Origin of the sequence: Glycomyces sp. NPDC047010 (assembly GCF_040644205.1) — a bacterium.
GTDB lineage: Bacteria > Actinomycetota > Actinomycetes > Mycobacteriales > Micromonosporaceae > Glycomyces.
Genome location: NZ_JBEYVY010000002.1, coordinates 57,672 through 169,876, shown reverse-complemented (window position 1 = coordinate 169,876; position 112,205 = coordinate 57,672). Strand labels below are relative to the sequence as shown.

Sequence of the window (112,205 nt, the reverse complement as noted above, 5' to 3'; positions counted from 1 at the left end):
GTGAACCGGTAGGCGACATGCTTCCGGCCGTCCCAGACGCCCGGGTTGGTGAACGCGGCGACGCGGCGGCCGCCGTGCTCCCCGGCCGCGGTGTCGATCGCGGGCTTGTTGAAGCGGACGCCGAGGGCTTCGAGCTCGTACATCCCGGCCCGGTCCCCGTCGCGCAGCCCGTGCGCCGCGGCGAACCGCGCCGCCCGCCGCCGCCGGGCCGCGCCCGTCGCGGCGCCGAACACGGTCTCCAGGAAGAACTGCGCGATCGCCTCCACTGCCGCTCCCGGTCAGACCTGGTTGTACAGCGACTCGAACGAGGCCGCCGCGATCTCGTCGGCGCTGCAATAGGAGTCCTTCACGTCCCGCAGCCGCTGCGCGTGGCCCGTGCAGGCCCCCGAGATCTGCGCGGTCGTGGTCGTGGCCTCCTGGCACGAGCCGTTGTAGGAGCCCGCGAACATCAGCCCGGTCAGGCCCCAGGTCATGTCCTCCGAGGCCGCACCGGACGCCACCGAGTTGATCGAGTCGCCGTTCCCGGAGAGCCGGTCGAGCTCCGCGGCGAGCGCGTCGAGTTCGTCGAGCTGCACGGTGAGGCCGTCGGCGCTCGCGGCCGAGGACGGACCCGCGGGGGCCCCGTCGGCGGTGGCCGCCTGGTACCCGGCCGAGGCCGAGCCGAGCCCGGCCGTGATGCCGCCGGTGATGAGGCCGCGCATGAGGACCGCCTTCCACAGCGGCTTGCCCGCGGGGAGGAAGAACTTCTGGAGCAGCGGCACGATCTTCGCGAAGATCTTCCCTGCCGCCGCGAACTTCGACAGCGCCCGCTGGATCGCGAGGGTCGCCTTCACCATGCCGGAGAGGATGAACTCGGCCATGGCCGCGCCGAACGTGAACGAGGACGCGGCGAGCGCGACCAGGCCGCGCATGATCAGCCACGACACGAGTTCGGCGAGGATCGACTTGATGACGTCGTAGATGGTCTGTGCGACCACCTCGGCCCACGACAGGAGCTGCTTGATGCCGCCCGCCTCGTGGCCCATCGCGCCGATCGCCGCGGACAGGCCGTACAGCTGGTTGTACGCGGCGTCGGCCGCCGAGCCCTGCCAGTTCGGGATGCTCGTGCCGACGGCGGTGCCGACCTCCTCGCCGAGCGCGGTCAGCGCCTCCTGGACCTGGCCCCAGACCTCCTGCTGCTGCGCCATCTGGCCGGGGTCGCCGGAGACCATTTCGAGCAGGTCGTTGAGGGGCGTGACGAGTTCGAGGACGATCGTCAGCCCGGCGTTCGCGAGCGCGTAGACGGGGTCCTTGATCGCCATGAGCCCGCCCATGGCGAGCATCCCGAGGTCGGCGGCGATGCCGCCGGCCGCGTCGCCGAGCGAGGAGTCGCCGTTGACGGCGTCGCCGATCTCCTGCGCGATCCCGTACACGGGCTTGGCGAGCGGGATGTCGTTCGCGATCCGCTCGCCCGCGCCGGGGCTCTCGACGGGGGCGTACTGGGTGATGTCGGACCCGTACCGGTCCGCGTTGCCGGGCTCTGCCATGTGCCACCTCGGGCGTGGTGTGATGCTTGGGTCACTCGACTATAAGTCGGGCGTGCCCGTCAGCTGAAGAACCCGAAGCACGCGACGAGCAGTGTCGACCCGCAGACCACCAGGCCGAGGCGGAAGTTCCGTTCGAGCTTCGCCTGCTCGTCGCCGATGCGGGGGCGGGAGGCGACGCCGATGGTGAGCCAGCCCGCGCAGAATGCGGCGAGGGGGGCGGCGATGAGGATCGCGGCGAGGCCGAACACGCCGAGCGGCCCGTCGGCGCGCACGGTCCGGAGCACGACGAGCTGCACGAGGACGCAGGCGAGCGCGAACGCGCCGTAGACGAGGCCGTTGCGCTCGTCGGCCCGCCAGCGGGGGAGCCACGGCGGGCGGTGGGCGAGGAAGCGGGCCTCTTCGAGTTCTGTTGTCGCCGTGTGGAGGTCGGTCTCGGCGGCGGCGAGTTCGGCGTGCGGGTCGCCGAGGGGCGCGGGCGCGACGGTGCGCTGCGGGGGCGCGGTGCGGGCGGTGCGGGCGAGCTCGTCGACGGCCGTGCGGGTGGCGTTCGCCTGCTCGGTGAGGCGCTGCGTGCGCTGGCCGAGGGTCTCGGCGACGGTGGCCGTGGCGGCGGCGGCCTCGTCGGCGGTGCGGCGGGCGTCGTCGAGGCGGCGGAGCTGGGCGATGTAGTCGTCGAAGGCGCTCACTGGCGGGTCCTCTCAGCGGTGGCGGCGTCGCTGCTGCGCTGGCCGGGCGTGTGGCCTTCGGGGCGGGAGAACGGGACGACGAGGCTGCCGCCCGCGGTGTCGGCGTGCCGGTCGATCAGGAGCGCGCGGCCGGGGCGGGGGTTCCAGTGCTGGAACTGGGTGCCGAAGTGGCCCATGATCTCGCCGCCGGGGAGGTTGAGGACGAGCGCGCACGCGACGTCCTCGCGTCCGGCGCTGCCGCCGATGTCGTCGGTGAAGCGCCGGAAGTTGCGCCACCAGCCGAGGAGGTGGACGCCGCGGGCGGGCCCGGTCCGCAGGAGGTCGCGGAGTGCCTTCTGTCCCTTGGAGTCCAGGGCCGCGGCGTCGAGGCCCCAGGCGGCGATGACGGTGCCGTCGGGGACCTCCGCGAGGCGGGCGCCGAACGATTCGGGGGCGATCCGCTCGGCGGCGCGGTGCAGGTCGGCGTGGCCGGTGAAGTCGGCGCCCCACACCTGCGTCCCGTTGCCCGCCAGGGCTTCGACGGCCGCTTCGAGGGCCTCGCCACCGACCGGGTCGGAGCCGAGGACGGCGAGGTGGCGGCCGGGCCTGCGGTCGAGGTCCACTCCGGCGGCGTTGAGGTGCAGGGACACTTCGCGGCCGAGGAGCGCACGTCCGGGCTTGCGTTCGCCGGGGAGGGCGTCGGCGAGGTGGACGGGCCGGTAGCCGTAGAAGACGCGCGGCGCGCCGACCCCGGCGTGGGCGGCGCCGAGCTGCTCGCGGAGGCGGTGCATGGCCTCGGGGTCGGTGTCGGGGAAGCGCGCGGTGCGGTCGGCCCCGGCGGTGCCGCCCTCGCGGTTGACGACGACCTGCCCGAGCGAGATCCGCGCGGCCGCATCGTTGTTCGGTTCGAGGACGGTGCGCGCGCCGGGGAGGGCGATGCGCATCGGGAACTGCCCGAAGATCGAGTCCTTCTTGGCCCACAGGGCCTCGATGCCGGAGATCGTCTGCGAGGCGAGCACCAGGTGGACGCCGTACGAGCGGCCCTTGCGGGCCAGGTTCTCCAGGAGCGCGACGGCCTCGGAGGCGACGCGGTCGTTCCCGGCGAGGAGCACCTGGAACTCGTCGGCGACGCACACGATCCGCGGGTACGCCTCGTGCTGGCGGAGCCCGGCGAAGGACGCGACCCCGTAGCGCTTCATGACGTTCGAGCGCCGCGTCATCTCCTCGTTCAGCGTCTTGAGGACCGCGAGGCCGTACTCGCGGTCGGACTCGACGCCGACGGCCCGCGCGTGCGGGATGAAGGACGGGTCGCGCTCGGTGGGGATGAACTCCGTGAACGACACGCCCTCTTTGAAGTCGAGCAGGAACAGCGCCAGATCCGAAGGGGCGTAGCGGGACGCGAGCCCGTAGAGGACGTCGAGGAGGAGCACGGTCTTGCCGCCGCCGGTGCGCCCGCCGACGAGCCAGTGCGGGGTCGCGTCGTCGAACCGCAGCCGCACCTCCCCGGCCGCGTCGCGTCCGATGAGGACCTCCAGGCCCTTCGCGGGGTCCCCGGCCTCGGGGGTCGCGGGCAGCAGGTCGGCGAAGGTGAGGGTCGCGGCGGCCTTGTGCCGCTCGGCGAGCCGCGCCGCCTCACCGGCCACGAAGGACGGATCGGGGGCGTCGGGCCAGGCGACGGGGGCGGCGAGGCGGTCGCCGCGCCCGAACGGGGCCGCGGGCGGGTTGGTGACCTCGACGTGGTCGCCGACGGCGTGCATGACGGCGGCCTGCGGGAGCGACGGGAGGCCGCAGCCGAGGACGGTGACGCCGTGCGCGAGGCCGGAGCGCGCGAGCGCGTCGATCCGCTCCACGAGGGTCTTCGGGGCGTCCCCGAGCGAGGCCACGACCAGGAGCATCCGGTCGGTGCGGCGGCCCGCGATGTGCTCGGCCACTTGGGATTCGGCGAGCGCGACCGCGTCAAGGGCGGCCCGGGGGTCGGTGGCGACCGCTTCGATGACCCCGGCGTCGGCGAGAGGCCGCAGCGGCGCGAACGAGGCGCCGAGGGTCGCGGTGTCGATGCCCACGACCCGCAGCCCGCCGGGGTCGCGGGTGGCGACGGCGTGGAGGACCGCGGTGCGCACCAGGGCCGCGACGCCCTCGACGCGCGCGTCCACGGAGGTCGCGAGGTGCCCGCGGGACCCGAACGGGACCACCAGCGGGAGCGTGCGGCCCTCGTGGAGGACGATGCGGCCCGCGTGGAGCAGTTCGGGATCGGTGCGCAGCTGCTGCGCCGAGGCGGCGGCCGCGTCGGATATCTGACGCTCGGCCGCGAGGAGCGCGGGGTCCACAGGGGTCTGGAACGCGGCGTCGCCGAGGCGCTGCGCCGCGAGCGAGGCGCGGGCGGCCGCCGCGTCGCAGGCCGCCGCCGCGTTCGCCAGCGCAGTCTGGAAACCGGGCACCTGGCCTCCCCTTCAACCGGTTCGGGGCCGTGCCGGGCGCGGCCGGACGGCGACCTGCACGGCACGTACGACTTGTACAACCGGTCACACCTTATCGCGGGACGGCTCCCGCAGGCCCCCTGCGGGCGGTGCCGGGGGGCCGGGGAGTCCGCTTTGCGCAACCTTCCCCCGAAGGGGCGCGTGCATTACCCTAGAAGCAAGCCCGAACTCGCTGACCCGAGTGCCCTGACCCGCCCTGTCCGCGCCCGTGGAACGCCCGCGTGCGCGGCCCGTAGAACCGAGGTGCGACCCGTGCGCCGCCGAGGCGGCGCCGCGCGCCGTCCCCCGGATTCGCCGAGAAGGACCCATGCCCCATGAGTGAGTTCCTGGATATCGCCCTATCCTTCCCTCCGGTCGTCTTCTCCTTCGGCCTCATCCTCGTGGTCCTGTACTGGCTGTCGGTCGTCGTCGGCGCGCTCGACGTGGACGTCGTCGACGTCGGGTCCGACCCGGAGATCGAGGCCGGGGGCTTCTGGGGCGCGTTCGGCTTCGGCGCCGTCCCGTTCACCGTCGTGCTGTCCCTGTGGATCACGCTCGGCTGGATCGTCACCGTCCTCGGCACGTCGTGGGTGCGCAGCGCCGACGTGTTCATCCCGTCCGCCGCTTCGGGGACGGCCGTGCTCGTCGCGGGGCTGGGCGTGGGGATGCTCGGTGCGAAGCTGCTGACGCGCCCGCTGGCGCGCCTGTTCGACGACGCGCCCGCCACGCACCACGCGGACCTCGTCGGGAAGGTGTGCGTCGTCCGGACCGGCACCGTCACCCTCGACTCGGGGCAGGCGGAGGTCATCGACGAGGAGGGCGCGGTGATCCTCATCAACGTCCGGCGCTCCCCGCACGAGCCCGAGGGCATCGACGACGGCCTGTTCGCGCGCCACTCGAAGGTCGTCGTGTTCGACTACGACGAGTCCGACCAGGTGTTCCTCGTCGTCCCGGTCGCGCTTCCTCCGGACATCGCCGTCATTGAGGCATAAGGGTTCTTCGCGCGTTCCGCCCCTCCCCGAATCGTGCCGCGACCGCGTTCGCGGACCCCGCAAGGGGCGGGACTCGGATACCGTACGGTCACGCCCGTAACTCACGCCCTCTCGAAGAGTCTCGTTAGGAACCCACCGAATGGACGCCTCCAACTCGGCTACCTTGATCACGCTCTTGGTCGCCGCGCTCATATTCCTCGGCCTGCTGCTCATGATCGTCCGGCTCTACCGGAAGGTCGCCCCCGGCCAGGCGCTCGTCGTCACCAAGCTGCGCACCAGGAAGGTGTCGTTCACCTCCGCGCTGGTCCTGCCGATCATCCACCGCGCCGAGTACATGGACATCTCGGTGAAGACGATCGAGATCAACCGCGCCGGCAAGGACGGCCTGATCTGCCAGGACAACATCCGGGCCGACATCTCCATCACGTTCTTCGTGCGCGTCAACGCGACCGCCGACGACGTCATCAACGTCGCGGGCGCCATCGGCACCAAACGCGCCTCCGACCAGGACACGCTCCAGGAGCTGTTCAACGCCAAGTTCGCCGAGGCGCTCAAGACCGTCGGCAAGCAGCTCGACTTCACCGACCTGTACACGAACCGCGACGAGTTCCGCGACCGCATCCTCAATGTCATCGGCACCGACCTCAACGGGTACTCCCTCGAAGACGCCGCGATCGACTACCTGGAGCAGACCCCGCTCGACCACCTCGACCCGCAGAACATCCTCGACGCCCAGGGCATCCGCAAGATCACGGAGCTCACGGCCCGCGAGTCGGTGACCACGAACGAGCACCGCCGCAACGAGGAGAAGGAGATCAAGCGGCAGGACGTCGAGGCCCGCGAGGCGGTCCTCGAACTCGAACGCCGCCAGACCGAGGCCGAGATCCGCCAGCGCCGCGAGATCGACACGCTCCAGGCCCGCGAGACCGCCGAGGTCCAGAAGGTCCAGGCCGAGGAGCGCCTCAAGTCCGAGACCGCGCGCATCCGCACCGAGGAGGCCACGGGGATCCAGCACGAGAACCGCCTCCGCGAGATCGCCGTCGCCGAGAAGAACCGCGAGCGCGTGCTCGCCGTCGAGACCGAGCGCATCGAGAAGGACCGCGTCCTCGAAGTCGTCGCCCGCGAGCGCGAAGAGGAGCTCGCGCGGATCGCCGCGAACAAGGAGCTCGAAGCGCAGAAGCGCGAGATCGCCGACGTCATCCGCGAGCGCATCGCCGTCGAGAAGACCGTCGCCGAGCAGGAAGAGGGCATCAAGCGCCTGCGCGCCACCGAGGAAGCGGAGCGCGAACGCCAGCGCGTCATCATCCTCGCCGAGGCCGAGGCGCAGGAGAGCCTGGTCAAGGACATCAAGCGCGCCGAGGCCGCCGAGGTGGCCTCCAAGCACCTCGCCCGCCAGCGCCTCACCGAGGCCGAGGCGGAGCAGCAGGCCGCCGAGCTCGAAGCCCGTGCGAAGATCCGCCAGGCCGAAGGGGACCAGGCCATCGCGGCCGCCCCGGGCCTCGCCGACGTCCAGGTCCGCGAGGCCGAGGCCGACGCGATCGAGAAGGGCGGGCTCGCCGAGGCGAAGGCCGCCGAGGCGAAGGGCAAGGCCGAGGCCGAGGCCCAGGCCGCCATCGGCAAGGCCGAGGCGACCGCGACCGCCGCGAAGGGCACCGCCGAGGCGAACGCCCTGCGCGAGAAGCTCGTCGCCGAGTCCGCGGGCCTCACCGAGAAGGCCGCCGCGATGGACGCGCTGTCCGAGGCCAGCCGCGGCCACGAGGAGTACCGCCTGCGCCTGGAGATGGAGAAGGAGCTGCGCGGCGCCGAGATCGAGGCCCGCCGGTCCATCGCCGAGCAGCAGGCGAACGTCATCGCCACGGGCCTGTCGAAGGCCGACATCTCCCTGGTCGGCGGCGACGCCCAGTTCTTCGACCGGGTCGTCGGCGCGATCGGCTACGGCAAGGCCGTCGACGGGTTCGTCGCCCACTCCGAGGTCGCCCAGACCGCGGTGGCGGCGTGGGGGAACGGCTCCACGTCGTTCGCCGAGGACCTGAAGGGCGTCCTGGCCGGGATCGGCACCGAGGACGTCAAGAACCTCACCGTCTCCGCCGCGCTCCTGAAGCTCATCAACGGCGGCGGCGACGAAGGCGCCCTGAGCGGCCTCCTGTCCAAGGCCCGGGAGCTCGGCGTGTCCGAGAAGCCCGCGCTGGAGATCGCCGCGAAGTAACGCTTCACGCCGGGGTTTGGGTCCAATCGGACCCAACCCCGGCGCCCGCCCGCGCCCGCCTAACGCTCCCAGGGGAACCCATGGCCGCAGAGCAGACCGCCGCCGACACGCCCGAGACCGCCTCCCTCGACGGCGGCACCTACGAGGTCCTCTCCACCCGCCTCGCCGGGTACGCCGCCGAGCTCGCCGACCGGGCCGAGGCCCTCAACGCCGCCCGCACCGGCGCGTTCGGCTCCACCGAGCTCACCCTCCTGGGCACCACCCGCATCCGCACCGCCAACAACTGCGTGCCCCGCGACATCGCCCGCGTCGGGAACCGCCTCCTCTTCGGCTACAACGTCCACATGGGACTCAAGTCGCAGACCGGCGTCGCCGACGTGTTCGCCCTCCACGACTTCCGGCGTGAGAACGGGAACTTCGCGTTCACCGACGTCGCCGAGCCCGGCCACCTCCTCGACGAGCCGAAGTTCACCGCCGACTTCACCGAGATCTACCGGTACTACCGCTCCGCCGAGCTCCTCCAGGTCCGCGAGGTCGACACCCGCCTCCTCGCCGTCTTCAAGATCGGCGAGCAGCTCGCCGACCAGCGCGTCCTGCGCTGGCAGCTGCGCCCCGACGGCGGCGCCGACTACATCGACGCGCGCGGCGAGGCCGACGCCGTCTGGCCCGACCCGTACGACTTCGAGTGGACCGAGACCACCCGCGAGCACCACGTCACGGGCCGCTTCCCGCACGTGTCCATCGAGGACGAGATCTTCGTGGAGTGCATCAACGGCGACCTCACCGTCAAGATCGAGGACAACACCGACTCCGGCGAGGGCGTCTACTCCGAGCCCGTCGCCGAACCCCTCCAGTCCCTCGCCGACGCCGAGATCGCCTACGCGCGCATCGGCCCCTTGATCCTGCTGCGCATCCTCCCGTACAAGGAGACCGCCGCCCGGCACCTCATCTACAACACCCGCACCGCCACCGTAGTGCGCGCCGACGCGATCGGCGCCGCGTGCCGGCGCCTGCCCGAGGACCACGGCCTGATCTTCCCTGGCGGCTACTACCTCAACGAGGGCCGCCTCAAGACCTTCGAGCACGACTCGGCCGGCCTGCGGTTCAAGAAGGTCATCCGCTCGCCCAACGGCGAGGACGTCCTCTACGTCTTCTACGACCAGGCCGAGGGCCGCTCGCTCCTGCTGCCGTACAACGTGATCCGCAAGGAGGTCGCGGCGCCGATGAGCGTCCACGGCTACGCGGTGTTCGACGACGGCACCCTGGTCGCGTTCCGCGCCAGCGGCGACGAGGCCACCCGCGTCCACCCCATGCAGGTGTGGTCCACCCCGTTCTGCTCCGAAGCCCATGCGGCCGAGACGGAGTCGGGCGACACCCCGATCCACCGCATCGGCAACGCCGAGGCCGTCCGCGCCGTTTCCGACTCGCTGTCGGTGGCGCGCATGGTCCGCGAGATGGAGCCCGCGCAGGCCGTGTTCGAGGCGCTCATCGCCGCGGCCGTGCGCTGCCTGGACGACTACCCGTGGCTCGGCGACGAGGGCCTCCACGGCCTGGACGCCAGCCTGCGCCAGGTCAGGGACACCGCCGAAGCGGTCCTGGACGAGTACGCGACGGTCGCCGAGCTCACCGCCGAGGCGGAGAAGGCCCTCGACACCGCCCGCACCGAGACCGTCAAGCTCCTGCGCCGCGCCCGCGGCGAGACCCCCAAGAGCGCCGAGGAATGGGTCGGGCTCCTCACCGAGCTGCGCGGCGCCGCAGGGCATCTCGTGACGCTCCGCGAGGTCCGCTACATCGACCTCGCCGGGATCGACGCGCTCAGCGCCGACACCGCCGAGTCCCTCGCCACGACCGGCCGCCGCGCCGTCGCGTTCCTCGAACGGGACGACGCGTTCACCGCCTACCACGAGCAGATCGCGGACCTGGAGCGCAAAGCCGAGGCCATCGAGACGGTGGCCGAGGCGAACCCGGTCCTCGACGACCTCGACGCCCGCCAGAAGGGCCTCGAAACGCTCACCGAGGTCGTCGCGAACCTCGACATCGGCGACGCCGTCGTGCGCACCGCGATCCTCGGGCGCGTCTCCGAAGTGCTCGCCGCCGTCAACCGCGCCCGCGCCGCGCTCGCCGCGCGCCGCCGCGAACTCGCCGTGGGCGAGGGCCGCGCGGAGTTCGCCGCAGAGTTCGCGCTCCTCGGGCAGTCCGTGACCGCCGCGATCAGCGCCGCCGACACGCCCGCCGCGTGCGACGAGCAGCTGGGGCGCCTGCTGCTCACCATCGAGAACCTCGAAACGCGCTTCGCGGACTTCGACGAGTTCCTGACGAGGCTGGCGGACAAGCGGACCGACGTCTACGAGGCGTTCTCCTCCCGCAAGCAGCACCTCCTGGACGAGTCCGCCCGCCGCGCCGAGCAGCTCGCCGCCTCCGCGGACCGCATCCTCGACGCCGTCGCCCGCCGCACCCTCACACTGTCCTCACTGGACGAGGTGAACACGTACTTCGCGACCGACCCGATGGTCGAGCGCCTGCGCAAGGTCATCGCGGAGCTGCGCGGCCTGGACGACACCGTGCGCGCCGAGGAGATCGAGGGCCGCATCGCCGCCGCCCGCGCCGAGGCCGGCCGGGCCCTCACCGACCGCATCGACCTGTTCGACGGCGACGCCGTCAAGTTCGGCGAGCACCGCATCCCCGTCAACACTCAGCCCCTGGACCTGACGCTGGTGCCCACGGGCGACGCGCTCGCGTTCTCGCTCACCGGCACCGACTACCGGCATGTGGTGGACGACCCCGGCTTCGCGGACACGAAGCCCTACTGGTCGCAGTTCCTCCCCTCGGAGAACGCCGGCGTGTACCGCTCCGAGCACCTGGCCGCGGCCCTCCTCGCCGAGCACGGCGCCGCCGCGCTCCTGAACGAGCCCGACCTCCCGAAGTTCGTCGCCGCCGCCGCGGCCGAACGCTACGACGAGGGCTACGAGCGCGGCGTCCACGACGCCGACGCCGCCGCGATCCTCGCCGAAGTCCTCCGCCTCCACGGCGGCGCCGGACTCCTGCGCTACCCCGCCGCGGAACGGGCGCTCGCCCGCCTGTTCTGGCACGCACCGAAAGACCGGGCGCCGCAGGCGGAGGGAGTCCGGCTCGCCGACCCCCAAGCGCGACAGACGGCCTGGGCCGCCCAGGCCCGGTCGCTCGCCCGCGCCCGCGACGCCTTCGGTCGCGCCGACGTCATGGACGGCCTCATCGCCGAACTCGAAGCCGCGCTCACCGGGTTCCTCGCCGCGGCCGGGCTCGCCGCCCGCCCGCGGTCCCCGTTCGCCCCCGACCCGCACCTCGCCGCCGAGTACCTCGCCGAGCAGCTCGCCTCCGGCACCGCGTTCGCCGCCTCCGGCCGCGCCCGCGCGCTCCTCGCCGCCTTCGAGAACCACGTCGGCCCGTCCGCCTGGACGGCCCTCGCCACCGACCTCGCCGACCTCGGCGACCTCGGCCTCGCCTGGGACCTGGCCTGGAACTGGCTCGACGCGTTCACCGCCCAGGCCGACGGCGACCGCTTCGACCCCGCCGACCTCCCCGAGGCCCTCGCGCTGCTCGTCGCCCCCGGCGACGCCGCGGACCTCGACGCCGAACTGGAGGCCCGCGTCCCCGGGCTCCTGGGCACCCACGCGCGCATCGAGAACCGCGTCCTGCCCGTCCGGCTCGACGAGTTCCTGGCCCGCACGGGCGCGTTCCGCCGCACCGTCCTCCCCGGCTACCGCGCCTACCAGCGCCGCCGCGCCGACCTCATCGAGACGCACCGGTCCACGCTCCGCATCGAGGAGTTCAAGCCCAAGACGATGGCCGGGTTCGTGCGCAACCAGCTCATCGACGACGTGTACCTGCCGCTCATCGGCGCGAACCTCGCCAAGCAGATCGGCGCCGGGTCGGGCGAGGGCCGCCGCACTGACCAGTCGGGGATGCTCATGCTCATCTCCCCGCCCGGGTACGGCAAGACGACCCTCATGGAGTACGTCGCCGACCGGCTCGGGATGCTCCTCGTCAAGGTCAACGGGCCCGCGCTCGGCCACGAGACGACCTCCGTCGACCCGGCCGACGCGCCGAACGCGACCGCCCGCGCCGAGGTCCAGAAGATCAACTTCGCGCTCGAATGCGGCTCGAACGTCCTGCTGTACCTCGACGACATCCAGCACACCAACCCCGAACTGCTCCAGAAGTTCATCTCCCTGTGCGACGCGCAGCGGAAGATGGAGGGCGTCTGGAACGGCCGCACCCGCACGTACGACCTGCGCGGCAAGCGGTTCGCCGTGTGCATGGCCGGCAACCCGTACACCGAGGCCGGGCAGCGGTTCCGCATCCCCGACATGCTCGCCAACCGCGCCGACGTGTGGAACCTCGGCGACGTCCTCTCCGGACGCGACCGGGTCTTCGCCCAGTCGTACATCGAGAACGCCCTCACCTCCAACAAGGTCACCGCCCCGCTCGCCGGGCGCGCCCGCGCCGACGTGCAGGTCCTCATCCGCCTCGCCCAGGGCGACCCGACCGCCGCCCCGGACGCGCTCGCGCACCCGTACTCGGCGGGCGAACTCGACCAGGTCCTGTCCGTGCTGCGCAAGCTCCTGCGCATCCAGGAGACCGTGCTGCGCAACAACCTCGCGTACATCGCGTCCGCCGCCACCGACTCCGCGGCGCGCACCGAGCCGCCGTTCCTGCTCCAGGGCTCGTACCGGAACATGAACCGGCTCGCCGAACGCGTCGTCCCGGTCATGAACGACGACGAGCTGGAAGCGGTCATCGACGACCACTACGCGGGCGAGGCGCAGACGCTCGCGTCCGGCGCGGAGGCGAATCTGCTCAAACTCGCGGAACTGCGGGGGCGCCTCGGGGCCGAACGCGAGGCCCGGTGGGAGGCCGTCAAGGACGCGTTCCGGAGGGAGCAGACCCTCGGCGGTTCGAGCGACGATCCAATGTCGAGGGCCGTCGGGGCCATCACGCTGCTGTCGGACCGCGTCGCCGGAATCGAGAGCGCGCTCCAGCAAAGGAACGGCGTCCGCGGCGAATAAAGGCTCGCCGCTGGGCCGCGCCGACCCGGACACCCGGTACGCTTTTCAACAAAAGCTTGGCGCGTAGCCCGCAGTGCCCCTGCCAGCCGCAGACGAACGAAATAAGGGAGGTCCCCGTGCCGACGAAGACGGGAGATAAGGTCCGGATCATCGTCTTGGGCACCGGCCCCGACGCCGACACCGCCCGCGCGATCGCCGAGTCCGACGCCGATGTCGCGCTCGCCAAACAGTTCACCAAGACCGTGACCCACCTGGTCGCCGACGACACCGTCAAGGCGACTGAAGCGCGCGTGAAGAAGGCCGAGGAGGCCGGGATCCCGGTCCTCACCGTCGCCGAGTTCCGCGCGCTCCTCACCGCCGGCGCCGAAGACGAGACCGAAGAGGTCGCGGAGGCCGAGACCGAAGCCGAGGCGCCCGCCGCGGTCGAGGACGAGGCCCCCGACGCCGGCCCGGAGGTCGTCGACGAGCCCGCGCCCGTCGCCGCGGAGACCGAACCCGAGCCCGTCGCCGAAGCCGAGCCCGAGCCCGTGACCGCACCCGCCGCCGAACCGGTCGAGGAGCTGGAGCCGGTCGCCGAGGCCGAGAAGCCCTCGGAGGCGGCGCCGACCGACACCGTCGACACCGCGGCCGACACCGAAGAGGCCGACAAGACCGAGTCCGGCACGCCGGTCGCCGAGGCGATCGACGAGCCGGAGGCGGCCGCGGCCGACCCGGAGAAGGCCGTCCCGTCCCAGGCGGAGGCGCCCGCCATCGAGTCCGACGAGGCCGAGAAGGCCAAGCCGGGCCTCCTCGCCAAGATCAAGTCGATCTTCGGCCTCACCGGCGCCCGCAAGTAGCGCCCGGAACCCGAAAGCCCCGAGCCCGCCGGGCTCGGGGCTTTTCTGTGGTTCGCTAAGGGCGAACGCGTTGGATCCCGTCGCGAAAACTTGAGCCGGATAGACTCAACTCGGCACCCGACGAGAGGAAGGCACACCGCAGTGGACGTCAACCGCCTGACCACCAAGAGCCGCGAAGTGATCTCCCAGGCCGCGCGCACCGCCGCCGCGAACGGCAACCCCGCCGTGGAACCCTGGCACGTCCTCGACGCGCTCCTCACCGTCGACGGATCCACCGCCCCCGGCCTCCTCCAGCTCGTCGGCGTCACCCCCGGCACCGTCTCGGCCGAGACCGAGCGGCGCATCGACGAGCTCCCGTCCGCGTCCGGGCCCTCGGTCTCCGAGCCGTCCATGGCCCGGGACGCCCTGCGCGCCATCAACGCCGCCGACAAGATCGCCACCGACTACGGCGACGAGTACGTCTCCACCGAGCACCTCCTCGCGGGCCTCGCCCAGGCCGGCGGCGAGACCGGCCGCCACCTCGCCGAGCTCGGCGCCACCGACAAGAAGCTCATCAGCGCGTTCCCCACGCTCCGCGGCGGCGACCGCAAGATCTCCTCCTCCGACCCCGAGCAGGGCTACAAGGCCCTGGAGAAGTACGGCGTCGACCTCACCGAGACCGCCCGCTCCGGCAAAGTGGACCCCGTCATCGGCCGCGACACCGAGATCCGCCGCGTCATCCAGGTCCTCTCCCGCCGCACCAAGAACAACCCGGTGCTTATCGGCGAGCCCGGCGTCGGCAAGACCGCGATCGTCGAGGGCCTCGCCCAGCGCATCGTCGCCGGGGACGTCCCCGAGTCGCTGCGCGACCGCCGCGTCATCCTCCTCGACCTCGCCAGCATGATCGCCGGGGCCCAGTACCGCGGCCAGTTCGAGGAGCGGTTCAAGTCCGTCATGGAGGAGATCAAGTCCTCCGACGGCGAGATCATCCCGTTCATCGACGAGCTCCACACCATGGTCGGCGCCGGGAAGTCCGAGGGCTCCCTCGACGCCGGGAACATGCTCAAGCCCGCCCTCGCCCGCGGCGAGCTCCACATGATCGGCGCCACCACCCTCAACGAGTACCGCGAGCACATCGAGAAGGACGCCGCCCTCGAACGCCGCTTCCAGCAGGTCTACGTCGGCGAACCCACCATCGAGGACACCGTCGCGATCCTCCGCGGCCTCAAGGAGCGCTACGAGGTCCACCACGGCGTCCGCATCACCGACTCCGCCCTGGTCGCCGCCGCCCAGCTCTCCGCCCGGTACATCCAGGACCGCCAGCTCCCCGACAAGGCCATCGACCTCGTCGACGAGGCCGCGTCCCGCCTGCGCATCGAGATCGACTCGCGCCCCGAGGAGATCGACCAGGTCGAGCGCGCCGTCCGCCGCCTGGAGATCGAGGAGACCGCCCTCCAGAACGAGACCGACGACCCGGCCTCCGCCGAGCGCCTCGCGTCCCTCCAGCGCGAACTCGCCGACGACCGCGAGAAGCTCGCCGCGCTCTCCCGCCAGTGGGAGTCTGAGAAGGGCCGCATCGGCAAGGTCTCCGAGCTGAAAGAGGAGCTCGACGACCTCAAGACCCAGGCCGAGCGCGCCGAGCGCGAGTACGACCTGGAAAAGGCCGCGCAGCTGCGCTACGGGCGCATCCCCGAACTGGAGCAGCAGCTCCACGACGCCGAGTCCGAGCTCGCCACCGCCGACACCGACCCCGCCCACCAGCCGATGCTGAAGGAGGAGATCGACGCCGACGAGATCGCCGACGTCGTCTCCACCTGGACCGGCATCCCCGCCGGGCGCCTCCAGGAGTCCGAGGCCCACAAGCTCCTCCACGCCGAGGAGGTCCTCGGCGAGCGCGTCGTGGGCCAGCTCGAAGCGGTCACCGTCGTCGCCGACGCGCTCCGCCGCGCCCGCGCCGGCCTCTCCGACCCCAACCGGCCCACCGGCTCGTTCATCTTCGCGGGCCCCACGGGCGTCGGCAAGACCGAGCTCGCGAAGGCCCTCGCCGAGTTCATGTTCGACGACGACCGCGCCATGATCCGCATCGACATGGGCGAGTACACCGAGCAGCACTCCGTCGCCCGCCTCATCGGCGCCCCGCCCGGGTACGTCGGGTACGAGGAGGGCGGCCAGCTCACCGAGCCCGTCCGCCGCCGCCCCTACTCGGTCGTGCTCCTCGACGAGGTCGAGAAGGCCCACCCGCGCGTCTTCGACACGCTCCTCCAGGTCCTCGACGACGGCCGCCTCACCGACGGCCAGGGCCGCACCGTCGACTTCCGCAACGTCATCCTCATCATGACCTCCAACCTCGGCTCCTCGGCCCTGGTCGACCCGCTGCTGGAGGACAACGCCAAGCGCGACCAGGTCCTCGCGGCCATCCGCACCCACTTCAAGCCCGAGTTCCTCAACCGCCTCGACGACATCGTCATCTTCCACGCGCTCGAACACGAGCACCTCAAGTCGATCGTCACGGTCCAGCTCGGCCACCTGGAGCGCCGCATGGAGGCCCGCCGCCTGCGCCTCGACGTCAACGACGCCGCCAAGTCCTGGCTCGCCGACCGCGGCTTCGACCCCGTCTACGGCGCCCGCCCGCTGCGCCGCCTCATCCAGACCTCCATCGGCGACCCCCTCTCCCGCGAACTCCTCGAAGGCAAGATCACCGACGGCGACACCGTCAAAGTCGCCACCTCCGACCTGGGTGACAAGCTCACGGTCACCAAGGGCTGAGCCACGACGGCGCCCCGGGATGGCACCGCCGTCCCGGGGCGCTGTCGTACCCGCCGGGCACTATCGAAGCCGGGGGCGCCTCCGAACGCCCGATTTGCGAAGAACCGCCGCGACCCGCCCGACTCCCCATCCGGGCGCGCCGTCCCGCGATCCGGTCACTGAGCGTGGTCGCGGGGCGGAAGCGTTCCTACCATTGGCCCGGTGACCGGAACCCCGACGCGCCTGCGGCGCGCCCGCCTCGACTGGCTCGACCTCGCCGTCCTCGGCGTGTTCGGGGCCGGGCTGGTGTGCTGGGCGAGCGGGGCGCTGCCGAACGGCGACGCGCTCGCGAGCCTCGCCCGCGTCGCGCCGCTCGTGCTGTTCCTCGGCACCGTCATGGCCATGGTCGCGATCGTCCAGGCGTCGCAGCTCTTCGACGCCGCCGCCCGCGGCCTCGCCCGCTTCGCGCGCGGCAGCCACGCGGCGCTGTTCGCGTGCTGCGTCCTCCTCGCGTCCGCGACCACGGTCTTCCTCAACCTCGACACCACGATCGTGCTGCTCACCCCCGTCATGCTCGCGCTCGCCGCCGCCACCCGCGCCCCGGCCCTCGCGCTCGCCATGACCACCGTCTGGCTCGCCAACACCGCGAGCCTCCTCCTGCCCGTCTCGAACCTGACGAACCTCCTCGCCGCCGACCGCATCGGCCTCGACCCCCTCGCGTTCGCCGCCCGCATGTGGGCCCCGCAGCTCGCGGTCATCGCCGTCACGGCCCTCTGCCTCTGGCTCGGCTACTGGCGCCGCCGCCACCGCGAGCACGACCGGTACGCCGTCCCCGCCGAGCCCCTCCCCATCGCCGACCGCCGCCTGTTCTGGACGGCCGCAGCGGTGTGCGCGGGCTTCGTCCTCGCCGTCGTCGCCGAACTCCCCATCGCCCTCGTCTCCACCGCCGCCGCGGCCGTGCTCCTCGCGTACTGCCTGCGCCGCCGCCGCGACCTGCTCTCCTGGGAACTCATTCCGTGGCGCCTGCTGGTCCTCACGGCCGGGCTGTTCCTCGTCGTCCCCACCCTGATGCTCCACGGCGGCGACGCCCTCGTCTCGGCCCTCGCGGGCACCGGCGACGGCGACGCGGGCGCCCTCCGCGCCGGGTTCACCGGCGCGGTCCTGGCGAACCTCGTCAACAACCTGCCCGCCTACGCCGCCGTCGAATCGGTGATCCCGCAGGGGAACCCCGACGCCCTGCTCGCGGTGCTCATCGGCACGAACACCGGGCCGCTGGTCCTCCCGTGGGCGTCCATGGCGACGCTCCTGTGGTTCGACCTGGTCACCGGCCGCCGCCCCGGCGTCCCCGAGGACCAGCGCATCCGCGTCCCCCTCAAGCGGTTCGCGGCCACCGGCGCCGTCCTCGCGGTCGCCGCCACGGCCGCTGGGCTCGCCGCGCTCATCTGGCTCTGAACACGGGCAGGACCCGAAAGCAATACCACTATGGAATGAAAGTTCGCGATTCGGCCGAATACCGCAGCATCATTGGTCATAGTGCATCCATGGCATTCACCGGTCCCTCGGGCGCCACACCACGCCTGTCCCGCCGCGCCCTCCTCACCGGCGCCCTGCTCGCCGGGGCCGTCGGCCTCGCGCCCGCCCGGCCCGCACGCGCGGCCGAGACGCCGCAGATCCGCGCCGCCGCCGCCGGCTGGACCGGCCGCGGCGGCGAACTGCTCGTGCTCACCGCCGACGCCCTCGACACCGGGTACGCCCTGCGCATCCTCGAACCGGGGGAGGCCGCCGAGCCCGGCGCCGACGTCACCGGCGTCCTCGGCCCGCCGCTGCCGCTGCCCCTCCCGGACGACTTCACGCCCCACTCCATGGCAGCCACCGGCGCGGTCCTGTGGCTCACCGGCGCAAGGGAGACCGCGCCCGGCCGCGTCCGCCCCGCGCTCCTGCGCATCGAGGACGCCGACAGCGGCTACGCCGACCTGCCCGTCCCGAAGGACATCGGCGCCGGGCTCGCCACCGCCATCGCCCCCATGGGCGAGCACGGCATCGCCGTCGCCATCGAAGGCGGCCCCGACGAGCACCTGACCGCGCTCTCCCGCAGCCGCCTCGCCGTCACCGCCGACGGCGGGAGCACCTGGGCCGCAGGCGTCCTCGCCGACGGCCTCGGCGAGGGCTACGGCACCGTCCTCGCCGAGACCGACCGTGGCGTCTTCGCGGCCGTCGCCGACGGGGACGGCACCCAGACCGCCGCCACCGCGCGCCTCGCCGAGGCGGGGACGCCGCAACTGGTCCTCACCCCCGCCGGGACCTACCCCGGCGCTGGCCGCCCCATGGCCGCCGTCGCCGCCGACGCCCACGTCAGCCTCTTCTCCGACCGGGACGGCGCGGTCACCGAGACCCGCTTCACCGACGACGAGCGCACGGAGACCGCCGTCGGCCCCGCCGCCGACTGCGCCTGCCGCGGCGAGATCCTCGCCGTCCCCGGCCGCCGCGGCCTGTGGCTGGAGACCGACGGCACGACCATCCACATCAGAGGAATCAGGTAGCGACGAGGAGGAACCCGTGACATTCCCCAGCAGCTCCAAGGCGTTCGCGCGCTCGGCCTGCGAACTCCCCGACATCACGCGCGACTGGCTCTACGACACGGCGTGGAAGATGCGCTACCGCACCGCGTTCAGCGAGAGCGGATTCGGCGTCCACCCCAACGTCACCTCGTTCACCATGCACCAGGAGACCCACACGCAGGCCGGGAAGGTCATGCGCGACCTCAACGCCCTCGGCGCGACGTACGCCCGCAGCGAGGGCCCCTGGCCGTACGGGTGGACCGGCATCGCCGGGACGAAGGTCTGCAAGCCCGGGTACCACCGCTACGGCGCCGCCATCGACTTCACCAGGTTCGACTGGGGCTCGGGGCATTACGTCGACACCGCCGTCCACGGCAAGGAGAAGCGCCGCTACCTGCGCCGCCGCTACCTGGCCGTGATCGCCGTGTGCCGCAAGCACTTCGGCACGGTCCTCCACTGCTACAACGACCCCGACGGCTCCCACTGGAACCACATCCACGCCGACCGCGGCCGCAAGGCCGTCGCCGCCGACTGGGGCTACCAGACCGACACCACGATCATCCAATGGGCGGCAAGGGACCTCGCGGGCATCACCGACATGGCGATCGACGGCGACTTCGGCCCGCAGACCAAGCAGGGCCTCGCGACCCTCCGCAAGCGCTTCGGCGCGGAGAAGGTCGACCCGACCGCGTCGTCCGCCAACTTCCTCGCCTGGCTCGACCTCATCAGCCGCCACGGCATGGCCGACAAGGACGCCGGAGCGTACAAGTCCGGATGACGAAGGAGGACAACATGACCCGCCGCGACACGTCCCGCCGGTCCACGCCACGGCGCACCGGGCTCCTCGCCGCCGCCGGGGCCCTCGCCGCGGCCCTCCTCGCGACCGCCTGCGACGCCGACTCGGTCACCGGCCGCAGCGTCGCCGCCGACGCCGGCGTCTTCTACGGCCTCGGCGACGACCACCAGCTGTACCGCTGGGACGTCGGCTCCGACGAGGCCGAGCCCGTGCTCGACCTCAGCGGCGCCTGGGACGCCGAGGGCGACGTCGGCACCGTCCTCCGCGCGTCCCTGAGCATCGACCCGCGCCAGCGCACCGCCGCCTGGATCGAAGGCGGCGGCCCCGACGCCGTCCTCCGCTTCGGCGACCTCGACTCCGGCGCGATCACCACGGCCGCAACGTATCCGCTGGACCACGCCTGCATCGACCCGACCTGGCTCCCCGACGGCTCCGCGCTCCTCGTCCACCGCGCCGCCGTCTGGGGCGCCGCGACGGCGGAAGGCGACGCGACCCCGCTCCCGGTCGAGGCGTGGGGCGACACCGAGTGGTACTCGCCGGACGCCGGACAGCTGCCGACCACAGTGGAACTCGCCGAGGAGGGCTGCCGCCTGCGCTGGTACACCGCCGAGGACGGCTCCGCCCAGGCGATCTACCACGACCTCCAGCTCACCGAGTTCTACCGCATCGACACCGACGGCACCGTCCTCGACACCGTGAACATCCCCGGCCTCACCGGCACCGAGCCGCTCACCATCGGCCTGGTCGGCACCGACCCGGCGGGCCGGTACGCGTGTGTCGTCGACGGGTACGGCCCGTACGGGGCCTTCAAGGGCGGCTTCACGATCCGCGCCGAGGCGGGGACGCGCGTCGTGGACCTCGAAACGGGGGAGGCGGTCGGCTCCGAGGAGCCGTCCTCGTGCACCTCGCTCCACGACGGCGGGTACGTCTCGCGCGACGGCGCGACGGCCGCGTTCATCGGGTACGACGGGACCGCGAAGTGGTCGGCGGAGCTGCCGGGCGCGGTCAAGGAGTCGCCGGTCCTGTACTTCTACCCGAACGGCGAGGAGTAGCGCGGCATAGAATGCACCGGTGAACCGCGTCCTGGGCATCCGCCGCCACCCGCTCAAGTCCGCCGCCGCCGAGCACGTCGATCAGACCCGCATCGGCAAGCACGGCCTCGACGGCGACCGCACCTGGGTCTGCGTCGACGCCGACGGGACCATCGGCAGCGCCAAGCAGCCGCGCCTGTGGGGCGCGCTCCTCGACGTGGACGCGGTCTTCGACCCGGACGGCGAGGACGTCCTGGTCACCGCCCCGAACGGCCTGAGCGGCACCGCGGGCACCCCCGAGGCCGACGCCGCGGTCTCCGAGTGGCTCGGGCGGCCCGTCCGCCTCACCCGCACCGCGTCGCAGCGGCTCAAGCGCCACCACTGGTGGCCCGACGAGCCCGGCATGATCCCCGAGTGGGCCGCCGACGCCGTGCCCGGCGGCGACGCGATCGTCGACGTCCGCCACGACGCCGCGGACGGCCGCTTCTTCGACTTCGGCCCCCTCCACCTCGTCACCACCGGCGCCCTCGACCGCCTCAGCGCCGAGCACGGCACCGCCGTCGACCCGGTCCGCTTCCGCCCCAACCTGGTCCTGGACCTCCCCGACGACCCCGAGCCGGGGCGGCGCCTCACCATCGGCGAGGTCTCGGTCGAGGTCCTGGTGCCCACTCCGCGCTGCGTCATCCCGTCGATCACGCACCGCGGCAACCCGAACGACCCCGCGCTGCTGAAGACCCTTGCGAAGCACCACCGCCGCGACGTCCCGGACTTCGGCCGCGCCACGTGCTTCGGCTTCTACGCCGAGATCCTCAACGAGGGCGTGGTGCGCGTGGGGGACGAAGTCGTTCCGGCGTAAGCGGAACGGCCGGGCGCGATGGCGCCCGGCCGTGATTCCCTCCGCTAGTTGTACGCGGTGGTGTAGTACCTGACCTTGTAGAACTCGGCGCCGGAGCGCGTCCGGTCGGCGGACTGCGAGAACACGATGGTGGGGCTGCCCCAGGTGCGGGAGCCGGTGTTGTCGGCGCGCATGTAGAAGTACTCGCCGGTCTTCATCTTCACGTACGCCTTGATGCGCGTCGTGGTGTGCAGGGTGGTCTTGGCGAGGCTCGACTTGTTGATCGAGTAGACGCCGTACGAGTCCGAGACCTGGAGGAGCGACGAGTTCGAGAAGTCCGCCTGGAGGTCGTGGCCGAGCCCGGAGAGGGCGACCTTCTTGCTGGACTTGGCGAGCCGCACGTTCCGGTACGTCCCGGAGACCGTGTACGCCTGCACGACCTTGTCGCCGGCGGCCCAGAGGAGGTTGTTGTTGGGGTCCCAGATGACGCCGTGCGCGCCGGCGAGGGACACCGTCTGGACCTTCGCGAGGGTGGAGGGGTCCGAGATCTTGGTGGGCCCGTAGACGGTGAGGAACCCGTCGGATGAAGCCGAGACGAAGGCCCCGATGTTGGGGATGCGCTCCAGCGCATGGGGATTGCCGCCCGGCGTGGCGCTCCAGAGCACGTCGTTCAGCTCTTGGTCCTTCTCGGTGGTGATGTTCCAGATCCCGACCTTGCCGCCCGAGGCGGCGGCGAGCCCGATGGCGCCGAACTGGGCCGTGTCGCGGATGCGGCAGTCGGAGAGGTTCGACCACCCGCCGGTGCCGGGGCTCCACGACTTGTACCGGTTGGCGTCGCTGAACGACTTGTTCTTGTCGAAGACCATGACCTTGTTCTGGACCTGCTCGGTCGCCATGATCTTGAAGTTGGCCGTGTCCGCCGCCGCGATCCCGGCGCCGACGGCCCCGGCGGTCGCCAGGGGCGCGCCGATCGCGAGCGCCCGCAGCAAGTTGCGTCTCTTCACGAGGAACTCCTAGGGGGTAGGGAGCGTCCGTGCCCGATCCGGGCCCCGGACCGAACCCAGTGTGCCGCATGCCGACCAATCACGACACACCGACACATCTCCACCCACGCAATGGCACCGCGCCACTACACTTCGGCCATGAACCCCCTCCAGCGCCTCCTCCTCGGCCCCGGCCGCCTCCCCGACGGCCTCGCCGCGTCCCTCCGCGCTGAAGGCATGGTCATCCTCGTCGAAGGCGCCGTCGGCACCGTCACCCACCGCCACCTGAGGGCCCCGGGCCGCCGCGCCAACTGGAAGAAGACCCTCGTCACGGCCTCGATAGCGGTGAGCACCAAACGCTTCGTAGTGAACGTCCGCCGCTACAAGCACATAGACGTCCCCATCCCCGAAATGCCCCACTACAAAGTAGTGGCCACCAACCCCGAACCCGACCTCCTCAAAGTCGAATACGACCTCTCCGTAACCCACCCCACCTGGCAGGGCCACGTAGAACTCAACCTCCACACAGAGGAAGCCCCCCGGATCACCAGGACCCTCAGCCAGTCCCAGCAATAGGCGTCAGGAGGAGAGCCGCGCCTTGAGGTTGTCGAGACTCTGCACCAGCGCGGCCAGGTCGCGGGCGACCGCCACCGCCCACGGCGGCACCGTCGCAACGAGCTGCTGCACTGCCGTGCCCGGGCCGTCTGCCCTGGGCCGGGCCGTCAACCGCGCCGCCAGGCCGTCGGTTCTCCCGCGGAGGCGCGCGAGCGTCGAGGCGATGACGACGCCGACGCCATCGACCGCGGATGCCAGCCCCGCGGCGGTGGCGCTGAGGGCGACCGCCGAATTGACGTTGTGGTCCATCAGCCAGCAGTAGGCGGCATGGGCTTCCCCGGTCCACTCGGGCATGTCGTGCTCAAGGAGGTCCTGGAGTTCCTGCGCGATCCGTTGGAGCTCTGCCGACATGTCGCGCCACGCTCTGACCTGTGCGGCGAAGACCTCCGGTTGCACCTGGAGCGCCGTCTCGACGTCGTGCAGGAGCGCTGGGCCGGCCGCCGAGCGGTCCCGTTCGGGAAGCGGCGAAGCTCCCGGTTCGGCGAGCGCCCCGACCGCCCAGGTCCGGACGTCCATCGACCTTGCGAGACCATCGATCTTGGCGTTCAGGTCCGGCTTGGCGCTGAAATCGACGCTCGGCGCGGACCGCCCCTTCGGCGCCCAATAGGAGGCGGCGGTGACCTGCGCCAGCGCCGGCGCACCTCGTCGTCCCTCGAACGCGCCCGCGGTGGCGCGCAGCCGCTGGGTCGCGATCGTGAAGTTGACGGTCAGGTACTCGACGATGCCGTCCTGGCGCTGCACCGGCTGCTCCAGGTTCGCGTGGAGCCACGCGAGCACCGGCCTGTCGGCGATGTCGCTGCGGTCGATCAGCGTGCTGGCGAACCGGACCGCCTCCAACCGGTATCGAAGCTCCTCGACACGGTCGGCGTGCCCGCGAATGGCCGCCGCGGCGGCCCGGTGGGCTTTCGTCATCGCCGATGCCGCCGGCCGGGCGCGACCGGGGAACCCGGCGGCCGGTGCCCGACGGAGTCGCCCCGCGGCCGCGCCGACGGGGTCACCGGCCTCCGAAGCCCGGGCGCCACCAGTACAGGCTCGTGAGGTCCTTCGGCCATTCCGTGATCTCCTCGTCCTGGGACGGGAAGCGGTCGATCGCCGGATCGACCGGCCTGAACCCGGGGTCCTTCGCCTCGTCGGGCCGGGGCGGCCGGACCCTGCCCCGGCGGCGTTCCGTTGACGCACCGATCTCGCGGAAGTTCCGCTGCGCCTCGATGAGGCTCGGCTTGTTGGCTCCGCCCCGGTATTCGGGCCAGCGCAGCTGCACCGGATCGTCCTGCCAGCCGCAGATGGGGCAGACCTCGTGGGCCCCTGTCGCCTCATGGACGATGAATCCGCAGCAGGGGCACGGGTAGCGCGGGGTCGAAAGCGGTTCCATCTAGACCTCGGTTCCGGGTTGTCGTCTGAAGTAGTCGGCAGGGTCGTCCGGGGTGAAATAGGTGATGATGCCCCGCGGACCGGATGCGCCGAATTCGCCGGTCGCCGGGTCGAAGAAGTATGCCACTTCGCCGTCCCGTTTGATCTGGACGCCGTCGCGCCTGCCGCCGTCGGTGCTCATCAGGTCGATGGCGGCTTCCCGGTACTCGATCTGGGACTCGAAGCCCATCTCCTCGCCGTGGTCCTGGTAGTGGTTGTCGAGGTTCTGCTGGCTCGCCCATTTGTCGGGATTCTTGGGCTCGGTCGTCGGAGTGGCCGGAGTCTCAGGCGGGTTGCCGGAGGTGCCGTCGCCGATCTCTCCGTCGTCGAGGCTCTTGTCGATCTCGGCTTTGGCGCCGCCCCAGTTGGTGACGGCGTTGGTGCCGCCGGGTGTCTTGACCTTGGGGGAGTCGGCGGGGTCGGTGCCGTTCGGGGTGATCGGGGTGGAGTCGTCCGGTCCTTTCGGGCCGCTGCCGCCGGGCTTGGCGAACGCGAGGCCGATGCCGAGGAGGAGGACGAACTTCAGGAATCTGCGCATCTGCCGGTCCTAGAGTCCGAGGAGGAGTTTGAGGTTCTGGAGGCTCTGGACCAGGGCCATGCCGTAGCCCATGATGATGCCGGCCCACTTGACGACGGCCGCGACGATCTGTGCGGCGATCACCGGAATGGTGACCACGAAGATCGCCTCGACCGCCCAGACGATCACGTGCGCGACCAGCTCGGCGATGAGGTCGCGGATAATCTCGCGGGTGATCTGCACGAGCGCCCCCGCGCCTTGGGTGGCGGCGGAGAGGGCCGCCGCGGTCGCGCCGAGGCCGCCGATCGCGTTCACGTTGTGGGCCATGAGCGACTGGTACGCGTCGTGGGCCTCGCCGGTCCAGTCGCCGAGGCTGCTGTCGAGCAGGCTTTGGAGGTCGGCGGCGATCTGCGAGAGCTCCCCGGACACGTTCCCCCAGGTGGCCGCATGCGAATTGACCACATCGGCTTTGCCGGTGACCTCGTCGAGCATGGAACGCAGGGGCTCGAAGTACTCCATGGCCCAGCCGAGGCCGTTCGCGAGCAGTGCGCTGACCGGGTCCATGACGGAGCCGACCACTTCGAGCGCCAGTCCGGTGCCGCCGAGTGCGTCATCGACCCAGCCGTCGCTTTCGATGGCGTCGACCAGGCCCTGGATGCTGTCGGCGAGACCCGATCCGGTCCATGCTCTGCGAGTGGATTCGACGGGGGCGACGAGAGGATTGTCGGACACGTGAGCGCCTTTCAGTTGAAGAGTTCGGCTTCGAGGTCGCTGAAAGACCCTTTGGTCTCCTCGTCTCCGGACTCGTAGGAGTCGGCGCACTCCCGAATCGCTTGAGCGGCCTTCTCCAGGTTGCTCTGGGCGCGGGTGACCATGTCGTCCTGGTCCTGGTGCCGCTGTTCGAGACAGCCGGAGATCCAGCCGCACAGGGTGCCGTAGGCCTCATCGTCCTGCTCGATGAAGGAGCTGGCGGACAGGACCGCGTCGAAGCGGTCCTTGAGCGCATCCAGCTGGGAGGCGTGTTCTCGGAGTTGTTCGGCGTCGACGGAGAAACCGGAGGCCATGGGCTCAGCCCTCCTCGCCAGTCCGCGGCATGAGCTGCGAGCGGACGCGGTCCGCGATCGCCTGCCCCGCAGCCGAGTCCGACCCGAGCGTCTCGGAGATGATCTCCGCGGAAGCCTCCGCCATCTGCGCGCGGGCGGCGGTGACCGCCGCGAGGATCGCCTGGCCGGTGTGCTCGGTGTCGATCCGCCGGGTCCGCTCGCTGAGCTGCACGTCGACCATGTTCCCGCTGGAGTCGACGGTGACCCTGACGAGCCCGTCCGGGTCGACCCCCACCGCCTTGAGCTCGCCGAACCGGGTGCTCATCTCCTGCGTGTCCGCGGCGAGCCGGTCGATGCGGCCCTTCCACGCTTCGAGGTGCTGCCGCGACGCCTCCGGGTCGGGGATGCCCATGTGCGCTCCTGCTCTTCACTTTGGGGTTGCGGCACAAGGGGTCAGGTGCCGGTGACAAGAAGAGAGCATATTCGGTCCGCGCAAGCCCCGCTTGGGAGCGATTCCAGCGGGAGTGCCTAGAATCGGCGGATGATCCCTTCGCGACCTTTCCTGACACGCTGCATGGCGACCGGTGCGGTACTGGCGGCGCTGGCCGCGGCCGGGTGCGGCGGCGGGGAGGAGCCGGAGGCCGAGGCGTCGAACGCCGCGGCCGCCGAGGCTACTTCCGGAGTCGCCGAGCCCTCGGACCGGCCGTCGCCCTCGCAGTCCGAGGACGGTTCGGCCGCAACGGAGGCGGAGGAGGACGGCTCCGCCGGGTACGAGGACTGCGGGGACGGCGAGTGCGAGGTGCCCTTCTCGGGCTCCGTTCAGTTCCCGCTCACCGGGTCGGACGGCGAGTGGACTGTGGACGCCGCCATCGAGGACGGCGGGGTCCGGATCGGCCTCACCGACCCCGACGGGCTCGGCGGGGGCGGGGGCTTCCTCGACCACCCGTCGTGCGCGCTGACGTTCCGCGCCGACGGCAGCGGTGGCCTCGCCTGTGACGAGGAGCCGTCCGCACCTGACGCCGGGGGCATCGTGGTGCAGTTGACGGCGCTCGACGGGGACGACGCGACGGTCGCGGTCGCCCTCGGCTGACGGCCCCGCCAGCCGCGTCCTACAGCCAGCCCCAGCACACGGTGAACGAGAGCTCGGGGAAGTCGGGGACCTCCTCGTAGGCCCAGCCCCAGCCGTTGCACCAGCTCTCGCCGTCGACGATCTCGTTGGTGCGGCCGGTGACGTAGGCGTTGCCGTCGCCGCAGTCGGAGACGAACGAGGCGTACGTGTAGTCGGAGTTCATCGACAGGCAGTCGTCGACCTCGGCGTATCCGATGTCGCCGCTGGCGTACATCATCTGGAGGCAGATCGTGGTGTCCAGATAGGTCGAACCGGTGGAGTAGCCGACGCCGTAGATGTAGTACGTCGAGTCGGTGCAGGCGCTGGTGCTCGACTCGCCTTGCAGCCGTTCGATGACCTTGAACGCGCCGTCCTGGCACTCGATGATGTTCCACGCGCTGCCGGAGGTCGAGGTGCCGTAGACGCACTCGCCGACCTGCGCGTGGTACGCGTCGTCGCCCGCGATCACGGTGTAACTCAGGCAGAGCACGCGGGTGGCCCCGGTGGAGGAGACCGCGAGGTCGACCATGGTGTTGCTGTCGCACGACGTCAGGTCGCTGGTGCCCTCGACGATGTCGATCGCCTCGAAGGCCCCCGCGCCGCAGGCGGCGGTCTCCAGGTCGGGGGTGGTCTCGTCGCCGTAGTTGTAGAAGCAGTCGCCGATCGCCGCGTCCGCCACCGGGTCCACAATGGCGGACTCGGTCGGGTCGGCGCCGGAGTCGTTGCTCGAATCGCCTCCACCGCCGCCCCCGCTGTCGTCGGTGGCGGTGGTGCTCGGGGTGTCGGAGTTGTCGAGGGCGACGACGATGCCGACGATGCCGAGCGCGACCACCAGCACGACCCCGAGCGCGATCCCGATCCACCCGCCGACCGGAATGCCCTGCGAGGGCACGGGCACGGGCCCGTACTGCGGCTGCGGCATCCCCGGATACCCCTGGTACGGGCTCCCGGGCGGGTAGGCCCCCGGGTCCGGCGGATAGGCGCCCTGACCGGGAGGGTAAGCGCCCTGCCCGGGCAGGTAGGGCCCCTGCGCGGGCGGGACCGGGGCGCCCGGCGGCGGGTAGCCGATGCTGTGGCTCGTCTCCGGGCTCGGGCTGTAGCCCGAGCCGTAGGCCGGGCCTGGGCCGAACCCGGGCTGCGAGGGGCCGTGCCCGGGGCCCGCGGGCGCGCCGTTCGGGCCCTGGTTTGCGGCGGGGTCGTAGGAGGAATAGGGGTCCATGAGGCGATTCTGTCAGGCTGATGCAACCGCGCGGCAAGGTCGCATGCCGGTCCGACCCATACAATTGGTCCCCTCCCGACCCCAGGAGTCCCCATGGCCGCCGCCCCGAACGACAAGCGGACCCTCCGCGAGCACGCCCGCTCGCAGGTCTCGCGCGCCCGAGAAACGCTGCGGCAGTGGGAGAACCTCGCCTCCGCACCCGCCCAGTTGCGCAGCGCCGTACGTGGGCACGTCGCGGACATCGCCCAGGAGGAGGTCTCCGGCCAGCTCGTGACGATGCGCGTCACCGAGCTGAAGAAGACCGCCAAAGGGCTGCGCCTCGCGAAGCTCGAAGAGGCGGGGATCACCACCGTCGCCGACGTGCTCGCCAACTCACGCGAGCAGCTGCTGGCGATCCCGGGGGTCGGCGCGCAGACCGTGGACGAGGTCAAGGCCGCGGCCGAGCACTTCGCCGAGCGCTCCCGCGCCGACACGAGGCCCCGCTTCGACCCGCAGCGCCGCGACCCGCGCCACACCCGCATCCTCGCGCACCTCCAGGCCGAGCAGACCGCCACCGCGGCCGTGGACGACCTGCGGGAGACCGTCCACCGCTTCCGCGAGCGCGCCATGCCGTACTTCGCCGCGGCCGACCGCGCCGGCAGCAGGCTCGCGATGCTCTTCTCCCGGCGCAAGCGCCGGGCTGAGACGCTCGCCAGGCTCGATGTCCTCACCGAGGTCAACGCCGACGCCGAGACCCAGGCGCTGCAACAGGACCTGTCCGCCGCCCTCGACCGCGTCCGCCCCGAGCGGTGGACCACCGACGAGCTCTGGCGCGACTACGAGCGCCGCGCCGCGAGCGTCAACACGCAGCTCGCGAGGCTCACCGGCTCCGACGTCGAGGACGCCGGGCGCGCCGAGGACTTCGTCGGCGCCGACCTGCGGCAGGAGATCGAGACCCTGCCGCTCGACCGCTCGCTCATGCGCACCGACCTCCGCTACTACCAGCTGTTCGGCGCGAAGTACGCGATCCACCAGCGCAAGACGATCATCGGCGACGAGATGGGCCTCGGCAAGACCATCCAGGCCCTCGCCGCCGCCGCGCACCTCGCCGCGAACGGCCAGCGGCGCGCGCTCGTCATCTGCCCGGCGAGCGTCGTTCCCAACTGGCTCAACGAGATCCGCAAGCACACGCAACTGGACGCCTTCAGCCTCCACGGCCCCGACCGCGAGGAGGAGGCCCGCAGGTGGCTGCGCCGCGGCGGGGTCGCGGTGACCACGTTCAACACCGTCGACCGGCTCGAATCCATGCCGCAGCGCTCGAAGTTCGCGCTGGTGATCGTGGACGAGGCCCACTACATCAAGAACCCGAACGCCAAGCGCAGCAACGCGGTCGGCGCCGTCATCGGCCGCTCGAAGCGGGCGCTGCTCCTGTCCGGCACGCCGATGGAGAACCGCGTCCAGGAGTTCAAGTCCCTCATCGGCCACCTCCGGCCCGACCTCGCCGAGCGCGTCGGCGAGGGCGACGACGTGGTCGGCGCGGAGGCGTTCCGGCAGGCCGTCGCCCCGGTCTACCTGCGGCGCAACCAGGAAGACGTGCTCACCGAGCTCCCCGAGAAGATCGAGGTCGAGGAGTGGGTCCAGTTCAACGCCGAGGACGAGGACGAGTACCGCGAGCAGGTCCGCCGCCGCAACCTCATGGGCATGCGCCGCGCCTCCTCCGCCATGCCCGGCTCCGCGAAGCTGGAGCGGCTCGCCGAACTCGTAGAGGACGCGGGCGAGGAGGGCCAGAAGGTCATCGTGTTCTCCTACTTCCTCGACGTGCTCAAAGCGGTCGGCGAGCGCATCGGCGACCGCGCGATCGGCCCGATCACGGGCAAAGTGGCCGCCCCGAAGCGCCAGGCCATGGTCGACGAGTTCGCGCGCCGCGAGGGCCCGGCGGTGATCCTCGCACAGATCGAGGCGGGCGGCGTCGGCCTCAACATCCAGGCCGCCTCCGTCGTCGTCCTCGCTGAGCCGCAATGGAAGCCGAGCATCGAGCAGCAGGCCGTCGCGCGTGCCCACCGCATGGGCCAGACCCGCCGCGTCCAGGTCCACCGCCTGCTCGGCAAGGACGGCGTCGACGAGCGCATCCGTGAGGTCCAGGAGCACAAGCAGATCCTCTTCGAGCACTACGCCCGCCACAGCGACGCCAAGGGCAACGGCGCCATGGCCACCGCAACCGCCGTCGCCGCACCCGAAGACGACACGATCCCCCTCGAACAACGAATCATCGAAGCCGAACGCGCCCGCCTCGGCCTCAATTAGCTCAGTGGTGCGCACTCCTACTGGTTGGCAGGAGTCGCGCTGATGCGCTCAACCGCTGCCCTGGTCAGAGCAGGTCGTCGTAGGTCTGCGGTGACTGGAAGGGGATGAGTGCCGTGATCGCCTGCCCGTCTGCAAACGGGTCGATCGCCGCGGCCTGGTCGGTGGGGATGCCGTCGGGGAAGTACCGGTCGACGTTGTCCTTGTCGCTTCCGGGTTCGATGCCCCCGACCGGAGGGATGTACTCGATCTCGCCCGGGTCGCTGACGGGGACGCAGCCGGAGTTGATGATGAGTCCCGCGTACCTGCCGACGGCGTACCACAGCGAAATGCCGTCCTTGCGCTCTGCGGCGAGGCTTCGATCGACCCGTGTTTCTCTTTGTCTCTCTTCATCATCGGTGATCTCGTACCCCTGGGACTTCCAGAACTCCCGAAGCGCCGCGACATAGTCCTCACGGAGGAGGTCGCTCTGCGAGATCTCTTCCGAGAAGTCGTAGGTGATCTCGATGTTGGTGTAGTCCGGATCGTCGACCCCGTTATGGCTGCACGGGTTCTCGCGCCATGAGCGTGAGCCGAAGCCGGGGAAGTCAGGGAGAGCCGCGATGCTCTCGGCCACGGCGGCTTCCATGGGGGCATAGGCTTCCGCCTGGGTGTACTCGCTCTCCGGGGGTTGGTTCATAGCTCCTCCATCAGGTGAGCAGGAGGCCAGCGCAACTGCGGCCAGCGCCGCGACTGCGACGTGGGAAAGGCGGTCGAGCCTGCGGCGGGCCGATTCGGGCATCTTCCTATCCTGCCTGGCCGGTGATGACATCGGACATGTCGATGCGTCCCTGCCTGTTGACTTCATCCCAATAGGTGCTGTGGTTGTGCGAGGCACTCCCGTCATCGGCGTAGCTCTCGATGACGGTCGCGCCGAACTCGTCCTTCACCGGGTCCATGCCGTGGAAGGGCGTGTACTGAATGACGTCCGCGTCGTTTCGCGTCGCGTACACGTTCTCCGCGCCGACACCGAGCGCTTCGGCGGTGTCGGCCGTGACGCCGGGTGAGGCGATGAAGAGGATGTTGTCGGCGTCGACGCCCTCGCTCGCCGCCGCCTCGCCGATGACCGTGGTCCCGTAGGAGTGCCCCGTCAACGTCAGGTTCGCGGGTTCGAGCGGGCTCTCAGTGGTGGCTCGGAGCCCTTGAGTGAAGGATTCGAGGTCTTCGGCCGCGTCCTCGGCGTAACTCCCGTGCGCGGCTTCGATGTCGGTCCAGATCCCCTCCTGGCCCGGGTACGCATTGTCGGGGGCGTCGTACCCCATCCACAGGATCGTGGCGGTCTCCTCCCCCGGGACGCCCCATCGGTAGGCATCGGCTGCCATGGTCTCCGTGCGGTTCATGAGGCCGCCGCTGGCGCCCTCCAGGCTTCCGCCCGTGCCTGGGACGTAGGCGTTGATGTTGTCGGCGGTGTCGGGGTTCCCGAGGGAGACGATCGCCTGGCCGCTGCCCTCAGATCCGAAGCCGAGCAGGTAGTACTGCTGCGTGACGGGCGGATCGGCGTTCTCATCGAGCGTGAAGGATGCAGGGTTTCCGTCATCGTCGGTGATCTGCGCCTGCAACGCGGCGAGGTCGTTCCGGTCCGTTTGCAGCGCTTCGAGCTGCCCCTGGAGCTCCGCGTAACTGAGTGTCGAGTCGCTGCTCCTGCCCGCCAGGAGATCGGCGTCCCGCTGTGCCAGTTGCGCTTCGATGGCGGCGATCTGCTGGTCGAGGCCGGTGATCTGGTCGTCGAGGACGGTGCGGTTGGCGGTGTCCCTGACGTCGGTGGGGATGCCGTCAGTGGGGCCGACCCATTCGGGGTGCTCGGCGATGAGGGCTTCCCGTTCGGCGTCGCTGAGGTGTTCCCACCATTGGTTGACCTGCTCGGGCGACATGTCCGACTCGCCGTTGAAGATCGCCTCCATCTCGGCGGCGACCTCTTCGCTCAGTGCGGTCTTGTAGTCCCCGATGAGGTCGTCGTAGGTCGCGCCGAGCTGCGGTGGGAGCTCCGGCGGGTTCTCGCGCATCGCCGAGAGGGCGGCCGCCGCGTCGTCGTCGGCGTCGTGCGCGCGGGACATGATGGCGCGCAACCAGTCCTGATACTGCCGGGCGAGATCGCCGGCGGCGTCGTAGAGCTCGTTGAGCTTGCCGAGTGCTTCGACCTGGCTCAGGAGGTCGTACCAGCCGGAGGACTTGTCCATGCCGATGCGGTCGCAGAGCCATTGCGGTGGATCGAGATGCAGGAAGATCGACCGGTGCAGATTTCCGCTCGGGTTGACCTTGTACTCGTGCTTGTCGCCTTCGATCTCGAAGTCGTGCGTCTCGATGAGCTCGATCAAGTCCGAGAGGTCGTCCTGCTCCGTCTTGAGGGCGTCGGCCGCTTCCAGGAGCGCGGTTCGTACGCGGGTCTGAGCGTAGTCGGACAGGTCGTCCTCGAACCGGCCCACGAACATGTCGATGTGCTCGCGGACCTGGGTCGCGGTGTCCGACTCGAAGTTGTCGACGCTGAGATGGCCCGAGATCACGTCGGAGCGCAGGCGCTCTGACTGCTCGACCATGCGGTCCACGTATCCGGCCCAGGCGTAGCCGCCGGACTGGATCGCCGTGCAGTCGAGATCGCGGAGATCCTTCCAGGACATGTCGCTCACGCAGGCTCCTCTACCAGTCGGGACGGGACGAGGCGTTCTCGTTGGCCCGACCGGGGTATCGGTCGTGATCCGCCAAGGAGGCGAAGTCGCCGGCGGCATAGTCGTCCACTTCTACGGCTTCCTCAGCGCAGACGGCGAGGTACTCTCCTGTGTTGCCGCACAGGCCGGTGAATCCGCTGGCCCGCTGGACCCGCCACCACTCCGCGGCCTCGGCCAGGGCCGACCCGAGGGCGGTGTCAGATTCGGTGAGCTGCTGTGCGAGATCGGCGGTGCTGTCGATGAGTGTCGTCGTCTGGGAATCGACCTCCGCTTCGACCTCGAAGAGGATCTCCACGGACTTGTGGACCTCGTCCGGATCCATGGTGAAGACGTCAGCGCCGGACATGGGTCAGCACCGGAGACGACTGGGCATTGGGCATGTGAAGTCATTCCGATCGGCCGTGGGGTTCGGTCAGTGAAAGACTACTTGCTCTCTGCGACATCGTGGGTACATGTCGCCCATTCCGGAAATGGTAATCCGGTTGCCTTGTCCTCGAACTGAAGCGAACATGCAGCGTATGGAAACACCCCGAACCCCGGACCGGCAGATCCGGGCCGTGTACGACGCCGAGACGATCACCGTCTACCAGGCGTACGACGCGCACATCGCCGGTCCCGCCCTCGCTGCGCAGACGTTCGTGCCGCCCTTCAAGCAGGGCCGCATGACGTGGATCAAACCGTCGTTCCTGTGGATGATGTACCGCTGCGGCTGGGCGGCCAAGCCGGGCCAGGCCCGCGTCCTCGCCGTCGCGATCACCCGCGACGGCTTCGCCTGGGCCCTGGCCAACTCGTGCGGCAGCACGCCCGCCCATGACGAGGCGTACGACGACTGGAAGCGCCGCCTCGCGGCGTCCCCGGTCCGTGTCCAGTGGGACCCCGAACGCGACCTCCACCTGAACCGCCTCGACCACCGCTCCATCCAGATCGGACTCTCGGGCGACGCGGTGCGCCGGTACACGGGGGAGTGGATCACGGCCATCGCCGACGTCACCCCGCTGGCACGGCGCATCGCGGGGCACCTCGACGCCGGGGAGCAGGACCGCGCCCGCGGCCTTCTCCCGGTCGAGCGTCCTTATCCGGTGGTCGTGTAGGCGACCTCCGTGTAGGCCGTGCTGCACTGCGGGGCGCAGGTCGAGGGCAGTGAGAACGAGTAGGTCCGGCCGTCGTTGGTCAGCTGGTCGTTGACGTCGGTGACGCGGATCTGGAAGTCCGTGCCTGCCTCGATCGTTGGTTCGAGGACGAACGACTGTCCCATGTCGCCGTTCATCTCGGCCGGATGCCAAGCACCGTCGGCGAAGTACTCCACTCCGTGGATGCCGTCGGCGAGCTGCGAGATCGCGACGGCGCCCCAGTACTTCTGGGCGCCTTGGAGGAAGCCGATCTTGATGTCGCCGGTGTAGTCCGGCGCGGGGATGAACGACCAGGAGACCTGGCGGTTGTTCCAGTGGTCGAGGAGGTCGCCGACCGGGGCGCCGTCCTGCTCGAAGCGGTTGATCGAGGATGTGACCAGGTCGAGGTGGAACGGGTCGTCGCGGCACCAGGCGTTCGCGTCGCCGCAGCTGTCGGCGACGATCATGTTCAGGGTGGCGCCGTTGTACTCGTCCTCGGTCCAGGACCCGTTGCGGCAGAACGGCTGGCTCTGGGCGCCGTCGTTGACGCCGGTGCAGTAGTCGCCGATGTCGACGCTCACCCAGCGGCCGCAGTTGCGCCCGTTGTCCCACAGCCCGATCTTGTCGGCCTGCTCGGGCGGGAGCGGCCGCGGGTAGAACGCGTAGTCGCCTGGGGTGTCGTAGACATTGAGCGCCACGAAGTCCTGGGTCTCCAGTTCAGACTGCGGCAGTCCGCAACCGCCGTAAGGCGATCCGAGGCCGCTGAAGTGGGTCGCGTTCCCAGTGTCGCCCTCGCCGGTCGGCGGCGGGCTGGTCTCCTCCGGCGGCGTGGACTCGGAAGGCGTGGTGCCGGTGGGGGTGTCGGTTTCCTCGGCACCGCCGCCGCAGGTAACGCCGTTGACGGTGAACGAGTCGGGAACGGCTGCGGCACCGTTCACGATGAGGCCGAACAGCTGCCGGGTCTGGCCCGCCGCCACGGTCGAATTCCATCCGGCGTCGGAGCCGGTGAACCTCGAACCGGACTGGGTCCACGTGACGTTCCAGGCGCTCTGGACCGTACCGGACAGGTCGAAGCCGATCGTCCAGCCGTCCACGCCCTCCGAGCCCGCGGTGAGCGAGACGTTCGCCTGATAGCCGCTGCCCCAGCTGCTCACGATGTCGTATTGGACGGATTCGCACGCGGCGGCGTGTGCCGGGTTCGCCGCCACGATCGCCGCCGTCGCGGCGATCAGCGCGCCGGCCGCGGTGACGACCGCGCTGAGCCGCCTCCTGCGCCGGTGCGCTCCTTGGGTCTTCATCTGATGATCTCCTCGCCTTGACAGATGAATCTAGATCTATCAATATGTAGGGACCATACTCTTGGGATCGCTCCCAGTCCAGTCTCATGACAGGAGTCCGGCATGCCGCACCTACGCCGAATCCGCCAGTTCCACAGGGCCGCAACAGCAGCGGTCCTCAGCGCGCTCGTCGTGTTCGTCGCGGCCGGCCTCTTCGTCCTCGGGATGCCGTCGACACCCGCCCTCGCGCAGGTGCAGGGCACCGGCACCGGCTTCCTCCACACCGACGGCAGCCGCATCGTCGACGAGACCGGTGCCGAAGTGCGGCTCACCGGGATCAACTGGTTCGGGATGGAGACCGACAACCACACGTTCCACGGCCTGTGGGCCAACGCCCCCGCGACCTGGAGCGGCCAGCTCGACCGCATGGCCGAGCTCGGCTTCAACACCCTGCGCATCCCCTACACCGGCGACTCGCTGCGCCCCGGCGCCCAGGCCACCAGCATCAACGACTACACCAACCCCGACCTGGTCGGCCTGCACCCCTTGGAGATCCTCGACAAGGTCATCGAGCATGCCGGGGACCTCGGTATGCGCGTCATCCTCGACCGCCACCGCCCGAGCGCCGCCGGGCAGACCGCCCTCTGGTACACCCCGCAGGTCTCCGAGCAGAGCATCATCGACGACTGGACGATGCTCGCCGAGCGCTACGCGGGCAACCCCACCGTCATCGGCGCGGACCTGTTCAACGAGCCGCACGCCGAAGGGACCCTGCCGAACGCGACCGGCTCCTGCTGGGGCTGCGGCGTCCAGGCCCGCGACTGGCGCCTGGCGGCCGAGCGCATCGGCAACGCGATCCTCGACGTCAACTCCGACTGGCTGATCCTCGTCGAAGGCGTCAGCACCGTCTCGGGCGGCCTCACCAACCAGTGGGACAACGACCCCTCCACCGACGACGAGAGCACCTGGTGGGGCGGCAATCTCAGCGCCGCGCTCCAGAACCCCGTCCGCCTCGACGTGGCAGACCGGCTCGTCTACTCCGCGCACGACTACGCCATCTCCGTCTACGACCGCCAGCCCTGGTTCGAGGACCCCGACTTCCCGAACAACCTGCCCGAGGTCTGGGACCACTTCTGGGGCGACCTCCACAAGCAGGACGTGGCACCGGTCCTGGTGGGCGAGTTCGGAAGCACCCTCGCCAACCCGCTCGACACGCAGTGGCTCAACGCGCTCATGGACTACATGACCGACAACGGCATGTCCTTCACCTTCTGGGCCTGGAACCCGAACTCCGGCGACACCGGCGGCCTCGTCGACAACGACTGGTGGACCGTCAACCAGACCAAGTACGACATCCTCGAACCCCACCTCAACCCGCCCGTCCCCGACGGCAACGGCTCCGGCGAGACCTCCTCCCCGCCGCCCGCCTCGACCGGCGCCTGCACCGCCACCTACGCCATCACCGGCGGCTGGCCCGGCAACTTCCAAGCCAACGTCACCGTCAAGAACACCGGCACGACCACCCTCAACGGCTGGACCGTCAAGTGGACCTACGCCGGCGACGAGCACGTCTACAACTCCTGGAGCACCCAACTCACCCAATCAGGAAAGAACGTCACCGCCACGGCCCCCGCCTCCAACGCCACCCTGGCAGCAGGCCAATCCACAACCTTCGGCCTCCAAGGCACCTACACGGGAACGGCCGGAACCCCGCAACTCACCTGCACGGCTTAACCGGAGGCAATCGCGACCGGTTCCCCGACCTCCATGCCCTGAACGGTGTGGACATCGGGGAACCGGTCGCCGTCCATGTCCTGGCTTCTGGATGCCCGCACTAGCGGTGTCACCCTGCACCAGGCAGTGGCGCGTATCGGTCAGACAACTTGGCCCAGCCAAATCCGCTGCCCCACTTGAGCCAGTTCTGACTTGCGATCTTGACAGTCAGGCATCGCCCGGCCGAGCAGTCTCCAAAACGCGGGCCCGTGGTGAGGTTCTCGAAGATGTGCCAATTCATGGACGAGCACATATTCGACCAGCAACGGGCGGAGCTGCATGGTGGCCCAGTGGATGCGGACCCTTCCGGCCGCTGTGGCCGCGCCCCAACGGTGGCCTACATCAGTCACTTCAACTTGACCGACGGGTTCGACTTCAAGCCGCTTTGCCCATAGGCCGGTGTGGGACCGCAGCCAGGACTCGCCGCATTTGCGGTACCACGCGATGATTGCCTCGGGGGCCTCTGCGCGGAGGTTTCGCGGCAACGTCAATCGGCCGTGATCGAGAAGGACCTCACTCCGGTCGGTTTCAATGATGCGGAGCTGATGATTCCGCCCCAGATACAGGAAGCCTTCACCATTGACGATCTGTTTGACGGGCGGGTCGTATGGCAGCGCCTCCTTTTCGGCGAGTTTGCGGTAGATCCACTCTCTCTTGGCATCGACGAACAACCTGAGCTCTTCCGGTCGAACATCGGCCGCGGCTACCAGCTGGAGACTGCCGTCACGTTCGATTGTCAGCTTGGCTGCTCGCGGTCTACCGCCGATCTGAACCGGGATGCTCATCCCATCGACTTCGAGCGTGCTGATCGTCATCGTTCTCCCTGACGTGTCCGGCGATCAAATGTTGGTTGTGGCGAACCAAGTCCAGGAGCCTGTCCGCCACAACCGGAGCGTCGTCGAAGGGGAAGAGGTCGAGGTCGTCGAGGGTGTTGCTAAGTTTCTTGCGGAGGGTGTCCTGTTGAGCCGTGTTGCTCCAGAACAGGACCACACTGGCATGCCGCGTGACCAGGTGCACCACGTCGATCGCCACGTTGACAATCGAATCGCGGGGTTGCTCAGGCATTTCCGCGGTGGTTGCCAGTTCAGCTTCGAGGACGCTGTAGATCAGCGAGACCATCCGATCAGGGTGGACCTGGCCAGTGCCGCCCTCATCACGGGCTTCGTCGGTTAGGTCGAACAGGGCGTCAGCCCGCGACTGGCCTTCGAGCCGGTGAAGGATGTCGTCCAGCCGCTCTGAAAGCCGCTTGTAACGGACGGGATCGGAGTTGAAATTGGTCCGGATGTGGAACCGCAGGGCATGCTCCATCTCGGAGGCCTTGGCCTTGTCCGAACCCAACTTGCGCACCTTGTCGAGAAACTCGGGGTCGGTGATCGACACCGGTGGGATCTCCGAGGTGATGTCCAACGCGGTGACGTGATCGTCGATCAGTCGACGGACCTTCGCACCGTACAGGGACGGGTCGAAGCCGCCCAGACCGTCGACCCGGTAGCGGCGGCGCGCGAGCGTTGAGATCGCACCGAAGCTCTTGGCGTCGTCGACGAACGGAAGTGCACCGGGATCGGGAAGGACCGTCTCCAGTGTGAGTGTGAACTGCTTGAGCAGTACGTTGAACTGTACTCGCAATGCCTCGTCGGCCAGCGCCTGGACGCAGAACTCGCGATCCACGGCGCTGTCGAAGGAGGCGATGCCGGACTGCTTGAACAACGCTGCCACTCGGGCATGACGGTCACGCAGCTTCGGCAGCTCGTCCTTTATGGATGTCAACGCCTCGATGGTGTCCTCGGAGTCCTCTGGGGCATACGCGGCGAGTGCTTTCCGCAGGTTTGACCCGACGCCGTAGTAGTCAACGATGAGTCCATGCGCCTTGCCTTTGGCGGTCCGGTTGACGCGAGCGATCGCCTGGAGCAGATCGGCGTCCTTCAGTCTCCGGTCGAGATAGAGGACTTGCTCCACCGGAGCGTCGAAGCCGGTAAGCAGCATCGCGTTGACGATCAGGAACGCCACAGGCGAAGACGTCTCTCCGGGAAGCCCGAGCGGCTTCTTGAACTCCTTGATGGCCTTCTTCTGTCGGCCCTTCGCCGTCCAATGCTTCCAGTCGCGCTTGTCGTTGTGCTTGCTGGAGATGACGGGCGCGAATTCGAGGGCCTTGATCAGTTCAAGGCGTTCGTGAGATCGGACGAGGGTCTGGTGGCGGCGGTCGAGCTCGTCGATCCGAATCTTTCTGGCTTCGATGTCGGCCAGCAACCGCGGATCCAACCCCTCGATCTCGGCAACTAGTTCATCACGTGCGGCCATGAGCGCATCACGGTAGCGAACGACCGCGAGACGACTGCATGCCGCCACCTGCGCCTTGAACCCACCCGGCATCACGGTCTCGACGTAATGCCAGAACATCGACTTGGCCTTGGCCGCGATGAGCAGCGGCGACTCGAGAACCGCGCCGGTGGTTCCGTAGCGCTGCTGGAGCTGTTTCTTCTCCTCCGCAGTGTGTTCGGCGAACATGTCTTCGAACAGCGCGTCCATGTCGCTGCCGCCGACTACGGCGCCCTTGGCCGTCCGGGACTCGTAGAGGATGGGGACCACGGCTTCGTCGGCCTCGGCCTGCCGGATCGTGTACTTGTCGAAGACAGGACCGAAAGCCTTCGAGGTCAAGCGCTTCTGATCGAGAATGATCGGTGTGCCGGTGAATCCGATCTTCGCTGCATTGGGCAATGCCTCCGCCATATGGGCGTGGAGGGCCGACGTATGCGAGCGGTGGGCCTCGTCGACGAGGATGACGATCGCTTCGTCGCGGTTCAGTTCGCCGATACTGACGTTTCTGGTCTTCTGCTTGCGCTGCGGCTGCTCGTCAAGGGTCTCCATATCGTCGAGGTCCCCAGGATTGGGTCCTTCCTGGAACTTCTGGATGAGCGCGAACACCATGCCAGGTCCGTCGACAGGCAGCAGTCGCTTCAGTTCTTTAGTGCTGGTAGCTGTTTCAAGCGTGTCACCTGTGTGCAAGGCGGTCTCGGAGAGCTGGCCTTCGAGGTCGTCGCGGTCGGTGATCACCACGACTTTGAATGCGCGCAGAACCAGGTCGGATCGCATGGCCCGCACCAGGAACACCATGGTCAGGCTTTTGCCCGAGCCCTGTGTGTGCCAGATGATGCCGCCGCGCCGGTCTCGTTCGCCGTCGAGGGCCTTGGTCTTGCCGCGCTTCAGCCGGTCCATTGTCCGGTAGACGGCACGGTACTGCTGGTAGCGCGCGATCACCTTGAACCGGTGTCCTTCGTCTTCCATCACGAGGGTGAAGTGTCGGACAAGGTCAAGCAGGTTTGCAGGGGTCATCATGCCGGCGACGAGGAGCTCCTGGCCGGTCAGATCGGCAGTGGACTTGCCGAGCTCCTCGGCGAGCTTGTCGACGGAGAGTGGCGCGGGGTCTTTCCAGGGCTTGAAGTGCTCGGGGCCGGCAGTGAAAGTCGCGACCCGAGCTTCGTCACCGAAGGTGGAGACGACGAACTGATTAGTCCAGAAGAGCCGTTCATTCCCTTCCGTGAGCTGGGATTCGCGCTGGTTGGCGTAGCGGCGAAGCTGGTCGATGCCTTCGGCCATCGGCTCCGGGATGCGCGGGCTCTTGCATTCGATGACGACGAGTGGGATGCCATTGACGAACAGAACGGCGTCGGGGACGATGCGCGGGTCGGAGGTGCCGCGAGGGGAATCGACACGGAACTGGTTGACGACCAGGAAGTCATTGTTTGCTGGATTGTCGAAGTCGATGAACCGGATGCGCTGGCTACGATCGTGGTTCCAACCGGGGAGGCCGGACACGGTTACGCCGCTGAGGATCAGTTCGGTCATGGCGTCGTTGATCTCGAGAAGCGCACCGCGCCTGGGCCGCTGCAACGCGGAGACAGCTTCAGAGATCCGCGCCTCATCGAGCCAGGGCTCACCATCGGGACCGAGGTTTATCCGCTGCAGAGCGGCGCGAAGGCGCGGCTCGATTAGTACCTCAGAATATGAGGCTCGTTCTGTGATACCAGGATCACGAGTTGATCCCTCAATATGTTGCCAGCCCAAGGCGATCAGCTGGTCGAGGAGGGGGTGCTCGACTTCGATGTACTCAGCTCCGGAGGTCATACAGAAGTTTCTACCGGAACCCGAACCCGCCCACTCAACAGGTCCTCCATGAGTCCTTCCTTCAAAGCGTGCAACTTCTCCAGTCCTTCAACTTCGCTGTCCATGCGACGCTGGTACTGATCAATAATCGAGGCAATGCTCAGCTGTTCTGTATACGGTGGAACTGCGATGAGCATGTTCTTGAGCTGGCGTGAATTAATTGTATTCAGGCCTGAACTGCTAGTGCAGGTCGCCCTCCAATAATCCATCGCGTATTGCGAATTGAGCCATGCTTCTGCAAACACGGCGTTCATAGTCCGGGGCCGTAGCCGAAAGAGGTGGTTCTGATACAACAGGCCGGCGGCCTCGTCTCCCACCCTGGCGCAACGGCCGATTTGATTAATGTCAGCATGTCCTTCAACGATCAGCAGATCATCTTGAGCAAGACGGTACCCCTGGCGCTCAGAAGGAGAGGCCTGCAAGCGTGCAACTTCAGCCATTCTGATCGCGCCGCGTTGCACATTCGCGACCCGAAGATACCCTGAGGCATCGTCTTTCGGAAGCCGATGCGGCCCAAGAGTGATTCCTGATTTAATCTCAAATTGCTCGTCAACAGAAGACAAAATCCAGTCCTTCCCGAGAAGGTCATTAATCATCCCTTTTCGAGTGAACTTGAGTTTGGCTACGATTTGCTCGACCGCATGGATCTGAGCTTCCAAGGTTTCGAGGATTTCTGCGATTCGGTTTTGCTCACTGGGCGAGGGCAATGAAATCGGCATTGCAAGCAGTCGGGACTTCGCGAGATTCTTCATACTGCCGCTTGTGCCGGTGGCGTTGCGTTTTATGTATTGTCTGGCGTGCCAACCTTGCAATATGTATGCAAGCCACTTCATGTTGATCCGCGAGGAGTCGTTTGCCTTGACTTGCCAGAGTCGATCCGGAAGGAAGAGCTCGGGCCAGTCTTCAGCGACAAAACATGATTCGCCGACAAGATCAGGAGTATTCATTCGGCTGATCAGAATCGATCCGCCGCGCACAGGCTCTGATGCGTGAATTTTTTCAGATGGATTGACTGCCTTGTTTTCATTCGCATGAAACTTTCCGCCGCTCACCGCACTGGTCTTCAGTACGCCAATTTCGCCGGATCCGTGAGGTCTGTCTTCTGAATTGACGCTTGTTCCAGCATCGAGAGAATCGACGCACTCGCTCAAGAATGTTTGACACCAGTCTTGGGAACGGTCGTTACTCATATCCAAGATCCTTAAGAAAGAGGTTTAGGGCCGCCGAAAGCGAATCGCGCTCAGCATTCAGGTCCGAGAGGGTGCTCTTATACTTGTTCCACCAAGTTTCGAAGGCGCTCGTCATCGATCCCCTGTGGCGAGAAAGTCGACTCTCTGCTTGCCCGACAAGGCTTGTTAGGAACAAGCCTAGTACCAACTCTCTCGCCTCTTCGTCCGAGAGTGCGGCGCGCGTAGTTTCGAGTTGCAGGCCGAACATCGCTTTTTCGCCTCGGAGGCGGCTTCGGACTATCGTTCGTTCTGCTCTTAGTTTCTTCAGGGCTGCCGGGGTAAATATGCGATCCTGTTCGAGTCCATCATATTCGTCGACCGGAAAAACGGCGCCCTTGATCTGGGCATCGATTTCGACTAGCCTGGCCTCCAGACTGGCGAGGGTTGCAAGATACTCGGGCAACAAGGCCTTGGAGATCTTGTGATCGAGAGGGTTTTCGCTGTAGTCACCTGTTTCGAGAGCATCGAGCACTGTTCCGACCCAGGATCCGAGTAGACCTTGATATCCGATGGCCGCCAGCCCTTTGAGATCCATTTCGTTCTCACCCCACCAAGCTGCGATGATGCCAACCACTGCGAAGCGATCGAGCATCTGGATGGGCCGCAATGCATCCGAGAAGGTATCGATGAAACTCTTACGAAGTTCTGCGAGGTCGCCAGCGGTTTTCAGCTTGTCCAAGCGATTGCGCTCTTGCTGCCACCATCCATCGATGGCTGCGTCTACCTCGGCCTCAGTAGCGATCACTCCACTGTCGCCCTCGATAAGTACCTTGATCTGCCGTTTCGATTCGATGTTCCGAGCGAAGTCCATATAGTCGGTGTTCTTCTCCACCAACAGGTTTGAGACATCAAGGCCGTGGTTACGAAACAGGCTGCCTTTCGCCTCGATCTCGGACTTCGGAATACCGCCGTGCAGGTGGGCTCGCACATCCTGCGGTTCAGGCTCGGGCGTGGTGTCGACATAGCGGCGGATATTGAGGTTGTCGTCGTTCTCGGCGAGTTCGGCCCGGGTGACGATCCTCGCGAACTTCGGGATGTCCTTGTACTCCCGGTAAGCCGACACGACCTTCTCAATGTGCTCGGGCTCAAGGTAGTTCTGCGCTCGGCCTTCCCGGAACTCACGGTCGGCGTTGATGAACAGTACTTTGCCCTTCCTCCGCTCATCAGGCTTTGAGTGGGCCGGTCGCAGAACCAGAATGCAGGCAGGAATGCCGGTGCCATAGAACAGTTGCGGCCCAAGACCGATGACGGCTTCGATGACGTCATCATCGAGGAACCCGGTTCGGATGTCGCCCTCGTCGCCGCCTCGGAACAGCACACCATGCGGCATTACGGTGGTCACCAGCCCGCCAGGCTTGGTCACTGCCAACATGTGCTGGACGAACATCAGGTCGGCTTTCTTGCCCTTCTCCGGCGTGTACCCGTAGGGGAACCGCTCCGAGGCGAATGTCAATGCGCTCATGTCGTAGTTCATGGAGAACGGGGGGTTGGTGATGACCCTGTCGAAACGCTGAAGCTCTCCGCCGCTGACGTGCTTGGGCTTTTCAAGCGTGTCCTCGTTGTACAGCAGGCTGTCAGTGATGCCATGGAGCAGCATGTTCATTTTGGCGATCGCCCACACGCTGCCGTCGCGCTCCTGGCCGGCAACGGTGAGCTTGTTCGGGTCCCTGCCGGTTGTCTCCAGGTACTCCTTCGACATGATGAGCATCCCGCCCGAGCCGCAGCATGGGTCGTACACGCTCGTCCGTTCGCCAGGGTCGCTTATCTGGACCATGAGCCTAACGATGTCGCGCGGCGTGTAGAATTCGCCGCCCTTCTTTCCGGCTGAGTCGGCGAAGTCCTTGATGAGGTACTCGTAGGCCGCGCCTAGCAGGTCCGGGAACTCGAACGTGTCACGGCGAAGGCTGACTTTGTTGAAGTGGGCGATAAGGTCACGCAGCCGCTTGTCGGACATGGTCGTCTGGCCGACCTTGCGGTTGAAGTCGATGTGTTCGAGGACCCCTTCGAGCACGGCGTAGTTCGCCGTCTGGAGTGCCTGCAGCGCCGTGTTGAGGTGGTTCCCGACATCCTTGTGCACATTCTTCAGCTGTCCCCACCGGGCAGCTTCGCGAACGTAGAGGAGCTCGTACCAGTTAGGATTGTTGGCCCGTTTCTCGGCTTCTTCCTGGCTCCGGCCCTTGGCGAGCTGCTTGCTGATGATGTCGGCGCGCTCGACGTCGAACTGGTCCGATGCGTACTTGAGGAACAGCATTCCGAAGATGTATTCCTTATACGCCGCCGCGTCCATCGACCCCCGCAAGATGTCAGCGGCGGTGAAGAGGTGGCGCTCCAGCTTCCGCAGCGTCAAACGCCCCCGGATGACCAGTTTCGATTCCGGCTCGGATTCGTGCTGGTCTTCGCCGATTGGGAACGCCTGGGCGGGGCTGCGGTTCGCAGCGAGCGCCTCGACAGCGGCAGGTCCCCAGGCCGGCTCGCCGTTCTTCTCACCGTCGGGTTCGGGGAGGTCCTTGCTCTCACGGAAGGCGTCGACGGCGCTGGGCATGATCTGCAGCTTCTCAGCGATCTCGGCACGAGTCAGGAACTCGAGCGCTTCCTCCGACATGGCAAGGTCTCCTCGGTCAGGACGTGGGCATACTGTTCACGGGATCGATTGTCTTCTGGGGCGGGTGTTCCAGCCTATCGCCAGGCGAACGCTGCGCAGAAGATGGTGACCGCCGCTGAGACCTCGCGTGTCGCGATAGGTACAGCCTCGATGAGGGGGCCGACACTTTCCAAGCTGCGATTGATGTCGGCTATCTGACATATACCTGCACACCTAGCACAGGCGGGTTGATCTTGTAGCGAAGTACGCAGACTATCTACAATCCGTGAGCATGACGGATCTTGAAGAAGACCTCCCTCCAGGGCCGCCTCCGCTCATGGAACTCGCGCGACAGCTCGTCGCCGAGCGGACCCGTCCTCGAACTCACCTCGCGAAGGGCTACCAGAAGACCGATATCCCGCGAGACATCTGCTCTACGAAGACCCTGGGTCGCTTGGAGTCCGGGCGATACCGAGGGGTCAATCTCGGGACGGTGCTCAAACTGCTCCGGTTTTATCAGACGCCGTACGACCAGGCCGACCACATCGCGCGGCTTGCTGAAGCGTCGAAGGCGCGCGACTGGTGCGGCCACTACGCAGGCGTTGTAGAGGATCGCGGCTGGTTCTACCAGCAGTGTGAGGACAGCGCCAGCTATATGCTGTTTCACTCGAATTCCGTGCTGCCCTCGCTCATTCAGGGCCGGGCATACTACCGGATGCTCAGGGACACAACCAGGATCGCGATCGAGGGCGAGTTCGACTGGGAAGAGGGTGAAGAGTTCCGAATGGCGCGGCGTGAACGCTGGATTGAGTCTGAGCGTCCGGCTCAGCTCCTCATCGGGGAGATGGCCCTGACAATCGATCTTGGCCCAAACAAGGAGGCGATCCTGGCTGATTTGCGCGAGATCGCGGCGCTGCCGTTCGCCGAAGTCCGGGTCATCCCGTTCAACGCGGGGCGATACGAACTCCAGACCTGGACACTCAACCTGCTCGAATACGATGACGGCGAAGAGACCGTGATCAACGTCGAGTCGCCCCGGGGATCCGGCTTCGTACCTGTCGATTCTTCGCGGGGTAAGTTCTTCACTGGTGCCGCCAAGCTGGCATCGGGCATGTCGATCGCATCGGAGGACTTCCTACAGTGAGCAACACAGGGCCCTGGCGCAAGTCGAGCCGCAGCGGAGGGAACCAGGACAACAACTGCGTCGAGGTGCGCCTCTGCGGCGACGCCCCCCAGGTGTCGGACAGCAAACTCGCCGACGACCGCCCCATCCTCACCGTCACGACCGAGAGCTACAACGGGCTCCTGGCGTGGGTGAAGGACCACGGCGAACAGTAAGCCGTGAGTCGGTGGACGGCCCGGCGTGGAGGCAAGAGGGCCGTCACCGAAACCAGTCCGAATATCGAACGCAGCGGCAGGCTCCGGTCCGCCGCTCGTTCGCTTTCCCAGCACCGCAACAGCACCCGAGGAGTCGTATGGGCGAGAACAAGCGCGAACACCCCCTCAAAGGCGAGTTCGACACTGCCACCGCCCGTTGGGTACGGCCCGACGCCGACGACGGGACCCCCGGCGAGCTGGAGATCGGCTTCGCCGACAACGGCCTGGTCGCCATGCGCCGCTTCGACGACTCTGACGGCACGATCCTGATCTACACCCCCGAGGAGTGGGAAGCGTTCGTCGAAGGCGTCCGCGACGGTGAGCTCGACCTGTCCGTCCTTGCCGAGGACGCCCGAGAATCCGGGGAATAGCCCACAACCGGACACCGTGACAGGACACCGATGCCGTCGATCTTGTCCCTTCGGTTTGGCGTCTCACCGGGTCGGTTCACCAGAACCGGCGGACACACCGGTCAGATCTCATCGTTGTGCCAGTGTTTCCGCTGGTCTTAGGCTCGTGCCAATGCTCCGCCGCTTCGGTGCGGAGTCCTAAGGCGACCTGATACCGGCCGCGGAGGGGATGGCACGGGCATGGTGCGAAGGCAGCAATCGCCGCTGGAGCCGAATCAGGTCTACGGCGGATTCGTCAACGCGAACGGCACCGCATTCGTCCTGCGTGCCAGCGCGAGCGGTCGCCGCATGGAGGTGCGCCTCCATCACGACGAAGGCCCGCAGATCGCCGTCGTCTGCAATCCGACCGACCCGGCCGCCCGGTTCATCAGATGGCAGGGCCGCCTCTGGTCATCGAACCCCGCCACCTGGAAGGAAGAGGTCAAGCGGCTCGCCTTCAGCAGCCTCGATGCGGTCCCCTCCGACTCGCCGGAAGCGGCGGCCCGCCCGTGAACGAGTTCGCAGACCTCCTGTCCCGCAGCGTCTTCACCATGCGGCTGCCGAAACCCACCCGCCCCGACGCTTTCACTTATAAGACGAACGGCTACGCCGCCGTCGTCTTCCACGAACTTGATTCCGACACCGTCGACGACGGGCAGGGCTTGGTGGAGCCGCTGCGCCGCGTCACGGTGTCCTGCTGCCTCTGCCCGGCCGCGATCCGACTCTCCGCTTCCGGTTACGGAGAGATGGCGCGCCGGGCAGAGGCGGCCGGGTGGCATTACACGCCAGGGCTTCACCTCCACGAACGCGCCTGGTGTCCGCGATGCCGCCCGAACGCAGGGAAGGTCGTCATGTGACTGCTCGACAGCACCGCCTCCCGGCAGGGCCGACCCCCGCCACGCTGACCTCCCGCGGCGGTCGGCCCGAATCCGAGCCGCGGGCGGCAGCGGTCCCGCTCGGGTCCGTCGAGGTCGACGGCAGGCGGATCGAACTGGTGTGGCTGACGCTCACCGACTCGGTCCTGGTCGACTTCGCCGACATCGAGCCGAAGCGGATCGGCACCATCGTCACAGGGCCGTACGGTCCCCGCTTCATCGCACAGCCGGGCCATCTCGACTGGCTCGCATACGAGGAGCGGGAGAACCGGGTGCTGCGCGCCGCGGTCCTGTGCCGCGCCGAGCGAACGTTGCCCGGACCCCGGCTGCGGACCTACTGATCCGCTTCGCCGCGCAGGTGCTGCTGCATGATCTCGTTCAAAGTGCGGCCGTCAGGGGTGGTCCAACAGTCCGGCCCACGGACCGATTTGATCCGGGCCCCGGTGATGTGCTCCAGGATGTCGACCGCGAGCGGCGATGGCGCGTAACGCTTCCCGTCGCTGCCCCAGCGCAGCGGCGTCTTGCGGTTGGCAACCCAGTACGCTCGGCACTCGTCCGGGTGTGCTTCGGTCCAGGCGTCGACCTGCTTTCGGCGGGAGATCGTGTGGGACTTGAAGGTCAGGACTGTTCCCTCGGGGATGAGGTCGTGGTCGACGAGGTACGCGACCGTGTTGGGGGCCCGCTTCGGCCGCTGGTCGGCGGGGGACTGCGGGGTGGCGATGGTGCCCATGCGCAGTGCGGCCAGTGCCTGGCTGGCGATCAGCTTGACACGGCTCCCGTCGGTGAAGGTCTTGGCCGCTTGATCGTCGCTGTACCGTTCCGTCGTGTAGACGATGACCGAGTCGAGGACCTCATCGCAGCGCGCCGTCGCCGCGGTGATGACATGCGCCCACTCGGATTCGTCGGCCTCGCGGATCGATGCGGCGTCGGTGAGCCGCAGCAGCAGGTGGGCGATGAGCAAGTTGGCCTGCTGGGCTATGGCCTCTGCGCGTCCCCGGCGGCGTGCAGCGACGCGGTCCATCGTTCCGAGGACCGCCCGGACGAACACCGCTCCGTTCCACGCCTCTCTCGCGTCGGGCGTGCCTCGGAGGAACAGCTGCTCGTAGATGCCGCCCGGTTCGCGCTCCCAGAGTGTATCGGGATTGTGCTTGATGCGGGCCACGAGTGCCGCGTCCTTCTGCATGCACACCAGTGCGCGGGCGACTTCGAAGATCGTGCAGGTCTGCGCGTCCGGCTTCGGTGCATCGACACTGCGTCGGTAGATGTACCGTTTTCCCAGGGCGTCGAGTTCGAGCTGGAGCTCTTCCTGGACGTCGTCGTTTCCGGCGAAGTCGCGGGCGAGGATGGCGTTCTGGGTGTTCGCGGCCATGGTGATGCGCTTGGCGAGGTCGTGGGGTGCGCCGTCGAGCGAGATGACGCGCACCGGAATGAGCGCTTCACCGGATGCACCCGAGCCTCTGAGCCCGGTGAGGACTGTGTGTACCTGGGTCACGGTCTGGGCCCCGTCGACCACGCTCGCGCCCAGCAGCGTCAGGTGCGCTGGGTCGCTGTACGCGCCGGAGTTGGCGACGGCCTTGTCGACGCGGTTCGCGATCAGCGTGAGGCCCTTGTTGAGGGTGAAGAACAGTTCGGGCGTGCTCTGGAGCGTGCCGCGGATCTTCTCGTTGACGGTGGTGTTGCCGAGCGAGCCCCGCACGTTCTGGTCGAACAGGCGCGAGCCGTAGCGCTCGACCCAGTCGAAGACGTCGCGTGCCCGGACCGTTCCGGTGTACGACTCAGGCTGCTTACCGCTCTGCTTGCGGCGGAACGACTCTTGCAGGGTCACCTGCAACTCGATGGTGGGGAGCGACAGGCCGGACTTGACCATTGGGTGGAAATCCCGCAGGTGCAGGTATCGAAACTCGAAAGCGCCTTCGCCGTGCTTCGTCTCCAGCCGCTTCAGCGCCCGCCGCTGGTCGGGGTGGACGGCATCGTCCCCCAGGAGTGCCATGACCACGATGATCTTGCAGTTCGGGTCGTTCTGGACTTGGCGGACCGGGTCGCGGAACGCCCTGATCCGGTCGTTGAAGTCGTCGAACCGGTCGTGGTTGAGATCGTCGTAGCCCTGGGAGAGACTGTTGACGGCGTCTGCGTTGAGTGTCGCGTTGCCGGGGCTGCGCCATTTCGACTGGACCAGGTACAGGCGGGGCGGTTGCTGCTGCACGTAGATAGCATCGATGCCGCCGTCCTTTCCGCCGTCGACAACTGAGGCCGCGGCCTCTTCGAGGGAGCACCCGACCTGGTCCCAGACCGTCACGGCTGCGAGCGCCCGGGTGAGCACGCGCGGCTCGTCCGGTTTCGCTCCGAGAACATGGGGGTCGGAGAGGTCGAGTAGTCCGATCACCTTCTGCTGCAAGGCATGAGAGAGCTGCCGGACACGGAGCGGCTGGATCATCGACTGAATGTATCGAAACTCTTACAACTGGGCAACCTCATGGTTCAGCACGTTGCCGGATGGGCTTCAGGAAAGCCCAACTGTGCCGTTGCTGAAGCAACCAAGGCCGAAGTTCCCCCAACGCAAGGAGTCTCGGACAATGTCAACTGTCAATATCCCACCTAGTTGGAGACCGTCGCCCAAGTCGGTCACCGAACTTCGCGACAGGCTAGTAGAAACGGATCTCCGACTGGCGGAAATGCGCGCCTTCCCGTTGTCGGGTGAAGTTGAGTTCGATCAAGCATGGACGGAGGTCATCGAGGCAGGCGAAGCGGCTAACTGCCGTATTCGCTGGTTGCTTGATGCCGAGGACTGGCCAACGTTGATGGCTGAGCTCCTTGACGCCCGCGAGGCCCGAGCTGCGGGTGAATCGGCCGAAAGCGATGCTTGAGGTCCGCAGAACGCGGACAGCAAGAAAGCCGGATCATCGACCCGGCTTTTCTGTGGTGGTGCGCCGCGAGGGATTCGAACCCCCAACCTTCTGATCCGTAGTCAGATGCTCTATCCGTTGAGCTAGCGGCGCCTGGCCCGGTTGAGCAGGCCGGGCATAACCTTACCTGGCTCGGGAACGGGGCTGCAACCGGGTTCGGTGGTGTGCTGTGGGTCATTCGTCCCGGTCAGCAGTTGTCCAGGACCGTCTTCGCGAAGGTGCGCCAGGCTTCGGGGAGGGCGTCGGTGCCGACGGCGGCCCAGACGGCGGTTTCGGCCTCGGGGACCTCGTCGCCGAGGAGGTAGCGGGTGATGAAGTCGGCGCGGTTGGCGTGGCCGGGGAAGAAGTAGCCGCCCGCGGCGAAGAGGGCCACGTAGGCGCGGTGGAGGCCGACCGTGAGGGCCTCGGCGGTCTCCCACGGGTCGGTCGCGTCGGCGAGGCGCGCGGCCAGGGTCTCGGCCTCGGCGGCGACGGCCTCACGCGACGCGTCGGCGAGGGCCTGCGGGAACTCGGTCACCTCGGCGCGGGCCTTGGACCCGAGCTCGGAGTCGTCGGCGAGGAGCGTCCCCTCAGCGAATGCGCCGATGACCTTGAGCGATTCCGAGGAGGGGTGCTCCCAGTCCTCTCCGCGGCCGAGGGCTTCGAGCAGCTCTTGGAACCGCGCGACCGTCAGATGCACCGCCTCGGTGCTCGCGTCCTCGGGGACCTCGTCGGTCTCCCAGACGCACACCAGCGCCGCGTCCTCCCCGAACCCGGACAGGGCGGGGCCGTGCGCGTACGCGAAGGCGAGGCGCTCGTCGTCGTTGATGTCGGCGAGGACGTCGGTGGAGAGCCTGAGGACCGCGTTGGGAAGGGACATGCCGCAATTGTGCTTGCTCCTCGCAACCGCGTCCACCCGTCTGAGCAGAGGAACCATCCGTGATTCCGGCCATCAAGGCGAATGGGGCGGGTGGTTCGGCGGAGGGCTCATGTCGCCTTCTCCCGCTAGCATGAGCGGATGCCGACACCCACCCGAGACCTCACCCCGCGGGCCGTCGCCGCCTGGCGCGCCCGCTCGCAGCGGCTGTGGGGCGAGCCCCTCGCGACGCCGCTGGACGCCTTCGAGCACCTGGGCGCCGTCCAGTCGCAGGAGTACCAGCCCTCGAAGCTCACCCCCGCGATGCGCGCCGCCGCAGACGGGGACGGCCTCGTGCACGCGGGCGTCGGCGCCGTCGACGCGGCCATCGAGGAGGGCCTGGTCGTGCGCACGCACGTGCTGCGCCCCACCTGGCACACCGTGCCCGCCAAGGACCTGCGGATGATGCTGACGGCGAGCGCCGACCGCATCCAGCAGGTCGCCGCCACCCAGTACCGCAACGTCGGGCTCGACGCGGGCGAGCTCGCCCGCGGGGACGAGGCGCTCGCGGCGCTCACGGCCGGCGGTCGGCACGTCACGCGGGAGGAGGCCGCCGAGGCGCTGGCGGAGGCCGGGATCGCGGACCCGACCGGGGGACGCCTGATCCACCTGCTGTTCCACGCGGAGCTGGAGTCGCGGATCTGCTCGGGCACGCCGCGGGACGGCAAGCAGACCTACGCGAACTTCGACGAGCGCGTCCCGGCCGGCGCGATCGGGAAGGACGAGGCGGTCCGCGAGCTCGCTCACCGGTTCTTCGCCTCCCGCGGCCCCGCCACCGTGAAGGACTTCACGCGCTGGGCGACCTTGAAGGTGGCCGACGCGAAGGCCGCCGTGGACGAGCTGAAGCTCGGCGGGTCGGGCCTGCGCGAGCTGCGCTACGACGACCGGGTCTTCTACTACGAGGGCGAGCGGCCCGAGCCGGAGGACGGCGGGCCCGTCGTGGACTTCGTGCAGGGCTTCGACGAGATGCTGTGCTCCTACACCGACTCCAAGGACCTGGTCCTGCACCACTCGGTGTCCCGCGCGCTGTTCCCCGACCGGCCGCGGTTCAACTCCGCGATCCTCCTCGACGGCCAGGTGATCGGGAACTGGAAGGCCGCCGTGAAGAAGGACCGGGTGGTCATCGAGACGTGGCGGGTCCGCGGCTTCACCGCCGCCGAGATCGCCGCCCTGCGCCGCGGCGCCGACCGCCTCCGCGCCTGGTACGGCAGCCCGGAGATGGAAATCGGCCTCGACCACGCATAGCGGTCGAGGCCGAGAACAGCGTGCTTAGAGGCGCGCGAGCGCCTCGCTGAACGGGGTGAGGCCCATCGAGCCCAGGTTCAGGGCGTCGGTGTGGAACTGCTTGAGGCTGAACTCGGAGCCCTTGCGGTCCTTGTACTCCTCGCGGGCCTGCATCCAGAGGCGCTCGCCGACCTTGTACGACGGGGCCTGGCCGGCCCAGCCGAGGTAGCGGTTGCGCTCGAACGACAGCATGTCGTCCTCGATGGTGCGAGTGTGCGCCTTCATGAACTCGAACATCTTCTCGCCGTCCCACTCCTCGCCCGGGCGCCAGCCGAACGGGTTGTCCTCGGGGATCGCGAACTCGCAGTGGAGGCCGATGTCGACGATGACGCGGGCGGCGCGGAACGACTGCGCGTCGAGCATGCCCAGGCGCCCGGCCGGGTCGTCGTCGTAGTACCCGAGCTCGTCCATGAGCCGCTCGGAGTACAGCGCCCAGCCCTCGCCGTGCCCGGAGCACCACATCATCTGGCGCTGGAACCGGTTGAGCAGCTCCGTGCGGGCCATCGTCTGGCCGACCTGGAGGTGGTGGCCGGGGACGCCCTCGTGGTACACCGTGGACTTCTCGCGCCACTTGCCGAACAGCTTCTGGCCCTCCGGCACGGACCACCACATCGCGCCCGGACGGGAGAAGTCCTCGCTCGGGCCCGTGTAGTAGATCGCCCCGTCCTCGGTCGGCGCGATCTTGCAGTCGATGGTGCGGATCTGCGCGGGGATGTCGAAGTGCTTGTCCGCGAGGTCGGCGATCGTCGAGTCGGCGAGCTCCTGCATCCAGTCGCGGAAGACCTCCTTGTCGGTGAGGTTCTGCTCGCCGTCCTGGTCGAGGAACGCCACGGTCTCCTCGATCGACGCGCCCGGCTTGATCCGCTCGCACGTGGCGCGCATGTCCGCCTCGATGCGGGCCAGCTCCTGCCAGCCCCACGCGTACGTCTCCTCCAGGTCGATCGCCGCGCCGATGAAGTAGCGCGACGCCCGCGAGTAGCGGTCGCGGCCGACCGCGTCCTTCTCGGGCGCCTGCGGGGCCAGCTCCTCGCGCAGGAACCGCGCGAAGTTGTGGGTGGCCGAGCGCGCCCAAGCGGCGCTGTTGCCCAAGGCGATCTTCAGCGGCCCGGACGTGATCGGCTCGCCGTCGATCGTCACCGAGCTGATCAGGTTCGCCCAGAAGTCCGTGCCGGGGCCCTTGACGCCGTTCCAGTTGTCGCAGTGCGTCGCGACTTCGAGGACCTGGCGCTTGGCCGCGACGCGGCCCTCCGCGGCCTCGGCGCGCAGCGTCTCCGTGTACTGGTTGAACGCCTCCGTGACGGCCGCCAGGCGCGCCGCGATGTTCTCCGCCGCGACCTTCCCGTCCTTCGGCATCAGGTCGAAGATCTGCCGCACGTCGTGCACGGGGGACGCCAGCACGTTCAGGCTCAGGTACTCGTCGCCCGCCTCGTACCGCTCCAACTGGAGGCGCAGCCGCTCCAGGATGGCCTCCTTGGCGACCCGCTCGCGCTCGTCGACCGGCTCCGCGGCGTCCAGGTCGGCGATCCCCTGCCGCAGCAGCGCCGCCTGCGCCGCACCGCCCGCGGGGGAGAGGTCGTCGATCTCGTGGTCGTGGCCGGGCACGCCCATCCCGGTTGCCATGAGCGGGCTGAGGGCGATGAAGTCCTCGACGAACTTGTCGGCGATCTGATCGATTCTTCTCATGGAGTGGACTGTACGCGAGGTCGCCGCCCGATCGCGACCTCACTTTCCACGGCCTCGACCCACCCGCCGGCGGCCCCCAGATCCAGCAGCGCCTCACGCGTCAGGGGGACCCGCTCGGCCTCCCCGGGCTCCGGCGGCCAGGCCGCGCGCTTGGCCCGCGCCCGGTCGAACCACTCGGCGATCCGGTCCGGGTCCTGCTGGTACTCGACGACGTACTGGTGCGCGGTGCCCAGCTCCTCGCCCAGCTCGTCGAGCGCGTCCTCCAGCATCGCCCGGTTGCCCTGGACCATGCCCGCGAACAGCGTCGTCGAGCTCCCGGCGACCCGCGTGCCGTCCCGGAACGACCCGGCGGCGAGCGTGCGCGACAGCGGGTCGTCGGCGACCAGGACCAGCGCGGCCGCGACCAGGTGCTCCAGGTGCGAGATCCGGGCGGCCGCGGCGTCGTGGTCGTCGGCGCGGACCGGCACGACCCGGGCGCCGATGGAGGTCCACAGGCGCGCGAGCAGCAGCCAGTCGTCCAGGTCCGTGTCCGCTTCGAGGCACAGGACCCAGACGCGGCCGCGGAACAGGCCCGCCTCGGCGCTGGCGAAGCCCGCGGTCTCCTTGCCCGCCATGGGGTGCCCGCCGACGAAGCGGTCGTGGGCGGCGAAGGCGCGCGCGGCGTCGGCCTTGACGGAGGCGGTGTCGGTGACCAGGCCGCGGAAGCCGGTGAGGGCCGCGGCGACGGAGGCGAGGTGCTTGACGGGGGCGCCGACGACCGCGACGTCCGCGTCGAAGAGCCCGGCGGGGTCGGCGGTGACGGGGAAGCGGGCGGCGGCGGCCGCGCGGACCGCGGGGTCGGGGTCGTGGCCGACGACCTCGTGCCCGGCTTCGGCGAGGGCGAGGGCGGCCGACCCGCCGATGAGGCCCAGGCCGGTGACCGCGACGCGCATCAGAGGTAGAGCCCCGTGCCGTCGTTGTCGACGCGCCTGGCGGCGACGGCGTGGATGTCGCGCTCGCGCAGGAGGATGTAGGTGCGGCCCTGGATCTCGACCTCGGCCTTGTCCTCGGGGTCGAACAGGACGCGGTCGCCGTTCTCGACGGAGCGCACGAGCGGCCCGACGCCGACGGCGGCGGCCCAGTGCAGGCGGCGGCCCATCTGGGCGGTCGCGGGGATGACGATGCCGGCGGCCGAGCGGCGCTCGGAGTCGGCGTCCTCGCGCACGAGCAGGCGGTCGTGGAGGAGCCGCACGGGCAGGCCGGTCGTCGAGTCCAACGGTGTTTCGGTCACAGCGCCCGAGCCTACGCGAGCAGCGGGTGGTGGTGCTTGCAAGACCGGTCTCGGTGGTGCTGGCTGGATGGGGACAGTCGCACCGAACCGGTACGGTACGTGTTGACGTTGCACCCGCCTCCTTCCGGAGGAACCGTCCTTGGAGACACCGTGAGCCGATTCCGCCGCACCACCGCCCGGGCCAGACAGCTGTGGATCGGCATGCGCCTCAACCCGGTCGCCGAGCGCGCCGTCGCCGGGCGCGCCGACGAGGAGCCGGACGTCGGCGGGGGCGGGGCGGACCTGCCGCCCGAGGACCCGGCCGCCGCCCTCGGCGGCGACCCCGAGCGCCGGTACGTCCCCACAGGACTCGTCGTCGGCGCCGCGTGGTCGTGGCGCCTGCTCATCATCGGCGCGCTGCTCGCCGTGGTCCTGTACCTGCTCAGCCAGGTCACCACGGTCGTCATCCCCGTCGTGATCTCGTTCCTGCTCGCCGCGATGCTCCAGCCGCCCGCGGCCTGGCTGATCCGCCACGGCTGGAACAAGTCCCTCGCCTCGATCCTCATGCTCGTCGCGGGCCTCGCCGTGGTCTCCTCGGTCATCACCTTCGTGATCCAGCAGTTCATCGCGGGCGTCCCCGACTTCTACGACTCGATCGTCACCGGCCTGCGCGACGCCCAGGCGTGGCTCGAATCCGGCCCGTACGGCCTCGACGGCGCGCAGGTCGCGGAGATACTCGCCGACGTCCAGGCCAACATCACCAACTGGTACGGCGAGAACCAGGAGACCATCGTCCAGACCGGCCTCAGCGTCGCCGGCTCGACCGCGTCCGGGCTCGGGAACTTCGTCACCGGCCTGTTCCTGGTCCTGTTCACCACCTACTTCTTCATCCGCGACGGCCGCCGCATCTGGACCTTCCTCACCGGCTGGCTCCCGCGCCCCGCCACCGAGTCGCTGCGCTACGCGGGCGGCGCGGGCTGGTCGACGCTCGTCCAGTACATGCGCACGGTCGTGGTCGTCGCCGCCGTCGACGCGATCTTCATCGGCCTGGGCCTGTGGCTCCTCGACATCCCGCTGTGGCTGCCGCTGACCACGCTCGTGTTCCTCGGCGCGTTCATCCCGATCATCGGCGCCACCGTCTCGGGCGCGGTCGCCGTCGTCGTCGCGCTCGTGGGCACCGAGAACGGACTCGTCAACGCGCTCATCGTCCTCGGCATCGTCCTGGCCGTGCAGCAGCTCGAATCGAACCTGCTCCAGCCGTTCCTGATGAGCCGCGCCGTCAAGCTCCACCCGCTCGCGATCGTCCTCGCGGTCACCGCGGGCGGCTTCGTGTGGGGCATCGTCGGCGCGCTCGTCGCCGTGCCGCTCCTCGCGATCGTCAACGGCACCGTCCGGGCGCTCAACCGCTTCCGCGACGCGCGCCGCGAAGCCCAGTCCCGCGGCGCCGAGGACGGCGACGCGACCGCCGAGGCCGACGCCGCAGGCGACCCGATCGACGCGGGCGAGCGGGCGGCCCGGGAGCGATGAGCGCCGACACCGAAGCCCTCAAGATCCTCGACGCCGCCGTCGCGGCCACCCCCGGCGGCGCGTCCCGCGACGGCCAGCGCGAGATGTGCGCGGCCGTCGCCACCGCCGTCGACTCCGGGAAGCACCTGCTCGTGCAGGCGGGCACCGGGACGGGCAAGTCGCTCGCGTACCTGTGCGCGGCGCTGGCCACGGGCAAGACCGTGGTCGTGTCGACCGCGACGCTCGCGCTCCAGCACCAGCTGGTGGCCGTGGACCTGCCGCGCCTGGTGGAGGCCGTGGCGCCGGTGCTGGGCCGCAAGCCGTCGTTCGCGCTCCTCAAGGGACGCCACAACTACCTCTGCAAGCGGAAGATCGCGGGCGATGAGGAGGAAGACGACGGGATGCTCGAAGGGACCGAGCAGCTCAAGTGGGCGGGGCAGCAGGCGTCGTTCGCGAAGCAGGTGCAGCGCCTGTACGACTGGGCGAACGACACCGACACCGGGGACCGCGACGACCTCGACCCGGGCGTGAGCGACCGGGCGTGGAAGCAGGGCTCGACGACGTCGAGCGAGTGCCCGGGCGCGAAGGACTGCGCGCAGGGGCCCGACTGCTTCGCGGAGCTGGCGCGGGCGCGGGCCCACGAGGCGGACATCGTCGTCACGAACCACGCGCTGCTGTCGATCGACATGATGAACGAGCGGTCGGTGCTCCCCGAGCACCAGGTGCTGATCGTGGACGAGGCGCACGAGCTGGTCGATCGGGTCACGAACGCGGCGCGCGCGGAGCTGCACCCGGCGCGGCTGCGGTTCCTCGCGCAGCGCGGGCGCCGCCTCATCGACTCCGATGCGGCCGACGAGATCCGGGAGGCCGCGGACTCGCTGGAGAACGCGTTGAACATGGCGGGGGAGCGGCGGTTCTCCGGTGAGCTGCCCGCGCCGCTCCAGGAGGCCCTGAACCTCGTCAACGCCTCGTGCGTGAAGGCCACGACCCATCTCAGCGCACTGGACGCGGAGACAAAGAAGCAGCTGAGCGCCCAGCAGTTGAAGGCGGGTCTGGTGGAGGCCGTGGAGACGGCGGGCCGGTGCATCGGCCCGGCGGGGGACGACGTGATCTGGGCGGAGCCGAACGGCCCCACGCTGGTCGCGGCGCCGCTGTCGGTCGGGGGGCTGCTCTCGGCGATGCTGTACGAGGACCGCACGGTGGTCGCGGCGTCGGCGACGCTGACGCTGGGCGGGAAGTTCGACACGGTCGCGCGGAACATCGGCCTGCCCGCGGATGGGCACGGCTGGACCTCCCTCGATGTCGGTTCGCCGTTCGACTACCCGAAGCAGGGCATCCTGTACGTGGCGGCGGCGCTGCCGCGCCCGACGGCGTCGGGCCTGTCGGACGACGCGGGCAAGGAGCTGCTGCGCCTGGTGGAGGCGAGCCGGGGCGGGACGCTGGGCCTGTTCTCGTCGAAGAAGGCGGCCGCGGAGGCCGCGGAGCTGCTGCGCGCCAAGACGGACTACTCGATCCTGCTCCAGGGGGAGGAGACCCTCGGGTCGCTCGTGAAGCGGTTCAAGGAGGAGGACTCGACGTGCCTGCTCGGGGTCATGTCGCTGTGGCAGGGCGTGGACGTGCCGGGCATGACGTGCCGCCTGGTGGTGGTGGACCGCATCCCGTTCCCGCGCCCGACGGAGCCGCTGACGGCGGCCAGGTCGGAGGCCGCGGACGCGGCGGGGCGCTCGGGGTTCGCGGAGGTGTCGGTGCCCGCGGCGGCGATCCGGCTCGCGCAGGGTGCGGGGCGGCTGATCCGGCGGACCTCGGACCGCGGGGTGGTGGCGATCCTCGACTCGCGGCTCCAGACGAACCGGTCGTACGGGAAGTTCATGCGGGACTCGCTGCCGCCGTTCTGGTACACGACGAAGTCGGACTCGGTGGCGGGGGCGCTAGGCCGTCTGGCGGACACCGCCGCCGAAGGTTAACAATTCATGAACTTCATTAGAACTCTTGTATAACCCCAGCTTAGAGCGGTTTCGTGGATTCTCACACAGGGAACTTCGCTAGCTTGTGTCACGTTCACCTGGATGTTAACTTCGGCGTGACGATTTCCAGCCGTCCCCTTGCCTGATCGGTACAGTGAGGACAGTCAAAGCGACCGAAAGCAGGGGTGCCCGGTGCGGTTCTCGCTGAAGCCTCAGGACGACGCGTTCTACACCTTCTTCAACGACGCCGCGGACAACATCCGCCGCGGCGTCGGGATCCTCTCGGAGCTGGGCGACGACCAGCCCGACTTCCAGAAGATCTCCGAGCGCCTCGTCGACGTCGAGCACGACAACGACCAGCTGACGCACCGCCTGTTCAACAAGGTGAACTCCACGTTCGTCACCCCGATGGACCGCACCGACATGTACCACCTGGCCGGGAAGCTCGACGACATCCTCGACCACATCGAGGCCGCCGCGAACCTGGTCTACCTGTACGGCCTCTCCGACCTCCCGGCCCTGCCGCGCGAGATGATCGAGCAGATCACCGTCCTCTCCCAGCAGGCCGACCTGCTCGTGGAGTACATGCCGAAGCTCAAGGGCCTCAACGCCACCATGCAGGAGTTCTGGGTGGAGTGCAACCGCCTGGAGAACGACGGCGACCGCGCCTACCGGATGCTCTTGGTCCGCCTGTACTCCGGCGAGTACGAGGCCCTGACCGTCATGAAGCTCAAAGAGGTCGGCGACGAGCTCGAAGCCGCGTGCGACTCGTTCGAGTCGGTCTCCAACGTGGTCGAGTCCGTCTACGTCAAGGAGTCCTGAGCGTGGACGGTGTGCTCGTCGCCGTCGTCGTCTGCATCGCCGCCGCGCTGCTCTTCGGCTACACCAACGGCTTCCACGACTCCGCGAACGCCATCGCGACCTCGATCTCGACCCGGGCGCTGCGCCCGCGCGTCGCGCTCGGCATGGCCGCGATCGGCAACTTCATCGGCGCGCACCTCGGCGGCAAGGTCGCCGCGACCGTCGCCAGCGGCCTCGTCGAGCTCCCCGGCGGGATCGACGGCATCCTCATCGTGATCGCGGGCCTCCTCGGCGCCATCACGTGGAACTTCATCACCTGGTACTTCGGCCTGCCGACCTCGTCCTCGCACTCGCTGTTCGGCGGCATGGTCGGCGCGACCATGGCCGGCGGCGCGGTCGTCCTGTGGAGCGGCATCGTCGACAAGATCGTGCTGCCCACGATCATCTCGCCGGTCGTCGGCTTCGTGCTCGGCTTCCTGGTCATGATCGCCGTCTACTGGCTCTTCCGCCGCGGCCGCCCCGACAAGCTCAACCGCGGCTTCCGCCACGCGCAGACCGTCTCCGCCGCCGCCATGTCCCTCGGGCACGGCATGCAGGACGCCGCGAAGGTCATGGGCATCATCGTCCTCGCCCTCACCGTCGGCGGGTACTACAACGCGAGCGACCCGATCCCCGAGTGGGTGTACCTCGCCAGCGCCGCCGTCATGGCCGCCGGTACGTACGCGGGCGGCTGGCGCATCATCAAGACCATGGGCCGGCGCATCATCGACCTCGGCCCGCCCCAGGGCTTCGCGGCCGAGACCGTCGCCAGCGCCGTGCTGTACGCGAACACGTTCCTCCTCGGCGCGCCGATCTCCACCACGCACACCATCACCTCCGCGATCATGGGCGTCGGCTCGACCGGCGGCAAGCGCGCGGTCCGGTGGGGCGTGGCCCGGTCGATCGTCATCGCCTGGATCATCACGTTCCCGATCGCGGCACTGGTGGGCGCGCTCTTCTACCTGCCCATCCAGTTCCTCGGCTAGCGCATCCGCGGAGCGGCCCGGTCCCCCCCGGACCGGGCCGCTCCCGTTTCTCCCGTTGCGCACCGGCGCCGCCCCCGTTTCGGCTAGCGTCAAGTGCATGTCCGTACAGCGCTTCGGGAAGTGGGACTTCAGGGCGGTCGACTCGGCGTCGGCCGCCCGGGCTCTCTCCCGACTCAAGGAGCAGGGCGCTCCCGCCGAACCCGAGCGCGCCGCCGTCGTGGTGCTCCTGCGCGAGGCCCCGCTGCGGGTGTTCCTGCTGCGGCACGCCGCGAAGGAGCCGTTCGGCCTCCCGGCGATCGGCCGCGCCGACATGCCCGGTACGACCGTGCGCGAGCGGTGGGCGCACCTGGACGTCGACGGCGGGTACGAGCGCTCCGGCACCGGCCCCCGCGGGTCCCTCTATGGGTTCCCCGGCGGGCGCCACAAGCCCGACGACCCCGACGTCGCGATGACCGGCGTGCGGGCCGTCGAGGAGGAGACCGGCGCGATGGTCGCCCTCCAGCGGGCGTGGGCCCGGTGGGTCACCCCCGAGTACGAGCCCGTCCGCTTCGATACGTGGATCTACGTGGCGACCCTCGCCGAGGGCTTCCAGCCGCGCATCCGCGTCCGCGAACCCGAGTACGCCACCTGGATCGGCCCCGAGCAGGCCGTCTGCCAGTACGGCGGCCAGATGTCGATGCCCGAGGCCACGGTCCTCGCGGAGCTGTCGCGCTACTCCACCGTGGGCGAGGTCTTCGCCGCGGCCGAGCAGCGCGAGATGGGGCCGATCCTGCCGCGCGTCAGCCTCCAGGAGGGCGAGGCCCGCCTGGTGCTGCCCGGTGAAGAGGGCTACCCGGCCGGGGCGCTCGCCCGCGCGTTAGGGGCGGGTCCAGGCCAGGGGCCGCGACCACTGCACGTCGGTGCGCACGACCGCGAAGCCCTGCTTGCGGTACAGGCCCACGGCCTTCGCGTTCGACTCGTCGGCGTACAGGTCCACCTGCCGGATGCCGTGCGCCGCAAGGTGTGCGAGCCCGGCGAGCGTCAGCGTCCGGCCCAGGCCGGTGCCCTGCGCGCGTGGGTCGACGCCCAGCACGTACACCTCGCCGACCCCGCCCTCCACTTTGGTCCAGTGGAACCCGAGCATGCCGTCGTCGTCCTCGGCGACCAGGAGGCCGTCCGGGTCGAACCAGGACTCCTCCTCGCGCGCACGCAGATCCGCGGCACTCCAGCGGCCCTGCTCGGGGTGGTCGGCAAACGCGGCCGCGTTCACCCGCAGCCACTCGGCCTCGTCCTGCCCGGTCCTGAACGGCCGCAGGCGGACCCCGGCAGGAAGGGAGGCGGCCGGGGCGTCCCCGACGGGCCAGTTCCTCCCGGCGCCCTGCGGCCACGCCGCGGGCCACGGGAACCCTTCGAGGCTCCGCGAGAACTGGAACAGCACCCGCACCCGGTCGAAGCCGCGGGCCTCCGCGAACCGCGCCGAGGCGGGCAGGTCGCCGTGGCCCCACACCCGCAGTTCGCTCGCGGCGGGCCCGATCCAGTCCAGGACGGCGTCGAGCAGGCGCCCGCCGACCCCCTTGCCGCGGTGGTCCGGATCCACCGCCAGCTCCGCTTCCGCGACGTCCCCGACGACCTCCGCGCCCGCGTACGCGACCACCGTGTCGTTAAGGGGCACAACGAAATGCCTGCGGGCCTTGTCGGGGTTCTTCGACATCGCCAAGGTGGTCTGCTCGTTGAACGGGGCGATGCCGTCGGCCTCCTCGCAGCGACGCGCCATGGTAACGATTCTGTGAATATCCCGACCCGGAAGTGAAGCATGTTGCGCCATGGGGTTACTCTATTCCTGGACTCAGCACCGTGCCGGGGTGCTGAGTCCTTTTATGTGCCCAGAGCACGGCCGGGCGACCGCGGGAGCACACCCGGGGGGCGTCCTCCCGCGGCGGTGAGCGACTAGTTGATCGCCGTTGTGCCGTTGACCGTGAGGTACGAGGTTGCGCCGAGGGTCACGCCGCTTCCTACATGCACGGTGGGCCCGAAGCAGCCGCGCCTGAACCCGGGGTTCAGGGTGGACGAGTAGCAGCTGGCGTCGGCTCCGAAGCTGGTGTCGATGACGCCGGAGAGCTGGATCGCGCTCGACGAGTTGTTCACCACGACGAGCACGGCCTGGGCGTCGTAGTTGGCGTTGACGACGATGCAGGTCTGGAAGCCGACTCCGGCTTTCGCCGGGTGGATCTTGGTCGGATTGCAGCTCCAGGTCGGGCCGGTGTTCACTTCCTGCCAGTAGGGCGCGGCGGACGCCGGCGAGGCGGTGAACGCCAGACCCACGGCGGTCAGGACGCTGAGGACGGCGGCGGTGAGGATGCGGCTGAAGGCGCGGCTCTTGAGTCTGCGCAAGGGGGTCACTCCCTGAGGTCGTGTGTCGCGGAAGGGCGCAGTCGGGGTCAACTGCACACAGAAGGCACTCACGTGCCGAAATTCGCCGAGCGGGATCAACTGGATCTCGTTGCGCTCAGTGGACACTGTAATGCAAAAACCGTTGCTTCGCAATGACTCTCAGTGAGGTTGCTTCGCAGAGGCGTGTTGGTACTGGTCTGGCGGAGAAGGTGGGATTCGAACCCACGGTGGGTTTTGACACCCACGGCGGTTTTCAAGACCGCTGCACTAGTCCACTATGCGACTTCTCCAGAGCCTGTGAAGGCACGCGTCAATCTATCAAACGCGGTCGCTAGCACCGATCGGTCTGGACGCAGCAGGTCGCGCAGGTGCGCCCGCCCTCGATGGTCAGCGCCAGGCAGCAGGTGCGGCGCCGGTAGGCGAGGCGGCCGTCCTCCCCGGTGGCGACGTCCACCAGGTGCGCCACGTCGAACGCTTCGAGCAGGGTCTTCGCGATGACCTCGTCGGCGTCCGGCACCGCGGGGGCCATCGACGCGACCGCGTACGACAGGCCCGAGGCCAGCGACCCCATGAGCGTGCGGCGCCCGACCCGCACCCGGGCCAGGAACGCGTCCAGGACCGGCGCGAGGTGGTCGTCGAAGGCCGTGGCGCGCAAGCGGTCCAGCAGGACTTCCTCGTTCGCGACGACCTCGACGTCCGGGTGGCCCGCGCACGGGTCGTGCGGGAGCGCGAGGAACCGCGGGCGGGCCTGGCGCACCGAGAACATCGGGGCGTCGGCGCTCACGCGGAAGACGGTGTTCGCGGCGTCCATGACGGGGACGCGGCGGGCGGCGATGTAGCCGAGGACGGCGGGTGCGAGGGTCCAGTAGCAGTAGGTCTTCCACGCCAGGGCCGCGTTCGCGTGGGCGGAGCCGCCCCACAGGGCGGCGGCGGTCGCCATGAGCTCTTCGACGCGGACGCCCGCGGCGAGCTCGGCGGCGGGGAACTCGACGGCGTCGGCGACGGGGTCGCCGTAGAGCCAGGACCTGATCCCGGCGACCGGGTGGGGGCCGCTCTCGCGCTCGACCCGGGCCGCGACGGCGCGCAGCGCGCGCATCGGGTTGGTGAGGGGCGCGAGTGCGAGTACGGGGGCGCCCGTGAAGGCTTCCGCAGTCGCGAGCCGCATCAGGATACCCCTCTCAGGTAAGGACTGGCTAACCTTACCTGATTCCGCAAGCCTAGTGTCAATAAACCGACAGACGCGGCGCGGCGACGGGGTGTAGGCAGGCGAGGTGCCGTGAGGGTGAGCGTCGCCGAGTGGGATGAGATTCACAGCACCTCGCCTAACGCCTTCGATCATGCCCCTGACTTGCGGCGACGCGTCGCACACGCGGTGCGACCGGTCCCGTCGCGGCGTCCCCTTTCGTGTCTCTGGCACTCTGGTGCGCATGCCGCAGACCGATGCCCCTCCGCTCCTCCCACGCCGCACGATCGGCCGCGAGGTCGTCATCGTGCTCCTGCTCTCCCTGGGCGCCTCCGCGATCTGGTCGGCCGTCGACATCGTCGGGACCCTCACCGAGCCCGGCGGCCTCGCCGACTCCGTCCAGTCCATGAACTCGGCGCGCGCTGAAGCCGAGCGCCCCTGGTACGACCTCGCGCAGCAGATCGTCAGCCTCACCCTCGCCATGGCCCCGGTGGCGCTGGCGCTCCACCTCCTCAGCCTCGACCGCGGGAACCCGTTCCGGCTCATCGGCTTCGACGCGCGCCGCCCCTGGTTCGACCTCCTCGGCGGGGCGGGCCTGGCCGCGTGCATCGGCATCCCCGGCCTCGCGCTCTACTTCACCGCCCGCGCCCTCGGCCTGAACGCGACCATCGCGGCCGCCAACCTCAACGACGTGTGGTGGGCCGTCCCGGTCCTCGTCCTCGCCGCCCTCAAGAACGCGATCGTCGAAGAGGTCGTGGGCGTCGGCTACCTCGTCACCCGCCTCCAGCAGCTCGCCTGGCGCCCCGTGACCATCGTCGTCGCGCACTCGCTCCTGCGCGGGACGTACCACCTCTACCAGGGTTTCGGCGGCTTCATCGGCAACGCCGTCATGGGCGCGGTCTTCGCGCTGTGCTTCCTCAAGTGGAAGCGCACCGGCCCCCTCGTCGTCGCCCACACCCTCCTCGACATCGCCGCCTTCGTCGGATACCTCCTGGTCGCACCCCACGTGAGCTGGCTCTGACCGACCCCAACCCGCTTGGCCCCCCTCGCGCCCTACCGGTATGCTCGATGCTCGTACGTCTGACGTGCGGCTCCTGGAGGATTCGCATAGTGGCCTAGTGCGCCCGCCTGCTAAGCGGGTTTCGGGTGATACCCGATCATGGGTTCAAATCCCATATCCTCCGCAACGAAGTGGAGGAGGTCAGAAAGTATGGCCTCCGCCGTGAACCGTGGGACCCTGCCGAACCGGCAGGGTCCCACGGTCGTTTTCGCGCATCCAGTGGCCGCTGTGCCGCGCATCATGGTTGACCTTGACCCGGGGTCAGGGTGGAGGGTTTCCGCATCGGCGACGAGCCGAGGGGAAACGACCGCTTGAAGGAGCGAACCGCCATGACCGACAACTCTTCTGCCCGTACCGGCGACCTGCAACGGACTCTTGAGTCGATCGTCGGGTCCGGCATCGTCGGGATCACCGCCCGCGTCAACGACCGGCACGGGGAGTGGACCGGCAGCGCCGGGGCCGCCGAGCTCGGCGGGGGCGCGAAGCCGCACGTCGACGGGTACGTCCGGATCGGCAGCAACACCAAGACCTTCACTGCGACGATGGTGCTGCAACTGGTGGCCGAGGGTCGGATCGGCCTGGACGACCCGGCCGCGGGCCACCTGCCCGAGTTCGGGATCGACGAGCGGATCACCGTGCGGATGCTGCTCCGGCACACCAGCGGCCTGTTCAACTTCACCGGCGAGGTGTACGAGGACGGCTCGGTCGTGCTCGGCGTGCCCATGCCTTACGGCCCCAACGGGAAAGAATGGCTGGACAACCGGCTCAAGACGTACCGGCCGCAGGAGCTGGTCGAACTCGCGCTCGCCAGGCCCGCGCGCTTCGAGCCCGGTGCGGGCTGGAGCTACTCGAACACCAACTACGTCCTCGCCCGCCTGCTCATCGAGCGGGTCACCGGCCGCACGGTCCAGGAGGAGATGCAGCGGCTCATCCTCGCCCCGCTCGGCATGTCGCACACCGCGGTCCCGACCGGCGCCGAGATCCCCGAGCCCTACGCCCACGCCTACTACCGGGACGGGGAGGACACGGTCGACATCTCCCGCCAGGACCCCTCCTGGGTGTCCGCGGGCGGCGACATGATCGCCACGACCGGCGACCTGCACACGTTCATCGCCGCGCTCACCGGCGGCAGGCTCCTCCCGGACGAGCTGCGCGAAGAGATGTTCACCCCGCACGCCACGGGCATCCCCGGCATGGACTACGGGCTCGGCGTGTTCGTGCTGACCACCGACGACGGCGCCACCGTCATCTCCCACAACGGCGCCCTGGCCGGGTACGCGGCGCTCATGTACGCGACCCCCGACGGGTCCACGACCCTCACCGCCGCCCTCAACTGCGTGGACGACGCGGGCCTCACCGTGGCCGCGGCATTCCAAGGCGCGCAGCAGCGCCTGCTCGGCGAAGTGTTCAGCAGCGGCCGGGCCGCATAGACCAGAGACGCTGGGGCCGCGCCCGGCCCGCCGGGCCGGGCGCGGTCTGGGTCCGGGACGCCGACGACCCCAGGGAGGATGAGCGCATGCGCAACGGAGTCACGATCGGCCGAGCGGCCGCGTTCGTCGGCGTCACGGTCAAGACGGTCCGGCACTACCACAAGCTCGGCCTGGTGGGCGAGCCCGAACGCGACGCCTCCGGATACCGCCGCTACGGATCGGACGACCTGCTCCGGCTCGTGCGGGTCCGGACCCTCGCCGCCGCCGGCGTGCCCCTGGTCGAGATCGGGTCCCTGCTCGACGCCGACCCCGCGCGGTTCGCGACCGGGATCTCCGGAGTCGAACGGCGGCTCGACGAGCGCATCGCCGAGCTCACCGCGCGCCGCGCCATGCTCCACCGCCTCGCCGACGGCGACCGGGCGCTGCTGCCCGACCGGGCCGTCGCGATGTTGCAGGGCATGCGCGACAACGGTTACACCGCCGCCGAAATCGAATCCACAAGGGATAGCTGGATCCTCGCCCGCGCCCTGGTCCCCGAGGGCTTCGACGACTACCTCGACCAGTTCGAGCACGTACTCGGGGACGCCGCCCTGCGCGATTTCTCCAGGCGCGTCGCCGAGGCCGCGGCCTGGGACCCCGACGATCCCCGCATCGAGCGGCTCGCCGCCGACGCGGCCGACCACTACCTCGCCGACCCCGTGCTCCTGAAGACCGTCACCGGCTTGCAGGCCCGCACCGACACGGCCGCCCGGTACGCGATGATCGCCCGCCACGGCGAACGGCCGACCCCGGCCATGGCGCGGCTCTCCTCGCTGTTCGAAGCACGACTCCGCGCCGCCGGAATCCGCATCCCCGGCCCGAGCACCCGATGACCGCGCCGGGCGTCGGCCGCCCGTTCTGTATTGGTTGCGCCGCCTTTTTAGGATGCGGCGAAGGCCGAGACGCGGAGGGGGCCTCGTGGGCGATGAGGGCGGCCGGGCGAGCGGCTGGCACTGGCATGAGTACCGGGTCGGGTTCGCGGGTGAGACCGCGCGGGCGTGCGCAAGGTCGTTGACCGCGTTCCTGATCGGGTTGGCGGCGGCGTTCGTGCTGCTGATGGGTGCGGGGATCATGGCCGAGGAGCACCTGATCGGCGATCCCGGAGCCGAAATGGCCGTCGACCACCTCAGCCGGATGAGCGCGGGCCTCCTGCTCGGGTTCGCGCTGGTCGCCGCGGTCCTGTGGGCGGTGGCGGGGTGCTTGCAGGAGACGGCCACGTCGAAGGCGCTCGTCAGGGCCGCGGAGCGGGGGGCGTCGCGTCAGGCCGTCCCCTCGCCCGAGCAGGTGGCGTCGGTGATCAACGAGCCGGCGCGGACGCTCAGGTACTTCGCGTGGTGGAACGCCGCGTGCGTCGGCGGGCTCGGGCTGATCGCACTGCTCGTGGTGCTGGCCGACAGCGACCCCGACGGCTGGAACGTCACGTGGGCCTGCCTCGCCTACGCGGCGCTCATGGGCCTCGTCGGGTACGCCTGCCAGAAGTGGCTCCCCGCGATCCACCGGCGCCGCCGCGCCCTGATCGCTGCGCACTGGAAGTCCGGGGACGAGACCGAGGCGTGGAAGCGGGCGAAGTCCGGGGGCCGGGGCCGCGGCGCCAGGTTGACGTTCTCGAAGGGGGAGGGCCTCGTCCACGGCGGGGCGCTGCTCTGCGTCCTCGGCTTCGTCGCGCTGTCGGCGTCGCTGGGACTGCGCTGCGGGTCCGCCCCGAGGGCCGGGGCCCAATGCGACGAGGTCCACTATGCGGCGCCCGTCGAATTCGTGATTTCGGGCGGGATCTGGATCTTCGCGGTCCTGCTCCCCATCGCTGCACTGCTCGCGGTGGCCGGGGTCCTGATCGACTGGCGGCGGCGGCAGTCCGAGCGCGCCGAACTGCGCGCGGCGCTGGCCGACCCCCGGTCCTCCCGCCCCGACGGGGACCTCCTGGACTACCACGTGGCGCGGCGCATCCACCCCCTGGCGCGCGTCGCCACGGTGCTGTCCGGGATCGGCCTGGTGTTCGGCACCGCCGCCTCCCTGCTCGGGCAGGGCTACGGCCTCGGCTCGCAGGAGTTCTTCGCCCTCTACCGCACCGAATCCCTTGCGGCCGTGCTCGTCTCGGCGGGCCTGTTCGTCGCGGCCACGGCCGGCACCGGGATCGCCAACGCCCGCGGGCGCGCGCTCCGCAACGCGCTCATGGAGCGCTGGCCCCTCCACCCGCACGTCCCGCGCGACGCCAAAGGCAAACCCAAGCGCCGCGTCCGCGGCCTCGCCCTCTGAGCTCGGCGAGGTTCGTGGTGAGGAGTTGAAGTCGGCCCCGCGGTCAATCGGCGGGGGGCTCCTGGAGGGCGGCGAGTTTTGCGCGGACTGATTCGGTGTCGGCGTGGCCGAGGTCGGTGAAGGTGTCGAGGGCCTGCTGCCAGGCGGTGCAGGCGGCGGCGGGGTGGCCGGAGGCGAGGTGGAGGTCGCCGAGGGACGTGAGGGCGTGTGCGGCGTCGAGGTGCTCGCCGAGTTCGCGGTCGCGGGCGAGGGCGCGGAGGTAGTAGGAACGGGCTTCGTCGTGGTTGCCGAGGCGGAAGTGGATGAGGCCGAGGCTGTCCCAGGTCATGGCCTCCATGGGGGCGCGGTGGCCCGGTTCGAGGCCGCGGGCGGCGGCGAGGGCGCGCTCGCAGTGGTCGAGGGCCTCGGGGTAGTCGCCGAGCTGCGCGTGGAACCAGCCGACGGCGTTGAGGCCGCGGGCGATGCCGACGGGGCTGCCCGCGGTCGTGAAGAGCTCCAGGACGCGACGCGAGTGGTCGAGCCCTTCGGCATGGCGCCCTTGCTGTCCGGCGAGGCCCGCGAGGCTGTGGTACGTCGCGGCGCGGCCGATGAGGTCGCCCGTCCCGGCGGAGAGTTCGAGGGCGCGGAGGAGGTGCGCGCGGCTCTCGTCGAAGCGGCCGAGGCGGGTCTCGCTCCAGGCCAGGGCCCGGAGCGTGTTCGCCTGGGCCGCAATGGAGCCGAGGCGTTCGGCGGCGGCGAGGGCGGTGCGGCAGAGGGCGAGGTGGTCGCGGAGGCGGCCGCGGACGGAGAAGAAGCCGAACAGCGCCCATGAGGACTGCCAGACCTGGGCGTCGAACGCGCCGGGCGCCTGGCGGATCGCCGTTGCGGTCATCCCCGGGTGCTCCGCCTCGAACCAGGCGACGGCGGCGTCCCGGTCGGCCAGGGTTTCGGGGGCGGCCCCTGGTGCCGGTTCGGCGAGGGGGACGGCGAGTTCGTGGGTGCTCGGCTGGATGAGGAGCGCGGCCGGGTACGCGGTGTGGACGTAGTGGTCGAGCAGGCGGCGCATCGCCTCAAGGCGCTCGGCCTCGGAGCCGCTGCGGCCCAGGAGGACCGCGTGGTCGCGGAGGAGGTCGTGGAAGGCGAAGCGGCCGCGGGCGCCCTCGGCGAGGAGGTTCGCGCGGGTCAGCTCCAGGAGCGCGGCCGCGGTGTCGGCCGGGCCCTGCCCGGTGAGGCTCGCGGCGATGGCGGCGGTGAAGTCCGGGCCGGGGTGGAGGCCGAGGAGGCGGTAGGCGCGCTGGGCCGCGGGGGTGAGGTGCTGGTACGAGGCGTCCATCGCGGCGGCGACCGAAGTGGACGGATCGGTGGGACCGACCTGCAAGTGGCCGAGCCGGTCCGCGGCGAGGGTCTCGGCGTACTCGCCGATCGAGGCCGTGCGCGAATGGTGCGTGAGGTAGTTGGCGGCCGCGATGTGGATCGCGAGCGGCAGGCGCCCGCAGGCCGCGGTGAACGCGGCGATCTCGTCCCCGCCGGCGCCCTTGACGGCGAGGCGCCCGAGCAGGCTCCGCAGCAGCGCGTCGGCCTCGGCGCCGGTGAGCGCGTCCAGGGCCAGGTCGGTGACGCCGGAGCGGGTGGCGTGCAGGCCGTCGAGCCGGTTGCGGCTGGTGACGACCGCGAGGCACCCGGGCCCGGCGGGCAGGAGCGGGCGGACCTGCGGCTCGGCGTGCGCGTTGTCGAGGACGACGAGAATCCGCCTGCCGCGCAACGACTCCTGGTACTGCGCGCTGAGCGCCGCGGGGTCGGCGGGCAGCGCCTGCGGGTCGGTGCCGAGCTGCTCCAGCAGTCGCGTCATCGCCTGCTCGGGGGTCACCGGCGGCGCCTCCGCGTAGCCGTTGAGGTCGAGGTACGCGCACCCGTCCGCGAACGCCGCCCGCACGGCCCGGCTCCGGGCCCAGTGGACGGCGAGCGCGGTCTTCCCGACGCCGCCGGTCCCGGTGAGCACGGCGACGGCCGCGTCCTTCCGGTGCCCGCGCAGCAGCCGGTCGAGGCGCCGCAGCTCCTCGCCGCGGCCGGTGAACGCCCGGTCGCCCGCGGGCAGGGCCCGGGCGGGCCAGTCGGCGGCGGGGGTGGTCAGGGACGTGCCGGTGAGGCGGCGGCGCACCTCGTCGAGCTGCACGCGCTCGCGCAGGCTCAGGCCGAGGCGCGGGTTGCTGAGGAGGAGGTCGAACCGGTCGGGCTCGTCGCCCGCGGGCGGGCGCGGGAGGTGCTCGCCGCGGATCCAGTAGTACACCGTGACGCGGCTGACGTCCTCTGTGGACTCTGCGATCTGCCTGACGGTGCAGCCGGAGTCGGCGATGCGGGCGCGCAGCCACGCGCCGAGCTTCGCGGGCGTGTCGAGGTGCGCGAACTCCCCGTCCTCGGGGCGGTGCCCGGTGAGCCAGGAGCGGACGACCGCCTCGCCGATCCCGAGGTCGCGGGCGGCCTCGGCGGCGGTCCGGCCGGTGTCGGCCAGGTGTGCGGCCAGCCAGGAGGACAGCTTCGCGACGGTGTCGGAGCCGGGCGGTCGCGGACTCTCGGTCACGGGAGGGTGCCTCCACTGGGGTCGGCGCCGAGGACCGGTTCAACGTAGTTCAACGGCTCCTTCTCGTCAACGCCCGCACGGGATTCAATGGCGCGGACCGCCGCGGTCCACCAGGCCGCGGCGGCCCGGGACGTACCGAGGGAGGCGCATGACCGAGCAGGCGGCCAGGTTCCGCGACGTGTTCGCGGTGGGCGAGTTCCGGGTGCTGTGGATCGCGCAGACCCAGTCGCGCATCGGCGACCAGTTCGCGCGGGTCGCGTTGGCGCTCCTGGTGTTCGACCGGACGTCCTCCGCGGCCCTCACCGCGCTCGTGTACGCCTCCACGTACCTGCCGCCGCTGCTCACGGCCCCGCTGCTGGCCGGGCTCGCGGACCGGTACTCGCGCCGGACCGTCATGGTCGCCGTGGAGCTGATCCGCGCGGTCCTCATCGGGCTCATGGCGGTCCCGGCCGTGCCGCTGCCGCTGCTCGCCGTCCTCGTGGTCGCCGCGTCCTGCCCCGACCCGCTGTTCTCCGCCGCCCGCATCGCGACACTCCCCAGGGTGCTCCCGGACGGGCGCTACCAGGTCGGCATGAGCATCGCGTCGTCCACGGACGGGATCGCGCAGATCGCCGGGTTCGCGCTCGGCGGCGTCATCGTCGCGGGCACCGGGAGCCCCCACCTGGTGCTCGCGATCGACGCCGCCTCGTTCCTCGTCTCGGCCGCGCTGCTGCGCTGGGGCCTGCGCCCGCACCTGCCCGAGCCCGAGACCGACCAGAAGTCCGCCCGCGCCAGCGGGTTCGCGCTCGCGGGCATCAGGCTCGTCGCGGGCGACCGGCGCCTCATGGGCCTGGCCGCCCTGGTGTGGACGTTCGGGTGCTTCGTGGTCCCCGAGGCGATGGCCGCCCCGTACGCCGAGCAGATCGGCGAAGGGGACGCCGCAGTCGGCGTGCTCATGGCCGCGGACGTCGTCGGCATGGTGGTCGGCGGCCTGCTCGTGGCGCGGCTCGGGACCGGGCTGCGGCGGCGCCTCACGGTGCCGCTCGCGTTCGCCGCGGGACTCCCCTTGGCCGCCACGGCGTTCGCACCGGGCCTGCCGGTCACGGTGGTGCTGTGGGCGGTCTCGGGCCTGGCGTCGAGCTACCTCGTGCTCGCGCAGGTCAGGTTCGTGCAGCTGGTGCCCGACGGGATGCGCGCCCGTGCCGTCGGGTTCGCCGCCGCGGGCCTCCAGACCGCGCAGGGCCTCGGCATGGTCGCGGCGGGCGCGCTCGCCGAGGCGATGCCCCCGTCGACCGCGATCGCGGTGTGCGGCGCCGCCGGTTCCCTCGGCGCGCTGGCGATCGCGTTCGCCTTCGGGCTCACCGGCACGGACGGGCCGCGGACTCCCGAGCGGTCGCCGGACCGGGCGGAGCCGATTCGCACATGAGGAGAGGAGGGGCCATGACGAACAACCACGTGCAGAAGGACAGCGCCTGGCGCTAGCAGTCGCCGGACCGGATTCGCACACGAGGAGAGGAGGAGCCATGACGAACAGCCACATGCAGAAGGACAGCACCTGGCGCTAGCGCCACCAGCACTGCGGGGACGCCGGGTCGGCGTCCCCGCGGTCGTGTCAGCGGTTCCAGGACTGGGGCGGGAGCTGGGTCCAGGCGTGGCAGGCGGCCACGAGTTCGGCGATGTCGCCGGGGCGGGCGAGGCTCCTGCCGGTGACGACCTCGATGCGGCGGAGGCGGTGGCGGATCGTGTTGGGGTGGCAGGTGAGGGCCTCGCCGGTGGCCTGGGCCGAGCCGCCCGCCTCGATCCAGGCGTTGAAGGTCTCCAGGAGGAGGTCGCGGCGGTCGGGGGCGAGGTCGAGGAGGCCGCCGAGGACGGTCCGGGAGGTCTCCTGGGCCGCGTCGGGGGCGGATGCGACGAGGACGTTCATCGGGTTGTCGCGGAACTGCTCCACCGTGGCGGTCCCGGGGTGGCGGCGCAGCACCAGCTGCGCGAGGCCCATCGCCCAGGCGGCGCGGCGCAGCGGCACGAAGACCGGGCTGACGCCGATCGGGCCGGAGGCGTGGCGCTCCAGGACGTCGAGGACCGGCCTCATGCGGGAGGTCTTGTCCAGGGACAGGACCCCGTACAGCGCGTCCTGCGCGAGGTGCCACACCGACGCGACGTCGATCGCCGAGAGGCTCGAACCGACCCGCGGGATCGGGTCCTCGCCGAGGCCGGTGGCCGCCGCGACGACCACGAACTCGCCCTCGACGGGCAGCCGCAGCTTGTCCGCGACCTCGACGACCGTGGCGAGGCCGATGTCGCTGGTGAGCAGCACGTTCACGAGGGCCGCGCGCTCGCGCTCGCGGGTGAGCAGGAGGTGCTGGGCCTCCTCGCGGTACGCGTGGATGAGGGTGTCGCCGACGAGGTTGTGCAGGTGGAACCAGTTGCGGGACAGGTCGACGACCTCGTCCGCGGGGATCGGGGGCGCCAGCCGCGCGGCGTTGATGATGGCGTCCCACGTCTCGTCGTAGCCCATGCGGAACGATGACAGGAGGTCCGCGAGCGGCATGCCCTGCTGCGCCCGCAGGCGGCCGGTCTTGACGGCCATCGCCAGGTCGAACTTGCGGCCGGACAACCGGTCGAACGCGTCCTCGACGTTGCCGACGACCGACGCGAGCACCATCTCCCGCGGGATCGCCCCGGCCGCGTAGACCGGGATCTCCGTGAAGATCCGCTGCGTGATGAGCTCGGCCAGCGCCGGGACGCCGCCGCCGATGCGCCGGATGATCTCTTCCGCTGTCCTGCTTGTCGATTCGATGCTCTCCACCGTCACCTCCGCCGGGATCGCCTGCGCGCGGACTGTGTCGGGGAACAACGCGCCGGCCGAAACGCTGTCCCGCCTGCCAATGACCGGAATCGCGCTCACCCGTCAATCTATATGGCACGACGCACAGTCGCAGGACCGTATGCGGTCGCCAGCCCGTGCCGACCAGCTCCGATCCCACCACGGGCCCGCACCGCGCGTCCACGGCCGACAGGAAAAGCATGCTTTCGGTACTCATCTGCTCCCGCACGTTCGCCGCGACGCAGCGCATGGCCGCCGTCGCCGCCCGGCACGGCATCGACCACGCCGTGCGCACGGCGGGCACCGGCGACGACGCCCTCGCCATGCAGGCGCAGCGCCCCGCCGAGGTGGCGATCCTCGATGCGGCCGTGGCCCTCTCGTACGGGGCGGCGTTCCTGACGCGGGTGCGCCGCACCTGGCCGCGCACGGCGATCATCGTCGTCGGGGTGACCGGCCCGCAGCTCGCGGCCGAGGCGGTGACCGCGGGCGCCCGCGGCGTGTTCGGCTCCGGCGCGGACGCGGACGAGCTGGTGTCGGCCCTGACGTGCTCGATGCTGGCGAACTGGCCGCGGCCCGGCGTCGCGGCGAAGCGGAGGGCCGAGCCGACGTTCGGGGCCGCGCCCACCGAGCGCGAGCTCGAAGTACTGCGCGCGATGAGCGAGGGCCACAGCAACGCCGAGATCGGCCGGCTCCTGTTCCTCAGCGAGGACACCATCAAGACCCATGCGCGGCACCTGTACCGCAAGCTCGGGGCCCGCGACCGGGCGCACGCCGTCGCCGCGGGGTTCCGCATCGGCATCATCTCGTAGCGCCCGGGACGGGAGTTGCGGGTGGGGCGGGGCGGTGTGAGAATGGCTCCCATGGCGATCCCCGACCTGGACGAACTGCGCGCGGACATCACCGCCCGGCAGGGGCGGCGCGCCCGCGGGCCCGAGCTGCCGCACGTGGAGGACCTCACCGGCCCCGGCGGGCTGCGGCTGCGCCGGTACGGGCACGGGGAGCCGCGCCCGGTCGTGGTGTTCGTCCACGGCGGCGCGTGGGTGATCTGCGACCTCGACACGCACGACCGCACCTGCCGCCGCATCGCCGCCGAGTGCGGCGTCGAAGTGCTCGCCGTGGACTACCGGCTCGCCCCCGAGCACCCGAACCCCGCCGGGATCGAGGACGTCGCCGCCGTGCTCCACTGGGCCCGGCCGTGGGCCGTCGCCGGGGACTCCGCGGGCGGGTTCCTCGCCGCCATGGCCTGCATCCGACTGCGCGACAACGGGGAACCCGTCCCTGACGTGCAGATCCTCCTGTGCCCCAACACGGACCTGACGCTCTCGCAGCCGAGCGTCGAGGAGAAGGGAACCGGCTTCGGGCTCGACGCGGACTTCCTCGCGTGGGCCGCCGCGCAGTGGGAGCCCGACCCCGGGCGCCGCGCCGACCCCGCGAACAGCCCGATGCTCGTCCCCGACCTGCGCGGCCTCCCGCGCGCCGTGATCGTCACCGCCGAGGACGACGCCCTGCGCGACGAGGGCCGGGTCTTCGCCGACCGCCTCCGCGAGGCCGGGAACGACGTCGTCTACCGCTGCGAGCCGGGCCTCGTCCACGGGTTCATCCAGGGCATGGACCTCACCTCGCCCGAGGCCGCCGCCGCCCACGAACGCGTCTTCGCCGACATCCGCGCGCTGCGCTGACACCGGGCCCGCCGCCGTGTCAGCGGCGTGTCAGGCCCCGCCCGCACCCTTGCGGGCATGCACACCACCGAACCCCCCGTCGACCTTGCCGGCGTCACCCGCGTCTACGGGAAGGGCGCCACCGCCGTGCGCGCCCTCGACGGCGTCGACATCGCGTTCCCCGCAGGCTCCTGGACCGCCGTCATGGGCCCCTCCGGGTCCGGCAAGTCCACGCTCCTGCACTGCGCCGCCGGGCTCGAACGCGTCACCGCCGGGACCGTGCGGGTCGGCGGCCGCGACATCACCGGCGCCACCGACGCCGAACTGACCCGCCTGCGCCGCACCGAGATCGGCTTCGCGTTCCAGACGTTCAACCTCATCGCCTCCCTCACCGCGGAGCAGAACGTCGCCATGCCCCTGCGCCTCGCCGGACGCAAACCCAAGCGCGCCGAGGTCCACGCCGTGCTCGACGCCGTGGGCCTCGCCGACCGCCGCAGGCACCGCCCCCGCGAGCTCTCCGGCGGCCAGCAGCAGCGCGTCGCCATCGCCCGCGCCATGGTCACCCGCCCCGCCGTGCTCTTCGCCGACGAGCCCACCGGCGCCCTCGACACCAAGGCCGCCCGCGCTGTCCTCGCCCTCATGAGGTCCATGGTGGACGAACGCGGCCAGACCACGATCATGGTCACCCACGACCCGGCCGCCGCCGCGGCCGCCGACCGCACTGTTTTCCTCTCGGACGGCCGCATCGTCGACCGCCTCGAACGCCCCACGACCCGCCAGGTCGCCGAGCGCCTTGCGGCCCTGGAGGACTAGATGCCGCTCCTCGCCTGGAACACCTTCCGCGACCGCTGGCAGGTCTTCGCCGGGGCCCTCCTCACCGTCTGCCTCGGCGTCGCCCTCGTCCAGTCCTCGCTCCTCGCGCTCGTCGCCGCCGCGACCGCGCCGATCCCCGCCGGACTCCCCCCGGAGGACGCGCTCGCGCTCCAGGGCGCCTACGACGGGGCCCTGACGCTCCTGTCGATGGTGCTCGCGCTGGCCGCGTTCACCGCGGTGTTCATCGTCGCCTCGACGTTCGGTTTCACCGTGGCCCAACGGCACCGGGAGCTCGCGCTGCTGCGGCTCACCGGCGCGAGCCGCGGCCAGGTGCGCTCCCTCCTGGTGGGGGAGGCGGTCCTGCTCGGGCTCACCGGGTCCGCGCTCGGAATCGTCCTCGGCCTGCCGGTGATGCGCGTGCAGACCTGGGTCCTGGACCGGTTCGGGTTCGCCCCGCCGGGGTTCACGGCGCAGTGGCGGCCGTGGGTCGTCGCGGTGTCGCTCGGCACCGGCGTGCTCATCGCCGTCCTCGGGGTCCTCGCCTCGTCGCGGCGGGCCGCGCGCATCCGCCCGCAGGAGGCCCTGCGCGAAGGCGCGGAGGCCGCGCAGGTCATGACGGCGTCCCGCTGGGTCATCGGCCTGGTGTTCGTCGCCGGGGCCGTCGTCCTCTACGTGCTCTTCCCCGGAGGCGCCGCGCCCCTGCCGGTCTGGTTCATCCAAGTGACGCCGTTCCTGGTCTCGGTGCCCCTCGTCATCGGGTTCAGCGCGCTCGCGCCGCTCATCGTCCCGCTCGCGGCCCGGCTCTTCGGGCTCGTCTTCCGCGGCGTCACAGGGGAACTCGCGCTGTCGAACCTGCGGTCGGACGCCCGCCGCAGCGCCTCGACGGCCGCGCCGATCATGGTGCTGTTCGCGCTCACCGCGAGCATCGGCGGCACCCTCGCCACCGTCGGCGAGGCCGGGCGCCAGGAGACGATGAGCACTGTGGACGGCGATTTGATCGTCGCCGCCGACCGTCCCGAGGCCGGGATCGCCGAGGCGGACGGCGTCGCCGCGGCGTCCGCGCAGGCGCAGGTCCTCTTCGAGCTGGCCTTCGAGGAGTCCGGCGCCGCGTGGACCGAGGCGCACTACGGCCTCGCCGTCGACCCCGCCGACTACGCCGCGACCCATCACGTGGAGCCCGTCGCGGGCGACCTCGCCGACCTCACGGGGAACGCGGTCGCCGTGAGCCCCAAGGAAGGGCGCGAACGGGAGTGGGGCGTCGGCGACACGCTGCACGCCACCCTCGGCGGCGCGTCCTTCGACGTGCGGATCGCCGCGATCCTGCCGCCCTCGGTCGCCGGTCCCGAGTACCTGCTGCCCCTCGGCCTCGCGCCCGAGGGCGCCGGGGCGTGGGAGCACGTGGTCCGCCTCGACGAGGGCGCGGACGCCGACGCGGTCGCCGCGGACCTGCGCGGTTTCGGCCGGGTGACCACTGTGGAGGAGTGGGCCGACGCGGCCGCCGCCGCGGACGAGCGCTTCACCCGCGACACGATGATCGTCCTCCTCGGGATGACCATGCTGTACACCGTGATCGCGATCGTCAACGCCGTGGTCATCGCCGCCTCGAACCGGCGCCGCGAGTTCGCCGCCGCCCGCGTCACCGGCCTCGCCCGCGGCCAGGTCGTCGCCCTGGCGTTCCTGGAGTCGCAGGCCGTCGTGTGCATCGGCGTGCTCCTCGGCGCCCTCGCCGCCGCGGCCTCCGTGCTCGGCGTCTCGGCGGCCCTGGAGACCCTCGCCGGGACGAGCGCCCTCGCCGTCCAGTGGCCGCTGCTCATCGCACTGGCCCTCGGCGCGGCCGTCGTCGTCGGTGCGACGAGCCTGGTCACGGCCCTGTCGGCGACCCGCACGCCCCCGATCCGCCTCGTCGCCTCCCGCGAATAGCCCGGACCCCGCTTGACATATTCCGTTATGGGTATATGATCGGTGCATGGCACGAGCCGCGACCACCTCCGACGCGTTCAACGCGATCGCCGAGCCCCAGCGCCGGCGCATCCTCGACCTGCTCAGGGGACGGGAGCTGGCCGTGTCCGAGCTCGCGGGCGAGCTCGGCCTGCCGCAGCCCGGGGTGTCCAAGCACCTGCGGGTCCTGCGGGAGGTCGAGCTGGTGCGCGTGCGCAGCGACGGCAAGCAGCGCCTGTACTGCCTGAACGCCGAGGCCCTGCGACCGGTCCAGGAGTGGGTCGGCGGCTTCGAGCGGTTCTGGGAGGCGAGCTTCGACCGGCTGGACGAGTACGTGCAGGAACTGAAGGAAGAGGAAGGGCGAGATGGCGACTGACGAGCAGACGACCGACCGGGAGATCGTGCTCTCCCGCACGGTGAACGGCCCCAGGGCACTGGTGTTCAAGGCGTTCACCGAGGTCCGGCACCTCTCGAAGTGGTGGGGCCCCGACGGGTTCACGACCACGACGCGGGCCTTCGCGTTCCGCGAGGGCGGCGACTGGGACTTCACCATGCACGGCCCCGACGGCACCGACTTCCCGAACTGGATCACGTTCACCGAAATCACTGCGCCCGAGCGCATCCGGCTCGTCCACGGCACGTTCAAGGGCGACCCCGAGAGCTTCGACCAGGTCCTCACCTTCACCGACATCGGCGAACGGACCGACCTGGAGATGCGGACCGTGTTCCCGTCGAAGGCCCACAAGGACCTCGTCGTGGAGAAGTACGGCGCGATCGAAGGCGGCAAGCAGACACTCGGCCGCCTCGCGGCCTACATCGAGAAGGAAGGCCAGATCTGATGGCGGGCAAGGTGTTCTTCAGCGTGACCATGAGCCTCGACGGGTACACCGCCCCGGTCGACGGCGGCGCCATGAAGGCGATGAACGAGGGCCGCACCCACGACCCCGAGTACAAGCAGTGGATGTCGCAGTGGGCCGAGCTCCAGGGCTGGGCCATGGGGCAGGCGTTCTTCCGCGAGAACCTCAAGATGGGCTCGGGCGGCAAGACCGGCCCCGACAACGACGCCCTCAAGGCCGTGTTCGACCGGACCGGCGCCACGATCATCGGCAAGCGCATGTTCGACGGCGGCGAGGGCGGCTGGCCCGAGGACGCCCCGTTCCACACGGACGTCTTCGTGCTCACCCACGAGGTGCGCGAGCCCTGGGAGCGCCCGGGCGGCACCGTGTTCCGCTTCGTCAACGACGGGATCGAGAGCGCCCTCGCGCAGGCCCGCGCGGCCGCGGGGGACCGCGACGTGCGCATCGGCGGCGGCGCCGAGACGATCCTCCAGTTCCTCAACGCCGGGCACGTGGACGAGTTCTCGCTGACGCTGCGGCCGGTGCTCTTCGGCGGGGGCGACGCCCTCTTCGGCGGCATCGACCACGCCCGTGTCAAGCTCGAACCCGTCTCGTCCGTGGCGACCGAGTCCGGCACGCACCTGACGTACCGGGTCCGGTCCTAATCAACCACGGGTTTGACCCAATCAACCAGACGGATAATTAAGTGGTAGGGTTCGTCCTGTGGAACCCAGGACGAACCGGCGGGCCCCTGAGCCCTCGACGCGCGTACGCGATGCGGAGCGCACCAAGGCGAAGCTGCTCGACGCGGCGCTGACCGAGTTCGCCGCGCACGGCTACCAGGGCGCCCGCGTCGGCGCCATCGCCGAGCGCGCGGGCGTCAACAAGCAGCTCGTCAGCTACTACTTCGGCGGCAAGGAGGGCCTGTACCGCGCCCTCCAGCGCGGCTGGCTGGAGCACGAGCGCGACCACGCCGAGTCCGGCGTCCCGCCCGAGGAGCTCATGCGCTGGTACCTGCGCAAGAACCTCTCCGACGTGCGCACCGTGCGGCTCGTCCTGTGGCAGGCCCTCGCCGAGGGCGGCCCGCAGGAGGAGACCCAGGCCGACGTCGAGGCCGAGCAGGAGCGGATGCGCGAGCGGCAGGACCGCGGCGACTTCGCCCCCGACCTGGACACCGCCGCCGTGCAGCTCGCCATGATGGGCATGGTCTTCGCGCCCGCGGTCTTCCGCACCACCGCCCGGCGCCTCTTCGGCGTCGACATCGACGATCCCGATTTCGAGACCCGTTACGGCGACACCCTGTCGCGCATCCTCGCGCGGCTCGCCGTGGACACCACCACCGAAGGAGACCACCCATGACCGTCCTGGTCACCGGCGCGCGAGGTTCCATCGCGCGCAACGTCATCGCGCAGCTGATCCTCGCGGGCACGCCCGTCCGCGCGGCCAGCCGCACCCCGGTCGAGGTCGAGCTGCCGGGCGGCGCGCTGCCCGCCCGCTTCGACCTCACCGCCCCCGAGACCCTCGCGCCCGCACTGGAAGGCGTCGAGAAGGTCTTCCTGTACGCGGCCCACGAGGGCATCGAGCACTTCGTGCCCGCCGCGGAGGCCGCGGGCGTCAAGCACGTGGTCCTGCTGTCCTCGGCCGCCGCCGCCGGCCCCGAGACCAACCCGATCGCGCAGGTGCACCTCGCCGTCGAGCGCCCGCTCGAAGCGTCGAACCTGTCGTGGACGTTCGTGCGGCCGGGCATGTTCGCCACCAACTCGCTGTGGTGGGCCGAGTCGATCAAGACCGAAGGTCTGGTGCGCCTTCCCTACCCGGACGCGCCCGTGAACCCGATCCACGAGCGCGACATCGCCGACGTCGCGGCGACCGCGCTCCTCAGCGGCGGCCACGAGGGGCAGAAGTACATCGTGGACGGTCCGGGGCACCTGCCGCAGCGCGAGCAGGTCGCCTTGATCGGCAAGGCGATCGGCCGCGACATCGCGGTCGAGGAGCTGCCGCGCTCGGCCGCCGAGCGGTTCATGCCCGCGGCCCTGCTCGACATGCTCGCCTCGGCCCAGGCGATCTCCTACGGCCCCACGTCCGAAGCGGTCACCGGCCGCCCGGCCCGCACTTATGAGCAGTGGACCGTGGACCACGCCGCCGACTTCCGCTGAACCGGCGGAGCCCGAACAGGATCAGTCGCTCCGCGCCCGGTTCAGCCGCGCCGCCTGCTTGAGCAGGTGGGTCATCTCGGCCGAGCTGGGCGCGGTCCGCGCCGCGGCCGCGTAGTACCGCGCCGCCTCTTCGAGGTTCCCGGCCCGCTCGTGCAGGTACGCGGCGACGGCGTCGCGGCGCGGCAGCCCCGCGTCGAGCGACTCGACCAGGCGCAGCCCCGCGAGCGGGCCGTCCACGTGCCCGACCGCGACCGCCCGGTTCAGCGCCACGACCGGGTTGGCGGGCACCAGCTCCGCGAGCTCGTCGTACCACTCCAGGATCTGCGGCCAGTCGGTCTCGTCGGCGCTCGCCGCGTCGTCGTGCAGCGCCGCGATGGCCGCCTGGACCTGGTACTCGCCCAGGCGGTCCCGCACGAGCGCGCCCTGGAGCAGCGCCACGCCCTCGCCGATCATCGCCGCGTCCCACAGGGACCGGTCCTGGAGCGCGAGCGGCACGAGGTCCCCGGCGGCGTCGGTGCGGGCCGCCCGGCGCGCGTGGTGCAGGAGCATGAGCGCGAGGAGCCCCGTGGCCTCCGGGTCGCCGGGCACGGACGCGGCGAGCTGGCGGGTGAGGCGGATCGCCTCGGCCGCGATGTCGGCCTCGCCGCCGCCCGCGAACCCGCGGTCGAACATCAGGTACAGCACGCGCAGCACGGCGCGCACGTCCCCCGGGGCGGCGAAACCCGCGCCGACGAGGGACTTCTTCGCGCGCGAGATGCGCTGCGCCATCGTCGCTTCGGGGACCATGAACGCCTGCGCGATCTGCGCCGTGGTGAGGCCGCCGACCGCGCGGAGCGTCAGCGCGATGGCCGACGCGGGCGTCAGCGACGGGTGGCAGCAGCGGCTCAGCAGCAGGAGCGTGTCGTCGGCCTGCCCGGCCGGTCCCGGCGTGGGCTCGCGCCGGACGGTGATCTCGCGCAGCGCCCGCGCCGAGGCGGAGCGGCGCGCGTCGAGGAACTTGCGCCACGCGACGGTGACGAGCCAGCCCTTCGGGTCGTCGGGGGCGTCGCCGTCCCAGCGCCGCAGGGCCTCCAGGAGCGCGTCCTGGACGGCGTCCTCGGCCGCCGCGAAATCGGCTCCGCGGCGGACGAGGACGCTCAGCACCTGCGGGGTGAGGTCCCGCAGCAGGTGGTCACCGATCACGGGTACTCGACCGTGGAGGGCACGCCGTAGAAGGGGCGGACCTCCAGCCACTCGTGGAGCGGCTTCCCGTCCTTGCCCGGCGCCGCCGACAGCTCCGCGGCGGCCTCGTAGGCGCGCTCCTTCGACTCGACGTCGATGACCATCCACCCCGCGATGAGGTCCTTGGTCTCGGCGAACGGGCCGTCCGTGACGGGCGCCCTGCCCTCGCCGTCGTAGCGGACGAACGCGCCCTCGGGGGACAGCGCCTGCCCGTCGACGAACTCGCCGCGCTCGCGCAGCTTCTCGGCGAAGTCGTCCATGTACTTGATGTGGACCTCGATCTCCTCGGGCGTCCACTCGTCCATCATCGCGGCGGCGTTCGGGTGGGGCTGCGGTCCGCCGCGGTAGTGCTTGAGCAACAGGTACTTGGCCATGACTGGGTCCTTCCGTTCCGGCGGCGTCCTTCGCCGCCGACACCCCTGGGACGGTGCCGCGCCCCGGTTCTCGACATCCTGCCGCAGATTTCCCGGAACTTTCTCCCAACGGGGTTACGCCACAGCGCTGAGGTGCGGTTACGTCCCCGCGTTGATGTGCGGGCGTATCGCCCGCCGCGACGATGGAGACATACGACACCTCTTGAAGGAGCCCGACATGAACGTCAAGCAGCACTGGACCCGCACTGAGACCATCGCCGTCGCCGGCCTGCTCGCGAGCGCCTCCGGCATCGCGGTCCTCTGGGCCGCGGGGATCGAGTTCCCCGTCTACCCGCCGCCCGGCATCGTCCTGCTCGTGAGCGGTGCCGTCGCCTTCGCGGCCATGCGGACCCGTGTCCGCTGGTCCTTCGTCGTCCCGATCGTCCTCGGCGCCTTCATCCAGGCCGGGTTCATGATCGAGGGCCTCAACGGCGGGATCGGCTTCGCGAACCTCGCGGGGGACGCCGGGACGGCCGCCCAGATCGGCCAGATCGTGCAGCAGCTCGGCGCCGTCACCGCCATCGTCGGCGGGGTCCTGACACTGCGGGCACGCATGGCGCGCAAGACGCCGCAGACAGTGTGAAAGGACACGAAAACGGGGCGGTGGCTGACAGCCACCGCCCCGTTTCCTTTTTTCGCCTAGAGCACGCGAATGTTCGCGGCCTGGGGGCCCTTCTGGCCCTGCTCGATGTCGAACTCGACCTGCTGGTTCTCTTCGAGGTCGCGGCGACCCGTCCCCTGGATGGCGGAGAAGTGCGCGAACACGTCCGCAGAGCCGTCGTCGGGAGCGATGAAGCCGAAGCCCTTGTCGCCGTTGAACCATTTCACAGTGCCGGTGGCCATGTGTTTCTCCTCTTTGTTCGGCGGACCGCCTGGGCGGCCCTAATTCCGCGCCGATGACGCCGGCGCGGAAGTCGGTGTAGGGGTGGTGGTCGGGGCATGCGGCGACCGGCCGCGGTCGAGAGACCGCGTGCCTCAGGGTGATCCGATTCGTCGTGACTCCGGACCGCGTGATCGAAAAGATTGGTCGCCTGATTCGTTCGAAGTGATGAAACGCCGCTCTGCCAACTTGCCGGCGGCGTTGAGAAGCTTGCCCGACCCTACACCAACTCAGCGGCGCGTCACCCTGTGCAGCACCTCTCGGCCGCGCTCCGGCAGCTCAGAGGCCGCTGATATCAGCGCGTCCCGGGCGTCCTCCAGCTGGTCGAGCGCGCGGCGGTAGCCGCTGGCGGACTTGCGGCGGTCGTACGCGATCTTGAGGCCGACGACCGCGACCGCGGCGACCCCGGCTGCGACGAGCGCCACGACCACCGGGCTCACCCCGCGGCGGGGCTCCCAGTCGTCGGGGTCGAGCAGCTCCTTCCCGTGCAGCTCACCGATATCGGCGCCGTCGTCCGCCGTCAGATCGGCCATGCGGATGGCGTCCGCTTCGGCTCCGGCCTCGGCCGGCAGGTCCCTCTGTGCGCTCATGTGCTCGCCTCCTCCTCGGTGCGGGAGGGTTCCCCGCGGGGCGACCTGGGAAACCTCCCGCACCCGGTCCGGATGGCCCCGGCATCCGGATGCGGCCGTATCCTGAGCGCCGTCGGGCGGAGGAGCGAACATGGCGAGACTCACACGAGTCCAGCAGCAGGCGCGCACCCGCGCCGCGGTCCTGGCCGCCGCGCGGGCCGAGTTCACCGAGCACGGGTACGCGGGCGCGAAGGTCGACCGCATCGCCGACCGCGCCGACCTGACGCGCGGCGCCGTCTACTCCAACTTCCCGGGCAAGCGGGCGCTCTACCTGGCGGTTCTCGTCGCGATGGTGGAAGCGGCGGCGGTCGAGGAGGCCCAGGGGGCCGCCGCGGCCCCGCAGAGCGCAGAGGACGCCCTGACACGCTTCGCACACGCCTGGCTGGCTCGCCTCCCGCTCGCGGGCGACAGCGCCGCAGGGGGCCGCCTGCGGCTCCGCTCGCTCGCCGGGGTCCTGGACGAGGGCGGCCGCGACGCGCTCGCGCAGATCGCCCGCCTGGAGGCCCTGCTGCTCGCCGTCGGCCTCGAAGCCTGCGAGGCCGCCCCGGGGCGCCGCGTGCGCGTCGCGGAGCTCGCGCTCACGCTCCTGAACGGCTCGGGGCTCCTCGCCGAGCTCGCCCCCGGCTTCGGCGACCCGCTCGACCGGGCCCGCGCCTGCGGGCACCTCGCCCGCCTCGACCTGGACGACGCCTGGACCCCCGCGCCCCCGCCGCCCGCCGAGCCGGTCCGCGAGATCCTCGCGCCCCTCGACGCCCCGCTCGACCTCACGGGCGGTGGACGCGTGGACCTCGGCGCCGACGGCGTGATCGCCGTCCTCGGGACCGCGCGGCTCGCCGCGGCCGAGGACGCGTTCCGCTCCGTCGGGCCCGGCGGACAGGCGACCGTGATCGTCGTCGCAGACGGCGACGAGACGCGGAACCTGCTGCGGCTCAGGCTCACCGACCTCGCCTCCTGCCTGCGACCGGTCCTCCCCGCCGACGCCTGGCGCCGCCTGCGCGTCGTCCTCGACGACGGGACCCTCACGGCCGCAATCGGGATCGCGGGCACGGCCGAGGACACCGAAGCGGCCCTGCGCATCCGGGACGGCATCGTCACCGCCCGCGCCGCCGGTCCCGGCGCCGCCTGCGCGGTCGCCGCATCGGACTAGACCGGCACGACTCGGCGGCCCGGGGCTCCGAGTGTTCACCGATTCCGGATGGCGTAATCATCCGGAGAAAAGCGTTACCGCTCACCGCTCTCACCTCCCGATCCGCTGGATACACCTGTGTCCCAGCGGATTGCGGCGCGGGCACGGCGTGGGTAGTCTTGACGCGTCTTGACACCCTCTTGACGAAAAACAACAAGAACATCAGTCATTTCAACGTAATAACGGTGAAATCTGTGTGAATCAAGGGTCCGTCAGAGAGTCGCCAAGGAGACGTCAACAGGTCCGAAACGGGCCGCCGACCGCAGTACGTTGGTCGCCGGATCCGCCTCCCCCCACAGTGAAAGGCACCCACCCTTGCCCTCCGTGTTTGAAGACCCCGAAGGCTATATGCGCGACTTCCAGGGGCGCATGGCCTCGATGGTCGAGCGCGCGTCGTCCCTCAACGAGGCCATGGCGACCGCCTCGGCCACGGCCGCGTCCCCCGACGGCGAGGTCGAAGTCACCGTCGCCGTCGGCGGATCCCTCCAGGAGCTGCGCCTGACCCCCGCGATCAGGCAGATGTCCGCCCAGTCGCTCGCGGAGACGATCAAAGCCGTGTACCGCGAGGCGGCCGAGGAGGCCGGGCGCAACGCCACCGGCGCGCTCGCCGACGTGTTCGGCGAGGACAACGACCTCGTGCGCCAGGCGCGCGCCCGCACGCAAGGGGAGGACTGACCATGGGAGACGGCTTCAACGTCCCGGACCCGGCCGCGTTCCAGACGCACGTGGACAACGTGGACTCCAAGGTGATCGGCCCGGTCGCCGAGTGCTACGCCGCCGCCGAGGCCAAGGGCTTCGGCTCCGTGCTCGACTTCGGGCTGGTCAACGTCGCGTTCGCCGGTGCGGCCGCGGCCATCGCCGAGATCGCCACCAACCTCATCGAGACCGCCCGCGAAGCGGCCCAGGAGACCACGACCCGCGTCAAGACGACCTGCGACGCCTACCAGGAGTGCGACTCCTCGGTGGCCGAGACCTTCAACGTCTACATCAGGGGGAACTAGTGAACGACCTGATCGTCAACGACACCGCCGACGCCCCGCCCATGGGCGAGCTCGACGGCGCCCGCGCCCTGGCGAGCGCGCAGGACCTCCTGAATTCCGACTCCGGTCTTGAGTACGCGCTCAACGGGACCGTGGCCGCCCTCGACCTGCTCGCGTTCGTGGCGAACCCCTTCAAGGAGTTCCTCATGGCGGGCGTCGGGTTCCTCATCGAGCACGTGGACTTCCTCAGGGAGCCTTTGGAATGGGTCGCCGGCGACCCGGGCGCGATCAACGCCACCAAGGACACCTGGAACAACATCGCCGCGGCGCTCGACCAAGCGGGAGCCGACCTCCAGACCGAGGTCGCGAGCCTCTCGGAGTGGCAGGGCGACGCCGCCGAGGCGTACCGCACCCTCACCGCGGACTTCGGCAGCGCCATCCAGGGCGCGGGCACCGCGTCGAGCGTCATGGGCGGCTACATGATGGTCATGGGGATCTGGACCGCCGTGACGCGCGGCCTGATCCTGGAGCTGATCTGCGACTTCGTGTCGCGCGCGATCATGTACGCCCTCGCGGCCCTGGCCTCCTCGTGGATCACGCTCGGCGGCTCGTTCGCGGCGATGATCGGCGGGATCGTGGTCGACGCGATGAACGTCGGCGCGAAGATCATGAAGCACCTGACGAAGCTCGGCGACGCCATGCAGATGCTGAACACCCGCTTCACGAAGCTCAACGAGATCGTCGGCGACCTCGGCCGCGTCCTTTCGAAGTTCGCCGCCCACAAGCAGATCGACCTCGGCTTCGACGCCCTGAAGAAGGGCACGGGCATGAAGTTCGACCAGCTGTCGGGGGCGATCAAGAACGACATACCCATGCCCGGCAACGGGTTCCGCTCCGGCTACCAGAGCGAGAACACCAGCGCCATCCGCGACGCCATGGGCAACCTGTGGGGTTCGGGCAAGACCCCGGGCATGAACAACCTGTACAACACCGACGTCTTCGGCAAGGGCTCGCTGGGCGACATGCTCACCGGCTACCCGATGACCGGCATCAAGAGCGGGCTCGGGGGGACCCCGGGCGCGGTGCAGGACGGCGGGTGAGCGTCAACCAGGCCGGCCTCGTCGAGATCGCGGTGGCCATCGGCGGGATCGCCTTCTGGCTGGCGGGCGTGGCCGCGGTGTTCTTCCGCGGGTTCGTCATCCCGGGGGCGAAGCTCGTGGACCTCAAGTTCGAGATCGCCGAGCGGCGGGGGCTGTTCACGCAGATCCCGCCCGACGACGTGCCGCGGACCGAGGCGGAGCTGCGGGAGCGCGTGTCCCGCAACGAGGTCGGCCTGTTCGCCGCTTCGCAGGGGAAGGAGCGGGAGTTCGCGATCTGGGAGGCGTGGCGGGACGACCCGGGCTTCAAGGCCGAGGTCACGGGTCGCCTGCGGGAGTACTACCCGCCGCGCCACACGTACGTCGCGCTGCTGCTCGGCGGCGTCTGGGACGCGGTGTTCCTGGCGTCACCGCTGCGGGACGCGCTCGTGCCGGAGCAGGTGGGGGTCCTCACGGCCGTCTGGGTCCTCGTCGTACCACTGTGGATCGCGTTCGGTGCCATGCTGGTGATGGAGGCATGGAAGACCGCGGCCCGGCGGCGGAAGGCGAAGGTTTTGTGAAACCGGAACGCGGCGGAGGGGTGGCCGTCATGCGGAGTCCCACTCCTGTTCACCCGCACCGCAATAGCATTGTCCAACTACCTCGCGGGGGAGCGGTCTCCGTTCCCGAAGGGCCGCGTGAGAGCAAGGAGAGCAAGTGAGCGAGACCCCCGAGCATGCGGAACCGGCCGAGGCGTTCGACCTCGCGGCCTTCATGCGGGACTTCGAGAGCCGGATGGGCGTGCTGCGCGGGGAAGCGGCGTCCGTCAAGCACCTCGTGGACGCGACCAGCGTCCGCCTCGTCTCCGACGGCGGCGAGGTCGCGGTGACCGCGAGCATCACCGGTGCGCTCGTCGACGTCGAGTTCCTGCCGGCCGCGGCGAAGCTGGCCCCGGTCGACCAGGCGGCGTTGATCATCGAGACGTACGAGCGGGCCGCGGACGCGGCGCGCGAGCGGACCCACGACGTGGTCGCGGGCTTCGTGGACGAGTCGGCCCGCGCCCGTGAACTGGCGCGCCGCCTCGTGGAGGAGGCGCGCGAGCGCAAAGCCTGAGCAGAAGCGAACCGAAGGCCGCCAGGCGCATCCGCGCCCGGCGGCCTCGCTGCGTCAGCCCCTCAGCAGCGGGAGGAGTTCGTCCCCTTGGCGCTTGATCTCCTGGAGGTACGGGGTGTCGGAGAGCACGAAGTGCGTGATGCCGAGGTCCTGGTACTTGCGCAGGGACGCGGCGACGTCGGCGGGGGAGCCGACGAGCCACGTGGTGCCTGCGCCGCCGCCCCCGAACTTCCCCGGGGCCGTGTAGAGGTTGTCGTCGAGGACCTCGCCGCGCTCGGCGAGGTCGAGGAGTCGCTGCTGCCCGACCGCGGTGCGGCGGTGGGCGTCGCGCAGGTACTCCTGGTTCCCGGCGGCCATGGTCGCCACTTTCGCCTCGGCGTCGACCCATGCCTCCTCGGTGGTGTCGCGCACGAACGTGGTGATGCGCAGCCCGAATTCGAGGGGCTGGTGCTCGCGGCCGACCTCTTCGCTGAGCTTCTTGAGCCGCTCGATGCGCTCGCGCACGCCGTCCAGGGGCTCGCCCCAGAACAGCTGCACGTCGGCTTCGGCGGCCGCGACCCGTTCGGCCGCTTCGGAAGCGCCCCCGAAGTACAGCTTCGGGTGGGTCCGCTCGCCGTTCGCGACGGGCCGGAGCTCCAGGGCGGAGTCGGTGACGGAGAAGTGCTCGCCCGCGTAGGTGACGCGCTCCTCGGTCCAGAGGCGCCGCACGATCTGCATGAACTCCCTGGTGCGGGCGTAGCGGTGGGCCTGGTCGCCCTCGCTGTCGCCGTAGGCGGCGAGGTTGTCCTGCCCGGAGACGATGTTGACGAGGACGCGGCCGCCGGTGAGGTGGTCCAGAGTGGCGGAGGCGGACGCGAAGTTGGCGGGTCGCCAGTAGCCGGGGCGGATCGCGATGAGGGGCTTGAAGGTGGTGGTCCTCGCGGCGAGCGCGGCGGCGACGGTGAACGTGTCGGGGCGGCCCCAGCTCGTGCCGAGGAGCGCGCCGCCCCAGCCGTGGTCCTCCAGGGCCTTCGCGTGGCCGGTGAGGGTGTCCAGGCTGTTGTGGCCTTCGACGGCGTCGTCGCCGCGGTGCCCGGGGCGGGCCTGGTTGGGGATGTACCAGAGGAATTCGGCGCTCATATGTCTCCTCGCAGGGAATTCTAGTTCTCCTATCAAGCTAGTATAGTTTCTGGCGGGGCTACCATCCACCCGTCACCGCTCACCGTCTTCCCTCAACCTTGAAAGGGCGTATCCCGTGTCATACGGCGCATTCGAGACGACCCACGCCGCCGCCGAGGACCGCTACGAGCGCCTCGCCTACCGCCGCGCGGGCCGCACCGGCCTCGACCTGCCCGCGTTCTCCCTCGGCCTGTGGCAGAAGTTCGGCACCGACCACCCCTACGAGACGCAGCGCTCGATCATCCTGCACGCCTTCGACCTCGGCATCACCCACATCGACAACGCCGACCGCTACGGGCCCCCGCACCGCGCCGCCCAGCAGGTCTTCGGCCGCGTCCTCGCCAAGGACCTCGCGCCGTACCGCGACGAGCTCGTGCTCTCCACCAAGGCGGGCAACCCGATCGGCCCCAGCCCCTACCTCAAGGGCGGCTCCCGCAAGTCGCTCCTGAACTCCCTCGAACACAGCCTGCGCGACCTCGGCACCGACTACGTCGACGTGTTCTACCACCACCGCGCCGACCCGACCACGCCCCTGGAGGAGACCGCCGGGGCCCTCGCCGACGCCGTGCGCCAGGGGAAGGCCCTGTACGTGGGCGTCTCGAACTACAGCCCCGAGCAGGCCCACGAGATCGGGGAACTGCTTCGCGCGCAAGGCGTCCAGCTCCTCGTCCACCAGCCGCGCTACTCGATCTTCGACCGCACCCCCGAGCGCAGCGGCCTCCTCGACACCGCCGCGGCCGACGGCTTCGGGCTCGTCGTCTACTCCCCGCTCGCGCAGGGCCTCCTCACGGACAAGTACCTCCAGGACATCCCGTCCGGGGCGCGCGCCGAGAACAGCGCGTTCCTCAAACCGGACGTCATCGACGAGGTCTACCGCGCCCGCGCGGCCGCCCTGAACGACCTCGCGAAGCAGCGCGGGCAGTCGCTCGCGCAGCTCGCGCTCCAGTGGGTGCTGCGGCGCCCGGAGGTCACCTCGGCGCTCATCGGCGCCAGCTCGACCTGGCAGCTCGACCACAACGTGCAGGCCCTCGACGCCCCGGCGCTCACGGACGAGGAGCTCGCCGTCATCGACGAGCACGGCGTCCACGGCACCGGCCTGGGCCTCTGACATGTCCGTGGCCGAACGCTACGGCGACCCCGACGCGCGCCTCGCGGCCGTCAACGACACCGTGCGGATCCAGCTGGCGCACCGCTCGGTGCGCCGGTTCGGGCCGCGCGACGTCACCGGCGACGAGCTGACGACGCTCGTGGCCGCGGCCCAGTCGGCGCCCACCTCCTCGAACCTCCAGCCGTGGAGCGTGGTCGCGGTCCGCGACCCCGAGCGCAAGGCCCGCCTCGCGCACCTCGCGGGGGAGCAGGCGTTCATCGCGCAGGCGCCGCTGTTCCTCGTGTGGATCGCCGACCTCGGCCGCGCCCGGCGCCTCGCGGCCCGCCGCGGGACCGACGTGCACGCCGCGGACTACCTGGAGACGACGCTCATCGGTTTCATCGACACGGCACTGGCCGCGCAGAACGCGGTGACCGCCGCTGAGTCCCTCGGGCTCGGCTCGGTCTTCGTGGGCGCCATCAGGAACCGTCCCGAGGAGGTCGCCGCGGAGCTGAAGCTCCCGCCGCACACCGTGGCCGCGTTCGGCCTGGCCGTGGGTGAACCGGACCCGACGGAGCCGGCGGGCGTCAAGCCGCGGCTGCCGCAGGCCGCGGTGCTGCACCGGGAGCAGTACGGGGAGGGCGCGGACGCGCACCTCGACGTCTACGACGAGCGCCTGGCCGCCTACAACGCCCGGTACGGCCTGAAGGGGAACTGGACCGACCGGGTCCTGGCGCGCCTGCGCGGGCCGGAGTCCATGGGCGGGCGCCACAAGCTGCGCGCGGTCCTCGAATCCTTCGGACTCCCTTCGCGCTGAAGGGGAGAGGCCGTTCTCGCACCGGGGTGAGAACGGCCTCAATGGATCATCGCCCTTGATCAACTTGGCCTGGCGTGCGAGGATTCGCGCGAGACCCCCTTGTCCCCTCCCCGGAAGGACCGTCCCGTGCGACGCGTATCCCGCCTGGTCGTCCCCATCAACACCGCCATGCAGTCCTCGATGCGGCGCCAGACCGCCGACGTCGACGGCTTCTTCGACAAGCTCGTCCGCCAGGCCGAGGCGGCCTCCGGCGGCAGCGCCGCGGGCGACGAGGAGTTCCTGGAGGGGTACCGGTTCCTGCTCCGCCAGGTCGCCAAGGTCCGCACCATGTCCCCCCTCGGCTGGACCGGCTTCACCGCTGACCTCAAGGGCCGCATGACGAACCGCTTCCGCGTGCGCCGCCTCGTGGCCGAGCACCCGGAGATCCTCGACGAGCCGATCGAGCGGCCCATCGTCGTCACGGGCATGCCCCGCACGGCGACCACGCTGGCGCACAAGATCCTCGCCTTCCCCGAGGGCAACCGCGCGCCGCTCATGTGGGAGCTCCAGGCCACCGACCGGGCCGACATCGACCCGAAGATCCGCAAGCGCCGCATCAACGTCGCCCGCGCCTCGGCCCGATTCGGCCACTTCTTCTCGCCCGTGCTGCCCGACATCCACGCGATGGAGCCCGAGTCGCCCGAGGAGTGCGTGTTCGCGCTTCCCCACGGCCGCAACCAGCTCGTGACGTTCCGGATGCCCGGCTACCGCAACTGGCTCGACGAGCACGACTTCCTCGCCGACTACCAGTACTACAAGACCGTGCTCCAGGTCCTCCAGTTCGGCGCCCCCCGCCGCCGCTGGGTCCTCAAGTCCCCGTACCACCTTGAGCACCTGGGCGTCCTGATGAAGGTCTTCCCCGACGCGCAGATCGTGTGGACGCACCGCGACCCGAACACCGTCATGGGCTCCTGGTGCTCGCTCATGGAGACCGGCGTGGCCATCTGCAACCGCGAGTACGACCCGTACCAGATCGGCGAGGACTGGCTCGGGATGCTCTCGCGCATGGTCGACATCGGTCGCGACGTGCGCACCACCCTCGCCCGCGACCGCGTCGTGGACGTCTCGTACCACCAGCTCACCGCCAACCCCTACGAGGAGCTCCCGGAGATCTTCCGCCGCCTCGGCATGGAGTTCACGCCCCGCGACGAGCAGAACCTCGCCGACGTCCTCGCCCGCCCCGGCATGAAGCGCGGCCACGAGTACAGCCTCCGCCACTACGGCCTCGACCCCGACATGATCGACAAGGCGTTCGGCGACTACGCCCGCATGGTCCACGCCATGCGCTGATCGCGCGCCGCCGCCCCCGCCGCGGCCTAGGATTGCGGCGGGAGGCGGCATGAGCGCATTGACACCGGGGTTCCGCGGACGGCGGCGCACCGTGGACGACCGGGTGCCCCCGGGCCAGTACCTGACGGAGGACTTCCCGGTGCTCAGCGCCGGGCCGACGCCCTCGGTCGCGGCCGCCACCTGGACGTTCAGCGTCACCGCCGAGACCGGCGAGCGCCGCGAATGGGACCGCGCGCGGTTCGCGGCGCTCCCGCACGAGACCCCCACGGTCGACATCCACTGCGTCACGAGATGGTCGAAACTCGACACGAGGTGGAGGGGCGTCTCGGTCGACACGCTCCTGTCGGGGCTCGACACGAGCGCCGTCTTCGCGGTCGCCCACTCCTTCGACGGCTACACGACGAACATGCCGTTGCAGGACCTCCGCGGCGGCAGGGCATGGGTCGTCACCGAGTACGAGGGCACGCCGCTCCCCGCCGAGCACGGCGGCCCCGCGCGCCTCCTCGTCCCGCACCTCTACTTCTGGAAGTCCGCCAAGTGGGTCTCCGGGCTCACCTTCCACACCGAGGACCGGCCCGGCTTCTGGGAGCGCGCCGGGTACCACGACTACGGCGACCCATGGACCGAGCAGCGCTACCAGGAGGGGTTTTGACGGGCCTCTGGCAGCGCGCCCGCCTGGTCGAACGCCGCATCGAGACCCCCACCGCGGTCACGCTGGTCCTCGCGCCCGCCGAATGGCCGGGCCACCTGGCGGGCCAGCACGCCGACATCCGCCTGACCGCCGACGACGGCTACACGGCGGTCCGCTCCTACTCGATGTCCGCCCCGGTCCGGGACGGTCTGGTGGAGTTCACGATCCAGCGCGTCCACGACGGCGAAGTGTCCATGTACCTCTGCGACGACCTCCCGATCGGCGCCGACGTGGAACTGCGCGGCCCGATCGGCGGCTGGTTCGTCTGGCGCGAGACGGAAACGCGCCCAGTCCTGCTGGTGGCGGGAGGGTCAGGGATCGTTCCGCTCCAGGCCATGATCCGCCAACGTCGCGCGGCGAACTCTGACGTCCCCTTCCGCGTGCTGTACTCGGTCCGAACACCGGAAGACGTCATCTACGGTGACGAACTCGCCGACTCGGCCGACGGAGTCGAGACCACGATCCTCTACACGAGGACTGCCCCAGCCGGTTCCGGTCGCCCACCCGGCCGCATAACCCAGGCCGATCTGAAGACCCACGGCTGGACCCCGGGCTTCGACGCGTCCTGCTTCATCTGCGGCCCAACAGGCTTCGTTGAAACGGCCGCAAAGGCCCTAGTCGCGATGGGCCACGACTCCCACAGGATCAAGACCGAACGCTTCGGCTGATCGGACCCGGGCCCTACTCGGCTCCGGTGTACGCGGGCCACTTGCCCGGGTTCAGGTGGTAGGCGGCGAGGGCGTTCGCGTGGCCGTGCCCGAGCCCGTGCTCGGCCTTGAGCCAGTCGACGAGCGCCTTGTGCCCGGTGATGCCGCTCGCGGCGATCTCGTTGAGCCACTGGTCGATCGAGCGGCCGTAGGTCTTCTCGATCGAGGGGAAGTAGGTCAGCGGTCCTTTGGGCTGAGCGGCCATGATGCCTCCGGGGTCGTAGTGGTTCGAGCGGTCGTTGTTGTAGACGAGGCTCCCGCACGGAATTCATCGCCCGCCCGAAGACCGCTTCGTCCGGCCGTCAGGTCAGTTCAGGCGCTGGGTGAGGTGGACGTCGACCTCGTCGCCGTCGGTCTTGCCGATCTGCTTGCGGATCGCGGCCGCGACGGGGAGCTTGTGGGTGCCGTCGCCGAGGGCCATGAAGGCGCCGCGGAACGGGACGCCGTCGATCGTGCCCTCGACCTTGACCAGCCCGCGGGTGCCGAACACGGCGGCGGAGTCGGGGAGCTGGACGCAGGTCCAGGTATCTCCGGGGTGCACTTTGCCGAGGGCGGCGGTGAAGTCGATGTCGAGCGGTCCTGCGGTCATGGTTCCTCCTCCGTTTTCGCAGCTTAGGCGAGTGCGCCGACGAGTGTGCCGATCACGGCGAGTTTCACGACCCAGTCGAGGGAGTGGATTCCCGCGAGCGCGACCGGGATGCCCTCGTGCACGACGGCGCCGGAGAGGATGGCCGTGGGGAGTACGCCGAGTGCCAGGCCGAGTATTGCGCCCGCGGCGGTGCCGCTCCATCCGGCCGCGTGCATGAGGCCCGCGACCAGGCAGGCGGCGACGAGGCTGCGGGTGAGGACGGCCGCCATCTGGACCGCCGTCGGCAGTCCGGGGCGCGGGGTGCTGTGGCGCTGCACGTAGGCGGCGACCGGCGGTGCGCCGTACAGGACGGCGCTCCAGACGAACGAGGCGACCGTGGCGGCCGCGATGGCGAGGATCATGGCGAACTCCTTCAGTACTCAGCAGTACTGAATCAACGTAGCCCTTGGTTTCAGTCCCGTCAAGTACTAAAATGACGACATGACCGACACCGCCCGCCGCCGCGGCCGCCCGTCCGGCAGGACCGGGGCCGACCTCATCGCCGCCGCACGTGAAGTGTTCCTCGAATCCGGTTACGCCGGAACGACAATGGACGCCGTCGCCGCCCGCGCGCAGATCTCGAAGGCGTCGCTCTACCGCGAGCACCCCTCCAAGGACGCGCTCTTCGCCGCCGTCGTCCGCAGCTGGGCCGATGCGGGCCGCGACGCCATGCGCCCGCACCTGGACCGCGTCGTGGAGGGCGCCGACACCCGCGCCGACCTGATCACCCTCGCTGAGATCATGCGCGCCGGCGTCCTCAGCCGCGACGTGCTGAACATGCGCCGTCTCGTCACCGGCGAGGCCCGGCGCCTGCCGCACGTGGCGGCGAGCTACCTGGAGGAGAGCTGGGAACGAAACATCCGCGCCCTGGCCGAGACGCTCCGAATCCTCGATGACCAAGGGCGCCTTGCCATCCCCGACCCGCTCACCGCCGCCGACCAGCTGACCTGGCTGGTGATCGGCTCACCTCTCAACCGCCTGCTCCTGACCGACACCGACCGCATCGAGACCCCCGCCGCCCCGGTCGCGAACGCCGTGGACCTCTTCCTCTCGGGCTACGGCCCTAGGGCATAAATGTTGAAATCAGGGCCGAAATGTCGCTAGCCTCCGTCTCACCCTGAGAACGGAGCACCGCCATGAACGACCTCGCCTACTACGCCGAGCCCGGACCGCTCACCAAGGGCGCCAACGAACTCCCCGCCGACATCCACGACCTCCTGGCAGCCGTCCAGGCCCTCCTCGTCCACGAGCCCGGCAACCCGGACAGCCCCACGGGCCACCTCCGCAGCACCGAGGAGATCCTCACCCACCCGCTGCGCCCCGTCCTCGGCTCATGCCGCCACTTCACGCTCCTGGTGGTCGCCGCCCTCCGCGCCCACGGCGTCCCGGCCCGCGCCCGCTGCGGCTTCGCGACCTACTTCCTCCCCGGCCGGCACATCGACCACTGGGTCGCCGAGTACTGGCACGACGGCCGCTGGCGCCTCGCCGACGCCCAACTCCGCCCCTCGCTGACCACGGCGCTCGGCATCGACTTCGACCCTGTAGACGTCCCCCGCACCGCCTTCGAAGTCGCCGGAACCACCTGGACCCGCTGCCGCACCGACGACCTCGACCCCACCCGCTGCGGCCTCGAAACCCCCGGCGACAACGGCCTCTGGTGGATCGCAGGCAACCTCATCCGCGACACCGCCGCCCTCACCAAACTTGAACTCCTCCCCTGGGACATCTGGGGAGCAATGCCCGGCCCCACCGACCCAATCACCAAAGGCCTTGAGCCCCTCCTAGACAACCTCGCCCACATCACCGCAGACCCCGAATTCGCCGCAGACTCCCGAACCCTCTACCCAACCGAAGCCCTCCAAGTCCCGGACAAAGTCTTCAACTTCCTTCGCAATACCCACGAATTGGTACTTCCGTGAGTTTGCGGTTGGTCATTGAGTACTCGCCGGGAATTTAGAAAGGCCGGGTGCTCTAGCACCCGGCCAATTGAGCCAACCCCCGCGGAGGCGGGGCATATGTGACGCCGCGACGTCTCTTGGGCTCACACCCGTGTCGACGGGTAGGTCATCTCTGATGGCGACCCCTGTTTGCGGGCACCTGAGCGGCATAGTGTTGTGCGTAGAGGATAAGGCCCGTAACGCTCAAGATGGCTATCCCGCCGAGAAGTAGGAATGGGATGACTTTGGTATTCACGAAGGTTGCGCCTCCGGTACTCAGAAGAGGGGCGATGGAAGCGACGCTCAGCCAACTCTAATAAGACCCGTCGGAGGCGGCCCCATCGGGGCGTTCGAGGGCGGCCAAGTGATCTAATTAGTCCGAGTGTCGTTGACGAGTGGCCTTCACCTGCGAGGTGCCCGTTGAAGATTGCCTGGAATGCGTCCGAATTCGACAGTGCCGTACTGACATGCTGGGGCAAGTCGTCCCATTCCGATGACGGCGGGTGGATGCCGCTGCACCGGCATCTCTCCGATACTGCGGCGGTCGCCCGCCATCTGTTCCACCGGTTCCTGCCCGACTCGGTGCGGCGGACCCTGGCCGCGGCGCTGCCGGGCGGCGAGGACGACGCCGCCGTGCTCTGCGCCTGGCTCGCCGGCGTGCACGACATCGGCAAGGCCACACCGGCATTCGCGATGCAGGTGCCGAAACTGTTCGCGGCCATGGAGGCGGAGGGGCTCACCGCGCAGGAGCAGGTGAAGGCCGACCGGCGCCAGGCGCCGCACGCCACCGCCGGGATGCTCATCCTCGACGAATGGCTGGAACAGCGGCACAACTGGGATCCGCAGCGCACCAAGCAGATCAGCATCGTCGTGGGCGGCCACCACGGACTGCCGCCCGACGGCATTCAGTGCGAGGCCGCCCTCTCCCGTCCCCACCTGCTCGGCTGGTCCCGGCAGGACCACCCGCACTGGCGGCGCACGCAGTTCGCGCTGCTCGACTGGGCCGCCGAGTCGAGCGGGGCGGTCGACCGGCTCGGCGACTGGCGTCAGGTGAAGCTCCCCCAGCAGGTGCAGGTCCTGCTCACCGGACTCGTCATCATGGCCGACTGGATCGCGAGCAACCCGGCGCTCTTCCCGTACCGCACCGACACCGCCTTCGACCAGGCCCGCATCAGGTCCGGGCTCGCCGAGCTCGATCTCACCGCGCCCTGGAACGCGGTCGTTCCCGAACCCGGCGATCACCTGCTGAGCGCCAGGTTCGGACTCCCGAAGCACTACCGGCTCAGGCCGGTCCAGCGCACCGCGCTCGCCGAGGCCGCCGCCGCTCCCGGTGCCGGCCTGATGATCATCGAGGCCCCGATGGGGGAGGGCAAGACGGAGGCCGCGCTGCTCGCCGCCGAAGCGCTGGCGGCGAAGTCCGGTGCCGGGGGCTGCTACATCGCGCTGCCGACCCGCGCGACCTCAGACGCCATGTTCGACCGAGCCCTCGAATGGGCCCGCCGCCTCCCCGACCGGCGCGTCGAGCGGGGCGACCACAGCATCGCGCTCGCCCACGCGAAGGCGTTCGCCAACACCAGGTTCACCAGGCTCTTCCATCGCGGTGCCGCGAGCGCCGTAGCGCAGGACGAGACCGGGAGCGGGCCGGACGCCCGGCTCATCGCCCACTGGTGGATGGCCGGGCGCAAGAAGACCATGTTCAACAGCTTCGTCGTCGGCACGATCGACCAGCTCCTGTTCGCCGCGCTCAAAGCGAAGCACCTCGCCATGCGCCACCTCGGCCTCGCAGGCAAGGTCGTCATCATCGACGAAGCCCACGCCTACGACGTCTACATGGGCGTCTACCTCGACACCGCACTGGAATGGCTCGCCTTGTACGGCGTCCCCGTCGTGATCCTCTCCGCCACCCTCCCCGCGCAGCGCCGCTGCGAACTCGTCGCCGCATACGAGAAGGGACGCAACGGACCCCGGCCGAAGCCAGGACGGCGCAGGCGCGCCGTGCCCACGCCGGCGGAACTGCATCCCGAGCTGCTCGGCGACATCGGCTACCCGGCGGTGATCACCGCCGGAACCGAAGGCCCCGTACGCATCACACCGGTCGAGTCCTCCGGCCGCGCCACCGCCGTCGAAGTCCGCGCCCTCAAGGACGACCCCGCGTCACTGATCGCCTTGCTGCAAAGGGAACTCGACGGAGGCGGCTGCGCGCTCGTCATCCGCAACACCGTCAAGCGAGTGCAGCAGACCGCCCAAGACCTCAGGGACGCCTTCGGACCCGAACTCGTCACGGTCGCCCACTCCAGGTTCGCCGCACCCGACCGGGCCGACAAGGACGAGCTGCTGCGCACCCTGTTCGGCCCGCCTGGCAACGGCCACAAGCGGCCCGCCAAGCACATCGTCGTCGCCAGCCAGGTAGCCGAGCAGAGCCTCGACATCGACTTCGACCTGCTCGTCACCGACCTCGCCCCGGCCGACCTCGTCCTCCAGCGCATGGGCCGCCTCCACCGGCACGAACGCCCCGAGCGCACACTGCCCGCCCGCTGCTACCTCACCGGCGTCGACTGGGAGGCGGAGACGCCCGAACCCGTCCCGGGATCGGTCCGCGTGTACGGCGCATGGACGCTCCTCCGTTCCGCCGCGGTGCTGCACCCGTACCTCGACGGCGGCCGCATGGTCATCCTTCCGGGTGACATCGCCCCGCTCGTGCAGTCCGCGTACGGCACCATCGACATAGGACCTGCGTCCTGGCTCCCTGCCTTCGCGACCGCTGAGGCCCGGGCCCGGGCGAAGCGGGCCGACCAACTTCACCGGGCGACGACCTACCGGATCCAATCGCCCTCTGCCCCAGGCAGCCCCATACTCGGATGGCTGCACGGCGGCGACCCCCTCCAAGACGAAGAATCCCCCGAAGGCCGCGCCATGGTCCGCGACATCCCCGTCGACACCCTCGAAGTCCTCCTCATCGCCCGCGACGGCGACCAGTTCACGACCCTGCCCTGGCTCAAACGCCACCGCCGCGTCGTCCTCCCCACGACCACCTGCCCCGACGACGACCTCGCGAAGGCCGTCGCGGCGACCACCCTCAACCTGCCCGTCGAGATGTCCACCCCCGACGTCATCGCCGCACTCGAACGCCGCCACCCCTGGCTCGACGCCTGGCAGTCCTCCAGGGACCTCGAAGGGCAGCTCGTCCTCGACATCGACCCCGACGCCGGCACCGACCTCGCGGGCTTCCACCTCGACTACGACCGACACGACGGATTGCGGGTGCGCCGACTGTGACCCCACGCTTCAACCTCGTCAACGACCCCTGGATCACGGTCCGGCGCCTCGACGGACCACCCGAGACGGTCTCCCTCACCGACTGCATCGCCAATGCCGCCAACTACACCGGTCTCACCGGCGACCTCCCGACCCAGGCGCTCCCGATCCTCCGCCTCCTCCTGGCGATCGTCCACGCGGCGACCGACGGCCCCGCCGACGGCGACGAGTGGCGCCGAATGTGGGAGACGAAGCGCCTCCCCGCCGACGACGTCACCCGATACCTTGCCGCGCACGCCGACCGGTTCGAGCTGTTCCACCCGGAGACGCCCTTCTACCAGGTCGCCGACCTCACCACCAAGAAGACCGGAACGGGCCTGAACGCCTTCATCGCGGACGTCCCCACCGGGAACCCGAAGTACGCCACCCGCGCCGCCGAGGGCCTCGAACGCATCGGTTTCGCCGAGGCCGCCCGCTGGCTCGTCCACTGCCAGGCATTCGACCTCTCAGGGATCAAAGGCGCCGCGGACGGCGACCCCCGCGCCAAAGGCGGCAAGAGCTACCCGATCGGACCCGGGTCCCTCGGCCGCCTCGGCGGCGTCTACGCCGAAGGTGACAACCTCGCCGAGACCGTCCTGCTCAACTTCATGCCCCTCGACTTCCTAGAAACCGCCGGAACCCCGATCGACGGCGACCTGCCCGCCTGGGAACGCGAACCCCACGGCCCCGCACCCGAGCACCGCGAACCCGAAGGCGCCCCCAACGGTCTGCTGGACCTGTACACCTGGCAGTCCCGCAGACTCCGCCTCACCACCGACGGGCACTCCGTCACCGGCGCGGTCATCTGCCAAGGCGACCGCCTCGAACTGCGCGACCAATGGGCCGCGGAACCCATGACCGCATGGCGCCGCAGCGAGAACCAGGAGAAACTGCTCAAGCTCGAACGGGTCTACCTGCCCCGCAGGCACGACCCCGACCGCGCCTTCTGGCGCGGCATCGCCGCGAACCTCCCCGCACTCTCCACGGGCACCGCCGCGGGGTCGAGATGGACGCCTCCCCTGATCGCGCGGTGGATCGGCCACGCCCACGCCGCCGGACTCCTCGAACGCGACCGGAAAGTCCACTACCACGCGGTCGGCCTCGCCTACGGCACACAGGAAGCGGTCGTCACCGACCTCGTCGACGACCGCCTCACCATGGCCGCCGCCGTCTTCGACGCCACCCGCCCGGAACTCGCCACCGCCGTCGCCGACGCGGTCAAGGACGCCGACAACGCCGTTCGCGCGCTCGCCGCCCTCGCCCGCGACCTCGCCCGTGCCGCGGGCAGCCGCGACAGCGTGGACGGCGCCGGGACCGCGGCCGCCAGCGCCGGGTACGCGGCACTCGGCGCCCGCTACCGGACCTGGCTCGCCCTCCTCGACGCGGACGAGGACACCGGCGCGGCCCGCACCGCATGGCAGGCGGCCGTGTGGGCCGAGGTCCGCGACGCCGCCGCCCGGCTCGTCCGATCCGCCGGCGAAGCCGCCTGGAAGGGACGCGGCACCGGCGCCGACCGGATCAACAGCGCCATCGCCGAGAACCGCTTCCGCCGCAAGGTCTTCAAAGACCTCCCGCTCGCCTTCGCCACCCCCATTGGAGCCACGGACCGATGACCGACACCCTCGAACCCGCCGCCCGCAAGCGGCCCAGGCACTCCCGTGAGCCGGAAGCCCTCGGCAGGCACGTCGCGTCCGTCATCGACGACCTCCAACGGCGCTACCTCAGGCAGGCGCCCGCCGCGATCGCGGCCCTCGCGCAGCTCCGGCAGGCCGTCAACGCCGAACCCGGCACCGCCGGGCTCGCCGCGGTCTGGCTGCCCGACGCCCTGATCGAACCGGAGCTCCGCTCCGAGCACGCCGAGCATCCGCGCGCGACCCCCTCGGAGCAGGCGCTCCACACCGCGGTGACGCTCTTCGCGATCCACCAGCAGTCCCAGCGGGACCAGCGCATGCACACCCCGGGCACGACGTTCGCCGTCGCCTGCCAGTGGCTGGCCGCCGTCCGCGACAACGACGAGACCGTCCACCGCCGCTTCGCCGCCGTGGGCACCGCCGCGACCTATCCCGAGCTCGTCTACCACGTCCGCAACATGGTCACCCAGCTCCGCGCCGCGAAGATCGGGTTCGACTACGGGGTGTTCGCGGACGACCTCCGCCTCTTCCAGCGCGGGCCCGCGCTGGCCAGCGGACTCACGGGCGCCGACCACGTCCGGGCCTTGTGGGGGCGCGAGTACTGGCGCGCGAGCGCGGGGCCGTCCCGTCCCGCCGCGTCCGGCCCCGACACCTCCGACATTTCCGATCCTGCCGACCCCTCGACTTCTCAGGAGTAGCCATGCCCCGCACCATCATCGAACTGCACGCCCTCCAGACCGTGCCTCCGGCGAACTTGAACCGCGACGACACGGGTTCGCCGAAGACCGCCGTGTTCGGCGGGATGCGGCGTTCGCGCGTCTCCAGCCAGTCCTGGAAGCGGGCGATCCGGCTCGACTTCCGCGAGACGCTCGACCAGGCCGACCTCGGGTGGCGGACCAAGCAGATCGTGAAGCTCGTCGCCGAGCAGGTCGAGGCGACCTCGGCGATCGGCACCGAGGAGGCCCGAGACCTGACCGTGAAGGCGTTCAACGAGGGCGGTGTCAAGGTCAAGATCCAGAAGAAGGGCGACGAGATCGAGGAGTCCGGGTACCTGGTCTTCCTCAGCCGCAACCAGATCGCCAACCTCGCCGCCGCGATCGTCGCCGCGTCCGAGGGCGGGGAGAAGCTCGACAAGAAGGCCGTCAAGTCGATCCTGAACGACCGGCACTCCATCGACGTGGCGCTGTTCGGGCGGATGATCGCCGACGACGCGTCCCTCAATGTCGACGCCGCCTGCCAAGTGGCCCATGCGATCAGCGTCCACCCCGTCGAGACCGAGTTCGACTACTTCACCGCGGTGGACGACGAGAAGGAGGACCAGGACGAGACCGGCGCGGGCATGATCGGGACCGTGGAGTTCAACTCCGCGACGCTCTACCGGTACGCGAACCTGGACGTGGACCTGCTCCGCGAGAACCTCGGCGACGACGCCGCGACCGCCCGGGCCGCGAAGGCGTTCGTGCGCAGCTTCATCTGCTCCATGCCCTCGGGGAAGATGAACACGTTCGCGAACCGCACCCTCCCCGACGCGGTCCTGGTGACCCTCCGCGACTCGCAGGCGATCAACCTCGTGGGCGCGTTCGAGCAGCCGATCACGGAGGCCAACGGCCGCATCGAGCGCGCCTGCGAGGAGCTAAAGAACCAGCTCGAAGCCGTCAACAGCACCTACAACGAAGCGCCGCTGCACGTCTGGACGGTGCGGCTGGGCGGGCGCACCAAGGCGCTCGGCGACACCGGCGAGCAGGTGGACCTGCAAGGGCTCCTCGACGGCGTCGAGGCCACCGTCGCCGCGCGGGTCGGCGGATCCTGATGGGCCGCAAGACCCTCAGACTCAAGCTGGCGGGGCCGATGCAGTCCTGGGGCACCTCCAGCCGCTTCACCCGCCGGGCCACCGACGCGGCGCCGTCGAAGAGCGGCGTCCTCGGGATGCTCGCCGCCGCCAAGGGCGTCCGGCGCACCGAGCCGCTCACGGAGCTGCTCGACGTGCGCTTCGGCGTGCGCCTCGACCAGCCGGGCACGCTCCTGCGGGACTTCCAGACCACGCGCCCGCTCGACGTCCCCGACGCCAACGCGACCCTCGCCGAGCGCTTCTACCTCACCGACGCGGTCTTCCTCGCCGCGGTCGAAGGCGACGGCGACCTGATCGACGACCTCGCGGAGGCGTTGCGCCGCCCCAGGTTCCAATTGTTCCTGGGACGCCGCTCCTGCCCGCCCTCGGACAAGGTCCTCCTCGACGCCGTCGGCATGCCGCTGGAGGAGGCGATCGCGGCCCAGCCCTGGCTGGCGGCCGCGCACCACCGCCACCGGTGCCCGCCGCGCGTGGACCTGGAGGTCGTGCGGGACGCGCGCCCCGGCGAGCAGGGCGACGCCGTCCAGGACGTCCCGGTCAGCTTCGACCCGCGGCACCGGCGGTACGCGTGGAGGCAGGTCGTCCCCGACAGTGTCACTGTGGACAATCCCGGGTCGCGCCTCCGGCGCCACGACCCCTTCGCCGTCTTCGAGGTCTGACATGTACCTGACCCGCTTCCGCTTCAACACGGCCCGCCGCGGCGCCCGTGGCCTGCTCTCCGGCCCGAACCGGCTCCATGCGGCCGTCCTCCACGGCTTCCCCGAACCCGAACGGCTCCAAGGGGACGGCGGCCGCATCCTCTGGCGGCTGGACTCGACCGCCCGCCACGACGCGGTCCTCTACATCGCGAGCCCTGAGGAGCCCGATCTCACCCATCTGGTCGAAGAGGCGGGCTGGCCCGCCCGCGGCACCGGCTGGGACACCCGGCCGTACGGGAAGCTGCTCGCCTCGCTCGACACCGGCCAGCGCTGGGCGTTCCGCCTGACCGCCAACCCGGTGCACTTCGCGCGCACGACGCCCGAGGGCCCGAAGCGGTGGCTGCCGCATGTGACCCCGGACCAGCAGCTCGAATGGCTGCTCGACCGCTGCGCGGGGCGGGGGTTCACCATTCCCGCGGGGGCCGACGGCGGCCCGAACGTCACGGTGCACGACCGCGCCTGGCTGCGGTTCACGAAGTCGCAGGACCGGCGGGAGGTGACGATCCGGGCGGTCACTTACGAAGGCGCGCTGGAGATCGGTGACGTCGAGGCGCTGCGGCATTCGCTCGTCCACGGCATCGGAAAGGCGAAGGCGTACGGCTGCGGCCTGCTGACGCTCGCTCCGCTCGGCGGTGGTTGATGGCCTCGATTCCGGGCGTTCCTCCTCCGGAGCTGCCGGACCTGGTCCGCGTCGAGGATCGCATGTCGTTCCTCTACACGGAGCGGAGCACGCTCGGCCGGGACGCGAACGCGGTCACGATCAGCGACGCGGCGGGCGTGGTGCACGTGCCCGCGGCGTCGCTCGGCGTCCTGATGCTCGGGCCGGGCACCCGCGTCACGCATCAGGCCATGTTGCTGCTCGCCGAGAACGGCTCGACCGTGATCTGGGTGGGGGAGTTCGGGGTCCGCTACTACGCCCACGGCAGGGCGCTCGCCGAGACCAGCCGCCTGATCGAGGCCCAGGCCCGCCTGGTGAGCGACCGCTCCCTGCGCCTCGGCGTGGCCCGCCGCATGTACGCGATGCGCTTCCCGGACGACGACGAGGTCTACGCGCTCACCATGCAGCAGCTCCGCGGCCGGGAGGGGGCTCGCGTGCGGGCCTGCTACCGGGAGCACTCGAAGCGGACCGGGGTTCCTTGGGGCTCAAGGAAGTACGACCCGGCGGACTTCGACTCGGGCGACCCGGTCAACCGGGCGCTCTCGGTGGCGCACTCCTGCCTGTACGGGGTGGTCCACGCGGTCACCGTGGCACTGGGTGCTTCCCCGGCGCTCGGTTTCATCCACTCGGGGCATTCGCGGGCGTTCGTCTACGACATCGCGGATCTCTACAAGGCCGAGGTGACGATCCCGGTCGCCTTCGACGTCGTCGCCGCTGCGCCGCAGGACGTCTCGGCGGCGACTCGCCATGCGGTCCGCGATGCGCTCCGCTCCGGGAAGATCCTGGCCCGCTGTGTCAAGGACATGCGGGACCTGCTGGCCGCGGAGGACATGGAGCTGGAGGGCGACGGGCGCGAGGACTACTGGATGCAGACGGCCGAGGTGCGGTTGTGGGACGAGTCGGGCGAGGATGTCGCGGGCGGTGCGAACTACGACGATGCCGCTGCGCCCGTTGATGAGCCTGAGGTTCCGTTCTGATGACGGTCATTGTGCTGACCGCCTGCCCGGCGGGGCTCCGCGGGCACCTTACGCAGTGGATGCAGGAGATCGCCGCCGGGGTATTCGTCGGCAAACTGAGCCGACGCGTTCGTGAGCGCTTGTGGGCCAGTGTCTGCGAGCTGTCGGCCGGTGGCCGGGCCCTGATGGTCTACCAGAACCGGAGTGAGCAGGGGTATACCTTCGAGACGCACGACCACCACTGGGAACCGGTCGACTTCGACGGCATCACCCTCATGCGCCGACCTAGCGGCGGCGCAGGCGCCAGCAGCAAACTCAAGCCGGGCTGGAGCAGGGCCTCGAAGCGTCGAAAATACGGAGGCAGGAGTGGCCGCTGACGACAATCCGACCAGCCAGAATTGCCGCCCGCTTTTGAAACCACAATGGTCAGTGATCGGACTGCGCGCAATGCGGTCGCGGCACCCCTGATGAAGAAGCGGCAAGCCCCGGACCCGCGGGGATGAGCCGTCACCCGGGTCGCCAGCAAATGGTCGTCGTCGGGCAAGCCCCGGACCCGCGGGGATGAGCCTCGTGGGTGGGCTGGTAGCCGTCGCTGCTCATGGCAAGCCCCGGACCCGCGGGGATGAGCCCACGCGCCACTTCGAGCCGCCGCCGCACACGCTGCAAGCCCCGCACCCGCGGGGATGAGCCGTGGCCGCGGAAGCCGAGCATGTGCGCCCAGCGGCAAGCCCCGCACCCGCGGGGATGAGCCTGATCCGGGCGTGAGCATGGGCAAGGACCCGGTGCAAGCCCCGCACCCGCGGGGATGAGCCGGTGACGGTGATCGGCGGCGGGGGCGGCGGGCAAGCCCCGCACCCGCGGGGATGAGCCGGCGTACGACCTCTCCAAGCCCAAGGACTGCGTGCAAGCCCCGCACCCGCGGGGATGAGCCCCGCCTGCTCATCAACCCGATCCTCCTCGACGAGCAAGCCCCGCACCCGCGGGGATGAGCCGTTGTCGAGTAGACAACTAACTAAATACAACACGCAAGCCCCGCACCCGCGGGGATGAGCCCCGGCCCGACTCCAGGGTGACCCAGCGGGTCGTGCAAGCCCCGCATCCGCGGGGATGAGCCCAGGCTGTTCCAGAAGTCCCAGGCTGCGCAGCGGCAAGCCCCGCATCCGCGAGGATGAGCCCGAGCGCGTATCCACCCCGTGATGATCGCACCGGCAAGCCCCGCGCCCGCGGGGTCGCTCCTTGGCGACGGCGATGCGGAGTAGATACCGCAAGCGAGCCCCATCTGCGGGGTGGGCTGTTGATCCATCGAGCATTGTTTCCGTGGCGGTTGCTTGAAAGCCTGGGGCACAACGGAGTTAGAGAAGGTGTTGCTGACTGCGGTTACGATGGAGCAACCTCTCGGCCCATCATTGGAGCCCCGTGTGTCGCTGCTCTCCGAGTTGATCGCACAGTTGAACGCGCTCAGCGAACAGAACCGCGAGGCCCAGGCCGAGCTCTCCAGCGCGCATGACCAGATTGAGGGCGCGCTCGGCCAGGTGCGGGACGCGACGATTGACTCCAGCAACCCGCTCGTCGCGGAAGGCATCGGCCAGTGGCAGGCCGGGCTCGACAAGCTCGACGAAGCCCGCGCGCTCATGGCAGCAGGCGACCAGTCCATGAGCGCCTACATCGCCGGCCCCCTCCTCGGTGGGGGTTCAAGAAGCGGTGGTGGCAATCCACCAGGGGCACCGCCAACGGCCGCTCCTCCGCCCGCGCCAGAGCCCTCACACGGGGACGTGACTCGTCCCCGGTTCGCTCCCGACCCTGATCGACGCCCGAGTGGGCCGCCCACTGAACTCCAGGGCACGGCCTCCAACAAGGAGGACCTTCGCCGAGAGAACGAGGCCGCGAAGGTGCTGGCTGAGGCCGGATACGACATCGAGCAGAACCCGGCGACGACTTCGAGCGGCAAGAACCCCGATTACCTGATTCAAGGGGAAATCTGGGACTGCTACTCCCCGAGAGGCAGCAGCACCCGCACCATCCACACCGCCATTCGCGAGAAGGTCGGGCGAGGCGGGGAAGACCAGCAGGCTGACCGGATAGTCTTGAATCTCGACGCGTCCGGCGCCAGCCCTGCGGAGATCCGGGCTCGTCTTGAGCGGTCCCCGATCCGAAGGCTCCGTGAGATCAAGATCGTCAAGGGCGGCAAAGTGACTCAATTCTACCCGTGGGATTCGGAGGTCGACTCGGATGGCGATTGAGTACCATTTCGACGCGTCCCCAGTATTGGATGACCGGGCCGCACTCGACTACTTTGCCGGGGCGCTCGGATTCGAGCGGCGCTACACCGATCATCGCGCGGGCAGTGACGAGCTCCAGGCCACGGTCTCAATGGTCCCCGCCGAGGAAGACCCTGAGATGGCGGCCATGCTCGGGGGCGTGAAGGCGATCCTGTCGATCACCTTCCGCCAGGCCAAGAATCTCGGCGACGTGGGGGACGCCCATGTCGTCCGCGATCTGCTGACCGCGATCACGCGCTTCCTGGAGGAGTTCCCCGACGCCAACGGCGTCTTCGCCTACAACTTCGAGACCATCCTCGTCCAAAAGCTCGGCGACGGCGGCATCGAGCTCGACCAGCGGCTCCGCGAACCCGGCGGCGACAACCGACACGGCACACTTGCCGATCTACTCGCCAAGTACCCGGTACTCGAGATCGACCAGGTGCTGCTCTGACACCGTTAGCGCGTAACCCGGATGTGCACGACCCAGGCGTAGGAATGAGCTGACTCGCCAACGAGTGGCCGGAATCCGACAGCGGCAAGCCCCGCCTCCGGCGGGGATGAAATCAAGATCATCAGGCTAGGTCTCGTCGAGCAATTCCATCCATGGGAATCAGAGGTTCAGTCGAATGTCGATCGAATACAACTTGATCGCTTCGTCGGCGCTTCCTGAACGGGCCGCGCTTGAATATTTAGCGAAGCTTCTGGCCTGTGATCGTGAATATAGCGATCCGGATGGTGTTGCCCGGGGCAGCGAGCTACGCGTTGGTGTTCTACGGACGAGTGTCGACCATGACCCCGAGATGAGCGAGTTGCTCGGCGGCGTAACCGAAATTCTGACGCTGTTCTTCCATCCATCGAAGTTTCTCACCGAGGACCACGATGCGCGAATCTTCGCTGAACTGATGGAGGCTGCGGCTCAGTTCTTCGAGGATTTCCCACAAGCGAAGGGCCTCTTTACCTTCCAGGGAGAAGAGATCTACTTGCAGAGGCTCGGTGAGGATGGGATCATCCTGGATGAGCGCTTGAGCGGGCCCGACTATAACCGAGACGGTGTGTTGGATGCACTGCTTGCTAAGTACACCGTTCGCGAGATTGACCAGGTACTGCTCTGAGGAACTCGGCGCGTCTAGAACGAGTAGGAGGCGATCGGAATGGGTCATACGCTGAGCTTCAGCACGGATATCCGTTTCGTCTCATCGACCAAGTTCGTCAGACTTAGCGAAGGCTCCACCCACGCGAGGATCACCAGCCAGAATCGCACGTCGTTCAAAATGCCACAATGGTCGGTGATTGGCTTTTGCATGCAGAGGCGCTAGAGTGCCTGATGACGAAGTGCAAGCCCCGCACCCGCGGGGATGAGCCCGCCCACATCTACGGCGCGGCGACGCTGCTGCGGCAAGCCCCGCACCCGCGGGGATGAGCCGACGGGATCGACGGCCTCCAAGGCGCCATCAACGCAAGCCCCGCACCCGCGGGGATGAGCCCTCCATCAGCGCCGACTTCATCGGCTCCAACAGGCAAGCCCCGCACCCGCGGGGATGAGCCGTTCGCGAGCTTGACGACGTCGGTGTAGCGCTTGCAAGCCCCGCACCCGCGGGGATGAGCCGAAGTTCCGCGGGCTCCTGCCCGGATAGACCACGCAAGCCCCGCACCCGCGGGGATGAGCCCCTGTGGCAAGAACGCGCCCCGGTCCCCACCAAGCAAGCCCCGCACCCGCGGGGATGAGCCCGCGGTGAGGATGAGCGCGAGGATGTTGCCCCCGCAAGCCCCGCACCCGCGGGGATGAGCCGGTCATGCCATCTCCACGTAGGCGAGGGCGACGGCAAGCCCCGCACCCGCGGGGATGAGCCTGTGATCAGGCCGAGGAGGGTCAGCGCGAACGCGCAAGCCCCGCACCCGCGGGGATGAGCCCTCCTCGCCGGAGTAGATCGCCGGGTCGGGGCAGCAAGCCCCGCACCCGCGGGGATGAGCCCAAGGGCGAGCAGACCATGCAGGCTGGGAACGCGCAAGCCCCGCACCCGCGGGGATGAGCCCCTAGGCCGATGCGGACCGCATGGAAGGGGTTGGCAAGCCCCGCACCCGCGGGGATGAGCCCAAGTCCCATGCCGAGACGCCGCCGACGCCCTCGCAAGCCCCGCACCCGCGGGGATGAGCCCACCACGTACGACGCGGCCACGCGTTGGGGTCGCAAGCCCCACACCCGCGGGGATGAGCCCGTCCCCGTCCGGGAGTCGTCAACAGTCCCGTTGCAAGCCCCGCGCCCGCGGGGATGAGCCCAGGTA

Annotated in this window: 105 protein-coding genes, 3 tRNA genes and 2 CRISPR repeat arrays (2 of these 110 cut by a window edge); of the genes, 67 read left to right on the top strand and 41 right to left on the bottom strand. The window is 69.9% G+C overall.

Annotated features, from left to right (window positions below; genetic code table 11):
• The 4 genes in view from AB0A65_RS04260 to AB0A65_RS04245 are tightly spaced (at most 59 nt apart) and all read right to left on the bottom strand, a layout consistent with a single transcriptional unit that may run on beyond the window.
• Positions 1–266, bottom strand: partial view of a hypothetical protein gene (locus tag AB0A65_RS04260; RefSeq protein ID WP_359946022.1) — the start only. Its footprint begins 319 nt before the window's first position; only the first 266 of its 585 coding nucleotides appear in the window; the start codon lies at positions 264–266; its stop codon lies beyond the left edge, outside the window.
• A 12-nt stretch (positions 267–278) separates the two neighbouring features.
• A complete protein-coding gene (locus tag AB0A65_RS04255; RefSeq protein ID WP_359946019.1) occupies positions 279–1,526 on the bottom strand; it encodes a type VII secretion target in 1,248 nt (415 codons plus the stop codon).
• Positions 1,527–1,585: 59 nt separating this feature from the next.
• Positions 1,586–2,212: a hypothetical protein gene (locus tag AB0A65_RS04250; RefSeq protein WP_359946016.1), complete on the bottom strand. Its 627-nt coding sequence runs from the start codon at positions 2,210–2,212 to the stop codon at positions 1,586–1,588.
• Positions 2,209–4,629 carry an FtsK/SpoIIIE domain-containing protein gene (locus AB0A65_RS04245; protein ID WP_359946013.1) on the bottom strand — a complete coding sequence of 807 codons (2,421 nt, stop codon included), beginning with the start codon at positions 4,627–4,629 and terminating at the stop codon, positions 2,209–2,211. The genes AB0A65_RS04250 and AB0A65_RS04245 overlap by 4 nt, the downstream gene beginning before the upstream one ends.
• Before the next feature lie 353 nt (positions 4,630–4,982).
• Here AB0A65_RS04245 and AB0A65_RS04240 point away from each other — a divergent pair, with 353 nt between their 5' ends.
• From AB0A65_RS04240 to AB0A65_RS04195, 10 genes are all read left to right on the top strand, one after another.
• Positions 4,983–5,639 (top strand): hypothetical protein, encoded by a 657-nt coding sequence (locus AB0A65_RS04240; protein WP_359946010.1) that lies wholly within the window; start codon positions 4,983–4,985, stop codon positions 5,637–5,639.
• Between the two features lie 139 nt (positions 5,640–5,778).
• Positions 5,779–7,845: an SPFH domain-containing protein gene (locus AB0A65_RS04235; RefSeq protein ID WP_359946007.1), complete on the top strand. Its 2,067-nt coding sequence runs from the start codon at positions 5,779–5,781 to the stop codon at positions 7,843–7,845.
• A gap of 80 nt (positions 7,846–7,925) precedes the next feature.
• Positions 7,926–12,890 carry a DNA repair ATPase gene (locus AB0A65_RS04230; RefSeq protein WP_359946004.1) on the top strand — a complete coding sequence of 1,655 codons (4,965 nt, stop codon included), beginning with the start codon at positions 7,926–7,928 and terminating at the stop codon, positions 12,888–12,890.
• A gap of 116 nt (positions 12,891–13,006) precedes the next feature.
• A complete protein-coding gene (locus AB0A65_RS04225) occupies positions 13,007–13,726 on the top strand; it encodes a hypothetical protein (RefSeq protein ID WP_359946001.1) in 720 nt (239 codons plus the stop codon).
• 141 nt (positions 13,727–13,867) lie between these two features.
• Positions 13,868–16,471 (top strand): ATP-dependent chaperone ClpB, encoded by a 2,604-nt coding sequence (gene clpB, locus AB0A65_RS04220; protein ID WP_359945998.1) that lies wholly within the window; start codon positions 13,868–13,870, stop codon positions 16,469–16,471.
• Between the two features lie 201 nt (positions 16,472–16,672).
• Entirely contained in the window at positions 16,673–17,902 is a 1,230-nt protein-coding gene (locus AB0A65_RS04215) for an SLC13 family permease (RefSeq protein ID WP_359945995.1), read from the top strand.
• Between the two features lie 89 nt (positions 17,903–17,991).
• Positions 17,992–18,990 (top strand): hypothetical protein, encoded by a 999-nt coding sequence (locus AB0A65_RS04210; RefSeq protein WP_359945992.1) that lies wholly within the window; start codon positions 17,992–17,994, stop codon positions 18,988–18,990.
• A 16-nt stretch (positions 18,991–19,006) separates the two neighbouring features.
• Positions 19,007–19,786, top strand: coding sequence for a hypothetical protein (locus tag AB0A65_RS04205; RefSeq protein WP_359945989.1), 780 nt, complete (start codon positions 19,007–19,009; stop codon positions 19,784–19,786).
• Positions 19,787–19,800: 14 nt separating this feature from the next.
• Positions 19,801–20,856: a hypothetical protein gene (locus tag AB0A65_RS04200; protein WP_359945986.1), complete on the top strand. Its 1,056-nt coding sequence runs from the start codon at positions 19,801–19,803 to the stop codon at positions 20,854–20,856.
• Positions 20,857–20,875: 19 nt separating this feature from the next.
• Positions 20,876–21,691 (top strand): MOSC domain-containing protein, encoded by an 816-nt coding sequence (locus AB0A65_RS04195; RefSeq protein WP_359945983.1) that lies wholly within the window; start codon positions 20,876–20,878, stop codon positions 21,689–21,691.
• A gap of 44 nt (positions 21,692–21,735) precedes the next feature.
• Here the strand turns inward: AB0A65_RS04195 and AB0A65_RS04190 are convergent, their stop codons facing one another.
• On the bottom strand, positions 21,736–22,674 hold the full coding sequence (locus tag AB0A65_RS04190; RefSeq protein WP_359945980.1) for a hypothetical protein: 939 nt from the start codon (positions 22,672–22,674) through the stop codon (positions 21,736–21,738).
• 138 nt (positions 22,675–22,812) lie between these two features.
• On the opposite strand from AB0A65_RS04190, the gene AB0A65_RS04185 reads away from it, so the two are divergent.
• Positions 22,813–23,229, top strand: a complete 417-nt coding sequence (locus AB0A65_RS04185) for a hypothetical protein (protein ID WP_359945978.1) — start codon at positions 22,813–22,815, stop codon at positions 23,227–23,229.
• Between the two features lie 3 nt (positions 23,230–23,232).
• Here the strand turns inward: AB0A65_RS04185 and AB0A65_RS04180 are convergent, their stop codons facing one another.
• From AB0A65_RS04180 to AB0A65_RS04155, 6 genes are all read right to left on the bottom strand, one after another.
• Positions 23,233–24,180 (bottom strand): hypothetical protein, encoded by a 948-nt coding sequence (locus AB0A65_RS04180; protein WP_359945976.1) that lies wholly within the window; start codon positions 24,178–24,180, stop codon positions 23,233–23,235.
• 82 nt (positions 24,181–24,262) lie between these two features.
• Positions 24,263–24,640 carry a CPCC family cysteine-rich protein gene (locus AB0A65_RS04175; protein ID WP_359945973.1) on the bottom strand — a complete coding sequence of 126 codons (378 nt, stop codon included), beginning with the start codon at positions 24,638–24,640 and terminating at the stop codon, positions 24,263–24,265.
• Positions 24,641–25,216: a hypothetical protein gene (locus tag AB0A65_RS04170; protein WP_359945970.1), complete on the bottom strand. Its 576-nt coding sequence runs from the start codon at positions 25,214–25,216 to the stop codon at positions 24,641–24,643.
• A 9-nt stretch (positions 25,217–25,225) separates the two neighbouring features.
• On the bottom strand, positions 25,226–25,927 hold the full coding sequence (locus tag AB0A65_RS04165) for a WXG100 family type VII secretion target (protein ID WP_359945967.1): 702 nt from the start codon (positions 25,925–25,927) through the stop codon (positions 25,226–25,228).
• A gap of 11 nt (positions 25,928–25,938) precedes the next feature.
• Positions 25,939–26,259, bottom strand: a complete 321-nt coding sequence (locus AB0A65_RS04160; RefSeq protein WP_359945965.1) for a type VII secretion target — start codon at positions 26,257–26,259, stop codon at positions 25,939–25,941.
• Between the two features lie 4 nt (positions 26,260–26,263).
• Complete coding sequence (locus AB0A65_RS04155; protein ID WP_359945962.1) at positions 26,264–26,650, bottom strand: YbaB/EbfC family nucleoid-associated protein; 387 nt, start codon at positions 26,648–26,650, stop codon at positions 26,264–26,266.
• Between the two features lie 162 nt (positions 26,651–26,812).
• Here AB0A65_RS04155 and AB0A65_RS04150 point away from each other — a divergent pair, with 162 nt between their 5' ends.
• Positions 26,813–27,328, top strand: a complete 516-nt coding sequence (locus tag AB0A65_RS04150; protein ID WP_359945959.1) for a hypothetical protein — start codon at positions 26,813–26,815, stop codon at positions 27,326–27,328.
• Between the two features lie 19 nt (positions 27,329–27,347).
• On the opposite strand, the gene AB0A65_RS04145 is transcribed toward AB0A65_RS04150, so the two are convergent.
• Positions 27,348–28,565 (bottom strand): hypothetical protein, encoded by a 1,218-nt coding sequence (locus AB0A65_RS04145; protein WP_359945956.1) that lies wholly within the window; start codon positions 28,563–28,565, stop codon positions 27,348–27,350.
• Positions 28,566–28,658: 93 nt separating this feature from the next.
• Between AB0A65_RS04145 and AB0A65_RS04140 the strand changes: the two genes are divergently transcribed.
• Positions 28,659–30,848 (top strand): SNF2-related protein, encoded by a 2,190-nt coding sequence (locus AB0A65_RS04140; RefSeq protein WP_359945953.1) that lies wholly within the window; start codon positions 28,659–28,661, stop codon positions 30,846–30,848.
• A 64-nt stretch (positions 30,849–30,912) separates the two neighbouring features.
• On the opposite strand, the gene AB0A65_RS04135 is transcribed toward AB0A65_RS04140, so the two are convergent.
• From AB0A65_RS04135 to AB0A65_RS04125, 3 genes are all read right to left on the bottom strand, one after another.
• Positions 30,913–31,524: a hypothetical protein gene (locus AB0A65_RS04135; RefSeq protein ID WP_359945950.1), complete on the bottom strand. Its 612-nt coding sequence runs from the start codon at positions 31,522–31,524 to the stop codon at positions 30,913–30,915.
• 106 nt (positions 31,525–31,630) lie between these two features.
• Positions 31,631–33,499 (bottom strand): alpha/beta hydrolase, encoded by a 1,869-nt coding sequence (locus tag AB0A65_RS04130; RefSeq protein WP_359947165.1) that lies wholly within the window; start codon positions 33,497–33,499, stop codon positions 31,631–31,633.
• Positions 33,500–33,518: 19 nt separating this feature from the next.
• Positions 33,519–33,893 carry a hypothetical protein gene (locus AB0A65_RS04125; RefSeq protein WP_359945947.1) on the bottom strand — a complete coding sequence of 125 codons (375 nt, stop codon included), beginning with the start codon at positions 33,891–33,893 and terminating at the stop codon, positions 33,519–33,521.
• Between the two features lie 172 nt (positions 33,894–34,065).
• Between AB0A65_RS04125 and AB0A65_RS04120 the strand changes: the two genes are divergently transcribed.
• Positions 34,066–34,638, top strand: coding sequence for a DUF4291 domain-containing protein (locus tag AB0A65_RS04120; protein WP_359945946.1), 573 nt, complete (start codon positions 34,066–34,068; stop codon positions 34,636–34,638).
• Here the strand turns inward: AB0A65_RS04120 and AB0A65_RS04115 are convergent.
• A complete protein-coding gene (locus AB0A65_RS04115) occupies positions 34,620–35,954 on the bottom strand; it encodes a cellulose binding domain-containing protein (RefSeq protein WP_359945944.1) in 1,335 nt (444 codons plus the stop codon). The genes AB0A65_RS04120 and AB0A65_RS04115 overlap by 19 nt on opposite strands.
• A 102-nt stretch (positions 35,955–36,056) precedes the next feature.
• Here AB0A65_RS04115 and AB0A65_RS04110 point away from each other — a divergent pair, with 102 nt between their 5' ends.
• The gene (locus tag AB0A65_RS04110; protein ID WP_359945941.1) at positions 36,057–37,667 is read left to right on the top strand and encodes a cellulase family glycosylhydrolase; all 1,611 of its coding nucleotides are present in this window, start codon (positions 36,057–36,059) and stop codon (positions 37,665–37,667) included.
• A 140-nt stretch (positions 37,668–37,807) separates the two neighbouring features.
• Here AB0A65_RS04110 and AB0A65_RS04105 read toward each other — a convergent pair whose 3' ends face one another.
• From AB0A65_RS04105 to AB0A65_RS04090, 4 genes are read right to left on the bottom strand one after another with little or no spacing between them, the layout of a single operon-like run.
• Positions 37,808–38,521, bottom strand: a complete 714-nt coding sequence (locus tag AB0A65_RS04105) for a SprT family zinc-dependent metalloprotease (RefSeq protein WP_359945938.1) — start codon at positions 38,519–38,521, stop codon at positions 37,808–37,810.
• Positions 38,463–41,828 (bottom strand): HsdR family type I site-specific deoxyribonuclease, encoded by a 3,366-nt coding sequence (locus AB0A65_RS04100; protein ID WP_359945935.1) that lies wholly within the window; start codon positions 41,826–41,828, stop codon positions 38,463–38,465. The genes AB0A65_RS04105 and AB0A65_RS04100 overlap by 59 nt, the downstream gene beginning before the upstream one ends.
• Complete coding sequence (locus AB0A65_RS04095) at positions 41,825–43,057, bottom strand: restriction endonuclease subunit S (RefSeq protein ID WP_359945932.1); 1,233 nt, start codon at positions 43,055–43,057, stop codon at positions 41,825–41,827. The genes AB0A65_RS04100 and AB0A65_RS04095 overlap by 4 nt, the downstream gene beginning before the upstream one ends.
• The gene (locus AB0A65_RS04090; RefSeq protein WP_359945929.1) at positions 43,050–45,698 is read right to left on the bottom strand and encodes a class I SAM-dependent DNA methyltransferase; all 2,649 of its coding nucleotides are present in this window, start codon (positions 45,696–45,698) and stop codon (positions 43,050–43,052) included. Before AB0A65_RS04090 ends, AB0A65_RS04095 begins: the two co-directional genes overlap by 8 nt.
• 271 nt (positions 45,699–45,969) lie before the next feature.
• On the opposite strand from AB0A65_RS04090, the gene AB0A65_RS04085 reads away from it, so the two are divergent.
• The 6 genes from AB0A65_RS04085 (at position 45,970) to AB0A65_RS04060 (ending at position 48,659) form a co-directional block, all read left to right on the top strand.
• The gene (locus tag AB0A65_RS04085) at positions 45,970–46,821 is read left to right on the top strand and encodes a Scr1 family TA system antitoxin-like transcriptional regulator (protein ID WP_359945926.1); all 852 of its coding nucleotides are present in this window, start codon (positions 45,970–45,972) and stop codon (positions 46,819–46,821) included.
• Complete coding sequence (locus tag AB0A65_RS04080) at positions 46,818–47,015, top strand: DUF397 domain-containing protein (protein WP_359945923.1); 198 nt, start codon at positions 46,818–46,820, stop codon at positions 47,013–47,015. Before AB0A65_RS04085 ends, AB0A65_RS04080 begins: the two co-directional genes overlap by 4 nt.
• A gap of 137 nt (positions 47,016–47,152) precedes the next feature.
• Entirely contained in the window at positions 47,153–47,425 is a 273-nt protein-coding gene (locus AB0A65_RS04075) for a DUF397 domain-containing protein (RefSeq protein ID WP_359945921.1), read from the top strand.
• A 219-nt stretch (positions 47,426–47,644) separates the two neighbouring features.
• The gene (locus AB0A65_RS04070) at positions 47,645–47,956 is read left to right on the top strand and encodes a hypothetical protein (RefSeq protein WP_359945918.1); all 312 of its coding nucleotides are present in this window, start codon (positions 47,645–47,647) and stop codon (positions 47,954–47,956) included.
• Complete coding sequence (locus tag AB0A65_RS04065; RefSeq protein WP_359945915.1) at positions 47,953–48,300, top strand: hypothetical protein; 348 nt, start codon at positions 47,953–47,955, stop codon at positions 48,298–48,300. Before AB0A65_RS04070 ends, AB0A65_RS04065 begins: the two co-directional genes overlap by 4 nt.
• Entirely contained in the window at positions 48,297–48,659 is a 363-nt protein-coding gene (locus AB0A65_RS04060; RefSeq protein WP_359945912.1) for a hypothetical protein, read from the top strand. The genes AB0A65_RS04065 and AB0A65_RS04060 overlap by 4 nt, the downstream gene beginning before the upstream one ends.
• On the opposite strand, the gene AB0A65_RS04055 is transcribed toward AB0A65_RS04060, so the two are convergent.
• The gene (locus AB0A65_RS04055; RefSeq protein ID WP_359945910.1) at positions 48,653–50,752 is read right to left on the bottom strand and encodes an AIPR family protein; all 2,100 of its coding nucleotides are present in this window, start codon (positions 50,750–50,752) and stop codon (positions 48,653–48,655) included. The genes AB0A65_RS04060 and AB0A65_RS04055 overlap by 7 nt on opposite strands.
• Positions 50,753–50,891: 139 nt before the next feature.
• Here AB0A65_RS04055 and AB0A65_RS04050 point away from each other — a divergent pair, with 139 nt between their 5' ends.
• Positions 50,892–51,182 (top strand): hypothetical protein, encoded by a 291-nt coding sequence (locus AB0A65_RS04050; RefSeq protein ID WP_359945907.1) that lies wholly within the window; start codon positions 50,892–50,894, stop codon positions 51,180–51,182.
• 56 nt (positions 51,183–51,238) lie between these two features.
• Here AB0A65_RS04050 and AB0A65_RS04045 read toward each other — a convergent pair.
• Together AB0A65_RS04045 and AB0A65_RS04040 are read right to left on the bottom strand one after the other, a co-directional pair.
• A tRNA-Arg gene (locus AB0A65_RS04045) sits at positions 51,239–51,314 on the bottom strand.
• Between the two features lie 94 nt (positions 51,315–51,408).
• A complete protein-coding gene (locus AB0A65_RS04040; protein ID WP_359945904.1) occupies positions 51,409–52,080 on the bottom strand; it encodes a hypothetical protein in 672 nt (223 codons plus the stop codon).
• Positions 52,081–52,218: 138 nt separating this feature from the next.
• On the opposite strand from AB0A65_RS04040, the gene AB0A65_RS04035 reads away from it, so the two are divergent.
• Positions 52,219–53,361: a winged helix DNA-binding domain-containing protein gene (locus AB0A65_RS04035; RefSeq protein ID WP_359945901.1), complete on the top strand. Its 1,143-nt coding sequence runs from the start codon at positions 52,219–52,221 to the stop codon at positions 53,359–53,361.
• A 24-nt stretch (positions 53,362–53,385) separates the two neighbouring features.
• Here AB0A65_RS04035 and AB0A65_RS04030 read toward each other — a convergent pair whose 3' ends face one another.
• Genes AB0A65_RS04030 through AB0A65_RS04020 form a run of 3 tightly spaced genes read right to left on the bottom strand, consistent with a single transcriptional unit; the run spans position 53,386 to position 56,353 of the window.
• Positions 53,386–55,083, bottom strand: a complete 1,698-nt coding sequence (locus AB0A65_RS04030; protein WP_359945899.1) for a DUF885 domain-containing protein — start codon at positions 55,081–55,083, stop codon at positions 53,386–53,388.
• Positions 55,080–56,015 (bottom strand): prephenate dehydrogenase/arogenate dehydrogenase family protein, encoded by a 936-nt coding sequence (locus tag AB0A65_RS04025; RefSeq protein WP_359945896.1) that lies wholly within the window; start codon positions 56,013–56,015, stop codon positions 55,080–55,082. The genes AB0A65_RS04030 and AB0A65_RS04025 overlap by 4 nt, the downstream gene beginning before the upstream one ends.
• The gene (locus AB0A65_RS04020) at positions 56,015–56,353 is read right to left on the bottom strand and encodes a co-chaperone GroES (protein ID WP_359945893.1); all 339 of its coding nucleotides are present in this window, start codon (positions 56,351–56,353) and stop codon (positions 56,015–56,017) included. The genes AB0A65_RS04025 and AB0A65_RS04020 overlap by 1 nt, the downstream gene beginning before the upstream one ends.
• 150 nt (positions 56,354–56,503) lie before the next feature.
• Between AB0A65_RS04020 and AB0A65_RS04015 the strand changes: the two genes are divergently transcribed.
• The 4 genes from AB0A65_RS04015 to AB0A65_RS04000 all read left to right on the top strand — a co-directional run bounded on the left by AB0A65_RS04015 (position 56,504) and on the right by AB0A65_RS04000 (position 61,628).
• Positions 56,504–57,859: an AI-2E family transporter gene (locus AB0A65_RS04015; protein ID WP_359945890.1), complete on the top strand. Its 1,356-nt coding sequence runs from the start codon at positions 56,504–56,506 to the stop codon at positions 57,857–57,859.
• Entirely contained in the window at positions 57,856–59,802 is a 1,947-nt protein-coding gene (locus AB0A65_RS04010; protein ID WP_359945887.1) for an ATP-dependent DNA helicase, read from the top strand. Before AB0A65_RS04015 ends, AB0A65_RS04010 begins: the two co-directional genes overlap by 4 nt.
• A 192-nt stretch (positions 59,803–59,994) precedes the next feature.
• A complete protein-coding gene (locus AB0A65_RS04005; protein WP_359945884.1) occupies positions 59,995–60,624 on the top strand; it encodes a DUF47 family protein in 630 nt (209 codons plus the stop codon).
• A gap of 2 nt (positions 60,625–60,626) precedes the next feature.
• Complete coding sequence (locus tag AB0A65_RS04000) at positions 60,627–61,628, top strand: inorganic phosphate transporter (RefSeq protein WP_359945881.1); 1,002 nt, start codon at positions 60,627–60,629, stop codon at positions 61,626–61,628.
• 561 nt (positions 61,629–62,189) lie between these two features.
• Here the strand turns inward: AB0A65_RS04000 and AB0A65_RS03995 are convergent.
• From AB0A65_RS03995 to AB0A65_RS03975, 5 genes are all read right to left on the bottom strand, one after another.
• Entirely contained in the window at positions 62,190–62,318 is a 129-nt protein-coding gene (locus tag AB0A65_RS03995; protein WP_359945879.1) for a hypothetical protein, read from the bottom strand.
• A gap of 166 nt (positions 62,319–62,484) precedes the next feature.
• Positions 62,485–63,432, bottom strand: a complete 948-nt coding sequence (gene mshD, locus AB0A65_RS03990; protein ID WP_359945876.1) for a mycothiol synthase — start codon at positions 63,430–63,432, stop codon at positions 62,485–62,487.
• Between the two features lie 122 nt (positions 63,433–63,554).
• A complete protein-coding gene (locus AB0A65_RS03985; protein ID WP_359945873.1) occupies positions 63,555–63,998 on the bottom strand; it encodes a hypothetical protein in 444 nt (147 codons plus the stop codon).
• Between the two features lie 198 nt (positions 63,999–64,196).
• Positions 64,197–64,288 (bottom strand) — tRNA-Ser (locus AB0A65_RS03980).
• A 41-nt stretch (positions 64,289–64,329) separates the two neighbouring features.
• Positions 64,330–65,163, bottom strand: coding sequence for a hypothetical protein (locus tag AB0A65_RS03975; RefSeq protein WP_359945870.1), 834 nt, complete (start codon positions 65,161–65,163; stop codon positions 64,330–64,332).
• Between the two features lie 262 nt (positions 65,164–65,425).
• Here AB0A65_RS03975 and AB0A65_RS03970 point away from each other — a divergent pair, with 262 nt between their 5' ends.
• The 5 genes from AB0A65_RS03970 to AB0A65_RS03950 all read left to right on the top strand — a co-directional run bounded on the left by AB0A65_RS03970 (position 65,426) and on the right by AB0A65_RS03950 (position 69,963).
• On the top strand, positions 65,426–66,202 hold the full coding sequence (locus tag AB0A65_RS03970) for a type II CAAX endopeptidase family protein (RefSeq protein WP_359945867.1): 777 nt from the start codon (positions 65,426–65,428) through the stop codon (positions 66,200–66,202).
• 75 nt (positions 66,203–66,277) lie between these two features.
• Positions 66,278–66,365 (top strand) — tRNA-Ser (locus AB0A65_RS03965).
• A 205-nt stretch (positions 66,366–66,570) separates the two neighbouring features.
• Positions 66,571–67,671 carry a serine hydrolase domain-containing protein gene (locus AB0A65_RS03960; RefSeq protein WP_359945864.1) on the top strand — a complete coding sequence of 367 codons (1,101 nt, stop codon included), beginning with the start codon at positions 66,571–66,573 and terminating at the stop codon, positions 67,669–67,671.
• 86 nt (positions 67,672–67,757) lie between these two features.
• The gene (locus AB0A65_RS03955) at positions 67,758–68,543 is read left to right on the top strand and encodes a MerR family transcriptional regulator (protein WP_359945861.1); all 786 of its coding nucleotides are present in this window, start codon (positions 67,758–67,760) and stop codon (positions 68,541–68,543) included.
• An 85-nt stretch (positions 68,544–68,628) separates the two neighbouring features.
• Positions 68,629–69,963 (top strand): hypothetical protein, encoded by a 1,335-nt coding sequence (locus tag AB0A65_RS03950; RefSeq protein WP_359945858.1) that lies wholly within the window; start codon positions 68,629–68,631, stop codon positions 69,961–69,963.
• 43 nt (positions 69,964–70,006) lie between these two features.
• On the opposite strand, the gene AB0A65_RS03945 is transcribed toward AB0A65_RS03950, so the two are convergent.
• The gene (locus AB0A65_RS03945) at positions 70,007–72,520 is read right to left on the bottom strand and encodes a tetratricopeptide repeat protein (protein ID WP_359945855.1); all 2,514 of its coding nucleotides are present in this window, start codon (positions 72,518–72,520) and stop codon (positions 70,007–70,009) included.
• Positions 72,521–72,668: 148 nt separating this feature from the next.
• Between AB0A65_RS03945 and AB0A65_RS03940 the strand changes: the two genes are divergently transcribed.
• Positions 72,669–73,925: an MFS transporter gene (locus AB0A65_RS03940; RefSeq protein ID WP_359945852.1), complete on the top strand. Its 1,257-nt coding sequence runs from the start codon at positions 72,669–72,671 to the stop codon at positions 73,923–73,925.
• Between the two features lie 186 nt (positions 73,926–74,111).
• Here the strand turns inward: AB0A65_RS03940 and AB0A65_RS03935 are convergent, their stop codons facing one another.
• Positions 74,112–75,305, bottom strand: a complete 1,194-nt coding sequence (locus AB0A65_RS03935; RefSeq protein WP_359945849.1) for a helix-turn-helix domain-containing protein — start codon at positions 75,303–75,305, stop codon at positions 74,112–74,114.
• A gap of 218 nt (positions 75,306–75,523) precedes the next feature.
• On the opposite strand from AB0A65_RS03935, the gene AB0A65_RS03930 reads away from it, so the two are divergent.
• The 9 genes from AB0A65_RS03930 to AB0A65_RS03890 are packed head-to-tail and all read left to right on the top strand — an operon-like array spanning position 75,524 to position 82,724.
• Positions 75,524–76,132, top strand: coding sequence for a response regulator transcription factor (locus AB0A65_RS03930; RefSeq protein ID WP_359945847.1), 609 nt, complete (start codon positions 75,524–75,526; stop codon positions 76,130–76,132).
• Between the two features lie 51 nt (positions 76,133–76,183).
• The gene (locus AB0A65_RS03925; RefSeq protein WP_359945844.1) at positions 76,184–77,002 is read left to right on the top strand and encodes an alpha/beta hydrolase; all 819 of its coding nucleotides are present in this window, start codon (positions 76,184–76,186) and stop codon (positions 77,000–77,002) included.
• 57 nt (positions 77,003–77,059) lie between these two features.
• Entirely contained in the window at positions 77,060–77,794 is a 735-nt protein-coding gene (locus AB0A65_RS03920; RefSeq protein ID WP_359945841.1) for an ABC transporter ATP-binding protein, read from the top strand.
• The gene (locus AB0A65_RS03915; protein WP_359945838.1) at positions 77,795–79,714 is read left to right on the top strand and encodes an FtsX-like permease family protein; all 1,920 of its coding nucleotides are present in this window, start codon (positions 77,795–77,797) and stop codon (positions 79,712–79,714) included. It begins immediately after the preceding gene.
• Positions 79,715–79,760: 46 nt separating this feature from the next.
• Entirely contained in the window at positions 79,761–80,108 is a 348-nt protein-coding gene (locus AB0A65_RS03910; protein WP_359945835.1) for a metalloregulator ArsR/SmtB family transcription factor, read from the top strand.
• Positions 80,098–80,571: an SRPBCC family protein gene (locus tag AB0A65_RS03905; RefSeq protein WP_359945832.1), complete on the top strand. Its 474-nt coding sequence runs from the start codon at positions 80,098–80,100 to the stop codon at positions 80,569–80,571. The genes AB0A65_RS03910 and AB0A65_RS03905 overlap by 11 nt, the downstream gene beginning before the upstream one ends.
• Positions 80,571–81,233 carry a dihydrofolate reductase family protein gene (locus tag AB0A65_RS03900; RefSeq protein WP_359945829.1) on the top strand — a complete coding sequence of 221 codons (663 nt, stop codon included), beginning with the start codon at positions 80,571–80,573 and terminating at the stop codon, positions 81,231–81,233. The genes AB0A65_RS03905 and AB0A65_RS03900 overlap by 1 nt, the downstream gene beginning before the upstream one ends.
• Positions 81,234–81,291: 58 nt before the next feature.
• Positions 81,292–81,927, top strand: coding sequence for a helix-turn-helix domain-containing protein (locus tag AB0A65_RS03895; protein ID WP_359945826.1), 636 nt, complete (start codon positions 81,292–81,294; stop codon positions 81,925–81,927).
• Positions 81,924–82,724: an NAD(P)H-binding protein gene (locus AB0A65_RS03890; protein ID WP_359945823.1), complete on the top strand. Its 801-nt coding sequence runs from the start codon at positions 81,924–81,926 to the stop codon at positions 82,722–82,724. The genes AB0A65_RS03895 and AB0A65_RS03890 overlap by 4 nt, the downstream gene beginning before the upstream one ends.
• 21 nt (positions 82,725–82,745) lie before the next feature.
• Here the strand turns inward: AB0A65_RS03890 and AB0A65_RS03885 are convergent, their stop codons facing one another.
• Positions 82,746–83,903: a DUF6596 domain-containing protein gene (locus tag AB0A65_RS03885; protein WP_359947163.1), complete on the bottom strand. Its 1,158-nt coding sequence runs from the start codon at positions 83,901–83,903 to the stop codon at positions 82,746–82,748.
• Positions 83,903–84,319 (bottom strand): YciI family protein, encoded by a 417-nt coding sequence (locus AB0A65_RS03880; RefSeq protein WP_359945821.1) that lies wholly within the window; start codon positions 84,317–84,319, stop codon positions 83,903–83,905. The genes AB0A65_RS03885 and AB0A65_RS03880 overlap by 1 nt, the downstream gene beginning before the upstream one ends.
• 217 nt (positions 84,320–84,536) lie before the next feature.
• Here AB0A65_RS03880 and AB0A65_RS03875 point away from each other — a divergent pair, with 217 nt between their 5' ends.
• Positions 84,537–84,941, top strand: coding sequence for a hypothetical protein (locus AB0A65_RS03875; protein WP_359945818.1), 405 nt, complete (start codon positions 84,537–84,539; stop codon positions 84,939–84,941).
• Between the two features lie 56 nt (positions 84,942–84,997).
• Here the strand turns inward: AB0A65_RS03875 and AB0A65_RS03870 are convergent, their stop codons facing one another.
• Both AB0A65_RS03870 and AB0A65_RS03865 read right to left on the bottom strand, forming a co-directional pair.
• Positions 84,998–85,201, bottom strand: a complete 204-nt coding sequence (locus AB0A65_RS03870) for a cold-shock protein (RefSeq protein WP_359945815.1) — start codon at positions 85,199–85,201, stop codon at positions 84,998–85,000.
• 267 nt (positions 85,202–85,468) lie between these two features.
• Positions 85,469–85,828: a hypothetical protein gene (locus tag AB0A65_RS03865; protein ID WP_359945812.1), complete on the bottom strand. Its 360-nt coding sequence runs from the start codon at positions 85,826–85,828 to the stop codon at positions 85,469–85,471.
• Positions 85,829–85,958: 130 nt separating this feature from the next.
• Between AB0A65_RS03865 and AB0A65_RS03860 the strand changes: the two genes are divergently transcribed.
• The 6 genes from AB0A65_RS03860 to AB0A65_RS03835 all read left to right on the top strand — a co-directional run bounded on the left by AB0A65_RS03860 (position 85,959) and on the right by AB0A65_RS03835 (position 90,222).
• On the top strand, positions 85,959–87,014 hold the full coding sequence (locus tag AB0A65_RS03860; RefSeq protein WP_359945809.1) for a TetR/AcrR family transcriptional regulator: 1,056 nt from the start codon (positions 85,959–85,961) through the stop codon (positions 87,012–87,014).
• 387 nt (positions 87,015–87,401) lie between these two features.
• Positions 87,402–87,728, top strand: a complete 327-nt coding sequence (locus AB0A65_RS03855; protein ID WP_359945806.1) for a YbaB/EbfC family nucleoid-associated protein — start codon at positions 87,402–87,404, stop codon at positions 87,726–87,728.
• A 2-nt stretch (positions 87,729–87,730) separates the two neighbouring features.
• Positions 87,731–88,054, top strand: coding sequence for a hypothetical protein (locus AB0A65_RS03850; RefSeq protein WP_359945803.1), 324 nt, complete (start codon positions 87,731–87,733; stop codon positions 88,052–88,054).
• Positions 88,054–89,133, top strand: coding sequence for a hypothetical protein (locus AB0A65_RS03845; protein ID WP_359945800.1), 1,080 nt, complete (start codon positions 88,054–88,056; stop codon positions 89,131–89,133). The genes AB0A65_RS03850 and AB0A65_RS03845 overlap by 1 nt, the downstream gene beginning before the upstream one ends.
• Positions 89,130–89,690, top strand: a complete 561-nt coding sequence (locus tag AB0A65_RS03840; RefSeq protein WP_359945797.1) for a hypothetical protein — start codon at positions 89,130–89,132, stop codon at positions 89,688–89,690. The genes AB0A65_RS03845 and AB0A65_RS03840 overlap by 4 nt, the downstream gene beginning before the upstream one ends.
• A gap of 136 nt (positions 89,691–89,826) precedes the next feature.
• A complete protein-coding gene (locus AB0A65_RS03835; RefSeq protein WP_359945794.1) occupies positions 89,827–90,222 on the top strand; it encodes a YbaB/EbfC family nucleoid-associated protein in 396 nt (131 codons plus the stop codon).
• 54 nt (positions 90,223–90,276) lie between these two features.
• On the opposite strand, the gene AB0A65_RS03830 is transcribed toward AB0A65_RS03835, so the two are convergent.
• Entirely contained in the window at positions 90,277–91,341 is a 1,065-nt protein-coding gene (locus AB0A65_RS03830; protein ID WP_359945791.1) for an LLM class flavin-dependent oxidoreductase, read from the bottom strand.
• Positions 91,342–91,456: 115 nt separating this feature from the next.
• On the opposite strand from AB0A65_RS03830, the gene AB0A65_RS03825 reads away from it, so the two are divergent.
• From AB0A65_RS03825 to AB0A65_RS03805, 5 genes are all read left to right on the top strand, one after another.
• On the top strand, positions 91,457–92,488 hold the full coding sequence (locus AB0A65_RS03825; protein WP_359945788.1) for an aldo/keto reductase: 1,032 nt from the start codon (positions 91,457–91,459) through the stop codon (positions 92,486–92,488).
• Position 92,489: 1 nt separating this feature from the next.
• The gene (locus AB0A65_RS03820; protein ID WP_359945785.1) at positions 92,490–93,284 is read left to right on the top strand and encodes an NADPH-dependent oxidoreductase; all 795 of its coding nucleotides are present in this window, start codon (positions 92,490–92,492) and stop codon (positions 93,282–93,284) included.
• Between the two features lie 126 nt (positions 93,285–93,410).
• Entirely contained in the window at positions 93,411–94,613 is a 1,203-nt protein-coding gene (locus tag AB0A65_RS03815) for a sulfotransferase (protein ID WP_359945782.1), read from the top strand.
• A gap of 49 nt (positions 94,614–94,662) precedes the next feature.
• A complete protein-coding gene (locus tag AB0A65_RS03810; protein ID WP_359945779.1) occupies positions 94,663–95,265 on the top strand; it encodes a sulfite oxidase-like oxidoreductase in 603 nt (200 codons plus the stop codon).
• Positions 95,232–95,972, top strand: a complete 741-nt coding sequence (locus AB0A65_RS03805) for a ferredoxin reductase (protein WP_359945776.1) — start codon at positions 95,232–95,234, stop codon at positions 95,970–95,972. Before AB0A65_RS03810 ends, AB0A65_RS03805 begins: the two co-directional genes overlap by 34 nt.
• Before the next feature lie 13 nt (positions 95,973–95,985).
• Here the strand turns inward: AB0A65_RS03805 and AB0A65_RS03800 are convergent, their stop codons facing one another.
• The 3 genes from AB0A65_RS03800 to AB0A65_RS03790 form a co-directional block, all read right to left on the bottom strand.
• Positions 95,986–96,216 carry a DUF4287 domain-containing protein gene (locus AB0A65_RS03800; protein ID WP_359945774.1) on the bottom strand — a complete coding sequence of 77 codons (231 nt, stop codon included), beginning with the start codon at positions 96,214–96,216 and terminating at the stop codon, positions 95,986–95,988.
• 102 nt (positions 96,217–96,318) lie between these two features.
• A complete protein-coding gene (locus AB0A65_RS03795; protein ID WP_359945772.1) occupies positions 96,319–96,600 on the bottom strand; it encodes a DUF1905 domain-containing protein in 282 nt (93 codons plus the stop codon).
• Positions 96,601–96,623: 23 nt separating this feature from the next.
• Positions 96,624–97,001, bottom strand: coding sequence for a DUF1761 domain-containing protein (locus AB0A65_RS03790; protein WP_359945770.1), 378 nt, complete (start codon positions 96,999–97,001; stop codon positions 96,624–96,626).
• Positions 97,002–97,080: 79 nt separating this feature from the next.
• On the opposite strand from AB0A65_RS03790, the gene AB0A65_RS03785 reads away from it, so the two are divergent.
• From AB0A65_RS03785 to AB0A65_RS03725, 13 genes are all read left to right on the top strand, one after another.
• The gene (locus tag AB0A65_RS03785; RefSeq protein WP_359945767.1) at positions 97,081–97,713 is read left to right on the top strand and encodes a TetR/AcrR family transcriptional regulator; all 633 of its coding nucleotides are present in this window, start codon (positions 97,081–97,083) and stop codon (positions 97,711–97,713) included.
• Positions 97,714–97,775: 62 nt separating this feature from the next.
• Entirely contained in the window at positions 97,776–98,558 is a 783-nt protein-coding gene (locus AB0A65_RS03780; protein WP_359945764.1) for a transglutaminase-like domain-containing protein, read from the top strand.
• A 438-nt stretch (positions 98,559–98,996) separates the two neighbouring features.
• Positions 98,997–101,852, top strand: coding sequence for a CRISPR-associated helicase Cas3' (gene cas3, locus AB0A65_RS03775; RefSeq protein ID WP_359945761.1), 2,856 nt, complete (start codon positions 98,997–98,999; stop codon positions 101,850–101,852).
• The gene (gene casA, locus AB0A65_RS03770) at positions 101,849–103,483 is read left to right on the top strand and encodes a type I-E CRISPR-associated protein Cse1/CasA (RefSeq protein ID WP_359945758.1); all 1,635 of its coding nucleotides are present in this window, start codon (positions 101,849–101,851) and stop codon (positions 103,481–103,483) included. The genes cas3 and casA overlap by 4 nt, the downstream gene beginning before the upstream one ends.
• The gene (gene casB, locus AB0A65_RS03765; protein WP_359945755.1) at positions 103,480–104,199 is read left to right on the top strand and encodes a type I-E CRISPR-associated protein Cse2/CasB; all 720 of its coding nucleotides are present in this window, start codon (positions 103,480–103,482) and stop codon (positions 104,197–104,199) included. The genes casA and casB overlap by 4 nt, the downstream gene beginning before the upstream one ends.
• A 2-nt stretch (positions 104,200–104,201) precedes the next feature.
• Positions 104,202–105,311 carry a type I-E CRISPR-associated protein Cas7/Cse4/CasC gene (gene cas7e / locus AB0A65_RS03760; protein ID WP_359945752.1) on the top strand — a complete coding sequence of 370 codons (1,110 nt, stop codon included), beginning with the start codon at positions 104,202–104,204 and terminating at the stop codon, positions 105,309–105,311.
• Entirely contained in the window at positions 105,311–106,009 is a 699-nt protein-coding gene (cas5e, locus tag AB0A65_RS03755) for a type I-E CRISPR-associated protein Cas5/CasD (RefSeq protein ID WP_359945749.1), read from the top strand. The genes cas7e and cas5e overlap by 1 nt, the downstream gene beginning before the upstream one ends.
• A gap of 1 nt (position 106,010) precedes the next feature.
• A complete protein-coding gene (gene cas6e / locus AB0A65_RS03750) occupies positions 106,011–106,688 on the top strand; it encodes a type I-E CRISPR-associated protein Cas6/Cse3/CasE (protein ID WP_359945746.1) in 678 nt (225 codons plus the stop codon).
• Positions 106,688–107,683: a type I-E CRISPR-associated endonuclease Cas1e gene (cas1e, locus tag AB0A65_RS03745; protein ID WP_359945745.1), complete on the top strand. Its 996-nt coding sequence runs from the start codon at positions 106,688–106,690 to the stop codon at positions 107,681–107,683. The genes cas6e and cas1e overlap by 1 nt, the downstream gene beginning before the upstream one ends.
• Positions 107,683–108,039 carry a type I-E CRISPR-associated endoribonuclease Cas2e gene (gene cas2e / locus AB0A65_RS03740; protein WP_359945742.1) on the top strand — a complete coding sequence of 119 codons (357 nt, stop codon included), beginning with the start codon at positions 107,683–107,685 and terminating at the stop codon, positions 108,037–108,039. The genes cas1e and cas2e overlap by 1 nt, the downstream gene beginning before the upstream one ends.
• A gap of 101 nt (positions 108,040–108,140) precedes the next feature.
• A CRISPR array of direct repeats spans positions 108,141–108,898; the repeat unit is 28 nt; unit sequence GCAAGCCCCGCACCCGCGGGGATGAGCC.
• Between the two features lie 182 nt (positions 108,899–109,080).
• Positions 109,081–109,902, top strand: a complete 822-nt coding sequence (locus AB0A65_RS03735; RefSeq protein WP_359945739.1) for a hypothetical protein — start codon at positions 109,081–109,083, stop codon at positions 109,900–109,902.
• Positions 109,892–110,374, top strand: coding sequence for a SitI3 family protein (locus AB0A65_RS03730; protein WP_359945736.1), 483 nt, complete (start codon positions 109,892–109,894; stop codon positions 110,372–110,374). Before AB0A65_RS03735 ends, AB0A65_RS03730 begins: the two co-directional genes overlap by 11 nt.
• A gap of 175 nt (positions 110,375–110,549) precedes the next feature.
• Positions 110,550–111,035 (top strand): SitI3 family protein, encoded by a 486-nt coding sequence (locus AB0A65_RS03725; RefSeq protein WP_359945733.1) that lies wholly within the window; start codon positions 110,550–110,552, stop codon positions 111,033–111,035.
• Positions 111,036–111,257: 222 nt separating this feature from the next.
• Positions 111,258–112,205: direct repeats of the CRISPR family, unit length 28 nt; unit sequence GCAAGCCCCGCACCCGCGGGGATGAGCC (it continues 55 nt past the right edge of the window).

Coding starts and splice junctions, on each gene's coding strand:
- cas1e (WP_359945745.1), top strand. CDS start 106,688: ATGGCCTCGATTCCGGGCGTTCCTCCTCCGGAGCTGCCGGACCTGGTC.
- AB0A65_RS04210 (WP_359945992.1), top strand. CDS start 17,992: ATGGCATTCACCGGTCCCTCGGGCGCCACACCACGCCTGTCCCGCCGC.
- AB0A65_RS04150 (WP_359945959.1), top strand. CDS start 26,813: ATGGCGACCGGTGCGGTACTGGCGGCGCTGGCCGCGGCCGGGTGCGGC.
- AB0A65_RS04115 (WP_359945944.1), bottom strand. CDS start 35,954: ATGAAGACCCAAGGAGCGCACCGGCGCAGGAGGCGGCTCAGCGCGGTC.
- AB0A65_RS03900 (WP_359945829.1), top strand. CDS start 80,571: ATGGCGGGCAAGGTGTTCTTCAGCGTGACCATGAGCCTCGACGGGTAC.
- AB0A65_RS04140 (WP_359945953.1), top strand. CDS start 28,659: ATGGCCGCCGCCCCGAACGACAAGCGGACCCTCCGCGAGCACGCCCGC.
- AB0A65_RS04235 (WP_359946007.1), top strand. CDS start 5,779: ATGGACGCCTCCAACTCGGCTACCTTGATCACGCTCTTGGTCGCCGCG.
- AB0A65_RS03830 (WP_359945791.1), bottom strand. CDS start 91,341: ATGAGCGCCGAATTCCTCTGGTACATCCCCAACCAGGCCCGCCCCGGG.
- AB0A65_RS03800 (WP_359945774.1), bottom strand. CDS start 96,216: ATGGCCGCTCAGCCCAAAGGACCGCTGACCTACTTCCCCTCGATCGAG.
- cas5e (WP_359945749.1), top strand. CDS start 105,311: ATGGGCCGCAAGACCCTCAGACTCAAGCTGGCGGGGCCGATGCAGTCC.
- AB0A65_RS03850 (WP_359945803.1), top strand. CDS start 87,731: ATGGGAGACGGCTTCAACGTCCCGGACCCGGCCGCGTTCCAGACGCAC.
- AB0A65_RS03955 (WP_359945861.1), top strand. CDS start 67,758: ATGCGCAACGGAGTCACGATCGGCCGAGCGGCCGCGTTCGTCGGCGTC.
- AB0A65_RS03960 (WP_359945864.1), top strand. CDS start 66,571: ATGACCGACAACTCTTCTGCCCGTACCGGCGACCTGCAACGGACTCTT.
- cas2e (WP_359945742.1), top strand. CDS start 107,683: ATGACGGTCATTGTGCTGACCGCCTGCCCGGCGGGGCTCCGCGGGCAC.
- AB0A65_RS04030 (WP_359945899.1), bottom strand. CDS start 55,083: ATGAGAAGAATCGATCAGATCGCCGACAAGTTCGTCGAGGACTTCATC.
- AB0A65_RS04125 (WP_359945947.1), bottom strand. CDS start 33,893: ATGTCCGGCGCTGACGTCTTCACCATGGATCCGGACGAGGTCCACAAG.
- AB0A65_RS03810 (WP_359945779.1), top strand. CDS start 94,663: ATGAGCGCATTGACACCGGGGTTCCGCGGACGGCGGCGCACCGTGGAC.
- AB0A65_RS04180 (WP_359945976.1), bottom strand. CDS start 24,180: ATGACGAAAGCCCACCGGGCCGCCGCGGCGGCCATTCGCGGGCACGCC.
- AB0A65_RS04230 (WP_359946004.1), top strand. CDS start 7,926: ATGGCCGCAGAGCAGACCGCCGCCGACACGCCCGAGACCGCCTCCCTC.
- AB0A65_RS04090 (WP_359945929.1), bottom strand. CDS start 45,698: ATGTCGGAGGAAGCGCTCGAGTTCCTGACTCGTGCCGAGATCGCTGAG.
- AB0A65_RS03975 (WP_359945870.1), bottom strand. CDS start 65,163: ATGCGGCTCGCGACTGCGGAAGCCTTCACGGGCGCCCCCGTACTCGCA.
- AB0A65_RS03820 (WP_359945785.1), top strand. CDS start 92,490: ATGTCCGTGGCCGAACGCTACGGCGACCCCGACGCGCGCCTCGCGGCC.
- AB0A65_RS04040 (WP_359945904.1), bottom strand. CDS start 52,080: ATGTCCCTTCCCAACGCGGTCCTCAGGCTCTCCACCGACGTCCTCGCC.
- AB0A65_RS04105 (WP_359945938.1), bottom strand. CDS start 38,521: ATGACGATCAGCACGCTCGAAGTCGATGGGATGAGCATCCCGGTTCAG.
- AB0A65_RS03920 (WP_359945841.1), top strand. CDS start 77,060: ATGCACACCACCGAACCCCCCGTCGACCTTGCCGGCGTCACCCGCGTC.
- AB0A65_RS04075 (WP_359945921.1), top strand. CDS start 47,153: ATGGGCGAGAACAAGCGCGAACACCCCCTCAAAGGCGAGTTCGACACT.
- AB0A65_RS04055 (WP_359945910.1), bottom strand. CDS start 50,752: ATGATCCAGCCGCTCCGTGTCCGGCAGCTCTCTCATGCCTTGCAGCAG.
- cas7e (WP_359945752.1), top strand. CDS start 104,202: ATGCCCCGCACCATCATCGAACTGCACGCCCTCCAGACCGTGCCTCCG.
- AB0A65_RS04120 (WP_359945946.1), top strand. CDS start 34,066: ATGGAAACACCCCGAACCCCGGACCGGCAGATCCGGGCCGTGTACGAC.
- AB0A65_RS04100 (WP_359945935.1), bottom strand. CDS start 41,828: ATGACCTCCGGAGCTGAGTACATCGAAGTCGAGCACCCCCTCCTCGAC.
- AB0A65_RS04095 (WP_359945932.1), bottom strand. CDS start 43,057: ATGAGTAACGACCGTTCCCAAGACTGGTGTCAAACATTCTTGAGCGAG.
- AB0A65_RS04255 (WP_359946019.1), bottom strand. CDS start 1,526: ATGGCAGAGCCCGGCAACGCGGACCGGTACGGGTCCGACATCACCCAG.
- AB0A65_RS03875 (WP_359945818.1), top strand. CDS start 84,537: ATGAACGTCAAGCAGCACTGGACCCGCACTGAGACCATCGCCGTCGCC.
- AB0A65_RS03805 (WP_359945776.1), top strand. CDS start 95,232: ATGGACCGAGCAGCGCTACCAGGAGGGGTTTTGACGGGCCTCTGGCAG.
- AB0A65_RS04130 (WP_359947165.1), bottom strand. CDS start 33,499: ATGTCCTGGAAGGATCTCCGCGATCTCGACTGCACGGCGATCCAGTCC.
- AB0A65_RS03910 (WP_359945835.1), top strand. CDS start 79,761: ATGGCACGAGCCGCGACCACCTCCGACGCGTTCAACGCGATCGCCGAG.
- AB0A65_RS04200 (WP_359945986.1), top strand. CDS start 19,801: ATGACCCGCCGCGACACGTCCCGCCGGTCCACGCCACGGCGCACCGGG.
- AB0A65_RS04160 (WP_359945965.1), bottom strand. CDS start 26,259: ATGGCCTCCGGTTTCTCCGTCGACGCCGAACAACTCCGAGAACACGCC.
- AB0A65_RS04110 (WP_359945941.1), top strand. CDS start 36,057: ATGCCGCACCTACGCCGAATCCGCCAGTTCCACAGGGCCGCAACAGCA.
- AB0A65_RS03785 (WP_359945767.1), top strand. CDS start 97,081: ATGACCGACACCGCCCGCCGCCGCGGCCGCCCGTCCGGCAGGACCGGG.
- AB0A65_RS03795 (WP_359945772.1), bottom strand. CDS start 96,600: ATGACCGCAGGACCGCTCGACATCGACTTCACCGCCGCCCTCGGCAAA.
- AB0A65_RS04025 (WP_359945896.1), bottom strand. CDS start 56,015: ATGCGCGTCGCGGTCACCGGCCTGGGCCTCATCGGCGGGTCGGCCGCC.
- AB0A65_RS03930 (WP_359945847.1), top strand. CDS start 75,524: ATGCTTTCGGTACTCATCTGCTCCCGCACGTTCGCCGCGACGCAGCGC.
- AB0A65_RS04135 (WP_359945950.1), bottom strand. CDS start 31,524: ATGAACCAACCCCCGGAGAGCGAGTACACCCAGGCGGAAGCCTATGCC.
- AB0A65_RS03880 (WP_359945821.1), bottom strand. CDS start 84,319: ATGGCCAAGTACCTGTTGCTCAAGCACTACCGCGGCGGACCGCAGCCC.
- AB0A65_RS03725 (WP_359945733.1), top strand. CDS start 110,550: ATGTCGATCGAATACAACTTGATCGCTTCGTCGGCGCTTCCTGAACGG.
- AB0A65_RS03780 (WP_359945764.1), top strand. CDS start 97,776: ATGAACGACCTCGCCTACTACGCCGAGCCCGGACCGCTCACCAAGGGC.
- AB0A65_RS03870 (WP_359945815.1), bottom strand. CDS start 85,201: ATGGCCACCGGCACTGTGAAATGGTTCAACGGCGACAAGGGCTTCGGC.
- AB0A65_RS03940 (WP_359945852.1), top strand. CDS start 72,669: ATGACCGAGCAGGCGGCCAGGTTCCGCGACGTGTTCGCGGTGGGCGAG.
- AB0A65_RS03855 (WP_359945806.1), top strand. CDS start 87,402: ATGCGCGACTTCCAGGGGCGCATGGCCTCGATGGTCGAGCGCGCGTCG.
- AB0A65_RS03925 (WP_359945844.1), top strand. CDS start 76,184: ATGGCGATCCCCGACCTGGACGAACTGCGCGCGGACATCACCGCCCGG.
- AB0A65_RS03865 (WP_359945812.1), bottom strand. CDS start 85,828: ATGAGCGCACAGAGGGACCTGCCGGCCGAGGCCGGAGCCGAAGCGGAC.
- AB0A65_RS04035 (WP_359945901.1), top strand. CDS start 52,219: ATGCCGACACCCACCCGAGACCTCACCCCGCGGGCCGTCGCCGCCTGG.
- AB0A65_RS04185 (WP_359945978.1), top strand. CDS start 22,813: ATGAACCCCCTCCAGCGCCTCCTCCTCGGCCCCGGCCGCCTCCCCGAC.
- AB0A65_RS04145 (WP_359945956.1), bottom strand. CDS start 28,565: ATGGACCCCTATTCCTCCTACGACCCCGCCGCAAACCAGGGCCCGAAC.
- cas6e (WP_359945746.1), top strand. CDS start 106,011: ATGTACCTGACCCGCTTCCGCTTCAACACGGCCCGCCGCGGCGCCCGT.
- casB (WP_359945755.1), top strand. CDS start 103,480: ATGACCGACACCCTCGAACCCGCCGCCCGCAAGCGGCCCAGGCACTCC.
- AB0A65_RS04155 (WP_359945962.1), bottom strand. CDS start 26,650: ATGGGCATCCCCGACCCGGAGGCGTCGCGGCAGCACCTCGAAGCGTGG.
- mshD (WP_359945876.1), bottom strand. CDS start 63,432: ATGGCGCAACATGCTTCACTTCCGGGTCGGGATATTCACAGAATCGTT.
- AB0A65_RS03730 (WP_359945736.1), top strand. CDS start 109,892: ATGGCGATTGAGTACCATTTCGACGCGTCCCCAGTATTGGATGACCGG.
- AB0A65_RS04070 (WP_359945918.1), top strand. CDS start 47,645: ATGGTGCGAAGGCAGCAATCGCCGCTGGAGCCGAATCAGGTCTACGGC.
- AB0A65_RS03970 (WP_359945867.1), top strand. CDS start 65,426: ATGCCGCAGACCGATGCCCCTCCGCTCCTCCCACGCCGCACGATCGGC.
- AB0A65_RS03790 (WP_359945770.1), bottom strand. CDS start 97,001: ATGATCCTCGCCATCGCGGCCGCCACGGTCGCCTCGTTCGTCTGGAGC.
- AB0A65_RS03860 (WP_359945809.1), top strand. CDS start 85,959: ATGGCGAGACTCACACGAGTCCAGCAGCAGGCGCGCACCCGCGCCGCG.
- AB0A65_RS04085 (WP_359945926.1), top strand. CDS start 45,970: ATGACGGATCTTGAAGAAGACCTCCCTCCAGGGCCGCCTCCGCTCATG.
- AB0A65_RS04170 (WP_359945970.1), bottom strand. CDS start 25,216: ATGCGCAGATTCCTGAAGTTCGTCCTCCTCCTCGGCATCGGCCTCGCG.
- AB0A65_RS04240 (WP_359946010.1), top strand. CDS start 4,983: ATGAGTGAGTTCCTGGATATCGCCCTATCCTTCCCTCCGGTCGTCTTC.
- AB0A65_RS04050 (WP_359945907.1), top strand. CDS start 50,892: ATGTCAACTGTCAATATCCCACCTAGTTGGAGACCGTCGCCCAAGTCG.
- AB0A65_RS03915 (WP_359945838.1), top strand. CDS start 77,795: ATGCCGCTCCTCGCCTGGAACACCTTCCGCGACCGCTGGCAGGTCTTC.
- AB0A65_RS03890 (WP_359945823.1), top strand. CDS start 81,924: ATGACCGTCCTGGTCACCGGCGCGCGAGGTTCCATCGCGCGCAACGTC.
- AB0A65_RS04010 (WP_359945887.1), top strand. CDS start 57,856: ATGAGCGCCGACACCGAAGCCCTCAAGATCCTCGACGCCGCCGTCGCG.
- AB0A65_RS04175 (WP_359945973.1), bottom strand. CDS start 24,640: ATGGAACCGCTTTCGACCCCGCGCTACCCGTGCCCCTGCTGCGGATTC.
- AB0A65_RS03905 (WP_359945832.1), top strand. CDS start 80,098: ATGGCGACTGACGAGCAGACGACCGACCGGGAGATCGTGCTCTCCCGC.